Below are 113683 nucleotides of genomic sequence, written 5' to 3' on the forward strand. Positions count from 1 at the left end.
ACAGCTCGGCCAGCGACGTCGGCGCGTCGGTGGCGATCTGCCGCAGGGTGGCGTCGTGGAAGATCACGTACGCCGGCACGCCCTGTTCCTTGGCGGTGGCGGCCCGCCAGGCGCGCAGCCGCTCGAACACCGACGCGGCGGCCGGCGACAGCTCGGCGGTGACCGTGGCGGCCCCGCGCGGCTTGCTCGACCGGCCCGTCGCGACGCGTTCCGGCTCGCGGCGCATCATCACCGTCCGGCGGCGGCCGAGCACCTCGGCGCTGGCGTCGGTGAGCGCCAGCGTGCCGTAGTCGCCCTCGACCGCGAGCAGGCCCTCGGCCAGGAGTTGCCGGACCACGCCGCGCCACTCGGCCTCGCGCAGTTCGCCGCCGATGCCGAACACGGTCAGCGAGTCGTGGCCGTGCTGGGTGACCTTGTCGGTGGCCCGGCCGAGCAGGATGTCGATGCAGTGCCCGGCGCCGAAGCGCTGGTTGCGCTCCCGGTCGAGCCGGAACACCGTGGAGAGCAGCTTCTGCGCGGCCACCGTGCCGTCCCAGGACTCCGGCGGGTTCAGGCAGGTGTCGCAGTTGCCGCACCCGGTCGTCGACCGCTCGCCGAAGTAGTCCAGCAGTTGGGAGCGGCGGCAGCGGACCGTCTCGCAGAGCGCCAGCATCGCGTCGAGGTGGGCGGCCAGGTTCCGGCGGTGGGCGAGGTCGCCCTCCGAGGTCTCGATCATCTTGCGCTGCTGCACCACGTCCTGCAGGCCGTACGCGAGCCAGGCGGTCGACGGCAGGCCGTCCCGCCCGGCCCGGCCGGTCTCCTGGTAGTAGCCCTCGACCGACTTCGGCAGGTCCAGGTGCGCGACGAACCGGACGTCGGGCTTGTCGATGCCCATCCCGAAGGCGATCGTCGCCACCATGACCAGCCCGTCCTCGCGCAGGAACCGCTGCTGGTTGCGGGCGCGGGTGGCCGCGTCCAGACCGGCGTGGTAGGGCAGCGCCGGGATGCCGTTGGCGGTGAGGAACTCGGCGGTCTTCTCCACCGAGGCCCGGGACAGGCAGTAGACGATGCCGGCGTCGCCGGGGTGCTCGTCGCGCAGCAGGCTGAGCAGCTGCTTGCGCGGCTCCCGCTTGGGCACGATCCGGTACTGGATGTTCGGCCGGTCGAAGCTGGCCACGAAGTGCCGGGCGTCGGTCAGCCGCAACCGGGTGGCGATCTCGTCGCGGGTCGCGCTGGTGGCGGTGGCGGTCAGCGCGATCCGCGGCACCTGCGGCCAGCGTTCGTGCAGCATCGACAGGGCCAGGTAGTCGGGGCGGAAGTCGTGCCCCCACTGCGACACGCAGTGCGCCTCGTCGATGGCGAACAGGGCGATCTGACCCCGGTCGAGCAGCGCTTGGGCGGCCCGGGTGCCCAGCGCCTCGGGAGCGAGGTAGAGCAGGTCGATCTCGCCCGCGACGAAGGCCGCCTCGACCCGGCGGCGGGCCTCGGGATCCTGGGTCGAGTTGAGGAATCCGGCGCGTACGCCGACCGCGGTCAGCGCGTCGACCTGGTCCTGCATCAGCGCGATCAGCGGCGAGATCACCACCGCCACGCCCGGGCGGACCAGCGCCGGGATCTGGTAGCAGAGCGACTTGCCGCCGCCGGTGGGCATCAGCACCAGCGCGTCGCCCCCGGCCACCACGTGCTCGATGACCTCCTGCTGGAAGCCGCGGAAGGCGTCGTAGCCGAACACCCGGCGCAGCACCTCGACCGGGTCGTCGGTGCGCAGGTCGGTGGGGGAAGCCATCCGCGGATTCTACGAGCGGCCGCCGACACCCGGCCGGCCCGCGCCGCCGGGCGCGCCGGGGCGGATCCGGACAGCGCCGGACACCCCGGGACGGGCGTCCGCAGGGCCGGTCGACCGGGCGGGATAGAGTCGCTGTTTGACCACATCGCGGCCGGAATCAGCCGGCCGCGGCGCCACGGCTTGGGGGTAGGGGTGAGCGAGGCGCGCACGGCCGAGGAGCGGGACGGCATCCCGGCGGGGATCGCCGGGCAGCCCGCTCCGGCGGAGTCGGACACCACGCTGGTGGTGGTCACCGGGCTCTCCGGGGGCGGCCGCAGCACGGTGGCCCGGGCGCTGGAGAACGTCGGCTACTACGTGGTGGACAACCTGCCCCAGGCGCTGATGCTCGACATGGCCGAGCTGGCGTTCAAGGCCGGCGGGGCGGCCCGGCGGACGGCGATGGTGCTGGACGTCCGCTCGCGCGCCTTCTCCACCGACCTCGCAGGGGCGATCCGGGAGCTGAAGGAGCGCGGCTTCTCGCCCCGGGTGGTCTTCGTCGACGCCGACGACGAGGTGCTGATCCGCCGGTTCGAGAGCGTCCGCCGGTCGCACCCGTTGCAGGGCGACGGCCGGTTGGCCGACGGCATCGCCGTCGAGCGTGGCCTGCTGGAGGAGGCCCGGGACCAGGCCGACGTGATCATCGACACCAGCCACCTGAACGTCAACCAGCTGCGCCGGCGGATCGAGGAGCTGTTCGGTGGCGAGGACGCCCGCCGGCTGCGTGTCACCGTGCTCTCCTTCGGCTTCAAGTACGGCCTACCGCCGGACGCCGACTTCGTGCTGGACGCCCGGTTCCTGCCCAACCCGTACTGGGTGCCGGAACTGCGCGAGCACACCGGGCGGGAGGAGGCGGTCAGCTCGTACGTGCTCGGCCAGGAGGGCGCGGACGCCTTCGTGGCCTCGTACGCCGACCTGGTCAACGCCACCACCACCGGCTTCGAGCGGGAGGGCAAGCGCTACCTGACCGTGGCGGTGGGCTGCACCGGCGGCAAGCACCGCAGCGTGGCGATCGCCGAGGAGTTGGCCGCCCGGCTGCGCCAGTCCGGCCTGGCCGCCAACGCCCAGCACCGGGACCTGGGGCGGGAATGACGACGGCGAAGGTGGTGGCCTTCGGCGGCGGGCACGGCCTGTCCGCATCCCTGCGCGCGCTGCGTCGCTGCGCCCCGGAACTCGACCTGGACATCACCGCGGTGGTCACCGTCGGCGACGACGGCGGCTCCAGTGGCCGGCTGCGCGCCGAGCGGGGTGGCCTGCCCCCGGGTGACCTGCGTCAGGCGCTGGTCGCGCTGGCCGGCGACCACCCGTCGACGCGGCGCAGCGCCGGGCTGTTCCAGCACCGCTTCGCCGAGGTGCCGGCGAGCCCGGTCGCCGACGGGCTGGCCGGGCACGCGGTGGGCAACCTGGTCCTGCACGGCCTGATGGAGCTGCTCGGCGACCCGGTGGCCGCGCTGGAGCACGCCGGCGCGATGCTCGGCGCGGTGGGCCGGGTGCTGCCGATGTCCTGCGAGCCGGTCGGGATCGAGGCGCGGGTCCGTGGCGTCGACCCGGACCGCCCGGACGAGGTGCGGACCGTCACCGGGCAGCACCAGGTGGCGGTCACCACCGGCCGGGTGGAGTCGCTGCGGCTGACCCCGGCCGAGCCGCGGGCCTGCCCGGAGGCGGTCACCGCGATCGGCTTGGCGGACTGGCTGATCTTCGGGCCGGGCAGCTGGTACACCAGCGTGCTGCCGCACCTGCTGGTGCCGGAACTGGCCGAGGCGATCATCAGCAGCCCGGCCCGCCGGCTGGTCACCTTGAACCTGGCGGCCGAGAAGGAGACGCTCGGGCTGTCGGTGGCCGACCATCTCGCCGCGCTGCGCTGGTACCTGCCGGAACTCAAGGTCGACTTCGTGTTGGCGGATTCCAAGGCGGTGGGTGACCCCGAACCGGTCGAGCGTGCGGCAGAATCGCTGGGTGCCCGACTGGTCCTCGCCCCCGTCGCGGTCACCGACGGCACTCCCCGTCATGATCCGGCCGCCCTGGGCGCCGCACTGGTGCCCGTCCTGGGCGCCGATCGTTAGACACGTACGTAATCTCCGGCGACACGCCGGAACCGGTCCGTGAGGGGACGCACAATGGCGATGACGGCGGCGGTCAAGGACGAGCTGAGTCGGGTCGACGTGCCCAAGCCCTGCTGCCGGCGGGCGGAGATGGCGGCGCTGCTCCGGTTCGCCGGTGGGCTGCACATCGTCTCCGGCCGCGTGGTCGTGGAGGCGGAACTCGACACCGGTGCGGTGGCCCGGCGACTGCGGCGGGAGATCGCGGAGGTCTACGGCTACCCCAGCGAGATCCACGTGCTCGCCTCGGGCGGGCTGCGCAAGGGCAGCCACTTCATCGTCCGGGTGGTCAAGGACGGCGAGGCGCTGGCCCGGCAGACCGGCCTGCTCGACGTGCGCGGCCGGCCGGTGCGCGGGCTGCCGCCGCACGTGGTCGCGGCGAACGTGTGCTGCGCGGTGTCGGCCTGGCGCGGGGCGTTCATGGCGCACGGCTCGCTGACCGAGCCGGGCCGCTCCAGCGCGCTGGAGATTACCTGCCCCGGCCCGGAGTCGGCGCTGGCCCTGGTCGGCGCGGCCCGGCGAATCGGCATCACCGCCAAGAACCGCGAGGTGCGCGGCGTGGACCGGGTGGTGGTCAAGGACGGCGACGCGATCGCCGCGCTGCTCACCCGGATCGGGGCGCACTCCAGCGTGCTGGCCTGGGAGGAGCGGCGGGTGCGCCGCGAGGTGCGGGCCACGGCGAACCGGCTGGCCAACTTCGACGACGCCAACCTGCGCCGCTCGGCGCGGGCCGCCGTCGCCGCCGCCGCCCGGGTGACCCGGGCCCTGGAGATCCTCGCCGACGACGCGCCGCACCACCTCACCTCGGCCGGCCGGCTGCGGCTGGAGCACCGGCAGGCCTCGCTGGAGGAACTGGGCGCGCTGGCCGACCCGCCGCTGACCAAGGACGCCATCGCCGGCCGGATCCGCCGGCTGCTGGCGCTGGCCGACAAGCGGGCCCGGGACCTGGGCATCCCGGATACCGAAGCGGCCGTCACGCCCGACATGCTCGTGGTCTGATAGGACGGTGAGGCGTCGCGGTCGCGTGCGGGATCACCACCCGACGCAGCGCGCCGCCGTGTGCTCGGATAAGGTCGCTGCGTACGGCAAGGGGGCCGGCACCGGTTCTCCTCGCCGTGCTCACCGCCTCGGGCGGTCAGGTCTCCAACGACCGCGGCGGGGTGGCCGAGATGAACCGTCAACGGCCGGCTCCAACGGTCGGCGCACACCACTTCGCCGGCGGTGATCCCACGCCGGCGGACAGAACGCGAGGAGATGGGACCTGTGACCATCCGGGTTGGCATCAACGGCTTCGGCCGGATCGGCCGCAACTTCTTCCGGGCAGTGCTGGCGTCCGGCGCTGACGTCGAGGTCGTGGCGGTCAACGACCTGACCGACAACGGGACGCTCGCCCACCTTGTCAAGTACGACAGCATCCTTGGTCGCCTCCCGCAGGAGGTCAAGGCCACCGCCGACGAGATCACCGTGGGTGGCAAGACCATCAAGGCGTACGCCGAGAAGGACCCGGCGAAGCTGCCGTGGGGCGAGGTCGGCGCGGACGTCGTCATCGAGTCCACCGGCTTCTTCACCGACGCCACCAAGGCGAAGGCGCACATCGACGGCGGGGCCAAGAAGGTCATCATCTCCGCGCCGGCGAAGAACGAGGACGTCACCGTGGTGATGGGCGTCAACCAGGACCAGTACGACCCGGCCAAGCACACCATCATCTCCAACGCGTCCTGCACCACCAACTGCCTCGCCCCGATGGCGAAGGTCCTGCAGGACACGTTCGGCATCCAGCACGGCCTGATGACCACCATCCACGCGTACACCCAGGACCAGAACCTGCAGGACGCCCCGCACAAGGACCTGCGCCGGGCCCGGGCCGCCGCGCTGAACATCGTGCCGACCTCGACCGGTGCGGCGAAGGCGATCGGGCTGGTGCTGCCGGAGCTGAAGGGCAAGCTGGACGGCTACGCGCTGCGGGTGCCGATCCCCACCGGGTCGACCACCGACCTGACCGTGAACCTCAACCGGGAGACCACTGTCGACGAGGTCAACGCCGCGATGAAGGCGGCCGCCGACGGGCCGCTCAAGGGCATCCTGGTCTACAACGAGGACCCGATCGTCTCCACCGACATCGTGACCGACCCGGCGTCGTGCATCTTCGACGCGCCGCTGACCAAGGTGGTCGGCAACCAGGTCAAGGTCGTCGGCTGGTACGACAACGAGTGGGGCTACTCCAACCGCCTGGTGGACCTGGTCAAGCTGGTGGGTCAGTCGCTGTGAGCATCCGGACCCTCGACGACCTGCTCGCCGAGGGGGTGTCGGGTCGGCGCGTGCTGGTGCGCGCCGACCTGAACGTCCCGCTCGACAAGCAGTCCGGCGACATCACGGACGACGGCCGGATCCGCGCGGTGCTGCCGACCCTGAGCGCGCTCACCGGGGCCGGCGCGAAGGTGGTCGTCTGCTCGCACCTGGGCCGCCCGAAGGGCTCGCCGGACCCGGCGTTCAGCCTCCGCCCGGTCGCCGGGCGGCTCGGCGAGCTGCTCGGCGCCCCGGTGCACTTCGCCACCGACACGGTCGGCGACTCCGCCCGGTCCACCGTGGACGCGCTCGCCGACGGCGAGGTCGCGCTGCTGGAGAACCTGCGCTTCAACGCGGGCGAGACCAGCAAGGACGAGGCCGAGCGGGGCGGCTTCGCCGACCAGCTCGCCGCGTTCGGCGACGCCTACGTCGACGACGCCTTCGGCGCGGTGCACCGCAAGCACGCCAGCGTCTACGACGTGCCGGCCCGGCTGCCGCACTTCGCCGGCCGGCTGGTGCTGCGCGAGGTGGAGGTGCTCTCCACCCTCACCGGCGACCCGGCCCGCCCGTACGTGGTGGTGCTCGGCGGTTCCAAGGTCTCCGACAAGCTCGCCGTGATCGAGGCGCTGCTGCCCACGGTCGACCGGCTGCTCATCGGCGGCGGCATGTGCTTCACCTTCCTCAAGGCCCAGGGCCACGAGGTGGGCAGCTCGCTGCTCGAGGAGGACATGGTCGAGACCTGCGGCAACCTGATCGAGCGGTCCGGCGGGAAGATCCTGCTCCCGGTCGACGTGGTGGCCGCGGACGCGTTCGCCCCGGACGCCGCGCACGACACCGTGCCGGCCGACGGGATCCCGAGCAAGCGGGTCGGGCTGGACATCGGCCCGGAGACGGTGGCCGGGTTCGCCGCCGCGCTCAAGGGCGCGAAGACGATCTTCTGGAACGGCCCGATGGGCGTGTTCGAGATGCCGGCCTTCGCCAACGGCACCCGCGGGGTCGCCGAGGCGATCGCCAAGTCCGGCGCGTTCACCGTGGTCGGTGGCGGTGACTCCGCGGCGGCGGTGCGGGCGCTGGGCCTGGACGAGTCGTCGTTCGGGCACATCTCCACCGGCGGCGGCGCCTCCCTGGAATACCTGGAGGGCAAGACCCTCCCCGGCATCGCGGCCCTGGAGAAGTGATGGCGAGCGCCACCCGCCGGCCTTTGATGGCCGGCAACTGGAAGATGAACCTGAACCACCTCGAGGCGAACCTGCTGGTGCAGAAGCTGGCGGCCAGCCTCACCGAGAAGCAGCTCAGCGAGGTGGAGACGGTGGTGCTGCCGCCGTACACCGACCTGCGCACGGTGCAGACCGCCGTGGACGGCGACAAGCTGCTGATCGGCTACGGCGCGCAGGACCTCTCGCCGTACCCGTCCGGGGCCTACACCGGCGACATCGCCGGCCCGATGCTGGCGAAGCTGGGCTGCACCTACGTGGTGGTCGGGCACTCCGAGCGGCGGGCCTTCCACAACGAGGACGACGCGATCGTCAACGCCAAGGTGCAGGCCGCGTTGACCCACGGGCTGACCCCGATCCTCTGCGTGGGGGAGGGGCTGGAGGTCCGCGAGCGGGGCGAGCACGTGCCGCACTGCTGCGACCAGCTCGACGGCGCGCTGAACGGGTTGACCCCGGAGCAGGTCACCCGGGTGGTGGTCGCGTACGAGCCGGTCTGGGCGATCGGCACCGGCAAGACGGCCACCCCGGAGGACGCCCAGGAGGTGTGCGGCGCGGTCCGCACCCGGCTGGTCGAGACCTTCGGTCAGGAGACCGCTGACCAGGTCCGGATCCTCTACGGCGGCTCGGTCAAGGCGTCCAACGTCGCCGCGATCATGGCGCAGCCGGACGTGGACGGGGCCCTGGTCGGCGGGGCGAGCCTCGACGCCGAGGAATTCGCGCAGATCTGCCGGTTCCCGGAGCACATCGCCCGCTGATCGCTCGCTATCCTTGACTCCGCCCGTCCGCCGGTCGGTGCCGCGTGCCCGACCTGCCGGGCGAGGATCGCTACGAGAGGACTGACCCCAGCCATGCCGATCTGGTTCGCATACACGTTGATCGTGTTGCTGATCATCACGAGCGTCCTGCTCACCCTGCTGATCCTGCTCCACCGAGGTAAGGGTGGCGGGCTGTCGAGCATGTTCGGCGGCGGCGTCAGCTCCAGCCTGGCGGGGTCGTCGGTGGCCGAGAAGAACCTGGACCGCTACACCGTTCTGGTGGGTATTGTCTGGTTCGCCTGCATCGTCGGGCTCGGCCTCTGGCTCCGGCTGCAACTCGACGGCGCCGCCTGAGTCGCCCGTCAAGTCGTACAATCTGCGCGCGGTCCGTCCCCCGACGGGCCGCGCGCAGTCCGTTTCACCCCGCTGCACCGCGTCGCCCGCCGCCCTCCTGAGCGGCGGTCCCCTCCGACGACAGGAGCGAGCAGCCGTGCCGAACGGCCACGTCATCCGCGGCTCGCGGGTCGGGTCCGTGCCCGAACGCCCCGCCGAGCGCTACGAGCCGGCCCCCTGCCGGCCGGTCACCTACTGGTGCCGCAACGGGCACCACACCCAGATCCGGATCGCCGCCGAGGCGGAGGCGCCCCCGGTCTGGGACTGCCCGCGCTGCGGCTACCCGGCCGGCCAGGACGCGCAGAACCCGCCCGGCCGGGTGCGCTCCGAGCCCTACAAGAGCCACCTGGCGTACGTGAAGGAGCGGCGCACCGACGCCGAGGGCGAGGCCATCCTGGCCGAGGCGCTCGCCGAGCTGCGCCGCCGCCGCGGCACCGGCTGACCGGAACCCGGCCGACCGGTCCGCGGGCGTCCTCGCCGGCGGGAAAACCGAACCCGCTCGAATCCGGGCCGCCGCTCCACCCGAAGTGGGCCTTCGCCGCCGGGCCCAGCCCGGTCAGCGGAGGCTGCGCAGCCGGGCCGGCACGTCGGCAGCCGCGGACCGGTCCAGCAGCCAGAGGGTACGGCTGGTGCCCTGGACCCCGGCCGCCGGCAACTGCACCGGCCCCGCGCCGGCCAGCGCCATCCCCACCGCGTGGGCCTTGTCCGCCCCGCTGGCCACCAGCCAGACCTCCTCGGCGGTGTTGATCGCCGGCAGGGTGAGGGTGGTCCGCACCGGCGGCGGCTTCGGACTGCCCCGTACCGCGCTGACCGGCCGGCTCTCGTAGTGCACCGGGTGCTCCGGGAAGACCGAGGCCACGTGCCCGTCCTCGCCGACGCCGAGCAGCAGCACGTCGAAGTGGGGGAGCAGGGCCGTGCCCGGCCGGGCCGCGGCGGCCAGCTCGGCGGCGTACCGGGCGGCCGCCTCCTCCGGGTCGGCGCCGGCGTCGGACGGCGGCATCGGGTGCACCCGGGCCGGGTCCAGCGGCACGGCGTCAAGCAGCGCCGCCCGCGCCTGGGTCTCGTTGCGCTCCGGGTCGCCAACCGGCAGGAACCGCTCGTCGCCCCACCAGACGTCCACCCGGGACCAGTCCACCGCGTCCCGGGCCGGCAGCGCCGCCACCGCCCGGTAGACCGCCGCGGCGATCCGCCCGCCGGTCAGCACCATCGCCGCCTGCCCCCGCGCGGCCTGCGCGTCGAGCAGCCGCACCACCAGCCGAGCCGCCACGGTCTGCGCCAGCAGATCGGCGTCGGCGTGGACGGCGACACTCACCTCACTCATCCGTGTGCCTTCGTTTCCCGACCGCCCGGCGGTCGCTGTCCGTCATCCCCGATCCCGGCCGTACGGCGGCCGTCGGGGTGCTCAGTGCTCGGCGCTCATGTCAGCGTGCGCGGTGACCCCGGCCTCGGCGCGCTGCGCGGTGGCCGGGTCCTTCCAGACGTGCACCCGCTGGCCCGGGCGCTGTTCCAGCCCGGTCAGCCCGGCGGCGGCGCCGAGCGCCTCCGCGTACACCTGATCGGCGTCGAGCCGGCGCAGCTCCTCGGCCAGCTCGTCGCCGAGCGGCCGGCGCACCAGCGGCAGCTGGCGATCGTCCTGGCCGGTCCGGCGGAACGTCGCGACGCTGTCGTCCCGGGTCAGCGTCAGCTCGTCGCCGTTGGCGCAGCGCAGCTGCACCTCACGCATCCGGGGGAACTGGTCGGTGGTCTGCCAGCGCGGGGTGATGCCGAGCCGGCTGCCCAGCCAGCCGATCATCAACGCCGCCGTCGGGTCGCTGCCCGGCGCGACCACGGTCGCCTCGGTGACCCGCGCCTGCGTGGTGTCGAACGCACCGGCCACCAGCGTGCGCCACGGGGTGATCCGGGTCCAGGCCAGGTCGGTGTCGCCGGGCGCGTAGTCCCGGGCGCGTTGCCGCAGCGCCTCGATCGGATCCACGGCCTGCGCGGTGTCGGTGATCCGCCGGTCGGCCACCACCCCGAGGAAGTCGGTGGCGATCTCCTCCGGCGGCTCGCCGTGCCACCAGGTCACCACCGGCACGTCCGGCACGAGCAGCGGCATCACCACCGACTCGGCGTGCAGCGCGAGCCGGCCGTACATCCGGGTGACCACCGCCTCGCCGGGGCCGAGCCGGCCACCGACGACGATCTCCGCGTCCAGCCGGTTGCGGTCCCGTTCGACGTCGGCGCGGACCACCACCACCAGGCGGCACGGGTGGGCGGCGGACGCTATGGTCGCGGCCGCCTCCGCCTCGCGGACCCGCTTCTCGTCCACCACCACGATCAGCGTCAGGGCCATCCCGCTGGCCACCCCGCCGGCGCTGCGACGCTCGGCGGCCAGCGCCTTGACCACCTCGTTGCCGGTGGTGTCCCACAGGCCGATCACTGGAGCCTCCCGGTCCGTCCGAGCCTGATGATTCGCTCGCTCTGCTCGCTCATGCCGGCACTCCGCTGCGCTGCGTGCCGCCATGAGGCACCGTCGCGCTGAGCCTGATGATTCGCTCGCTGCGCTCGCTCATGCGCGCCGCCAGGCGCGGCCCTCGCGGGCCAGCATCTCGTCGGCGGCCCGCGGACCCCACTCGCCGGCCCGGTACGGCTCCGGCTTGGTGCCCGCCCAGGCGTGCTCCAGCGGGTCCACGACCTGCCAGCTCTGCTCGACCTCGGCGGCGTCCGGGAAGAGGGTGCGGTCGCCGATCAGCACGTCCAGCACCAGCCGCTCGTACGCCTCCGGGCTGGACTCGGTGAACGCCTCGCCGTACTGGAAGTCCATCGCAATGTCGCGGACCTCCATCGTGGTGCCCGGCACCTTGGCGCCGAACTTCAGCACCACGCCCTCGTCCGGCTGCACCCGGATGACCAGCTGGTTGTTGCCCAGCGACTCCATGTCCGCCGGGTTGAACGGCAGGTGCGGCGCCCGCTTGAACATGATGGCCACCTCGGTGACCCGCCGCGGCAGCCGCTTGCCGGCCCGGATGTAGAACGGCACCTCGGCCCAGCGCCGGTTCTGGATGCCCAGCCGCACCGCCACGTACGTCTCCGTGGTGGAGTCCGGCGGGACCCCCTCCTCGTCCAGGTAGCCCACCGCCCGCTGGCCGCCCACCCAGCCCGGCAGGTACTGGCCCCGCACGGTGCCCTGGGAGACGTCCCTGGGCAGCGTGATCGCCTTGAGCACCTTGAGCTTCTCGGTGCGGATCTCGTCGGCGTCGAAGCTGGTCGGTTCCTCCATCGCCACCAGCGCCAGCAGCTGGAGCAGGTGGTTCTGGAGCACGTCGCGGGCGGTGCCGACCGAGTCGTAGAACGCGGCCCGGGTGCCGATGCCGACGTCCTCGGCCATGGTGATCTGCACCGAGTCGACGTACTTGGAGTTCCACAGCGGCTCGAACAGGTTGTTGGCGAACCGCAGGGCGAGGATGTTCTGGACCGTCTCCTTGCCCAGGTAGTGGTCGATCCGGAAGACGTCCCGGCGGGTGAAGACGTCGTCGACCAGGTCGTTGAGCGCCTTCGCCGAGGGCAGGTCGTGGCCGAACGGCTTCTCCACCACCACCCGGCGCCAGCCGCCCGACTTCTCGTTGTCGGCCAGCCCGGTCCGGGCCAGCTGCTTGAGCACCACCGGAAACGCGGCCGGTGGGATGGAGAAGTAGAAGGCCGCGTTGCCGGGGATGCCGTGCGACTGGCGCAGCTCGTCCAGGCAGCGGGCCAGGTGGTCGAAGGCGGCGTCGTCGTCGAACGAGCCGCCGACGAACTTGATGTTGCCGGCCAGCCGCGCCCAGACCTCCTCCCGCCACGGGGTGCGGGCGTGCTTCTTCGCCGCCTCGCAGGCCAGGGTCTCGAAGTCGCCGTCGCCCCAGTCCCGCCGGGCGAACCCGAGCACCACGAAACCCGGTGGCAGCAGACCGCGGTTGGCCAGGTCGTACACCGCCGGGAGCAACTTCTTCCGGGCCAGGTCGCCGGTGACGCCGAAGATCACCAGAGCGCACGGCTCCGGGATCCTCGGCAGCCGCCGGTCCTGCGGGTCGCGCAGCGGGTTCACGCCGCCTCCTCGCTCCGCCCGGTCCACGTCGTCCATCGTCACGCCCGCAGCGCCCCCGTCGCATCGAGCAGCTGGGCCAGCCCCGCCGACCGGTCGGTCAGGTGCAACCGCAGCACCGGGCGCTGCCGGCCGGCCAGTGCCTGCCGGTCGCCGGCGGCCTGCGCCGCCTGCAACTCGCCGAAGGTGTACGGCTTGCCCGGCACCGGCAGGTCGTCGGTGACCGCGCCGGTCAGCTGCAGGTAGCTGCCGACCTGCGGGCCGCCCTTGTGGTACTGCCCCGTGGAGTGCAGGAACCGCGGACCCCAGCCGAAGGTGACCGGGCGCCCGGCGGCGCCGGCGAGCAACGGCCGCAGCCGGGCCGCGTCGGCGTCGGCGAACCGGTCGAGGTACGCCATCACCGCCAGGTAGCCGTCGTCACCCAGCCCGTCCACCAGCCAGCGCAGCACGCCGGCCAGGTCGCCCGGAGCGCCCGCCGGGGCGTACACCTCGATCGCGCCCTCGGTGAACGACGGCGTCTCCGCCGGCGCACCGGAGGCCAGGATCTTGTTGGTGTTCTCCTTGCTCTCGGTGACGTTGGGTTGGTTGAACGGGTCGATGCCGAGCACCACGCCGGCGACCGCGGTGGCGTACTCCCAGGTCAGGAACTGGGCGCCGAGCGGCCCGTTGACCGCCACGTCCGGCGTAGCGCCGCCGCCGGGCATCTGGCCGGCGCCCAGCGCGCCGCCGTAGGTCACGGCGAGCACGTCCGGCCCGGTGGCGCCCGGGCTCTGCGGCGACTCGACGACCACCGGGAGGATGCCGACCCCGGCCTTGCCGGTGGACTCGGCGATCAGCTGCTCGGCCCAGTCGCCCAGTCCGTCGATGCCGGTGCCGTCGGCGATCAGCGCGACCTTGTCCCGGCCCATGGTGGCCGCCGCGCCGAGCGCGGCGCCGAGCGCCAGGCCCGGGTTGTCGCCGTCCCGGCCGAACGAGGAGAACAGCGCCTCGGCCTCGTCCAGCAGCTCGACCACCTCGACCCCGGCCAGTGCGGACGGGACCAGCCCGAACGCGGTCAGCGCCGAGTACCGGCCGCCCACGTTCGGGTCGGCCAGCACGGCGATCGCGCCCATCTCGGCGGCGGTCTGCTCCAGCGGCGATCCCGGGTCGGTGACGATGACGAAGTGCCGGCCGGCCTCCGCCTCGGTCATCCCGGCGTCGAGGAACGCCTGCCAGTACGCGCGGCGGTGGCTGTCGGTCTCCACCGTCGAGCCGGACTTGCTGGCCACCACCACCACGGTGCGCTCCAGCCGGTCGGCCAGCGCCGCCCGGACCTGCCCCGGGTCGGTGGTGTCCAGCACGGTCAGCTGCTTGCCGAGGGTGCGCGCGATGACCTCGGGGGCCAGCGAGGAGCCGCCCATCCCGGCGAGCACCACGTGGTCCAGGTCGGCCAGCTCCGCCTTCAGCTCGGCGAGCTGGGGGAGCAGTTCGCGGCTACGGCGGTGGGTGTCCACCCAGCCGAGCCGGATCTTCGCCTCGGCCTCGGCGTCGGGACCCCACAGGGTGGCGTCCTTCGCGGCCAGCCGGCCCGGTACGCCGTTGGCGACCAGCGCCTGCCGGGTGGAGGCGGGGGCCGACCGGTCGACCGCGTCCGCCCCGTGCACCGCGATCCCGGCGGCCGCCTCGACCGGCCCCGCCAACAGGTCGCTCATGACAGCACTCCGCTTCGCTGCGTGCCGCCATGAGGCACCTTCGCGTTGAACCTGATGATTCGCTCGCTCATGACACCACCCGCGTTCCGCCCCGCGCCGGGCCGGTCCGTCTGTTCGCTCACGCGTTGCCTCCCGCCTGCTGCGCGGCCTGGGCGTTGTCCTTGGCGGCCCGGCCGGGGTGCCCGGTGCCCTGCCCGGCGGCGGCCAGCGACTTGCGGACGCCGTCGATCAGCTCCAGCCAGCTGGCCTCGAACTTCTCCACGCCCTCGCGCTCCAGCACCGCGATCACGTCGGCCATGTCGACGCCCACCGACTCCAGGTCGGTGAAGACCTTGCGGGCGTCGTCGTACGCGCCGGTGACGGTGTCGGCGCTGGTCTCGCCGTGGTCGGCGTACGCGTGGATCACCGGCTCCGGCATGGTGTTGACGGTGCCCGGTGCGATCAGCTCCTCGACGTAGATGACGTCCCGGTAGTCCGGGTTCTTGGTCGAGGTGGAGGCCCACAGCGGCCGCTGCGGGTGCGCCCCGGCGTCGGCCAGGGCCTGCCAGCGGTCGGAGGAGAAGACCTTGCCGTAACGCTCGTACGCCAGCCGGGCGTTGGCCACGGCGGCCTTGCCCCGCAGCGCCTTGGCCTGCTCGGAGCCGATCTTCTCCAGCCGCTTGTCGACCTCGGTGTCGACCCGGGAGACGAAGAAGGACGCCACCGAGCCGATCTTGGACAGGTCGTGCCCGTTCGCCTTCGCCTGCTCCAGGCCGGCCAGGAACGCCTCCATCACCTGGGAGTAGCGGTCCAGCCCGAAGATCAGGGTCACGTTGACGCTGATCCCCTGGGCCAGAGTGGCGGTGATCGCCGGCAGGCCCGCCTCGGTGGCGGGGATCTTGATGAAGAGGTTGGGCCGGTCGATCAGCCACCACAGCGCGCCGGCCTCGGCGACGGTCTTGTCCGTCTCGTGCGCCAGCCGCGGGTCCACCTCGATGGAGACCCGGCCGTCCACCCCGCCGGTGGCGTCGTACGCCGGCCGCATCACGTCGCAGGCCCACCGCACGTCGTACGTGGTGAGCATGCGGACGGCCTCCTCGACGTCCACCCCACGGATGGCGAGGTCCTTGAGCTGCCAGTTGTACTCGTCCGCGTCGCTCAGCGCCTTGGCGAAGATGGTCGGGTTGGAGGTCACCCCGACCAGGTGCATCTCCCGGCGGAGCTGGTCCAGCCCGCCCGAGCTCAGTCGCGTCCTGGAAAGATCGTCGAGCCAGATCGCCACGCCTGCGGCGCTGAGCTCACCCAGCCTGTCCGTCATGCCGTCCACGCTCCCTCAGTTGCCGGTGGTGAAACCGGTGATGTCGCCCACCCGGGTCAGTGCCGCGTGCGCGGCGGCCACGATCCGGTCGGGAGTGAACCCGAACTGCTCGAAGAGCACGGAGTGCGGGGCACTCGCCCCGTAGTGCTCCAGGCTGACGCTCTCGCCGCAGTCGCCGACGATCGCGCGCCAGGACATGGCGATGCCCGCCTCCACGCTCACCCGTGCCTTTACCCCGCGCGGCAGCACCGACTCCCGGTACGCCTCGTCCTGCTCGGCGAACCACTCCTGGCAGGGCATCGACACGACCCGGGTGGGCGTGCCGTCCGCCTCCAGCCGCTCCCGCGCGGTCAGGCAGAGCTGCACCTCGGAGCCGGTGCCGACGAGGATCACCTGCGGCTTGCCGGTGGACGCTTCGGCCAGCACGTAGCCGCCCTTCGCCACCCCCTCGGCGCCGGCCAGCGTCGACCGGTCGAAGGTCGGCAGCGCCTGGCGGCTGAGCGCCAGCGCGGTCGGCCGGTCGGTGTGCTCCAGCGCCTGCCGCCAGGCCCAGGCCGTCTCGTTCGCGTCGGCCGGGCGGACCACGTCCAGGCCCGGGATCGCCCGCAGCGCGGTCAGGTGCTCCACCGGCTGGTGGGTGGGGCCGTCCTCGCCGAGGCCGATCGAGTCGTGCGTCCAGACGTAGACCACCGGCAGCTTCATCAGTGCGGCCAACCGGACGGACGGCCGCATGTAGTCGCTGAACACCAGGAAGGTGCCGCCGTACGGGCGGGTGCCGCCGTGCAGCGCGATGCCGTTGAGGATCGCGCCCATGGCGTGCTCGCGGATGCCGAAGTGCAGCGTGCGGCCGTACTCGTGGCCGGGGAAGTCCTTGGTGGCGTGGGTGGCCGGGATGAAGGAGGGCTCGCCCTTCATCGTGGTGTTGTTGCTCTCGGCCAGGTCGGCCGAACCACCCCACAGCTCCGGCAGCACCGGCGCGAGCGCCTCCAGCACCTTGCCGGACGCGGCCCGGGTGGCGATGCCCTTGGCGTCGGCCGGGAACTCCGGCAGGGCGTCCGCCCAGCCCTGCGGCAGCGTCCGGCTGGCCAGCCGGTCCCAGAGCGCCCGGCGCTCCGGGTTGCCCTGCGCCCAGGTGTCGAACGCCCCGGTCCACTCGCGCTGGGCCGCCGCGCCGCGCTCCATCACCTGGCGGGCGTGCGCGAGGACCTCCTCGTCCACCTCGAAGGTGCGCTGCGGGTCGAAGCCGAGGATCTGCTTGGTGGCGGCCACCTCGTCGGCGCCGAGGGCCGAGCCGTGGATCTTGCCGGTGTTCTGCTTGTTGGGGGCGGGCCAGCCGATGATGGTGCGCAGCGCGATGAAGGAGGGGCGGCCGGTCTCCGCCTTCGCCGCCAGCAGCGCCTGGTAGAGCGCCTCCACGTCCTCGTGGTAGTCACCCTGGTCGGCGTCGCCGCGGCGCCAGTCGACCGTCTGCACGTGCCAGCCGTACGCCTCGTAGCGGGCCGCGACGTCCTCGCTCTTGGCGATCCGGGTGTCGTCCTCGATGGAGATCTCGTTGTCGTCGTAGATCACGCAGAGGTTGCCCAGCTGCTGGTGCCCGGCGAGCGCGCTGGCCTCGTGGCTGATGCCCTCCTCGATGTCGCCGTCGGAGGCGATGCACCAGATGTCGTGGTCGAAGACCGAGGCGCCCGGCTCGGCCTCCGGGTCGAACAGGCCGCGCTCGCGGCGGGCCGCCATGGCCATCCCGACCGCGTTGCCCATGCCCTGGCCGAGCGGCCCGGTGGTGGTCTCCACGCCGGGGGTGTGCCCGTGCTCCGGGTGGCCCGGGGTCAGCGAGCCCCACTGCCGCAGCGACTGCAGGTCCTCCAGGCTCAGCGGGTAGCCGGAGAGGAAGAGCTGGATGTAGAGGGTGAGGCTGGAGTGGCCGGCGGAGAGCACGAAACGGTCCCGGCCGGGCCAGTTCGGGTCGGCCGGGTTGTGCCGCATCACCCGGTTGAAGAGCAGGTACGCCGCGGGCGCCAGGCTCATCGCGGTGCCCGGGTGGCCGTTGCCGGATTTCTCCACGGCGTCCATGGCCAGCACGCGGACGGTGTCGACGGCCCGGCGGTCGAGGTCGGACCAGTTCAGTGCGGGGTGCTCGGGACGGTTGGCAGCCACGATCGTTGTGCTCCTCGGCAGATGGGCGGAACCCTCACTGATGACCCTATCGAGCGGTCCTAAACGTCCGCCCGGGGATCTCTGCATGCTGGTCTGTACGTGTCCGGGCGGATCGACGTTCGATCCCGCGACGGTGTGACGGCTCGCACCGTTGCCGGGTCGGCCGGGCAGCCAAAACGACAGCGCGTAGTGTGTGGGGCGGTGTGTGGACCCGAACCGGGCCCGGCCGACCCGACCTCCCCTGCCGACGCCGGAAGGTGGCAATCCGTGAGCATGATCACCGACCGCCCCGTCAGCACCCCTGCCGGGCAGCAGCCGGTGCGCACGGGGGGCAAGGAGGCGGTGGCCGCGCCGCGGGACGTCCGGGCGGTGCTGTCGGCGTACGTCACGCTGACCAAGCCGCGGATCGTCGAGCTGCTGCTGGTCACCACCGTGCCGGCGATGATGCTCGCGGACGGCGGCCTGCCGTCGCTCTGGCTGGTCGCCGTGGTGCTGGTCGGCGGCTCGCTCGCGGCCGGCGCGGCCAGCGTCATCAACTGCTACATCGACCGGGACATCGACCAGCTGATGCGGCGCACCAAGCGCCGCCCGCTGCCGGCGCACACGGTGACCCCGCGCAACGCGTTGATCTTCGGGCTGGTGCTGGCCGCGGTGTCGGTGGCGCTGATGGCGGCGTTCACCAACCTGCTGGCCGCCGGGCTCACCCTCGCCGCGATCGTCTACTACGACGTCGTCTACACCCTCTGGCTCAAGCGCACCACGACGGCGAACACGTTCTGGGGCGGCGCCTGCGGGGCGGCGCCGGTGCTGATCGGCTGGGCGGCGGTGACCGGGTCGCTGGCGCCGGCGGCGTGGGCCCTGTTCGCGGTGGTCTTCTTCTGGCAGATGCCGCACTTCTACCCGCTGGCGATGAAGTACAAGGACGACTACGCCCGAGCCGGCATCCCGATGCTGCCGGTGGTGGCCTCCGCCCGCCGGGTGAACGCCGAGATCGTCATCTTCGCCTGGCTGACCGTGGCGTCCTCGCTGGCGGTCTGGCCGCTGGGGATGAGCCTGGTCTACGGGGTGCCCGCCGTGGTCGTCGGCGCCATCTTCCTCGTCGAGGCGCACAAGCTGGCCCGCCGGAGCGCCCGGGGGCTGGCGGTCAAGCCGATGCGGCTGTTCCACTGGTCGACGACGTACCTGACCCTCCTCTTCGCGGCCGTCGCGCTGGACGCCCTGATCTGACCCACGGCGGCCGGCCGGAGGCCGCTGCTCGGTGGCTCCCGCCGACGGAGCGAGACGGCTTCCCGGGGCGCTAGCTGGCTCGACAAATCATCATCATAGATGAGTTGTCCGGGTTTCATGTCACATCAGGGTGACTGTCGTCATGAGTCCGACCGGCTCAACCTGTGCCGACCCGGGGTGGTTTGCCGGGCCACTTTGCCAGCGGAAGTCCGGATATAACCGGGCGAATCACCTGTGGTTCTCCTTAAACCTAGAGGTAATTGGCATCACAAAAGGTTCATGGTTCTCGCCCGCCTGGGTGGAAGTCTGCTTAGGCTTCGCGTCATGGCAGATGGTTCCGATACGACGCTGACGGCCGAGCAGACCGCTCCCGAGCAGGCCCCCAACGGCCTGGTCGCGGGGATCAAGTCGTTCGCCGCCGGGCACGGCGGCGCGAAGGCGGTCATCGAGTACGTCGGCAAGCGGGGCGCGCGCATCGTCCTGGTGGGCGCGGACGGCGCGTGGGGCGACCAGTTCGCCGACGACACCGTCGTCGCGCGGCAGGCCTGCGCCAAGGCTGGGGTCGCGGTCGAGAACGCCTGGGAGCGTGAGCTGATGGACCAGATGCGTCCGAGCAACGACCTCTGGCGGTCGATGGCCCGACGCACGATGGCCCGCTGACCTTGACCGACCACCACCAGTCGACCCGGGGGGAACCCCGGGTCGCTCTCGTCACCTGCACCGAACTGCGCGACCTCGACCCGGACGACCGGCTGGTGCTCGCCCCGCTGGCCCGGCACGGCGTCACCGCCGAGCCGGCGGTCTGGGACGACCCGGCCGTCGACTGGGCCGGCTACGACCTGGCCGTGCTCCGCTCCCCGTGGGACTACGCGCTGCGCCGCGACGAGTTCGTCGCCTGGGCCGCCACCGTCCCGACGCTGGCCAACCCGGCCGACGTGGTGCGCTGGAACACCGACAAGCGCTACCTGGCCGAGCTCTCCGCCGCCGGGGTGCCCACCGTGCCCACGTCCTGGGTCGCGCCGGGGGAGAGCTGGCAGCCGCTCGCCGACTCCGGCGAGTACGTGATCAAGCCGGCGGTGAGCGCGGGCAGCCAGGACACCGGCCGGTACGACCTGGCCGACCCCGAGCACCGGGAACTGGCCGTGGCGCACGTGCGGCGGCTCTCCGCCGCCGGTCGGGTGACCATGGTCCAGCCGTACCTGCGGGCGGTGGACAGCGCCGGCGAGACCGCGCTGCTCTTCCTGGCCGGCCCGGACGGCCTGGCGTTCAGCCACGCGATCCGCAAGGGTCCGATGCTCACCGGCCCGGACCTGGGCGTGGAGGGGCTCTACAAGCCCGAGGAGATCTGCGCACGCACCGCCACCGAGGAACAGTTGGCGGTGGCGGAGAAGACCCTGGCGGCGGTGCCGGGCGGCGCGGAGCGGCTGCTCTACGCCCGGGTCGACCTGATCCCGGGCGCGGACGGCGCGCCGGTCCTGGTCGAGCTGGAGCTGACCGAGCCGTCGCTCTTCCTGGGCCACGCCGAGGGCGCTCCCGAGCGCCTGGCCGCCGCCATCCGCACCCACCTGGACCGCCGCCCCTGACCGGCGCCAGACACCCTCACCCGGCCCCGCCGGTCCGCCCACGCGGACCGGCGGGGCCGGCTCACATCCGCCGGGCGGGGGAGGCCGCAACATCCCGGATGTGGTGGTTTCGGCGGGCGGGGGAGGCCGCAACATCCCGGATGTGGGGCTCTCGACGGCGCGGGAGGCCGCCACATCGCGGATCTGGTGGCGCCTGGGTCAGGCGGTGGCGGGGACCGGTTCGGCGGCCGGGGTGGCGGCGGTCGGCTCGGCGGGGAGCGGGCGGCGTTCCCGGGTCGACCAGAGCACCGAGAGCATGGCCAGCAGCACCAGGCAGGAGCCGAGCATGTGCGCGCCGACCAGCACCGCGGGCAGGTGGGTGAAGTACTGCACGAAGCCGATCAGGCCCTGCCCGAGTTCCACTGCGACGAGCACCACGGCGGCCCGCTCGGCGCGTCGGGCGCCCACCGCCCGGAACGCGAAGATCAGCGCCACCGAGAGCCCGATCAGCAGGAACACCCCGTCGGCGTGCACCTGCGAGATGGTCTCCGGGTCCAGCCCGTTGCGCTTGGCCCCCTGGTCGCCCGCGTGCGGGCCGCTGCCGGTCACCCAGGTGCCGACCACGAGCACCGCCGCGCTGGCCAGCGTGGTGAGCAGCGTCAGGGCGCGCAGCGGGGCGGGCACTACCGGCACCGCCGGCGCGTCCGGATCCTTGATCCGCCGCCAGAGGGCGTACGCGGCCGCGATCACCACCATCGAGGCGAGGAAGTGCAGCCCGACCACCCAGGGGTTCAGGTTGCTCAGCACGGTGAACCCGCCGATCACGGCCTGGGCCGGGATGCCGAACAGGACGGCGACCGCGAGCGGCAGCAGTCCGGGGCGCCGGGGCCGGTGCAGCAGCACCGCCAGCACCACCGCCGCCGCGATGATGCCCACCGCGAAGGTGAGCAGCCGGTTGCCGAACTCGATCGCCCCGTGCACGCCCATCTCCGACGTGGCGACGTAGGAGGCGTCGGTGCACCGCGGCCAGGTGGGGCAGCCGAGGCCGGAGGCGGTCAGTCGGACGGCCCCGCCGGTGACCACGATCCCGACGTTCGCGATGATGGACGCGAGGGCGAGTCGACGCAGCAGGGCGGCGGAGACCGGAAACCGGGCGAGCAGGCGTTGCGGCGCGGCGGGGGCCGGGGACCGGACAGGACGCTTCACGGCGCAAATCCTACGCACCGTAGTGATCGAGGAGCGTGCGACTCCGCCCGGACGGTGGTTCGGATCACCGGCACCCGGGTTTGCGGGCCTCCAGCGAATTACGTAACGTTGGCGTTGTGAAAAACGCGGCGGGCCTCTCCGGGCACCAGCCGGCGACCGCTTCGGTCGCCGGCGACGGCTCCAGGTCGCTGCGCGGCGTCAGACGCGCCGAGCTGGAGTTGTCGAAGTCCGCGTCCGCCTCGGATGTCTCCACCCGTGACCGGGTCACCCAGCTGCTGCTGGAGCGGGGCGCCACCACCGCCGCGCAGCTCGGTTCGGCGCTCGGGCTCAGCCCGGCGGCGATCCGCCGGCACCTCGACGCGATGCTCGCCGAGGGTGACGTGGTCGCCCGCGAGCAGACCGTGCGCGGCCACCGCGGCCGTGGTCGCCCGGCCAAGGTGTTCCTGCTGACCGACGCGGCCCGGGTCCGCTGCGGCACCCACCACTACGACAACATGGCCACCGCCGCGCTGCGCTGGATCGCCCGCAACGGCGGTTCGACGGCCGTCGAGGCGTTCGCCGCCGAGCAGGTCGCCGCCCTCGAGGCGCGCTGCCGCACGGCGATGGAGGACGCCGGCGACGACCCGCTGGCCCGGGCGGAGGCGCTCGCCGCCGCGCTGACCGCCGAGGGCTACGCTGCCAACGCGTCCACGATCGCCTCGGGTGGCCAGCTCTGCCAGCACCACTGCCCGGTGGCGCACGTGGCCGCCGAGTTTCCCCAGCTGTGCGAGGCCGAGACCGCGGTGATCTCCCGTCTGGTCGGCACCCACGTACAGCGCCTGGCCACCATCGCGCACGGCGACGGGGTGTGCACCACGCACATCCCGACCCAGCCGGGGCGTGCCCAGTCCGGTAAGACCGTCACCACTGTGAGGACAGATAGATGACCGAGCAGATCGTCCAGCCCCTGACCCAGGAGGAGCAGCTCGCCGCCCTGGGCCGCTACGAGTACGGCTGGGCCGACCCGGACGTCGCCGGGTCCTCCGCCCAGCGCGGCCTCAACGAGGCGGTGGTGCGGGACATCTCGGCCAAGAAGAACGAGCCGGCCTGGATGCTCGACCTGCGGCTGAAGGGCCTGCGGCTGTTCGACCGCAAGCCCATGCCGGCCTGGGGCGCCGACCTCACCGGGATCGACTTCGACAACATCAAGTACTTCGTCCGGTCCACCGAGAAGCAGGCCACCAGCTGGGAGGACCTGCCCGAGGACATCAAGAACACCTACGACAAGCTGGGCATCCCGGAGGCCGAGAAGCAGCGGCTGATCGCCGGTGTGGCGGCCCAGTACGAGTCCGAGGTGGTCTACCACAAGATCCGCGAGGACCTGGAGGAGCAGGGTGTCGTCTTCCTTGACACCGACACCGCCCTCAAGGAGCACGAGGACCTGTTCAAGGAGTACTTCGGCACGGTGATTCCGGTCGGTGACAACAAGTTCGCCGCGCTGAACACCTCCGTCTGGTCCGGTGGCTCGTTCATCTACGTGCCGAAGGGCGTGCACGTGGAGATCCCGCTGCAGGCCTACTTCCGGATCAACACGGAGAACATGGGCCAGTTCGAGCGGACGCTGATCATCGTCGACGAGGGTGCGTACGTGCACTACGTCGAGGGCTGCACCGCGCCCATCTACTCCTCCGACTCGTTGCACAGCGCGGTCGTGGAGATCATCGTCAAGAAGAACGCCCGGTGCCGCTACACGACCATCCAGAACTGGTCGAACAACGTCTACAACCTGGTCACCAAGCGCGCCGTTTGCCACGAGGGCGCGACCATGGAGTGGATCGACGGCAACATCGGCTCCAAGGTCACCATGAAGTACCCGGCGGTCTACATGACCGGCGAGCACGCCAAGGGCGAGGTGCTCTCGGTGGCGATGGCCGGTGAGGGCCAGCACCAGGACGCCGGCGCCAAGATGGTGCACGCCGCGCCGCACACCAGCAGCACCATCGTCTCCAAGTCGATCGCCCGGGGCGGCGGCCGCACCTCGTACCGGGGCCTGGTGCAGGTGCTGGAGGGCTCGCACCACAGCGCCAGCACGGTGAAGTGCGACGCGCTGCTGGTCGACACCATCTCCCGCTCCGACACCTACCCGTACGTCGACATCCGTGAGGACGACGTGTCGATGGGGCACGAGGCGACCGTCTCCAAGGTCAGCGAGGACCAGCTCTTCTACCTGATGAGCCGGGGCCTGAGCGAGGACGAGGCGATGGCGATGATCGTGCGCGGCTTCATCGAGCCGATCGCCAAGGAGCTCCCGATGGAGTACGCCCTGGAGCTCAACCGCCTGATCGAGCTCCAGATGGAGGGCGCGGTCGGCTGACCCCGACCCGGCCGGCGACCAGCCCGACCCGCTTTGCGGAGCCGCGCGAACGCCGACCTGTCTGGCCGGGGCGCACGAACACCGACCGACCCTCCAGTTAATGACACCGTCGTCGCAGAACAGACCAAGGAAGAGATGACTACCCAGGCTTCCGCGCCGCCCAGCACCAAATCGCAGGCGCTCCGCTCGTACGACGTCGCCGACTTCCCGGCCCTGACCGGCCTGGAGGAGGAATGGCGGTTCACCCCGCTCAAGCGCCTGCGCGGCCTGCTCGACGGCGCCGGGGCGTCGGCCGGGCAGGTCGTCACCCAGGTGTGGTCGCCCGACGGCGTCACCGCCGAGTGGGTGGAGCGCGACGACGCCCGGCTCGGCCGGGTGCTGGTGCCCTTCGACCGGCTCAGCGCCCAGGCGTGGAGCGGTTTCGACAAGGCCCTGGTGGTGACCGTGGCGCGGGAGGCCGTGCTGGCGGACATGGTCTCCATCGAGGCCCGGGGGCAGGGCGACGCGCTCGCCTACCAGCACATCCTGCTGGACGTGCAGCCGCTGGCCGAGGCGACCGTGGTGCTCGATCAGCAGGGCAGCGCCACGCTGGCCGACAACGTCGAGGTGGCCGTCGGGGACGGGGCGAAGCTGACCCTGGTCACCATCGCCGACTGGGCCGACGACGCGGTGCAGGCTCAGCACCTCAAGGTCAAGCTGGGCCGGGACGCCAGGGTGATCCACGTCCAGGTCAGCCTCGGCGGCGACCTGGTGCGGCAGTACACCAGCGTGGAGTACACCGACCGGGGTGGCGAGGCCGAGCTGTACGGGCTCTACTTCGCCGACTCGGGCCAGCACCTGGAGCACCGGCAGCTGGTCGACCACGCGGTGCCGGACTGCCGCAGCTACGTCGGCTACCGGGGCGCCCTGCAGGGCGAGAGCGCGCGCACCGTCTGGGTGGGCGACGTGCTGATCCGGGCCGAGGCGACCGGCACCGACACGTACGAGATCAACCGGAACCTGCTGCTCACCGACGGCGCGCGGGCGGACTCCGTACCGAACCTGGAGATCGAGACCGGCGAGATCGCCGGCGCCGGCCACGCGAGCGCAACCGGTCGGTTCGACGACGAGCAGCTGTTCTACCTGATGGCCCGGGGCATCCCGGAGGCCGAGGCGCGCCGGCTGGTGGTGCGCGGGTTCTTCGCCGAGCTGATCAACAAGATCCCGGTCGAGGAGCTGCGCGAGCGGCTCGGCGACGCCATCGAGGACCGGTTGGCCAAGGCGGGCGCCTGATGATCCGGATCTGTTCCACCGAGGACGTGCCGAAGGGGACCGCGATCAGCGCGGACGTCGACGGCACCCAGATCGCGCTGGTGCACGGCGAGGACGGCGAGTTCTACGCCGCCTACGACGAGTGCTCGCACGCCGCGGTCGCCCTCTCCGAGGGCGAGGTCGACGGCTGCACGCTGGAATGCTGGCTGCACGGTTCCCGTTTCGACCTGCGCACCGGCGAGCCGACCGGGCTGCCCGCCACCGAACCCGTACCCGTCTACCCCGTCGAGGTCCGTGACGGGGACATCTACGTCAGCCTCACGCCGAGCAATGGAGTGACCCGATAATGAGCACCCTGGAGATCCGCGACCTGAAGGTGTCGGTCAAGCTGCCCGAGGGTGAGCTCAAGCCGATCCTGGCCGGGGTCGACCTGACCGTCCGTTCGGGCGAGACCCACGCGATCATGGGCCCGAACGGCTCCGGCAAGTCCACCCTGGCCTACTCGATCGCCGGCCACCCGAAGTACGAGATCACCGGCGGCTCGGTGACCCTCGACGGCGAGGACGTGCTGGCCATGTCCGTCGACGAGCGGGCCCGCGCCGGCCTCTTCCTGGCCATGCAGTACCCGGTCGAGGTGCCCGGCGTCTCGGTGGCCAACTTCCTGCGCACCGCCAAGACCGCCATCGACGGCGAGGCGCCGAAGCTGCGCACCTGGGGCGGCGAGCTGCGCGGTGCGATGGAGCGCCTCCAGATGGACCCGGCGTTCGCCCAGCGCAACGTCAACGAGGGCTTCTCCGGCGGTGAGAAGAAGCGGCACGAGATCGTGCAGCTGGAGCTGCTCAAGCCGAAGATGGCCGTCCTCGACGAGACCGACTCCGGGCTCGACGTCGACGCCCTGCGCGTGGTCAGCGAGGGGGTCAACCGGGTCCGCGACACCGGCGACACCGGCCTGCTGCTGATCACCCACTACACCCGGATCCTGCGCTACATCAAGCCGGACCACGTGCACGTCTTCGTCGCCGGCCGGATCGTCGAGCAGGGCGGCCCGGAGCTGGCCGACAAGCTCGAGGAAGAGGGCTACGAGCGGTACGTCGCCGGGGCCGGTTCGGCGCGGGCCTGAGGCGCGGAAGGGTCGCTGAGATGACCACCATCGCGATCCCGCCCGGGATGCCGCAGTACGACGACGTGCCGCGTTACGACGTGGCCAAGGTGCGCGCCGACTTCCCGATCCTCGACCGGGAGGTCAACGGGCACCGGCTGGTCTATCTCGACAGCGCCAACACCTCGCACAAGCCGCGGCAGGTGCTGGACGTGCTCGCCGAGCACTACGCGCTGCACAACGCCAACGTGTCCCGCTCGGTGCACACGCTGGGCACCGAGGCAACCGAGGCGTACGAGGGCGCCCGGGCCAAGGTGGCCGCGTTCATCAACGCGCCGAGCGTGGACGAGGTGGTGTTCACCAAGAACTCCACCGAGGCGATCAACATCGTGGCGTACGCCTTCTCGAACGCCTCGCTGCGCCCGGACGGCGACCCGCGGTTCCGGCTCGGCCCCGGCGACGAGGTGGTGATCTCCGAGATGGAGCACCACTCGAACATCGTCCCGTGGCAGCTGCTCTGCGAGCGCACCGGCGCGACCCTGCGCTGGTTCCCGGTGACCGACCAGGGACGGCTGGACGAGTCGGGGCTGGACGACCTGGTCACCGAGCGGACGAAGATCGTCTCGCTGGTGCACATGTCGAACATCCTCGGCACGGTCAACGCCACCGCGCGGATCACCGCGCGGGTCCGCGAGGTGGGGGCGCTGCTGCTGCTGGACTGCTCGCAGTCGGTGCCGCACATGCCGATGGACGTCGTCGACTACGACGCCGACTTCATCGTCTTCACCGGGCACAAGATGTGCGGGCCGACCGGCATCGGCGTGCTCTGGGGGCGGGCCGAGCTGCTGGCGGCGATGCCGCCGGTGTTCGGTGGCGGCTCGATGATCGAGACGGTGGCGATGGCGGGCTCGACCTTCGCCGCGCCGCCGGCCCGGTTCGAGGCGGGCACCCCGCCGATCGCCGAGGCGGTCGCGCTCGGCGCCGCCGTGGACTACCTCGGCGGCATCGGCATGCGGGCCATCCAGTGGCACGAGAAGGAGCTGACGGCGTACGCGCTGGACGCCCTCGCCACGGTGCCCGGGCTGCGGATCTTCGGGCCGACCGTGCCGGTGGGCCGGGGCGGGACGATCTCGTTCGCCCTCGGCGACGTGCACCCGCACGACGTGGGGCAGGTGCTCGACTCGCTCGGCGTGCAGGTACGGGTCGGCCACCACTGCGCCCGCCCGGTCTGCACCCGGTTCGGCGTGCCGGCCACCACGCGGGCCTCGTTCTACCTCTACACCACCACCGAGGAGATCGACGCCCTGGTGGCGGGCCTGGAGCAGGTGCGGAAGGTGTTCGACTGATGCAGCTCGACCAGCTCTACCAGGAGATCATCCTGGACCACTACAAGCACCCGCACGGGCGTGGCCTGCGCGACGCCGACGACCCGGCGGACCGGGTGGCTGAGGCGCACCACGTCAACCCCACCTGCGGCGACGAGGTCACCGTGCGGGTCGCCACCGACGGCGACGTGCTGCACGACGTCTCGTACGACGGCATGGGCTGCTCGATCAGCCAGGCGTCGGCGAGCGTGCTGCACGAGCTGCTGAACGGTCGGCGGGCCGGGGAAGCTTTCCAGGTGCACGAGGCGTTCGTGCAGTTGATGTCCGGTCGTGGTCAGGTCACGCCGGACGAGGACGTGCTCGGCGACGGGGTGGCGTTCGCGGGTGTCGCCCGCTACCCGGCCCGGGTGAAGTGCGCGCTGCTGCCGTGGATGGCGTTCAAGGACGCCGCGGCACGCGCCGGCGTGGGCGCGAGCCCTTCGGAGGTAAAGGCATGAGTAGCGAGGACACCGCCACCGCGGCGACGCCGCCGGCCGAGGGTGCCGCGGGCACGCCGGTCGCCGGCGCGGCGGGCGGCAAGGCCGCCGTCGCCGACATCGAGGAGGCGATGAAGGACGTCGTCGACCCCGAGCTGGGCATCAACGTGGTCGACCTCGGCCTGGTGTACGGCGTGCACGTCGACGACGACAACGTCGCCACCCTGGACATGACGCTCACCTCGGCGGCCTGCCCGCTCACCGACGTGATCGAGGACCAGGCCCGGCAGGCGCTGACCACTGGCCCGGGCGGCGGCCTGGTCAACGACATCCGGATCAACTGGGTCTGGCTGCCCCCATGGGGCCCCGACAAGATCACCGACGAGGGACGCGACCAGCTCCGCTCGCTCGGCTTCAACGTCTGACCGTTCCCGGTCACCCGTCGAGCGCGGCGCCCCGACCGGGGCGCCGCGCTCGACCCGTCTCACCCTGCTCCCGCCCCGCCCCGCCCCGCGTTGGCCGCGCCGGCCCGCCCCGCGTCGCGCCGGCCCGCCCCGCGTCGCGCCGGCCCGCGCCGCGTCGCGTCGCGTCGCGTCGCGTCGCGGAGATCGTCTGATGCTCCCCAGGCGTGCGTGAGCCTTTTTCGCCTGCTCAGCAACAGACGATCACGGGACTCGGGGGAGCGGGCGGAAATTGGTGGCGGGGGTGGGGGCGGGGGCGCAGGATGGGCGGGTGATCGAGACGTACCGGATGAAGCCTGTCCCTGTCGCCGCGACCGTCGTCGCGCGCCGACAGCGCACGGCACCCGGTCGCGCCTCGACCCGCCGCCGACGGTCGTGACCGGCGCGTTCCTGGCCGGCCTGGTCGCCGGCTACGGCGTCGCGATCCCGGTCGGCGCGATCGCCGTGCTCATCCTCGGGCTCAGCGCCCGCACCTCGTTCCGGGTCGGCGCCGCCGCCGCGCTCGGGGTGGCCACCGCCGACGGGCTCTACGCCGCGGTGGCGGCCCTCGGTGGCGCGGTGGTCGCCGGGCTGATCGCCCCGGTCGCCGGGCCGCTGCGGCTGGCCGCCGCGGTCGTGCTGCTCGCCATCGCCGCGCACGGCGCCTGGCGCGCCCTACGACCGCGAACCGCGCCAGGTGGCCCCGCCGACGGTCGCCGGGGCCTGGACACCCCGATCCGGGCCTTCGCCGGGGTGCTCGCGCTGACCCTGCTGAACCCGGCGACGGTGGTCTACTTCGCCGCCCTCGTCATCGGTCGGCAGGGCGGCACGGATCCGGGCGCGGCCGGCGCGTTGCTCTTCGTGGTGGGCGCCTTCGTCGCCTCGGCCAGCTGGCAGTTGCTGATCGCCGGCGGGGGCACGCTCGTCGGGCGGATGCTGACCGGGCCGCGCGGCCGGCTCGTCACGGCGCTGGTCTCCAGCGCCTTGATCGCGGCCCTGGCGATAGCCATGCTGCTGCCACGCTGAGGCCGGCACCGGCACCGGCGCCCCGGGGTGCCCCTCCGACGGCGCGGTGTTGGCGGCCCGACCTGGGTGCCCGCCGAGCGGGCGTCGGCTGTCAGCCGGTGTAGCCGGGGGACATCGCCGCGGCCAAATGCAAGTGGACGGCGGCCCGTCCGGCCTCGCCCTGCCGTTGGAGGGTCCGCCCCAGCAGCAACTGCACGTACGAGTCGTCAGGTGCCTGCGCCGCGAGCGGCTCCAGGATCCGTAGCGCCCGGTTGAGCTGGGCGGAGTGGAAGTAGGCCCGGGCGGCGAGCAGTCGGGTGCCGCGATCGTCGCCGTGGATGTCGAGCAGGGGCCGGAGCAGGGTGAGGGCGCCCAGCGGGTCGCCGAGGTCCAGCAGCGCCTCGGCGTGCCGGAGGCGTTCCACCTCCTCGGGGACGTGGCGCGGGTTGCGGCCGGCGGCCTCGGCCAGGAAGGCGTGGATCACCTCCGGGGGCTGCGCGCCGCGCAGTGCCGCGCCGTTCACGACGAACGTCGGGGACGTCGCCACGCCTGCGGCCCGGCCCCGCAACACGAGTTCCCGGACGATCGTGTCACCTCCGCCGTCGGCGAGCAGTCCACTGCCCGTCGGGAAGCCGGCCCGGCGGGACACCTCGTCCAGCACGGCCGGGAGGCTGATGTCCAGGGCGTCGACGAAGTGCGCCCGCATCACCTCCTCGGCCACCGCGTCCTGCAGGTGCGGGACGCCGGCCTCGTGAGCGAGGGCGATGAGGCGGTGGGCGTCGTGGCTGCTGGCCCGCCAGCCGGCTCCCCAGCGGGGACCGAGGCCCTCGGCGAGCGCGATGCGGGAGACGCGCTCCCGGTTCTCGCCGGGCGTGAGGTGCGGCGCACACCCGCGGAGGGCGGCGTCCACCATCGGGTCGCGCAGGACCTCCGCCAGGGGCTCGCCGGGGGTGGGGGCGGAGGGGTCGATCCGGTACGGCCGCCAGACGACCTCGACCGGGTCGTCCTCCCAGGACGCCAGCGCCCGCTCCAGCCGCCGCTTGCCGATGTACGCCCACGGGCAGACGACGTCGGCCCAGATCTCGATCCGCATGATCGGGAGGTTACACAACACCTGTCGCATAAACCACGGGTGTCGTATAGTGTCGGGGTGAACTCCTCCGACCCCCGCGTCCGGCGGACCCGGGCCCGGTTGCGGGCGGCCGTCCTCGAGCTCGCGGCCGAGCGGGAGCTGGGCGACATCACGATCGCCGAGGTGGCCAAGCGGGCCGGGGTCAACCGCGCGACGACCTACCTGCACTTTCCCGACCTGGACGCGCTCGTCACCGACGCGATGGAGGAGGCCGTCGCCCAGGTGGCGAGCGCCGCAGCGCTCTGCCCGCTGGACGCCCCGCGCGACGAGCCGCCGCAGCCGCTGCGTGACCTCTTCGACACCGTCGCCGCCAACGCGGTTCTCTACCGCAGGATGCTCTCCCCACACGGCAGCGCGCGCTTCGCGGCGAGCCTGCGCGACCGGCTCGCCGCCGAACTGCGGCGCAGCCTCCAAGAGCGGGCGCGTCCCCGGGGGGTGGACGATGTGCCGGTGGACGTCCATGCCGCCTATCTCGCCGGCGCCCTCACCGGCGTCATCGCCACCTGGACGGCGGCGGGGGCTCCGGCCGGTGCCGCCGACACGGCACTCGCGACGTGGCGGTTGCTCCGTGGGTGACCCGGTCCGCGTACCCAGGCGCACGTCATTCGGGAGGTTGCCGTGGTCGGCAGGCCGGCGGTAGGTGGAGGTCGGTGGGTCGAGGTGGACCCGGGCCGGGTGAGCCGCTGGGTCGACGGCTTCGCCGACCGGCACGGTTCGCCCGTCACCACCGTCGAGGCGTACGGCCTGCGGCTCGCCGCTCCGGACGGCGCGACCGCCGAGCTGCACACCCCACCCGGCGCCCCGGCCACCGCCGACCTGCCCGGGTTCGTGGCCGCGGCGACCGCGTCCCGCCGGATCGGCCTGCTGCTCGCCCGCAAGGGCGCGGTGGCGGTGGGGGTCGCCGCGGGGAAGGAGCTGCTGGTCTCCAAGGTGGACACCCGCTACGTGCAGGGCCGCACCGCCGCCGGGGGCTGGTCCCAGCAGCGCTTCGCCCGGCGGCGCGACAACCAGGCGAAGGCGGCGCTGGCGGATGCGGCGGAGCTGGCCGTACGGCTGCTGCTGCCGGCGGCGTCGACGCTGGACGCGCTGGTCTGCGGCGGCGACCGGCGGGCGGTGGACACCGTGCTCGCCGACCGGCGGCTCGCCCCGCTGGCCGCGCTGCGCGCCGAGCGGCTGCTCGACGTGCCCGAACCCCGGCACGCGGTACTGGTGGGCGCGATCGACGCCGCCCGGGCGGTGCGGATCCTGGTCCGCGACCCCGAGCCGGCCTGACCGGTCCCGAGCCGGCCTGACCGGTCCTGAGCCGGACCTGACCGGTCCTGAGCCGGGCCTGACCGGTCGTGAGCCCGCCGGCGTCGCCGGGCCGGGCCGGACAGGCCGACGGCCGGCGAGCTCGCGCCCACCGGCCGCGGAAGGGTTCCGCAGCGGCTCAGAGCGCGCCGCCGAAGGTGTCGCAGGACTTCGGGTCGCCGGTGGAGTAGCCCCGGGTGAACCATTCCTTGCGCTGCGCCGAGGAGCCGTGGGTGAACTCCTCCGGGTTCACCGGCCGGTTCGCCCGCTCCGAGATGGCGTCGTCGCCGATCTTCTCCGCGGTGTCGATCGCCTGCGCGATGTCCTGCTCGGTGATGCTGGTGAAGATCTTCTGGCCGCTCTCGTCGGCGGTGCCGGTGGCGTTCTTGGCCCACGCGCCGGCGTAGCAGTCGGCCTGCAGCTCCAGCTTCACCGACAGGGCGTTCGCGTTGTCCGGGTCGCGCTGCTGCTGCCGACGCATCTGCGCCTCGGTGCCGAGCAGGTCCTGCACGTGGTGGCCGTACTCGTGGGCCAGCACGTACGGCTGGGCGAACTCGCCCTCGGCACCGAGTTGCTGCGCGAGCACCTGGTAGAAGGTCAGATCGATGTAGACCAGGTCGTCGGCCGGGCAGTAGAACGGGCCGACGCCGGAGTCGGCCTGGCCGCAGGCGGTGTTCACGCCCTGGCTGAAGAAGACGGTGCGGGACGCGCGGTACTGCTCGCCGAACGCCTCCGGCAGCGCGGTGCGCCAGTACGCCTGGATCGAGTTCACGTAGAGGGTGTTGCGGCAGTCCAACTGCTGGAGCGCGTCGTCGGCGGAACACTTCTGCTCCAGCGAGGTGTTGTCGCCCTGCTCGCCGCCGCCGTTGGTCGCGGCGTTCAGCCCGAAGCCGCCGCCGACCAGGGCGATCAGCACGGCGACGATGATGCCGACGAGGCCGCCGCGGCCGCCACCGATCGGGATGGGGATGCCGCCCAGCCCGCCGCCTCCGCCGGACCCTCGCCGGTCGTCCACCTGGCTGGTGTCGATCCGCGCGTTCTCGTTCAGCTCCATGTCTACCCCGATCACCGATTTGATCCGTCTTGGTGGTTGCGGTACCGGACCGGGTCCGGACGCCGATTCCGGTACCCGATGATCTTGGTCGGTAATCCGGCGGAGCCTCCGGGCACGCCCCGGTACACTTGCCGCGTGCTGCTCTGCGAAGGCTGAACCGCCCCGCGCCGACGGTCCCTCCGGCCCGCCGGCGCTCTCGCGTGCCCTGAGTCAGCCCTTCCAGACCCCGAGAGCGAGTACCTCGAGATGATCACTGCCACCGGCCTGGAGTTGCGTGCCGGCGCCCGGATCCTGCTGTCCGACACCACGCTGCGGGTGCAGCCGGGCGACCGGATCGGCCTGGTCGGCCGCAACGGCGCCGGCAAGACCACCACGCTGAAGGTGCTGGCCGGCGAGGGGCAGCCGTACGCCGGGCAGATCGACCGGCGCAGCGCCATCGGCTACCTCCCGCAGGATCCGCGCACCGGCGACCTGGACGTCACCGGCCGGGACCGGGTGCTCTCCGCCCGCGGCCTGGACGTGCTGATGGCCCAGATGAAGGAGATCGAGGCCAAGCTGGCCGACGGCGCGGACGAGAAGCTGGTCCGCCGCTACGGCACGCTGGAGGACCAGTTCGCCTCCCTCGGCGGGTACGCGGCCGAGGCGGAGGCCGCCCGGATCTGCGCCAACCTGGGCCTGCCCGACCGGGCGCTCGCCCAGACCATCGGCACCCTCTCCGGCGGCCAGCGCCGCCGCATCGAGCTGGCCCGGATCCTGTTCCGCGACGCCGGCGAGAACGGCGGTGGCATCCTGCTGCTGGACGAGCCCACCAACCACCTCGACGCCGACTCGATCACCTGGCTGCGCGGCTTCCTCGCCAACCACAAGGGCGGCCTGATCGTGATCAGCCACGACGCCTCGCTGCTCGAGTCGGTGGTGAACAAGGTCTGGTTCCTGGACGCCACCCGCTCGGTGGTGGACGTCTACAACCTGGGCTGGAAGGCGTACCTGGCGCAGCGGGAGACCGACGAGCGGCGCCGCCGCCGGGAGCGGGCCAACGCCGAGAAGAAGGCCGGCGCGCTGATGGCGCAGGCCGACAAGATGCGGGCCAAGGCCACCAAGACCGTCGCCGCGCAGAACATGGCCCGGCGCGCCGAGCGGCTGATCGCCGGCCTGGACGAGGTACGCGTCGCCGACAAGGTGGCGAAGGTGCGCTTCCCGAGCCCCGCGCCGTGCGGCAAGACCCCGCTCACCGCTACCGGCCTGTCCAAGTCGTACGGCTCGCTGGAGATCTTCACCGACGTGAACGTGGCGGTGGACCGGGGTTCCCGGGTGGCCATCCTCGGGCTCAACGGCGCCGGCAAGACCACCCTGCTGCGTATCCTCGGCGGCCTGCTGGAGCCGGACACCGGCCAGGTCAACCCGGGGCACGGGCTGCGGCTGGGCTACTACGCCCAGGAGCACGAGACGCTGGACGTGGACCGTACGGTGCTGGAGCACATGCGCAGCGCCGCGGCCGACCAGACCGACACCGACCTGCGCAAGATCCTCGGCGCGTTCCTCTTCTCCGGCGAGGACGTGGACAAGCCGGCCGGGGTGCTCTCCGGCGGCGAGAAGACCCGGCTGGCCCTGGCCACGCTGGTCTGCTCGGGGGCGAACGTGCTGCTGCTGGACGAGCCGACCAACAACCTCGACCCGGTCAGCCGGGAGCAGGTGCTCGACGCCATCGCCCGGTACCCCGGGGCGATCGTGCTGGTCACCCACGACCCCGGCGCGGTCATGGCGCTCAAGCCCGACCGGGCCATCCTGCTCCCCGACGGCGACGAGGACGCCTGGTCCGACGACCTCCTAGAACTCGTCGAACTCGCCTAACCCCCACCCCCACCGGTCGGTCCGCCGGCGACCCCGCCTGGTTGATCATGAAGTTGTTGTCGGACGTGCCGGCGTGTCGCGACAACAACTTCATGATCGACGCGATACGTCAGGGGGTCAGGGTGAGCAGGTGGGGGAGGATGCCGGAGGTGGTCAGGATGACCACGCCGATGGCGATGAAGATGGTCGGGACCAGCCAGTGGCCGGCGCGTTCCACGAGGCGGGTCACCCGGGGGTGGCTGCCGAGCCAGGCGCCGGCCGCGCACCAGAGCGCGATCAGCACCACGAAGACCAGCAGGAAGACCGCGCTGTCGGCGGGGCCCAGGGCGCGGAACACCGGCACGTAGACCGCCACGTTGTCGGCGCCGTTGGCGATCGTCACCCCGGCCACCCCGAGCGCCGAGCCGACCACCGCGGGCGCCTCGTCGTCGTCGGTGTCGAGCAGGGCCCGCACGCCGAGCGCGATCGGCAGCAGCCCGAGCAGCCCGGTCCACGGGTCGGGCACCACCAGCAGCCCGGCCGCGACCACCGCGCTGGCCACCGCGAGCGCGCCGATCCCCAGGTACTGCCCGGCGACGATCTGCCAGGGGCGGGGCCGGCCGGTGGTGCGGGCGGCCACGAAGAACAGGGTCAGGATGACGATGTCGTCCACGTCGGTGGCCGCGAACACCACGGCCGCACCGACCGCGCTGCCGAGAAGGTCGATCACCCGGGCAGGGTACGGCCCGGCCCGTCCCGCCCGACGCGGTGCCACCGCCGCCTCCCGGCCGTCCCGCCTGGCGCGGTGCCGCCGCCGCCCGATCCGCCCGGTGCGGTGCCACCGCCGCGTTCCGCCCGGCGCGGTGCCACCGCCATTCCGCTCAGCGCGGTGCCACCGCCGCGTCCCGCCCCGCTGCGGTGCGGAGCCGCTGCCGCGTCCTGCCCGTTCCGCCGATGCCGGGTGGCCGGATGGCCGTCGGCGGCGTCACCCTATCGGGAAGCTGACATTGCTTAGCGTGTCGATTGGCGAAGAGTTGATATCTGGCGCATGATCGTTCGAGGCGGTCTAATAGGTGGGACCGTATCCGAACCGCACAGTCTGGGACGTGAGGACACAGCATGGCAGCCACGGGCACAGCCACCAGCACTGAGAAGGGTCGCCGGATCGTCGGAGCCGAGCGTCAGACGCTCGCCAAGGACCTGGTAAAGCGGTACACCTCGGGGGAGAGCATCCGGGCGCTCGCGGCCTCGACCGGCCGTTCCTACGGGTTCATCCACCGGGTGCTCACGGAGTCCGGCGTGCAGCTGCGGCAGCGTGGCGGCGCCCGGCGCCGCAAGAAGGCGTGATCCGCCCAGCAGCGTCGTCCAGCGCCGCGCCCCGGGCCGCCCGGTGACCGCCGAGGCGACCGGGGTACGGCTGGACTGCGACGGGCCCGTCGCGACTGTCACGTTGTGCCGGCCCGACGTGCTCAACGCCCAGACCCCGGCGATGTGGCGGGCGCTGAGCGACTTCGCCCGGGACCTGCCCGGTGACGTCCGCGTGGTGGTCGTCCGCGGCGAGGGGCGGGCGTTCTCCGCCGGCCTCGACCTGTCGGTGGCCGGTGCCTCCGGGCCGGGCTCGTTCGCGGAGCTGGCCACCCTGCCCGAGCAGGAGTGCGCCGACCGCATCGCCGAGTTCCAGGATGCCTTCACCTGGCTGCACCGCCCGGACGTGGTCTCCGTGGCGGCCGTGCAGGGCCACGCCATCGGGGCCGGCTTCCAGCTCGCCCTCGCCTGTGACCTGCGGGTTCTCGCCGAGGACGCGAAGTTCTCGATGGCCGAGGTGACCCTCGGGCTGGTGCCCGACCTCGCCGGCACGAAGCGGCTCGTCGACCTGGTCGGCTACTCCCGCGCGCTGGAGATCTGCGCCACCGGCCGGCGGCTCGACGCCGCCGAGGCGGACCGGATCGGCCTGGCCACCCTGGTGGTGCCGAACGCGGAACTCGACGGCGCGGTGCGCGACCTCACCGCCGGGCTGCTTTCCGGCAACCGGGACGCGGTGGTCGAGATCAAGGCGCTGCTGGCCGGCGCCGGCGGTCGCTCCGCCGCGGAGCAGCAGCGGGCCGAGCGCGAGGCGCAGACCCGCCGCCTGCGTGATCTCGCCGGTCGGGGAGAATAGTAAGGACCGTTCGGGAAGATCCGGGTTACGGCCGAGGTTGTCAGAGTCGTCGGGAGAATTGACCTGACGGTGTTGGTCAGCCCGACGACCCGGAGGTGAGCGTGTCCAACCCGATGTCCGGCGGCGGCATGGGCGGCTGGAGCATGCTCCGGTCGATGCGCAGCCGCGACGAGATCTCCACCCACCGGCTCCAGCACGGCGTGGCCCGCCGGATCGTGGCCTTCGCCCGTCCCTACCGCCGGGACATCGTCGTCTTCCTGGTCACCGTGGTGCTCGCCGCGGTCATCGGGGTCGCCACCCCGGTGCTCGCCGGTGACGTGATCGACGCGATCAGCCGGGGCGGCGCGGAGGCGGGCTCGCTGGTCGTCCGGCTGGCCCTGGTCATCGCCGGGCTCGCGGTCGCCGACGCGCTGCTCTCCCTGGCCCAGCGCTGGTATTCGGCCCGGATCGGCGAGGGGATCATCCTCGACCTGCGCACCCGGGTCTACGACCACGTGCAGCGGATGCCGCTGCAGTTCTTCACCCGTACCCAGACCGGCGCGCTGGTGAGCCGGCTCAACAACGACGTGCTCGGCGCCCAGCGGGCGTTCACCTCGACGCTGTCCGGCGTGGTCAGCAACGTCATCCAGCTGGTGCTCACCGCGGCGGTGATGTTCACCCTCTCCTGGCAGATCACCGCGCTGTCGCTGGTGCTGCTGCCGGTCTTCATCATCCCGGCGCGGCGGGTCGGCAAGCGGCTGGCCGAGATCACCCGCGAGTCGTACAACCTCGACGCCAAGATGAACGCGACGATGACCGAGCGGTTCAACGTCGCGGGCGCGCTGCTGGTCAAGCTCTTCGGCCGGCCCGACGTCGAGGCCCGCCGGTTCGCCGGGCGGGCCGAGCGGGTGCGCGACATCGGCATCCAGTCCGCGATGTACTCGCGGACGTTCTTCGTGGCGATGCTGCTGGTGGCGTCGCTCGCCCAGGCGCTCACCTACGGCCTCGGCGGCTGGCTGGCCGTCACCGGGTCGGTCAGCGCCGGCACCGTGGTGACCCTCGCCCTGCTGCTCACCCGCCTCTACGGCCCGCTGACCGCGCTGTCCAACGTCCGGGTGGACGTGATGAGCGCGCTGGTCTCCTTCGACCGGGTCTTCGAGGTGCTCGACCTCGATCCGGCCATCAGGGAGAAGCCCGACGCCGTCCCGGTGCCGCGCGGCAACGGCCGGGTGGAGTTCCGCGGGGTGCGGTTCCGCTACCCGAGCGCCGCCGAGATCTCACTCGCCTCCCTGGAGGAGGTCGCCGCGCTGGACCGTACGGTCAACGAGCCGGTGCTCAAGGGGGTCTCGTTCGCCGTCGAGCCGGGGCAGATGGTGGCGCTGGTCGGCCCCTCCGGGGCGGGCAAGTCGACGCTGTCCATGCTGATCTCCCGGATCTACGACGTCACCGACGGGCAGGTGCTGGTCGGCGGGGTCGACGTGCGGGACGCCACCCTCGACTCGCTGCGCGACGAGATCGGCGTGGTCACCCAGGATTCGCACCTGTTCCACGAGACGATCGCCGAGAACCTCCGCTACGCCAAGCCGGACGCCACCGACGACGAACTCTGGGCGGCGCTGGCCGGCGCCCAGGTCGCCGACCTGGTCCGGTCGTTGCCCGACGGCCTGCAGACCACCGTCGGCGAGCGGGGTTACCGCTTCTCCGGCGGCGAGAAGCAGCGGATCGCCATCGCCCGGCTGCTGCTCAAGGCCCCCTCGATCGTGATCCTCGACGAGGCGACCGCCCACCTGGACTCGGAGAGCGAGGCGGCGGTGCAGCGGGCGCTGTCGGTGGCATTGACCGGGCGTACCGCGCTGGTCATCGCGCACCGGCTCTCCACCGTCCGCGAGGCCGACCAGATCCTGGTCCTCGACGACGGGCGGATCGTCGAGCGCGGCCGGCACGACGAGTTGGTCGCCGTCGGCGGCCTGTACGCCGAGCTCTACCGCACCCAGTTCGCGGTGGCCGACTCGCCCACCCCGTACGCCGACGCGACCGGCCCGGAGCCGGTGACCCTGCCGATGCGCTCGTACGTGCCGGACGACGCGCTGCCGCCCGCCGCCGCGAACTAGCCCGTCGCCGCGGCCCGCAGTTCGGCGAACGCGGCGCCCAGCGTCTCCGGGGTGAAGTGCGCGTTCAGCCCGCTCGGATTGGGCAGCACCCAGAGCCGCGCGCCGGCCAGCGGCTCCGGCTGCGGGCCGAAGCCGGCCTTCGGTCGGGCGAACCCGATCCGGTACGCGGTCACCCCGACCACGGCCACCCAGCGCGGCCGGTACCGCGCCACCTTGCCGGCCAGGATCTCCGCCCCCTCGACGAGTTCGGCGGCGGTCAGCTCGTCGGCCCGCGCGCTGGCCCGGGCCACCATGTTGGTGATGCCCAGCCCGTAGCCGGGCAGCTCGTCCTGCTCGCTCGGGTGCAGCTGCCGCGGCGTGAACCCGCCGCGGTGCAGCGCCGGCCAGAACCGGTTGCCGGGCCGGGCGAAGTGCCAGCCGGTGGCCGCCGACCACAGCCCCGGGTTGATCCCGACGAAGAGCACGTCGAGCCCGGGCGCGATGACATCGGGCAGGGTCCGGCCCGCCGCGGCCGCCAACTCCTCCCGGGTCGGCCGCCGCTGGCCGGCCGCCAGTTCCTCCCCGGTTCGCCGCCGCTGTCCGGACCCACCGGCCCGGATCTCGCCCATCGGCGGCGTACCGGTCGCGGGTCGCGTCGCGGGGCCGGGGCTCGGCGGCGCGGCCGGCTCGGGTCGTGCCCGGTCGCCGCGCCCCCGGCCCGGCCCGGTCGTCACAGGCCGCGCAGCGCGCCACCGTCGACCGGGACGGTGACCCCGGTCAGGTAGCTCGCCGCGGGGGAGAGCACGAACGCGGCCACCCGGCCGAACTCCGCCGGCTCGCCGATGCGGCGCAGCGGGATCCCCGCCTCCGCCTCGGCGCGGGCCCGGTCGGGGTCGCCGGTCGCGGCGAACAGCTCCCGGTTCCGGTCGGTCATGATCCGCCCCGGCAGCAGGCCGACTACCCGGACGCCCCGGGGGCCGTACTCGTCGGCGATGTCCTTGGCGGCACCGACCAGGCCGGGGCGCAGCCCGTTGGAGATGCCCAGTCCGGGCAGCGGGCCGCGGGCCGAGGTGGAGAGCACCAGGCCGATCGCGCCGCCGTCGGACAGCTCGGCGGCCACCGTACGCACCATCCGGACCGTGCCGAGGAAGACCGTCTCGAAGGACCGTCGCCACTGCTCGTCGCTGACCGAGGCGACGCTGCCCGGCGGCGGGCCGCCCACCGAGACCAGCGCCCCGTCCAGCCGGCCGAAGTGGTCCCGGGCGGCGGCGACCAGGCGCTCCGGGGCGGTCGGGTCGGTCAGGTCGACGGCCAGCCCGACGGCCCGCCCGGGCCCGCCGAGGCGCTCGGCGGCGGCGACGACTCCGTCGGGGTCCCGGGCGGAGAGCACCACCCGGGCGCCGTCGGCGACGAGGCACTCCGCGGTGGCGTAGCCCAGTCCGCGAGACGCGCCGGTGAGCACGTACACCCGATCGGTCAGTCCGAGATCCATGGCTCGATCCTGCCCCATCCGGCGGCCCGCGCCACTTATGGGGCGACCGGCCGTGGGCCGCCGCCGCGAGCCGCACCGGCGACGCCGGGCGCGGCCGGTCAGCGGCGGGCCGGACGCAGCAGGCGTACCCGACCGGCGAGCTGCACCGCGACGGCGCCGCCGGCGCGCCCCAGCGCGGGCAACCGGCGTGGCCGCGGCGGTCGGTGCCCGTCGTAGCGGTCGGTCGCCTCGCGCACCGCCAGTTCCTCCGCGCCGAGCGGCGGCAGCGCGCCCCGCTCCCGCAGCGCGCGGGCCAGGTCCCAACCGTCGCGCAGCGACCCGGCGGTGGGTCGGCCGGCCGCCCAGCCGGCGAAGGTGGCCGGCCAGGCGGCGCCGAAGCCGGCGGCGAGCAGCGGCCAGTGCCGGGCCACGTCGCCGGCGCGCTTGCGCAGCAGCGCCGCCCGGGCCGCGGCCAGCGGCGCTGGGTCGAAGCCCGGCGGCACCGGTGCGCCGGCCACCAGCGCCGCCACCAGTTCCGCCTGCCGAGCCGCCAGGTCAGTCGCCGGCCGGGCGGCCGGGCCGTCCGCCGCCCGAGCCGCCACCTCCGTCGCCGGCCCGGCGGCCGGGTCGTCGTTCCCCGGCCGGGCGGTGACCAGGTCGTCCGCCCGCGGGGCGGCGAGGTCGTCCGCCGGCCGCGCGGCCGGGCCGCTGTCCGCCGGCCGGGTGGTCACGTCGACTGTCGACGGTACGGTCCGGTCGACCGTCGGTCGGTTGGTCCGGCCGTCCGCCGGGCGGGCGGCCGGGCCGGTGGGGAGCGGGACGGCGGTCACGTGACCACCGGGAACCCGGCGGCCGCGGCGAGGGCGTCCAGTTCGGCGCGGAGCGTCGCGGCGGGCGGGTAGTGCCCGTCGCGTTCCAGCAGCAGCGCCGGCGGGCGGTGCCGCGCGCACAGTTCACCGAGCAGGTCGAGCACCTCGGCCGGCACCGGGTCGGTGTGCGTGTCGTGGTAGAAGCCGCCGTGCTCGGCGCCGCCGGCCACGTGCGCGTAGGCGACCCGCTCCAGCGGCAGCCGGTCCAGCAGCGCGATCGGGTCGGTGCCGCGGTTGCGCGCGTTGGCGTACACGTTGGCGACGTCGAGCAGCAGCAGGGCACCCGTGCGGTCCAGGATCTCGGTCAGGAACGCGGCCTCGTCCAGTTCGTCGTCCGGCCAGTCGAACAGCGCCGCGACCGGTTCCAACGCGATCGGTACCGGCAACTGGGCCTGCGCCCGGTCGACGTTGGCGCAGACCGCGTCGACCGCCTCCCGGGTGCGCGGCAGCGGCAGCAGGTGACCGGCCTCCAGCCCGCCGGCCCGGACGAACGCGATGTGCTCGCTGACCAGCGGGGCGTCCACTAGCCGCGCCACCGCGGCCAGCTGGGCGACCCGGGCCGGGTCGACCGGTTCCGCGCCGCCCAGGGAGAGCCGCACCCCGTGCGGTACGACCGTGACGCCCCGCTCGCGCAGCGCGGCCAGGCCGACCGGCAGCGGTCCGGTCGCCGGCACGGACTCCGCCACCACCTCGACGAAGCGCAGGCCGGGCAGCTCGGCGACGAAGCCGGCGATCTCCGGACGCCAGCCGATGCCCACCCCGGTCGGGCCGGTCATCCGCCGCACCCGCCGCCCCCACAGCCGCCGCCCCCGCAGGAGCTGCCGCCGCCGCAACCGGAGCTGCCGCCGCCGCAGCCGCCGGTGCCGCCGCTGCTGCCCAGCGCCTGCCGCTGGATCTCGGCCTGCTCGGCGAAGCCCGGATCCATCGCCCAGAGCGCGGCGGTGCCGAACAGCGCGACGCCCATCGCGGCGCCGGCCGCGCCGTAGGTGGCGTAGGCGGGGGAGGAGGTCGGGGCGAGGTGGACGTGCCGCTGGCGCAGGGTGCGCAGCGCGGCCCGGCCGGCCCGGGTCCGGTACGGCGCCCGGACCAGGATCAGGAAGGCCACGACGATGCCCACCAGGGTGAGCAGCAGATAGCCGACCGGTTTGGCGCCGGACAGCCCGTCGAAGAGCCGGAAGATCCCGACGGCCAGCAGGAGCAGCAGGGCCATCGCCCCGCGCCGGGCGGACTCGCGGCGGCCCGACGACAGGGCGAGCCCGCGCTGTTCGAGGTCGGCACCGAGCTGGGTGAGGGCCGAGGCGACCCACTGGTCCCGGCGCAGGTCCGCGACCCGGGTCCGGCGGGCCGCCGCGTTGTAGACGGCCTGGGCCAGCGGGGTGGCGCCGGCGGGCATCGGCCCGGTGGTGGCCAGGCGGCGGCCCGGGCCGACGCCGACGGAGCCGGCGCCGCGCAGCGCGCCGAGCGTGGCGGGCACGGCCAGCGCGGCGCCGCCGTTGAGGTAGGCGGCCTGCTCCGGGCTGAGCTGGTCGTAACCGGGTTCCCGGGAGCCGGCGAGCACCCGGGCCCGGTGGATCGCGCCGAGGACCACCACCAGGACGGCCGCGGCGAGGTAGAAGCGCAGGAAGGTCGGACCGGGGATGCCCCAGGTGTCGCCCGGTGCGGCAAGGACGGACATCGGCTGCTCCTGTCGCCGGAGGGATCGGCGGCCCCATTGTGGGGCAGGACCGCCACGCCGCACCGCCTGGTGCCACCCGGCCGGCGTGGCGAGGTGCCGGCCGGCCGCGTTCGCCTGGGGGAGAGGTACGAGGGGCGCGACGCCCCGCCGGGAACCGGGTACCGCCGCAGGGTCACGTGGTCGGAGCCGCCGGGGTCAGCGCCGGCGGACCGCCTCCTCGACCAGGTCCAGCACCCGGCCGAGGTCACCGGCCGGGCGGCCCATGGCCAGGTGCAGCACCAGCCCGTCGTAGGCGAGTTCCAGGAACTGGGCCAGCACGTCGATCGGGACGTCGTCGCGCAGGACGCCCGCCTCCCGCTGCCGGGCCAGCCGCTCGCGGGTCGCCTCGGCGATGGCGGCCGACCGCTCGGCCCACCGCTTGGCGAACGCCGGGTCGGTACGCAGCCGCCGGGACACCTCCAGTTGGCTGCCGAGCCAGCCGGTGGTGTCCGGGGAGACCGCCCCGGCGAGCAGGTCCCGCATCACCTGGACCAGACCGTTGCGGGCCACCGTCTCGACCATCACCGCGGCGTCGTCCTCGGCGACGGCGAGGAAGAGCGAGTCCTTGTCCCGGAAGTGGTGGAAGATCGCGCCCCGGGACAGCCGGGTGGCCTCCTCCAGCCGGCGCACGGTGGCGCCCTCGTAGCCGTGCCGGGCGAAACACGCCCGCGCGGCGGCAAGGATCTCCTGCCGGCGCGCGTCGAGCTGGTCCTGACTTACTCTGGGCACGGGTCGATCGTGTCAGGTCACCCCGCGTACTGCAAACCGTACGTACGGCTTGGGTTCGTCGGTTGGTCGATCAGCGCGCCGCCACGTTCCGGTTACGATCGCGCCGTGACGCCACCCCCCACCCCCATCGCACTGCCCACCGCGCCGCTGACCGTGGCGGCCGTCCAGGCCGGACCCGACCCCGGCGACGTGGCCGGCAACGCGGCGACCGCCGGCCGGCTGGTCCGTCGGGCGGCCGACCGGGGTGCCCGGGTGGCGGTGCTGCCGGAGCTCTTCCTGCCCGCGTACCACCCGCCGGTGCTGGCGGCCGATCCGGCCGGCACCGACGTCGCCGCCGATCCGGCGGCGGACGTCGACGACCCGCGGCTGGACCCGCTGCGGGCCGCCGCCCGCGACGGCGGCACCGTGGTGGTGGTCGGCGCGGCGGTCCGCCACCCGGACGGCCGCCGGACCATCTCCTCGCTCGTCGTCGACCGCACCGGCGCGGTCCGGGTCGGGTACGACAAGCAGCAGCTCTGGGGCGACGAGCGGGAGCTGTTCGTGCCCGGCGGGCGCGGCGCCACCCTGCTGGTCGACGGCTGGCGGTTCGGTCTCGGCATCTGCTACGACGGCTGCTTCCCGGAGCACGGCCGGGCCGCCGCGGCCGACGGGGCGCACGGCTACCTCTGCCCGAGCGGCTACCTGACCGGCTCGGAGCACCGCCGCGACCTCTACTACGCGGCGCGCGCCCTGGACAACACCATGTACGTGGTCTTCGCCAACTCGGTTGGCGGTGAACCGCCGTGGCGGTTCAACGGCGGCGCGGCCGTCTACGACCCGGAGGGTCGCCCGCTGGCGCGCGGCGCGGACACCGGCGAGGACGTGCTGGTCGCGACGCTCGACCCGGCCGCCCTGGCGGCCACCCGGGCGGCCCACTCCATGCTGGTCGACCGCCTTCCGCACCAGGGAGCGGCCCGTGCGGTGCTCACCGCCTGACCCGGGCCGGCGCCTCGCCGGGCCCTGTCGGTGCGGCGCCGGCGTCCCGTAGGGTGCCCGAGTGCCGCTGCTCCTGCTGGACCTGGACAACACCCTGCTCGACCGGGCCGGCCCGTTCCGCGCCTGGGGTGAACGGTTCCTGGACGGCATCGGCGCGCCGCCGGCCGACATCGACTGGCTGATCTCCATGGACGCCGACGGACTGACCGACAAGTGGGACGTCGCCGACGCCATCCGGGACCGGTACGGGCTCCGCATCCCCTCCATCGACCTGGTCGAGGAGCTGTACGAGGGGGTGGTGGCCAACGTCCGGCTGGACCCGCTGGTCGCCTGCGCGCTGCGGATCGCCGACGACGCCGGGTGGGTGCCGGTGGTGGTCAGCAACGGCACCGTCCGCCAGCAGGAGGCGATGATCCGGCGGACCGGGCTGGACCGGTTCGTGGCCGACTGGGTGATCTCCGAAGAGGCCGGGGTCAGCAAGCCCAACCCGAGGATCTTCGCGCTGGCCGCCCAGCGGGTCCGGATGCCGCTGCGCGGCGCCTGGGTGATCGGTGACAGCCCGGAGGCGGACATCGGCGGCGCCACCGCCGTCGGCCTGCCCAGCGTCTGGCTGCACCGCGGGCGCACCTGGACGGACCCGCGGTTCGCGCCCACCCGCACGGCGGACGGCCTGATCGCCGCCGTCGCCGCCGTGCTCGCCCGCTGAGCCCCGAGGCCGGGCCCGGCGGCGATCCGCGCTCGCCGGGTACGGCGCGCGGGTAATTCGGTTGACCGGCCGCGACCCGAGTCGCGAGCATGGTCGGCGCATCGTGCACCCGGGCGCGCGCCCGGTCGAGGAGAGGGGGTCGGTCATGGCCGTCTTCGCAGGTCACTTCCACCTGCCTCCATCAGCCTCGAGCAAGGGATCACCACCGCAGTGCGCGATCACGACCTTCCGGCGCGCGAGCGCCGTACCCGCGGCAAGCGCCGCTTCGACGACGACGAACCGACCTTCCTGAAGCGCGGCCGGGCAGCCGAGCCCGTCCTCACCGACCCGGACGCCGAGCCGGACCCGGACACCGGGGAGCGGTGGTCCTCCTGGGACGACGCCGTGCACGGCCCGCAACCCCACCCGGACTGGCTGGTCACCGAACTGGCCGCCAAGGACACCGAACTCGGTGTGCTGAAGACCGGCAAGGAAGCGGACGTCCACCTGGTCCGCCGGGCGGTGCCCGGCACCGACCGGTCCTGCCTGCTGGCGGTCAAGCGCTACCGGGACGCCGAGCACCGGATGTTCCACCGCGACGCCGGCTACCTGGAGGGGCGCCGGGTCCGCCGGTCCCGGGAGATGCGGGCGATGGCCGGCCGCACCGCCTTCGGCCGGCAGATGATCGCCGGGCAGTGGGCGGCGGCTGAGTTCGCCGCGCTGGCCCGGCTCTGGGAGATCGGCGCCGCGCACGGCCGGATCGCCGTGCCGTACCCCGTCCAGCTGCGGGGCACCGAGCTGATGCTGGAGTTCCTGGGCGAGCCCGAGGAGGGGCGGGCCGCGCCCCGGCTGGCCCAGCTGCGGCCCGATCCGGCGCAGCTGCGCGACCTGTGGGAGCAGCTGGTCGACGCGCTGGTCGTGCTGGCCCGCGCCGGCTTCGCGCACGGCGACCTGTCGCCGTACAACCTGCTGGTGCACCGGGGGCGGCTGGTGCTGATCGACCTGCCCCAGGTGGTCGACCTGGTGGCCAACCCGCAGGGCCCGGACTTCCTGGCCCGGGACGTCCGGGTGGTCAGCGCCTGGTTCGCCGCGCGCGGCCTGCCCGCCGCGCAGGACCCGGTCGAGCTGGCCGGGGAGCTGCTACGCGAGGCCGGCATCCGCTGAGGCGTACGCGTGCCGGGCGGCCGTCGGGCCGCCCGGCACGCCCGGTGCGGTGCTCACTGGAGGTAGCGCTCGACCTCCGGCTTGGGCCGTACGCCCTGGGCGTCCGGGTCGCCGTGGGTCTGCCGGGCGGCCCGCCGGCGGCGCAGCAGGTCCCAGCACTGGTCGAGGGACTCCTCCAGCTCGCGCAGCCGCTCGCGGGCCGCGTCGTCGGTGCCCGTCTCGTTGGCCTGCGCGTCCGCGCGCAGCCGGTGCTCCTCGTCGACCAGCTCGGAGATCCGGTTCAGGATGGTCTTGTCGTCCATGCCCATGAGCCTGGCACAGGGTGCCGGAGCACGCGCGGATTCATGCCCGGCCGATCGAGCGCGGTCCCGGCCCGTCCGGGCGCTGCGGTAGGTTGCCGGGCCATGACCGTCACCGTCCGCCCCGGCGGCCCCGACGACGCGGAGCGGGTCGCCGCGCTGCTGCGGGCGGCCGGCCCGCTGATCGCCACCCCGGAACTGGTCCGCTGGCAGTTGACCGGGGCGCCGGCGGCGGAACGCTTCGGGCTGCTGGTCGCCGAGGCCGACGACGGGCTGGCCGGGGTGGCCCGCACCGGGCTGCTGCCCGAGAGCGGGAAGCCCGGCTGGGGCTTCGTCAACCTGGTCGTGCATCCCCGGGAGCGGGGCCGCGGCGTGGGCGGGGCGCTGCTCGCCGCCGCCGAGGCGCGGCTCGCCGGGCTGGGCGTGCGGCGGGCGTACGCCCGGGTGGTGGACGAGGCGGCGGCGGTGACCTTCGCCGAGCGGCACGGCTACCGGCGCGGGCGGCGCTCGCTGCTGCTCGGCCTGGACCTGGCGGCCGCGGTGCTGCCCGAGCCCTCGCCGCTGGCGGCGCCGGTGCGGCTCAGCACGGCCGCCGACCTCGGCGACCCGCGCCCGCTCTACGAGGCGGACCTGGACGCCGCCCGGGACGAGCCCGGCGACGTCGGCATGGTGGAGATCAGCTACGCCGACTGGCGGGCGGCGTACTGGGAACGGCCGGACCTGGACCGGGAGCTGACCACGGTGGCGGTCGTGGACGGCGCGGTGGTCGCGTTCAGCGTGGCGCTGACCGACGGCCGGGACCGGTACCAGTCGGGGATGACCGGGACCCGCCGCGACTGGCGCGGCCGGGGGCTGGCCCGGGCGGTCAAGGACGCCTCGTTGCGGGCGGCCCGGGCCGCCGGCCACCGGACCGCCCTGACCGTCAACGACGCCGGCAACGAGGCCATGCTGGCGCTCAACCGGTGGCACGGCTACCGGCCGATCGCGGCCGAGTACCGCTACCTGCGGGATCTGCGCCCCTGAGGGTTCCCACGTCAATCCCTTGTGGAGCACGGCAAAGCCGGCCGCGAAAATTTCTCTTGGTGCGACTAGAGAAAGTTGACGCGGCAATGGCATGCTCGGCGAAACGCTTACTGCACACAGTCGTGCCGCGACGCACGGTTGCCGAAGGGGGCACAGAGCACCGTGGGAGTGCCACACACCGCGCCGGTCCACACCAGACGAGCGGACGCGGTCCCACTGCGCCAGGTGGTGCCGAGCCTGCTCCGTGATCCGGCGCAGGCCCTGGTCGAGTTCGGGGAACGGTCCCGGGGCGAGGTGGTCAAACTCAACCTCGGCTCGTTCCGCCCCTACCTGGTCACCCGGCCGGAACACCTGCAGCAGGTGCTGCGGGAGAAGGCCGCCAACTACGTCCGGGCCGGCGACGGCCTCCAGTGGCGGCCGCTGAAACGGTTGTTCGGCGAGGGCATCCTCAGCGACGGCGAGTACTGGTCGAACAGCCGGCACATCCTCCAGCCGCTGTTCACCGCGCGGCGGATCGACAACCTGGTCGACCGGCTGGCCGAGGCGATCGAGGACGCGGTCGACGAGCTGGACGCACCGGCCCGCGCCGGCCAACCGGTCGACATGGGCACCGAACAGGCCCGGATCGTCTGCTCGGCGATCATGCGGGTCTTCTTCGCCGACAAGATCTCGGTGCCGGACGCCATGAAGATCATGCAGGCGCAGGACGCGATCGCCTGGTCGGTGATGCCGCGCATCATGGTGCCGTGGGCCCCGCTGGCCGTGCCGATGCCCGGTGACCGCGCGTTCCGCCGGGCCGTCCGGCTCATCGACGACACGCTGATGCCGATCGTCCGGGCCTCCCGGGAGACCGCCGAGTCCGACGGCGACGACATCATCTCCACCCTCTGGCGTGGCCGCACCGAGGACGGCAGCCGCCTCGACGAGCGCCAGGTGCGCAACGACACGGTGGCCATGGTGGCCACCACCACCGAGACCACGATCAGCGTGCTCACCTGGCTCTGGCCGCACATCGAGCAGGACCCGCTGATCGCCGAGCGGCTCTACGAGGAGATCGACCGGGTGGTCGGCGATGCCCCGGTGCGCCGGGAACACCTGCGCGAGCTGCGCTACACCCGGCAGGTGCTCGACGAGCTGCTCCGGCTCTACCCGATCGGCTGGCTCTTCCCGCGCCGGGCCGTCGAGGCCGACGTCCTCGGCGGGGTACGGATCGAGGCCGGTTCCACCCTCGTGGTGAGCCCGCTGATCACCCACCGGATGTCGATGTTCTGGGACCGGCCGGAGGTGTTCGACCCCGACCGGTTCGCCCCCGAGCGGGCCCGCAGCCGGCACCGGTACGCCCACTTCCCGTTCGGCGGCGGCCCGCACCAGTGCCTGGGCATGCACCTGTTCTACCTCGAGGCGACGCTCATCGTGGCGACCCTGCTGAGCCGCTACCGGTTCCGCCTGCAACGGCCAGCGGTGCCCGGCATCAAGGTGGCCGCCGCGCTGCGGCCGCTGGAGCGGGTCGAGCTGACCCTGCGCCCGGTGCGGAGCGCCGCGGCATGAGCCCACAGCCCACGTCGCCGCCGTACGACGGTGGCGACCAGATCGCGCTGGCCGCCGAACAGGGCCGGATCTGCGCCCTCGCCGCCAAGGGGCAACGCGACCTGGCCGAGCGCGCCGCCGCGTACCCGGAACTCTTCCCGCCCCGGCCGTTCGACCCGGCGCTGTTCGGCAACGTCGCGATGGCGATCGCGTTCGGCGCCCCGTGGTGCGACCTCGACCAGCTGCGGATCACCAACCGGGCGGTGCTCTGGGGCTTCGCCGTCGACTGGCAGGTCGACTACGTCGCCAAGAGCCGGGACGAGATCGACCGGCTGGCCGCGAACTGCCTCGCGGTGGCCGACGGCGCCGCACCGGCCGCCGACGACCCGCTCGGCCGGTTCCTCGCCGAACTGCGCGACGAGCTGGCCGCCGTGCCGGCGTACCGGACCCACGCGCCGGTCTGGCGGGCCGAGCTGCGAAAGGTGCTCGACGCCATGGCGCGGGAGTGGGACTGGAAGCAGGCCGCCGGCTCCGGTGGCCTGCCCACCCTCGACGAGTACCTGGACAACGCCGACAACCTGGCCTGCACGGTGGTCAACGTCGTGCACTGGATCCACTCCGACGACCCGGTGACGCTCGCCCACCTGGACGCGCTGGTGGTGGCCAGCGCCGAGGTGCAGCGGATCCTGCGCCTGGTCAACGACCTCGGCACCTACGAGCGTGACCTGCGCTGGGGCGACCTCAACGCGCTGCTGCTGGTGGACGATCCAACCGTGGTGCGGCGGCGGATCGACGAGCTGGTCGGGCACGCCCGCGAGCTGCTGGCCCCGCTGCGGGACAGCTGCCCGGTGCAGGCCGACTACCTGGCCCGGCAGATCGGCTTCAGCAGCGGCTTCTACCGCTCCACGGACTTCTGGGGTGCGCTGTGACCACCTCGGAGCTCGGCACCACGGCGAGCTCCGAGGTCGCCGCGGCGGCCCGGGAACTGCTCGCCGCGCTGGCCCTCGAACCGGCCGGCCGGGTCACCGCATCGGTCTACGAGACCGGGCGGCTGGTCACCCACGCGCCGTGGCTCACCGGCCACGACCGGCGGCTGGCGTACCTGCTGGGCAGCCAGCGCCGCGACGGCGGGTGGGGCGCGCCGGGCGGCTACGCCCTGGTGCCGACCGCCAGCGCGGTGGAAGCGCTGCTCACCACGCTGCGCGCCGGCGGCGGGGACGCGGCGCCGTCCCCGACCGAGCTGGCCGCGGCGGCCGGCCGTGGGCTGGACGCGCTCGACGGCTGGCTCGCCGACGGGCTGCCGCTGCCGGACACCCCGGCCGCCGACCTGATCGTGCCGGCGCTGGTCGAGCGGATCGACGCCCACCTCGAGTGGTTCGACGAGCGCCCCGGCACCGGCCCGGACGGCTGGGCCGGCCGGCGCCTGCCGCCGGTGGACCGGCGGCGGCTGGACGGCCTCGGCGCGCTGCTGGCCAGCGGCCGGCCGGTGCCACAGAAGCTCCAGCACGCATTCGAGGTGCTCGGCCCGGCCGCCCGGGGCCGGCCCGACGTCGCGCCGGTCGCCGGTGCCGTGGGCGCCTCGCCGGCCGCCACCGCCGCCTGGGTCGGCGACGCCCCGGACGCGGCGAACCCGGCCGTGCGGGCGTACCTGGCCGAGGCGGTCCGCCCGCACGGCGGTCCGGTGCCCTGCTGCACCCCGATCACGGTCTTCGAGCGGGCCTGGACGCTGAGCAGCCTGGCCCGGGCCGGCGTGCCGGTGCGGCCGGCGCCGAAGCTGGTCGCGGAGCTGGCCGGCGCGCTCGGCCCGCAGGGCACCCCGACCGGTCCGGGGCTGCCGGCCGACGCCGACACCACCTCGGTCACCCTCTACGCGCTGGCCCGGCTCGGCCACCCGGTGGACCCGGCCAGTCTGCTGCGCTACGACGTGGGCAGCCACTTCTGCACCTGGCGCGGCGAGGACGGGCGGTCGGTGACCACCAACGCGCACGTGCTGGAGGCGCTGGGCTGGCACGCCCGGCACACCGCCACCGGCGCCGCCCGGTACGGCGACCGGGTCGCCGCGCTGGCCGGCTGGCTGCGCGAGCAGCAGCGGTCCGACGGACGGTGGGCCGACCGCTGGCACGCCTCGCCGTACTACGCCACGTCCTGCGCGGTGCTGGCGCTGACCGGGTACGCCCCGGCCGAGCTGGCCGGGCCGGCGGTGGACCGGGCGGTGGACTGGGTGGTGGCCACCCAGCGGCCGGACGGGTCGTGGGGGCGCTGGAGCGGCACCGTGGAGGAGACCGCGTACGCGCTGCACGTGCTGCTCGGCACCGACCGCCCGGCGCGGCCGGGGGTGCCGGAGGCGGCCCGCCGGGGCCTGCACCAGCTGGCCACGATGGACGGCCGCCGGGACGATCCGCCACTGTGGCACGACAAGGACCTCTACGCTCCGGTGCTGATCGTCCGGGCGGCCGTGCTCGCGGCCCGGCAGCTCGCGCTCACCAGATCGGACCTGCTCGGGCGGGGTGGGGCGGCGCTGGACGCGCCCGCGCCGGACGATTCCATGATCAGGAGCGCTTGAGTGACGAAGCGGACGCTGCTAGCGTGCGCCGGGGTCGATGCGTGCGCGTACGTGCGCGACTGACTGACGGATCACACAGGCCACGCCAGGGACGGTGTAATGGGTTCCCGCAGTTCGAATCTGCGTACCAAGGTTGTCGCCCTGCTCGCCTCGCTGGTCGCGCTCTGGAGCTTCACCGCCTGGGTGACCATCCGGGACGGCGTGAACCTGCTCGGCGTGCAGGCGCTGGACAGCAAGGTCTTCAACCCCACCGAGCCGCTGCTGCTGCAGTTGCAGCTGGAACGCCGGACGTCGGTGACCTTCCTCGGGCGTCCCGACGACGGCCAGCGGGCGGCCCTGGCCGAGGTGCGGCAGCGCACCGACCAACTCGCCGCCGAGTTCACCGAGTCGATCGACAGCTGGCAGGTCGCCGCGCTCGGCAGCGACACGCTCGACCAGCGGCTCGACGAACTGGTCGGCGGCCTCGACGAGCTGGCGGCCACCCGTACCGCGGTCGACGACAAGAGCATCGACCGGGCCGAGGCCGGTGGCGCGTTCACCGAGCTGATCGAGTCGATCTACCGGGTCTACGACGCGCTCGGCAACCTCGACGACGAGCAGGCCGCCGAGGACACCGCCGCGCTGATCGGCCTCAACCGGGCCCGGGAACTGCTGTCCCAGGAGGACGCCCTGCTCGCCGGCGTGCTGGCGGCCGGTCGGATCACCCCCGCGGAGCGGGCGCAGTTCACCCGGATCGTCGGCGCCCGGCAGTTCACCGCCAACCAGTCGATCGTCCGGCTGCCCGCGGCCGACCAGCGTCGCTACGACCAGATGTCCACCGGCGAAACCTTCCGCCGGCTGGCCGACCTGGAGAACCAGGTCATGCAGAGCGACGCCGGCACCCGGCCCCCGGTCGAGGCGGCGCAGTGGAACGACACCACCGCTCCGGCGCTGACCGAGATCGGCGACGTGGTGCTCGCCGGTGGCGACGACATCGTCGACCGGGCCACCCCGATCGCCATCGGCGTCATCGTCCGGCTGGTGCTCGCCGCCGGTCTCGGCCTGCTCGCCGTCGTCGCCTCGATCATCGTGTCGATCACCACTGCCCGGGCCCTGGTGCGCCAGCTGGAGCGGCTGCGCGAAGCCGCCTTCCGGCTGGCCAACGAGCGGCTGCCCAGCGTGGTCGAGCGGCTCGGCCACGGCGAGGAGGTCGACGTGGCCAAGGAGGCGCCGCCGCTGCAGTTCGGTGACGACGAGATCGGCCAGGTCGGCAAGGCCTTCAACGCGGTGCAGGAGACGGCGATCCGCACCGCGGTCGAGCAGGCCGAACTGCGCCGCAACGTCCGCGAGGTGTTCCTCAGCCTGGCCCGGCGCACCCAGGCGCTGGTGCACCGCCAGCTCACCCTGCTCGACGCGATGGAGCGGCGAGAGCAGGACGCCGAGGAGCTGGAGGACCTGTTCCGGGTCGACCACCTGGCCACCCGGATGCGGCGCAACGCGGAGAACCTGATCGTGCTCTCCGGCTCCACCCCCGGCCGCGCCTGGCGGCGCAACGTGCCGATGGTGGACGTGGTCCGCGGCGCGGTCGCGGAGGTCGAGGACTACACCCGGGTCAACGTGCTGCCGCTCGGGCCGGTGTCGCTGACCGGCCGCGCGGTCGGTGACGTCATCCACCTGCTCGCCGAGCTGATCGAGAATGGCCTGTCCTTCTCGCCGCCGCACACCACCGTCGAGGTGCGCGGGCAGATGGTGGCCAACGGCTTCGCGATCGAGATCGAGGACCGCGGCCTGGGCATGAGCGAGGAGGACCTGGCCGCCGCGAACCACCGGATCGTCGACCAGTCCGACCTCAACCTGGCCAACGCCGCTCGGCTGGGCCTGTACGTGGTGAGCCGGCTGACCGAGCGGCACGGCATCCGGGTGCAGCTGAAGGAGTCCGCCTACGGTGGCACCACCGCGGTCGTGCTGATCCCGGCCGACCTGGTCACCGCCGACGACTCCGACCCGAGTACCTCGGGCGGCTTCCCCGCCGGCGCTCCCGCCCCGACCGCGGCGCCGGCTGCCGCGGCCCCGGCCGCGCCGGCCGCCGAGCAGCCGTCCGCCCCGCTGGCGGTGCCGGTGGCGCTGGCCGAGCCGCCGGTCGTCGCCGAGCCGGTCGAGCCGGTCGAGCCGGCCCCGGTGGCCACGGCGGGCGCCGACGGCGCTGACGGCGAGTCCGGCAGCGACGGCGGTGCGGACGGGGCGCTGCCCACCCGGACCCGGGGCCGGAGCCTGCCGGCCGGCGAGGACCCGCTGCCGACCCGGGCCCGGCGCTGGTCGGAGCAGGCGGCCCTGGACGGGCCGACCTTCCCGACCGGCCTGCCGATGGCCGCCGCCCGGTCCGACGTGGACGTCACGCCGACCGGTGCCCCGGCCGGTCCGGCGCCCGCCGGCGACGCCGCCCCGGCGACCGACGGTCGCCCGGACGCCGCCGCCGGACAACCGCAACCGGCCCGGACCGACTCCGGGCTGCCCGTCCGGGTCCGGCAGGCCAACATCGTGCCCGAGCTGCGCGACGAGTCGGCCGCCCCGGACGACGACGAGGACGTGGTCCGCCCGCCCGAGCAGGTACGCCGGATGATGAGCTCCTACCAGACCGGCACCCGGCGCGGGCGTACGGACGCGGCGCGACTGCTCGGCGGGCCCGGCGCCAGGCCGGACTCCGGGCCCGACCCCGACGAGCAACAAGCGACCTGACCGGCGCGGGCGGTGCGGGTACCCCGCTCGCGACGTGACGGTCAGCCCCACACGAGCACGGCGACAACGCCGGGGGAGAAGAGGACGACGAGTGGCGCAGAAGACGGCTTCGAGTGCCGACCTGACGTGGTTGCTGGATGATCTGGTCGGCCGGGTGAAGCAGGCCGAGCATGCTGTCGCGCTCTCGACGGACGGCCTGCTGATGGCCTCCTCGCAGGGACTCAGCCGCGACGACGGAGAGCACCTCGCGGCGATGGCGGCGGGCATCCAGAGCCTGGCCCGGGGCGCCGGCAAGCGCTTCGGCGGCGGGCAGGTGCAGCAGACCATCATCGAGATGCAGTCCTCGTTCCTGTTCGTCACGGCCGCCGGGCGCAACGCCTGTCTCGCGGTGCTGGCCAGCGAGGACGCCGACGTGGGCCTGATCGCGTACGAGATGGCGATGCTGGTCACCCGGGTCGGCAAGTTCGTCGCCTCGCCGACACGCAACGCCGAGCAGTCGGCCGGCGAGAAGTAGCCGCGATGACGGTGCAGGGAGAGTCCGCGGAACATCAGTGGGTGGACGACCATGCGGGTCCGGTGGTGCGTCCGTACGCGGTGACGCGTGGCCGGGCCCGCCCGGTCACCGGCACGTTCGACCTGATCTCCCTGGTGACGGCGACCCGGGCCGACGTGACCCCGGAGGTCGGCCTGGGGCCGGAGCACCTGGCGATCGTCGGGCTCTGCCAGCGGATGCAGTCCGTCGCCGAGATCGCCGCCCACCTGGACCTGCCGGTGGGCACCATCCGCGTCCTGCTCGGCGATCTGGTGGCTCGCAACCTGGTGCAGGTCCGCGAGCCGCGGAACACGGCCGGCCTTCCCGACAACAGCGTTTTCGAGGCGGTAATCAATGGACTACGGGCACTCTGAGCGGCCGGCGGGAGCGACCCCACTGCCCACCGCGATCAAGATCCTGGTCGCGGGTGGATTCGGCGTGGGCAAGACCACCATGGTCGGTGCGGTCAGCGAGACGCGCCCGTTGCGTACCGAGGAGGTGCTGACCGAGAGCGGCGTCGGCATCGACGACCTCTCCGGGGTGGAGAGCAAGACCACCACCACGGTGGCGATGGACTTCGGCCGGATCACCATCAGCGACGACCTGGTGCTGTATCTTTTCGGCACCCCCGGTCAGGACCGGTTCTGGTTCGTCTGGGACGAGTTGGCGCTCGGCGCGATCGGCGCGGTGGTGCTGGCGGACACCCGTCGGCTGGCCGACTGCTTCCCCTCCATCGACTACTTCGAGGGCCGGGGCACCCCGTTCGTGGTGGCGGTGAACTGCTTCGAGGGCGCCCGGCAGTACCGGCTGGACGAGGTGCAGGCGGCACTCAACCTGGACCCGGGGGTACCGGTGCTGCTCTGCGACGCCCGGCAGCGTGAGTCCAGCAAGGAGGTGCTCATCACGCTGATGGAGCACGCCATGAAGACCCGGGACGCCCGCCGCCGGGCCGCCGCCGACTGACCATGCCCTTCGCGGTCTGTCGCTCGCCCTGGTCGACGAGCTCGAACAGGCGCTCGACGGGTACGGCGGGGCGCGCCGGTCCTGGTGACGCACGATCGGGCGCTGCGGCAGCGCTTCACCGGCAGGCGAATTCTGCTCTCGGGAGGTTGCACATGCAGATCGACGGTTCGCCGTACGGGGTCGTCACCGGGCGGGACGGCGCCCTGTGGTTCACCCTCGTCCAGCAAGGGCGGATCGGGCGCGTCGTGCCGGGCGGCGAGCCGACCTTCTTCCAGCTCGATCCGCCGGACGGTCAGCCCACGGTGATCACCACGGGGCACGACGGCGCGCTGTGGTTCACCGAGCACGCCGGCGGCCGGATCGGCCGGATCGGCGTCGACGGGACGGTCCGCGCGTTCGACGTCGCCTCGCCGTACGGCATCGTCGCCGGCCCCGACGGCGCGATGTGGTTCACGCAGCTCCAGGAGGACCGGATCGGCCGGATCGATCCGGCGGGCCGGATGAGCTTCGTCGCCCTGCCCACCGAGAAGGCCATGCCGTCGGCGATCGCCGCCGGGCCCGACGGGCTGCTCTGGTTCACCCTCAACCAGGGCAACGCGATCGGCAGCGTCACGGTGGCGGGGGAGGTCACGCTCCATCCGCTGCCCACCGGGGCCGCGGCGCCGGTGGGGATCTGCGCCGGCCCGGATCGGGCGATGTGGTTCGTCGAGATCGGCGCGGGCCAGATCGGCCGCATCGACGGCGCCGGCACGATCACCGAGCATCCGTTGCCGGATCGGGCGGCGCGGCCGCACGCCATCGTGGCCGGCCCCGACGACGCCCTCTGGTTCACCGAGTGGGGCGCCGGCAGGCTGGGACGCATCACCACCGACGGCACGGTCACGGAGTACCCACTTCCGGGTGCCGAACCGCACGGCCTGACGGTGGGACCGGACGGCAGGATCTGGGTCGCGATGGAGTCGGGCGCCCTCGTCGCGGCGGAGGCGTGACCAGCACCGCCGGGTAGGCGTTCCACCGGCCGCACGACGAAAGGGCCCCTCCCCGCATCCGCGGGAAGGGGCCCTCTCCGGTGTACGACGTCAGCCGGCGATCATGCGGCGCAGGACGTACTGCAGGATGCCGCCGTGGCGGTAGTAGTCCGCCTCACCCGGGGTGTCGATCCGCACCACCGCGTCGAACTCGATGCCGGTGTCGGTGCTGACCTTGACCGTACGCGGCGTGTCGCCGTCGTTCAGCGCGGTCACCCCGGCGATGGAGAACGTCTCGGTGCCGGTCAGGCCCAGCGACTCGGCGGTCTCGCCGGCCGGGAACTGCAGCGGCAGCACGCCCATGCCGATCAGGTTCGAGCGGTGGATCCGCTCGTACGACTCGGCGATGACCGCCTTGACGCCGAGCAGCATGGTGCCCTTGGCCGCCCAGTCCCGCGACGAGCCGGAGCCGTACTCCTTGCCGGCCAGGACGACCAGCGGCACGCCGGCCTCCTGGTAGGCCACCGAGGCGTCGTAGATCGAGGTCTGCTCACCGGTCAGGTGGTTGACCGTGAAGCCGCCCTCGACGCCCGGCACCAGCTGGTTGCGCAGCCGGATGTTGGCGAAGGTGCCCCGGATCATGACCTCGTGGTTGCCCCGGCGGGAGCCGTACGAGTTGAACTCGTGCCGCGGCACGCCGTGCTCGGCCAGGTACCTGCCGGCGGGGGAGTCGGCCTTGATGGAGCCGGCCGGGGAGATGTGGTCGGTGGTCACCGAGTCGCCCAGCTTGGCCAGCACCCGGGCGCCGGCGATGTCGGTGACCGCCTTCGGCTCCCGCTCCATGCCCTCGAAGTACGGGGGCTTGCGGACGTAGGTCGACTCGCCCTCCCAGGCGAAGGTGTCACCGGTCGGGGTGGGCAGCGACTGCCACCGCTCGTCGCCGGCGAAGACGTCCGCGTACGCCGAGCTGAACCCGGAGGCGCCGATCGCCGAGGCGATGACGTCCTGGATCTCGGCGCTGTTCGGCCAGATGTCGCGCAGGAAGACCGGGTTGCCCTGGCTGTCCTCGCCGATCGGCTCGTTGGCCAGGTCGATGTCCATCGTGCCGGCCAGCGCGTACGCGACCACCAGCGGCGGGGACGCCAGGTAGTTCATCTTGACGTCCGGGTTGATCCGGCCCTCGAAGTTCCGGTTGCCGGAGAGCACCGAGACGACGGCCAGGTCGGCGTCGTTGACGGCGGCCGAGATCTCCTCGGGCAGCGGGCCGGAGTTGCCGATGCAGGTGGTACAGCCGTAGCCGACCAGGTGGAAGCCGAGCTTCTCCAGGTAGGGGGTGAGGCCGGCCCGCTCGTAGTAGTCCATGACGACCTTCGAGCCGGGCGCCAGGGTGGTCTTCACCCACGGCTTGCGGGCGAGCCCCTTCTCCACCGCGTTCCGGGCCAGCAGCGCGGCACCGATCATGACCTGCGGGTTGGAGGTGTTGGTGCAGGAGGTGATCGCGGCGATCACCACGGCGCCGTGGTCCAGCTCGAACTCGGTGCCGTCCGCGCCGGTGACCCGGATCGGGTTGGTGGCCCGCCCACCGGCGCCGACCGCTGCCGTCTCCAGGTCGCGCGGGGCGTCGGCCGGGTCGTTGACCCCGTTGGCCGGGGAGTCGCTGGCCGGGAAGGACTCGGCGCTGGCCTCGTCGGCGTGGCCGATGACCCCGAACGGCTTCTCCTGCTGCGGCACGCCGGCGGCGCGGCCCCGGTCGCCACCGGTCTCGTCGGCGGCCACGTAGTCCTTCAGCGCCGAGCGGAACAGCGTCTTGGCGCTGCCCAGCGGCACCCGGTCCTGCGGGCGCTTCGGGCCGGCCAGGGACGGCTCGATGGTGCTCAGGTCGAGCTCCAGGCGCTCCGAGTACTCCGGCTCGGCGTTCGGGTCGTGCCAGAGGCCCTGCTCCTTGGCGTACGCCTCGACCAGCGCGACCTGCTTCGGGTCGCGGCCGGTCAGCTCCAGGTAGCGGACGGTCTCGGCGTCGATCGGGAAGATCGCCACGGTGGAGCCGTACTCCGGCGACATGTTGCCGATGGTGGCCCGGTTGGCCAGCGGCACCGCGCTCACGCCGGGACCGTAGAACTCGACGAACTTGCCGACCACACCGTGCTTGCGCAGCATCTCGGTGATGGTGAGCACCAGGTCGGTGGCGGTGGTGCCGGCCGGCATCTCACCGGAGAGCTTGAAGCCGACGACCCGCGGGATCAGCATGCTGACCGGCTGGCCGAGCATCGCGGCCTCGGCCTCGATGCCGCCGACGCCCCAGCCCAGCACGCCCAGGCCGTTGACCATCGTGGTGTGCGAGTCGGTGCCGACGACCGTGTCCGGGTACGCCTGCCCGTTGCGCTCCATGATGGTGCGGGCCAGGTACTCGATGTTCACCTGGTGCACGATGCCGGTGCCCGGCGGGACGACCTTGAACTCGTTGAACGCGGTCTGGCCCCAGCGCAGGAACTGGTAGCGCTCCTTGTTGCGCTCGTACTCCAGCTCGACGTTGCGCTGGAAGGCGTCCTCGCGGCCGAACAGGTCGGCGATGACCGAGTGGTCGATCACCAGCTCGGCCGGGGCGAGCGGGTTGACCTTGGTCGGGTCGCCGCCGAGGTCGCGTACCGCCTCGCGCATGGTGGCCAGGTCGACCACGCAGGGCACGCCGGTGAAGTCCTGCATGAGCACCCGCGCCGGGGTGAACTGGATCTCCACGCTCGGGTCGGCGGTGGGGTCCCACGCGCCGAGCTGCCGGATGTGGTCGGCGGTGATGTTCGCGCCGTCCTCGGTCCGCAGCAGGTTCTCCAGCAGGATCTTCAGGCTGTAGGGCAGCCGGTCGTGGCCGTCCACCTTGCTGATCTTGAAAATCTCGTAGCTCGCGTCTCCGACGCGTAGCTGGGTCTTCGCACCGAAGGTGTCGAGGCTCGCCACGTCGTACTCCTTCACACCAGCGACCGTGAGTAGTCCTGAGCAGTCTGTCGCACCGGCCGGAGTGCCGCCGTGGTTAGGTGACACTTACCGCCGATTCTCGCTTTCAACAAAACCGTACGTCCGTCTTGCTAAACACGCAACCTCGTGCCATGGTTCGGGACGAGGAGGTACCACCATGATCCATCACGTCCAACTCGCCTGCCCGCGCGGCTCCGAGGACGCGTCCCGGTCCTTCTACGTGGGCGTGCTCGGCCTCACCGAGAAGCCCAAGCCGCCGGTGCTCGCGGCCCGCGGTGGCTGCTGGTTCACCGGACACGGCACCGAACTGCACCTCGGCGTCGAGGACGACTTCCGGCCCGCCCGCAAGGCGCACCCCGCCCTGGTCTGGCCGGACCTGGACGCGCTCGCCGACCGACTCACCGCCGCCGGTCACCCCGTCACCTGGGGCGATGACGAGCTACCCGGGATGCGCCGCTTCCACACCGAGGACGTGCACGGCAACCGGCTGGAGTTCCTGACCCCGCTCGATTGACCCGCGGCCCGCTGGGCGGCGTCCGGCCCGTCGTGCGGGCCGATGCCGGCCCTGTCGTGCGGGGGCGATGCCTGGCCCGTCGTTGCGGGGACGATGCCTGGCTTGTCCGTGCCGGGCGGCGGCCGGCCTGTCGTGCGGGGGACGTCGGGGTTCAGGCCGTGCCGGTGGCGCCGCCGGCACGGCGTACGGCCTCGTCCAGGGCTTCGGGGGTACGACCGACCAGCGCGCTGCCGTCGTCGAGCAGCAGGATCGGGCGCTGGATCAGCTCCGGCGAGGCGACCATCGCCTCGATCCAACGCGGCTCGGTCGCCGTGTCGCGCGGCCAGTCCGCCATCCCCCGAGAGACCGCCGCCGGCTCCTGGAGCCGGCAGATGTCCCAGGGACGCGCGTCCAGCCGGCGCAACACCTCGACCAGTTCCTCGACGGTCGGCGGCTGGTCGAGGTACGGCCGGACCTGGTAGCCGACGCCGGCCTCGTCCAGGACGGACCGGGCGCAAGCGCTCTTGGAGCAGGCGGGGTTGTTCCAGATCTCCATGCCCGACATGGTGCCAGCCGCCCATCCTGGCACGCCCGCCCCGGTAGCGCCCCACCGGCGCCCGGCGCTCCGGGATGTAGGGGCCTCGGAGCCCCCGGCAGGCCACTACATCCCGCATGTTGCGCGGACTCAGCGGCGAGGACGCCCGCCCGGGGCCGGCCCGTCGGTCAAGCGCCGTGATGTTCCGGCGGGCGTCGACCTGGTCGGCCCGTCGGCCCGTCGGCCCGTCGGTCTGTCCGGGCGGCCGGGAGCGGCCCGAGGCCCGGGAACCGGCCTTCGACCGGGCCACCGCCGCCCGGTGCTCGCCGCGGCCGCGCGTGTCGTGGCCGGAGTGGGCAGTTCCGCACCGGCGTGATACCTCAGAGTCATAAATATGCCGCTGTGTCATCACGCCCGTCGGGCGATCGGTCGGCGCTGGCGTCCCCGACGCCCCTGGCACCCCTGCGCATTGACCACGGTGCTCTTGCAGTCGTGATCCACTCCGTGTCGGCGATGTGGCGGCATCCCGAGCCGGCGGACACCCCCATGTCCCCGACACGGTGTGGATCACCGGGGTGCGTGGTGAGTCGTTGGTGACATGAGCTCCACAGCGCGCCCGCTGGCGGCCATTCCCTCCCCATCGCCCCACACCAGCCCGCCGCGCATCTCGCGGCCGCCCGGACAGCCCGGTGATCAAGGGGTTTTGTGTCATCGCCGGGCCCGGATTCTGACGCAAACCCCTGGATCGCCCCGGCGGACGGGCGGGCGGTGCGGTCGGGTTGCCCGGTGTCGTCTGGGGTGCGGTCGGGGGTGTCTCCATGGCGTCGGGGCCGGCGAGGGCCGGTAGTCCGGGGACGGGCCGTTGTCCGGGAACGGGCCGGTAGGTCCGGAGACGAGCCGTCGTCCGATGACGAGCCGTCGTCCGGGCGACGGGCGGTTGTCCGGGGATGAGCCGCCGTCCGGGGGCGCCCCGTTGGCCGGCGACGGGCCGTTGTCCGGTGGTGGCCGGGTGTCCGGTGGCGTCTTGGTTGTCCGGTGACACCGGGGATGTCTGGATCGGGTTGTCCGGTGGTGTGGGTGGGTGCGGGGTTTCGGGGTTGGTGTGGGGTGGTCGGGGCCACGCTGGGGGTGGAATCGGTGGCGGGTCGGGGTCGTTGAACATGGCATACCCGCGCCACACCCCCCGGGTGCTGGCACGCGGGTGCAGCCCAGCCGGATCGCAGGGCGGAATGCCTACCGGCCGCGGGTCGTTGACCAATCCCCGGACGGGCCGAGCAGGCCCCCGGCCGACGCCCCCGGAATGGCGGGCCGGCCCGGGTCGTTGAACAACCCCGGACGGCCGAAGCAGGCCGCCGATACACCCGGCCTCGGAGCCCCCGGAAATGGCGGGCCTGCCCGGATGGGTTACACCCCCGGTCGCCCGGCGTCGCCCGGAGCGATCCACTGTTTCGCACGACCCTTTCCTCACCGCGCGGCCCACCCATCCCCCTTGGGTGTGCCGTGTTTCCCCCGGATCGAAAGGCTTGTGATCACCATGCGTACCGACATCCTGCGTAAGACCGCCCTGACCGCCGCCGGCCTCGCGTTCACCGGCGGCGCCATCGCCGCCCCCAGCACCGCCGTCTTCGCGGCCGAGAAGCCGACCACCTCGGTGACCACCGACCGCAAGAACGGTGAGCGGGAACTGGGCGTGCGCTACGAGGCCCAGCCGAACTTCTACTACTGCGGCCCCGCCGCCGCCCGCAACGCCCTGTCCGTGCAGGGCAAGAACATCAACATGGACGCCATGGCCGAGGAAATGGGCACCACCGAGGCCGGCACCAACTCCATCAACGACATCACCCCCGTCCTGAACAAGGAAACCGGTAAGGACGTCTACCGCAGCGTCGAGATCCGCGACCGCGCCGCCGACGACAAGCAGACCGACAAGCTGCGCGCCGACGTGGTCAAGGCCGTCGACGAAGGCCGCGCCGTGGTCGCCAACATCGCCGGCACCGCCACCGACACCGACGGCAACACCCACTCCTTCGAAGGCGGGCACTACATCAGCGTCGTCGGCTACCGCGACGGCGGTAACACGGTCACCATCGCCGACTCCGCCAACCCGAACACCGCCAGCTACCGGATGAGCATCGACAACCTCGCCGACTGGATCGCCACCCGCGGCTACGCCGCCTGACACGCGAACAAGCAACACCACGAAGGGCCGACCCCCAACCCGGGGGCCGGCCCTTCGCCGTGTCCGCGTTTCCCGGTATCGGGAGCGGGAACCCGCCGCCCGGGGGAGGAGCCGACCGACCGTACGCCGAGGGGAGTGGTCCGGTGGGGTACCGCAGCGTGGGTACGGTGGCCGCGGTGCGCCGTACGCCCGTGGCCGGCGCGCCGTTGTACTGCGACGCCCGCGAGTACGGCCTGCGGGGCGACGGCGTGACCAACGACCAGCCGGCGCTGGCCGCGCTGGTGGACCGCCTCGGCGCGGGCTATGCGGCCGACGGGCGGGCCCGGGTCATCTACTGCCCACCGGGCACCTACTCGATCCGCGACGCCGGCACGGTCTGGCGCAGCGGGGTGTCGCTGATCGGCGCCGGGCCCGGGGCGACCCGCTTCCTGCTGAGCAACGAGGGGAACCGGGCCGACCCGATGCCGCTGGCGTTCTGGACCACCGTGCAGCACGGCGCAAACCGGGACCGGCACATCGCCGACTGCACCTTCGCCGACTTCGAGATCGACGGCTCGGGGGTGGCCCTGGCGCAGTACGACTACCTCGCCAAGGGGCTCGGCCTGCAGTACGTGGTGCGGGGCATCTTCCGCAACCTCTACATCCACCACACCGGAGCCACCGGGCTCGGCTGCGACTTCCTCCAGGACAGCCTGATCGACGGGGTGGTGGTGGTCGGCTGCGGCCGGCTGGACAACGGTGAGGAGATGGGTGGCGCCGGCATCGGGGTGGGCATCGGCGGCTGGGGCGCGGTGGAGCGGCTCACCATCGCCAACTCCACCGCCCTCGGCAACGGCACCAACGGCATCTTCCTGGAACTCCAGAAGGACTACTGGACGCCCCCGCGCGGCTACCGCATCATCGGCTGCCACAGCGAGGCCAACCGGTTCGGCATCTCCGACTGGGGCGCGGACGGCCTGATCGTGACGGCCTGCACCATGACCGGCAACCTGGAGGCCGGCTTCGACGTGTCGGCCAACGGCACGGCCGGGATCGCCGGTCGCGGCGGCCTGCTCACCGACTGCGTCATCGACGGCAACATCGGCGACGGGGTAAGCATGGGCAACACCCCCGGCCCGTACACGGTCCGGGGCAACCGGATCAGCCGCAACGGCGGCCACGGCTACCGCGAACACGTGCTCGGTGACGGCTACCGCGGCCCGGCCTCGGACGTCGTGATCGACAGCAACGAGATCTGGGAGAACGGCTGCGACGGGATCCGGATCGACCGGCCGATGACCGACCCGACGATCGTCGGCAACCGGATCCGCAACAACGGCCGGCGGTGTGCCCCGGCGGCCTCCGGCGGTGGCGAGTCGGTGTGGTACGGCACCCGGTCCATGATCGACCGCAGCGCCGACTGGACCCAGGACGGGCACCGGGGCAAGGTGCTGCGGGTCGGATCGCGGGCGGCGGTGGTGGCCGGCAACACCGACACCGAACTGGCCCTCGCCGAGATCCGTCCGGACACCGTGACCGCCTGGAACGAGGACACCCCGGGGCCCGGCACCGGGTACGTTCTGCCCGACGCCCCACCGGTGCGGGCCGGAATCACCGTCAACGCCGCTGTGGACTCGGCGATCGTCCGCGGCAACCGGATCTGGGACCGGCGGGACCAGCAGACGCAGACCTACGGGGTGTGGGTCACCGAGCGCGGCCGGTGCGTGGCCTGTCGGGTCGACGACAACGACTTCGCGGGCAACGCCTCGGGTCCGGTGCGGCTGGACACGCCCCTGGACGGCGGCAGCTGGTACCGCAACCACGACGACGGTCACTGACCGCGCCGCGGCGGGCGCCGCTCAGGCCGCGTCGTCGGCCGGCTTCGCCGCGCTGGCCTGCGCGTGCCGGTCCCGCAACCGGGCCCGGATCTCCTCCGGGGTGTACGCGCGCCGCCGCCGCTCCGCCCGGGCGATCACCACGCCGGAGGCCGCGACACCGGCGAGACCCGCGAGCCCGAGCACCTTCCACCACCGCAACCGTCGCCGCATCGGCCTAGGGTAGACGGCCATGAGGGTGCGAATCAGCGGTCCGGCCCACGGTGGCGTGTCGGGCGACGGTGGGGCGCCGGCATGAGTATCAGCCTGGACGAGGCGGTCGAGCTGACCCGTACCGGCGACCTGTGGGTGTTCCGCGGCCGCAGCGTGCCGGACCGGGCCATCCAGTTCACCACCAACAGCCCGGTCAACCACGTCGGCATGGCGGTGGTGCTGGACGACATGCCGCCGCTGATGTGGCACGCCGAGCTCGGCCGGTCGCTGCCGGACCTGTGGTCTGGCACCCACCAGCGCGGCGTGCAGCTGCACGACCTGCGGGACGCGGTCTGCGTCTGGGCGACCCGGTATGGCCAGCGGGCCTGGCTGCGCCAGCTCGACCCGCCCGCGGACGCCGGGATGGAGGACGCGGTGCTGCGTACCGTGGCCCGCCTGGACGGCACGCCCTTCCCGTCCACCGCCCAGCTCGCCTGGCGCTGGTTGCGCGGCCGGGTACCGGCGGTCCGGCTGCCGGCACCCGGGCGCCGAGGCAGCGCCGGCACGCCGGTGCGCGACGGCGCGCTGGAGTCGGCGTACTGCGCGGAGGTCGTCGCGGTGACCTACGAGGCGATGGGGCTGCTCCCCGCCGGGCGGCGACCGAACTGGTACGACCCGGGCCGGTTCTGGAGCGGCGACGACCTCGGCCTGACCGGCGGCGCCCAGCTCGGGGCCGAGATCGAGGTGCGGGTACCGGCGCGTTGAGGTTTGGCCGGCCGGCTGATCGGCAATTGTCAGCGGGGTGAGAGCCTCCACCGACCTGGACACGCTGACCGACTTCTTCGACCGGTACGGCGTGGCGCTGACCGCCGGCGACGTGCCCGCCATCGCCGGCTGCTACGCCCTGCCGGGGCTGGTGGTCGCCGACACGTACAGCTTCTCGTTCACCTCGCCGGCGGCGGTCGCACTGTCCTTCGTGGGCGCCGCGCCGGACTACCGGGAGCGGGAGCTGGTCGCCGCGCACGCCGCCATCGAGGACGTGCAGCCGGTCTCCGCCCTGCTGACCATGGTGGCTGTCGAGTGGGAGTTCCTGGACAGCCAGGGGCGGAAGGTGCCCGGCGAACGGTACCGCTACCTGCTGCGGACCACCGACCGGGGCCCGGTCATCTGCACGGTGGTGCGGACCGCCTGACCGCCGCCGGGTCGCCCGAGCCGGACGCGCCCGGCCGGCCGGCCCTGCCCGGACCGGACGACGGGCCGGGTGGGGGACCGGTTCACGGTCGGCCGGTGGGCACCCAGAACCGCAGCTTGCCGGCGCGCTCGTCGGCGAGCACCCCGCCGTTGCGCTCGATCACCCGCCGGGAGGCGAGATTGTCCACGTCGCAGGTGACCAGCGCCGGGTCGATGGCGAGCCGGTGGGCCACCGGCAGCGCCGCACGCAGCATGGCGGTGGCGTGCCCGCGGCGACGGGCGGTGGGCCGTACGTCGTAGCCGATGTGGCCGCCGACCTCCCGCAGCTGCGGGGTGAGCCGGTGCCGGACGGAGATCCGGCCGAGGTACTCGTCGCCGTCGACCCACCACAGAGTGGTGTCCGGCGCCCAGCCCGCCGGCCGCGGCGTGTCCGGCAGCGCCTGGGCGCGCAGGTCGGCCACGTACCTGGCGAACGCCTCCGGGCGGTGCCAGGTCGCCGCGTACCGGCGGATCTCGGTGCCGACCATGGTGTGGTCCTGCCGGTCGCCCCGGCCCTCGGCCTGGAACTCGGCCATCGCGGCCAGGAAGCTGGCCTGTACCCGTTCGGTGGGCGGCGTCAGCGCGGGCATGTGCCGATCAGACCCGAACCGCCGCCGGTCGGCCAACCGTTTTCGGCGGCGTACCGGCCGGTCGGTCGGATCGCGGACGGCTCCGTTCCACCCGAGCGGGACCGCTGGCTACGCTGGCGAGTCGGCTCCGACGAGGGGGGAACGGATGTCTGTGCGGCCCGCCGGCGGTCCCGGGCGGCACGCCGCATCCCGGGTGCTCGCGTCGGTGCCCTGGGTCATCGTCCTGCTCGGTGTCGGCCTGCTGACCGCGATGCTGGTGGTCGCGCTGGTGGCGTTCCGCGCTCCCGAACGCCGCCCGGTGGCCGAGCCGCCGCCGCCCCAGCCGCTGTCCCTGCCGTCCCTGCCCGCCCTACCGGGACTGGCGCCGGCGTCCCCGCTGCCGGCGACTCCGACCCCGACGTCGGCCACCCCGTCGGCCCAGGCCACCTCGCGACCACCGGTGCCCGCCGGTGCCCGCTCGCCGCGCCCCGCCGACCGGGCCGACGGCGCGCTGACCGCCAGCTACCGGGTGACCGGGAGCGACCGCGACTCCTTCACCGCCCGGCTGGTGGTCGGCAACGGCACCGACGATGCCCGCGAGTGGCGGGTGGAGCTGCTCTTCGGCGGCAACGTGAAGAGCGTCCAGGTCTCCTCCGGAGGCGCCGGGATCGCGGTGACGAGCACCGGCGCCGGCCGGTACACGCTGCGCGGCACCGGCCCGCTGGACCCCGGGCAGAGCCGGACGCTCGGGCTGCGGTTCACCCGCCACGGCACCGGTGACCGCCCGGGAAGCTGCACGGTGAACGGCGCCGACTGCGTCATCGGCTGAGCGGTGGACCCGGCCGGCACGGGGCCGGGCCCCCGCCGCCGCCGCGCCGCCGACCGTTACGCTTCCGACGACCGCTGGAGGGATGAGATGTCCGGCACCGGCCGAGCACCGAACAAGTCGTACGGCACGACCGCCGTCGCGTCCTCGCCCTGGATCGTGGTGTCGATCGGCGTGGCCGTGATGGTGGTGCTGCTGGTCGTCGCGCTCGGGGCGTACCGGGGGCGCAGTCCCGACTTCGACGCGCAGCCCGGCCCGCCGCCGCCCACGGTCGCCCTGCCCGAGCTGCCCCTGCCGCCGACCGCCTCCGCCTCGCCGACGTCGTCCGCGCGGGCGACGCGTACGCCGGCGGAGCGCACCGTGAGCCCGTCCACCCGGCCCGCACCGAGTCGGAGCAGCCGCGCTCCCTCGCCCACCGGCGGTGGGGGCGACGCCCCGCTGGCCGTGCCGCCGTCGTCGCCGCTGAGCGGCCGCTACCGGGTGGTGAACTCGTTCCACGGCGGGTTCATCGGCGAGGTGCTGATCCGCAACTCCTCGTCGACCGGACGGGACTGGACGGCCCGGCTGGTCTTCCCAGGCGGGCGGTTGGACAGCGCCTGGCTGGAGGGCGGGCCACAGGGGACGGTGAGCCGCACCGACGACGGCTTCAGCTACCGCAGTGGCCAGGACCTGGCCGGCGGAGCCTCGGTGGCACTGCGGTTCTACGTCGAGGACGCGGACAGTCGGCCGGCGAGCTGCACCGTCGACGGCGTCGCCTGCACCGGCCTCTGACACCACCGCGGCATCTGTACGGCCCGGCGCGGGACAGCGTCGGGCCGTCCTTTTTGCAAGCGCCCTGCTTTGTTGCGACTTGGTTTGCAAGGTATTGCAGAATGTTTCGGCAAGGGCTAGCGTGCGGGCCAATCAGCGACCAGAGGAAGGCCGTCGATGAAACCCCCGCCGATACCGCGCAAGGCCCTGCTCTCCCTCGTCTGCATGCTCGTCGTCGCCCTCGTCGCGGTACCGGTCGCCGTGCGCCAGTTCGACGGCGCCGCCACCGGCCAGGCGGGCACCGACCCGCTCGCCGCCGCCGGCGCGGTGCAGTGGAGCGCCGAACCCTCCGCCGAGGCGCTGCTGCGCGCGGGCACCGACGACGCCCGGGCCGAGCAGTTCTACTTCGTCCTGCCGGACCGGTTCGCCAACGGCGACCGGCGCAACGACCGGGGTGGGCTGGCCGGCGACCGGCTCAGCACCGGCCTCGACCCCGCCGACAAGGGCTTCTACCACGGCGGTGACCTCGAGGGCGTGATGGACCGGCTCGACTACATCCAGGGGCTGGGGACGACGGCGATCTGGCTCGCCCCGGTCTTCAAGAACCGGCCGGTGCAGGCCCGGGGCGACGACGTCTCCGCCGGGTACCACGGCTACTGGATCACCGACTTCACCCAGGTCGACCCGCACTTCGGCACGAACGAGGACCTGAAGCGGCTGGTCAAGCTCGCCCACCAGCGCGGCATCAAGGTCTACCTGGACGTCATCGTCAACCACACCGCCGACGTCATCCGCTACGGCGAGTCCGCCACCTACGTGGACAAGGCGACCGCGCCGTACCGGGACGCGCAGGGGCGTGCCTTCGAGGATCGCAACTACGCCGACGGCAGCCGCGACTTCCCGCCGGTGAACGCGCAGTCCTTCCCGTACCCGCCGACGTTCGCCAACCCGGCGGACGCGAAGGTCAAGGTGCCGGCGTGGCTGAACGACCCGACGATGTACCACAACCGGGGCGACTCCACCTTCGCCGGTGAGAACAGCGAGTACGGCGACTTCTTCGGCCTGGACGACCTGTGGACCGAGCGTCCCGAGGTGGTGCGCGGGCTCACCGAGGTCTACTCCGACTGGGTGGTGCAGACCGGCGTCGACGGCTTCCGGCTGGACACCGTCAAGCACGCCAACCTGGAGTTCTGGCCGCAGTTCAGCCAGGGCGTCGAGCGGGCCGCCGCCCGCGCCGGCAAGCCGGACTTCTTCATGTTCGGCGAGGTCTACAGCGCCGACCCGGAGATCACCTCGACGTACGTGCGGCGCGGCGGCCTGCCGGCCACCCTCGACTTCGCCTTCCAGGAGGCGGCCCGCGGCTACACCGCCGGCGACGGCTCGGCCAAGGCCCTCGCCGACGTGTACGCCCGCGACGACCTCTACAACTCCCGGGACACCGACGCGGGCCGGCTGACCACCTTCCTCGGCAACCACGACATGGGCCGGATCGGCGGGTTCATCGCCAACGGCGGCACCGACCCGGCCAGCCACCTGCACCGCGACCGGCTCGCCCACGAGCTGATGTTCCTCACCCGCGGCCAGCCGGTGGTCTACTCCGGCGACGAGCAGGGCTTCACCGGCCCGGGCGGCGACAAGGACGCCCGGCAGGACATGTTCGCCTCGCGTACCCCCGACTACCTCGACGACGACCTGCTCGGCACCGACCGCACCCACGCGGTCGACCAGTACGACCCGGCGCACCCGCTCTACCGGGCCATCGCCGAGCTGGGTCGGCTGCGCCAGGCCCACCCGGCGCTGCGCGACGGGGTGCAGGTCACCCGGTACGCCGCCGACGGGCCCGGCGTCTTCGCCTTCTCCCGGATCGACCCGAAGCAGCGCACCGAGTACGTGGTCGCGGTGAACAACGCCGCCACCGAGCAGACTGTCACCGTGGACACCTGGTCGGCCGGTGCCACCTTCACCGGCGTCTACGGCGGATCGGCCGCCCCGGTCGCCGCCGCCGACGGCAAGCTCACCCTGACCGTGCCGCCGCTGTCGGCCGTGGTGCACCGCGCCGGCACGCCGATCGCGCTGACCGACGGCGCGCCCTCGGTCACCATCACCACCCCCGCCCCGGACCAGCCGGTCGCCACCAAGGCCGTGGTCACCGCGCAGGTCACCGGGGACCCGCTGGCCACCGTCACGGTCGCCGCCCGGGTCGCCGGCGGCCGGTGGACCCTGCTCGGCAGCGCCGACCGGGCCCCGTACACGGTGCACCACGACCTGGCCGGGCTGGCCGCGGGCACGACGATCGAGTACAAGGCGGTGGTACGCGACGGCAAGGGGCGGACCGCCACCGCCCGCTCCACCGCCACCGTGGGCACCCCGGGGCAGGCATCCTCGCGGGACTGGGTGGTGGTGCACTACCAGCGCCCGGCGGGCGACTACCCGGACTGGAGCCTGTACGCCTGGGGCGACATCGACCCCGGCTACGTCACCGAGTGGCCCACCGGGCAGCCGTTCGCGGGCACCGACTCGTACGGCCGGTTCGCCTGGGTGAAGCTCAAGCCCGGGGCGAAGTCGGTCGGCTTCCTGGTGGTCGACAAATTCGGCAACAAGGACGTCGAGCAGGACCGCACCATCGACGTGACACAGACCGGTGAGGTGTGGGTCAAGCAGGGTGACCCGACCATCCACCCGAGCCGGGAGGCGGCCACCGGCGAGCCGGACCCGCCGGTCGCCGACGGCACCGCGGTCATCCACTACCGCCGGGCCGACGGCAACTACGACGGCTGGGGCCTGCACCTCTGGGACGGCGCGGCCAACCCGACCGACTGGGCCACCCCGATGCCGCCGACCAGCGTCGACTCGTTCGGCGCGGTGTTCCGGGTGCCGCTGGCGGCCGGCGCCACCGGGCTGAGCTACATCATCCACTCCGGAGACGAGAAGGACCTGCCGGAGGACCAGCGGCTCGACTTCGCCGACGCCGGGCGGGAGGTCTGGCTGCTCGCCGGCGTCCGGGGCCGGCTGCTGCCGTCGACCGCCACCGGCACCGGCCGGGACACCGACATCACCAGGCAGCGGGCGCACTGGATCGACCGGTCCACCGTCGCCTGGCCGACCGGGTCCACCGACGGCAAGGCGTACGCCCTGGTGGCCGCGCCGTCCGGCGGGGTGAGCGTGGTCGACGGCGAGCTGGCCGGCACGTACACCTCGCTGCCGCTGCGGGCGCAGCGCAACGGGCTCACCGAGGCCCAGCGCGCGGCCTTCCCGCACCTGTGGGCCTACCAGAGCTTCACCCTGGACCGGCGGGACCTGGCCAGGGTGCCGGCCGCCCTGCGCGGCCAGCTGCTGGTGACCGAGCGGGACGCCGAGGGCGAGCTGCTCGCCGCCACCGGCGTGCAGCTCCCCGGGGTGCTCGACGACCTCTACGCCCGGGCCACCGACGCCCGCCTCGGCCCCACCTTCTCCGGCGGGGTGCCGACGCTGTCGGTCTGGGCGCCCACCGCCCGCACGGTCTCGCTCCAGCTCTTCGACTCGCCCACCGGGCAGCCGAAGACGGTGGCGATGAGCCGGGACGACCGCACCGGCGTGTGGTCGGTGCGCGGCGCGCGCAACTGGGTCGGGAAGTACTACCGCTACCAGGTCGAGGTGTGGCAGCCGGCGGCCCAGCGGGTGGTCACCGCCGCGGTGACCGACCCGTACTCGCTGGCGCTCGCGCCGAACTCGACGCACAGCCAGCTCGTCGACCTCACCGACCCGAAACTCGCCCCGCCCGGCTGGGCGAAGCTGCGCAAGCCGGCGGCGGTGCCGTCGACCCGGGCGCAGATCTCCGAGCTGTCGGTGCGGGACTTCTCCATCGCCGACACCACCGTGCCGGCGCAGCGGCGCGGCACCTACCTGGCGTTCACCGACCCCGGCACGGCCGGCATGAAGCACCTCAGGTCGCTCGGCGAGGCCGGGGTGACCCACCTGCACCTGCTGCCCGCGTTCGACTTCGCCACCATCCCCGAGCGCCGGGCCGACCAGCGGCAGCCGGCCTGTGACCTGGCCGCGCTGCCGCCGGACTCGGACGAGCAGCAGAAGTGCGTGGCGGCCGTCGCCGACACCGACGGCTACAACTGGGGGTACGACCCGCTGCACTACACGGTCCCCGAGGGCGGCTACGCGGTCGACCCGGCCGGGGCGCAGCGGACCACCGAGTTCCGGCAGATGGTCGCCGGCCTCAACGGCGCCGGCCTGCGGGTGGTGATGGACGTCGTCTACAACCACACCTCGGCCGCCGGCACGGACCCGAAGTCGGTGCTCGACCAGGTGGTGCCCGGCTACTACCACCGGCTGCTGGAGGACGGCACGGTCGCGAACTCGACCTGCTGCGCCAACACCGCCCCGGAGCACGCGATGATGGGCAAGCTGGTGGTGGACTCCCTGGTCACCTGGGCCCGGGCGTACAAGGTGGACGGGTTCCGGTTCGACCTGATGGGGCACCACCCGAAGGCGAACATCGTGGCCGTGCGGCAGGCGCTGGACAAGCTGACCGTGGCCCGCGACGGCGTGGACGGGAAGTCGATCCTGCTCTACGGCGAGGGCTGGAACTTCGGCGAGGTGGCGAACGGCGCCCGCTTCGTGCAGGCCACCCAGGCGAACATGGCCGGCACCGGGATCGGCACCTTCAACGACCGGCTCCGCGACGCGGTGCGCGGCGGCGGGCCGTTCGACGCCAACCCGCGCCAGCAGGGCTTCGCCTCCGGCCTGTTCACCGACCCCAACGGCGACCCGGTGAACGGGTCGGCGGCCGACCAGCGGGTCCGGCTGCTGCACCAGCACGACCTGATCAAGGTGGGGCTGACCGGCAACCTGGCCGGCTACCGGTTCACCAACGCCGCCGGCGAGCGGGTCACCGGCGCCCAGGTCGACTACAACGGCTCGCCCGCCGGCTACACCGCGGCGCCGGGGGAGGCAGTCACCTACGTCGACGCCCACGACAACGAGATCCTGTACGACGCGCTGGCGTACAAGCTGCCGCAGGACACCTCGGCGGCGGACCGGTCCCGGATGCAGGTGCTCGCCTTGAGCACCGTGGTGATGGGACAGGGCACCGGCTTCGTCACCACCGGCACCGAGCGGCTGCGCTCGAAGTCGCTGGACCGCAACTCGTACAACTCGGGGGACTGGTTCAACCAGATCCGGTGGGACTGCGCCCAGGGCAACGGGTTCGGCGCCGGCCTGCCGCCCGCGCAGGACAACCAGGACAAGTGGTCGTACGCCCGGCCGCTGCTGGCCGACCCGGCGCTGGTGCCGGACTGCGCGGCGATCGACACCACCGCCGCCCGGTACGCCGAACTGCTGCGGATCCGGGCGTCCTCGCCGGTGTTCGGGCTGACCACCGCCGAGCAGGTGCAGCGGCGGGTGGCGTTCCCGGTGTCCGGCGCGGCGGAGACCCCGGGCGTGCTGACCATGACGCTGGACGGTCGGGGCCTGGATCCACGGTGGACGTCGGTTACGGTGGTCTTCAACGCCACCGCGGAGACGGCGACGCAGCGGCTGACCGGGCTGCGCGGGGCGGACGTGACGCTGCACCCGGTGCTGCGCACCTCGGCCGACCCGGTGCTGCGGACCGCCTCGTTCGACGCGTCGACCGGCACGTTCACCGTGCCGGCGCGGAGCGTCGCGGTGTTCGTGCAGCGCTAGTGCGCACGGGGTCGGCCCCCTGCCACCTCGGGTGGCAGGGGGCCGACCTTTCCGTCGCTGTTACGGCTGTCGCGTTGCTCAGTCGAAGCAGTCCTCGACGGTGTTGGCGCAGTTGGTGGGGTCGTTGTCGGTGATGGTGGAGTCGTCGTCGAGCTTGACCTTGCCATCGTTGTTGAAGATGCCGCCGGCGATCCCCTTGTGGTTCTTGTCCTTGCCGTTGTCCCAACCGTTGTCCCGGTCGTTGTCCTTCTCGTTGCCGTTGTCGGCCTTGTTCTTGGTGACCTTGGTGTTGGTCAGGGTCACCTTGCCTTCGTTGTTGTAGATGCCGCCGCCGTTCTTGCCGGCGAAGTTCTCCTTGATCTTGGTGTCGCGCAGGACCAGGGTGGCCCCGTCGTCCTCGCGGTCGTCGCGGTCCTTGTGGTTGGACCAGTTGCCGCCGTTGTGCTTGTCCTCGAAGGGCTTGCCGTTGAAGACGCCGCCACCGAAGCGGTTCGCGCTGTTCTCGAGGATCTCGCTGTCGGTGACGGTGGCCGTGGCGCGCTTCTCCTCGTCCTTGTCCTGGCCGTTGGACCAGTGGTTCTTCTTGTCCTTGTCGTCGCTGCTGACGTTGTAGATGCCGCCGCCGTCCTGGTGGGCCTTGTTCTTCTCGATCTTGCTGTTGTCGACCTTCAGGACCGTGTCGACGGCGGCGATGCCGCCGCCGTTCTCGCCGGCGGTGTTGTTCTTGATGAAGGTCCAGCTGACCTCGACGAAGCCGTCGTTGCTGAACAGGCCGCCGCCGTTCTTCTTGGCGGTGTTGCCCTCGATCAGGGTCTTCTCGATCGTGACCGTGCCGGCCTTGTCGTCGTCGCGCTTGTCGCGGTCGTCGTGGCGGCCGCCGCTGTTGTGGTTGTCCTTGCCGTGGTTGTCCTTGTCCTTGTCCTTGTCCTTGTCGCCGTGGCCGTTGGCGACGCCGCCGCCGTTCTTGCCCGCGGTGTTGTTGGTGATGCGCGACTCGGGGCCCTTGCCGTCGTGGGAGCCCTTGACGTCGAGGATGCCGGCGTTGAAGATGGCGCCGCCGTCCTTTCCGGCGTGGTTGTTGTCGAAGGTGCTGCCCTCGGCCTTGACCCGGCCGAAGTTGGCGACGGCACCGCCGTTGTTCTCGGCGCTGTTGAGGAAGAACTTGGTGTTCACCAGGTGGGCCTCGCCGCCGCGTTCGACCAGCAGGCCACCGCCGTCGCCCTCGTGCTCCTTGTCGTCCTTGCGGTCCCGGTCCTTGCCGTCCTTGCCGTTCCAGTCCTTGCCGTCCTTGCCGTCCTTGCCGTCCTTGCCGGACGGCGCCTGGGCGGCCGCCCGCTGCGCGGCCGCCTTCTGGACGGCAGCCTTCAGGGCCTCCGCCAGCTTGGCCTGCGCCGCCTGCTGCGCAGCCGTCTGCTGCCCGGCCGCCGGCTGGGCCGGGGCGGGCGCCGGGGCAGGAGCACCGCCGCCGGTCCCGGACTGGTTGCCGTTGGGCTTGTCCTTGCCGTTGGGCTTGTCCTTGCCGTCGTGCTTGTCCTTGCCGTCGTGCTTGTCCTTGTCGTCGTGCTTGCGGTCCTCGCCGGCGGCGCCGTTACGGACCTCGACGTCCTTGAGGGTCAGGTCGCCGCCGTTGGCGACGCGGAAGATCCGGAAGCCCTCCTCGGCCTCCCGCTTGATCGTCGCGCCGTTGCCCTCGATGGTGATTTCCTGCTTGATCGTCGGCAGGCCCGCCTCGGACTTCTTGTCGTGCTGGTCGAGCTCGTAGGTGCAGTCCTTGGCCAGCTTCAGGGTGCCGCCGTCATCACGGTTGGCCAGGTCGAGGGCCTCGACGAGGGCGTCGTCGTCGCACTCCACCTCCCGCACGTCATCGCGGTCGTCCTTGTCCCTGCCCTTGTCGTCCTTGTCCTTGTCCTTGTGGTCCCGGCCCTTGTCGTCCTTGGCCTCGTCCTTGGCCTCGTCCTTGGCCTTGTCCTTGCCGTCGTCGCTGACCAGCTGGGAGGTCGACCACTTGACGTCGGTCAGCCGGTGCGAGCCGGTCACCCCGGTGGTGGCGTAGGCGACGCCCGCGAGGCTGACCGCTCCCGTGAGGCCAGCAACGCCGGTGACGAGCCAGAGCCGGCGCCGGCGGAACGGTGACGTCTTCTCGCCGGTCGCGTCATTGTTATTGCGAAGGTAGTTGGACATCAGAGCTCTCTGCCCTCTCCTTGTACCCAGACAAGGTCGCTTCGCCGTGGCGAGGCGGCCTTCGCTACAAATCGGTTGTAGCTGCTGAACCACACCGTATGAGAGTGTTCTTCACTATGAGGGCGAATCTGAAGAAACCCCACATTGGGTATAACCGACGCGGACGGCAGGAGCGGGGACACCATGACCGGCTCGGCATGACCGGTACGGAGAACGCGGCCGGTGGCGGAAAGCTCACGGACGCCACCGGCCCGCGACCGGTGGCGGAAAGCTCGCGGCGAAACCGGGGAGGGGCAACGGTGATGATCGGGCACGCCCGACGTAGCGCTGGGCAGGCAGGGCGTGGGAGGGCGAGAGACGCCGACGGGCCCCACCATCGGCGTCCTGACGACGAGATACGTCGCAGACGCCGGCGGTGGGGCCCGCCGTGGTCGTACCTGCGGGATCAGACGGGCAGGCGCGGACCCGCCTCACGCTGCTCGGCCAACCAGGTCTCCACCTCGTCCGCCGCGCGCGGCAGCCCGGCGGAGAGGTTGACCGCGCCGGTGGCGGTGACCAGGACGTCGTCCTCGATCCGCACGCCGATGCCACGCAGCTCCTCGGGAACCAGCTCGTCCTCGGGCTGGAAATAGAGCCCCGGCTCGACGGTGAGCACGTAGCCCTCACCCAGCGTGCCGTCCCGGTACATCTCCTTGCGGGCGTTGGCGCAGTCGTGCACGTCGATCCCGAGCATGTGCCCGAAGCCGTGCAGCGTCCAGCGGCGGTAGACCGTCGACTTCTCGTCCATCGCCTCGTCCACGCTCACCGGCAGCAGGCCCAGGTCGGCCAGGCCCTCGGCGAGCACCCGCATGCAGGTCAGGTGCACGTCGCGGAACTTCACCCCCGGCTTGATGAAGTCGATGCCGGCCTGCTGCGAGGCGTGCACGATGTCGTAGACCTGCCGCTGCAACGCGGTGAACCGGCCGTTGACCGGCAGCACGCGGGTCACGTCGGCGGTGTAGAGGTTGCGGTTCTCCACGCCCATGTCCATCAGCAGCAGCTCACCCGGACGGGTGGCGCCGTTGTTGTGCACCCAGTGCAGGATCGTGGCGTGCTCGCCGCCGCCGACGATCGAGTTGTAGCCGACCTCGTTCCCGTCGTGCCGGGCCCGCAGCGCGAAGACGCCCTCCAGCAGCCGCTCGGAGACGCTCCGGTCGGCCGGCAGCACCCGGGCCACGTCCTCGAAGCCCCGGACGGTGGCGTCGATGGCGTCCTGGAGCTGGGCGATCTCCCACTCGTCCTTGACCAACTTGAGCTCCGAGATGGCGATCGCCAGCTCCCGGTCGCGGGCCGGCTGGCCCTCGGCGCGCGGCCCGTCGTACGGGCGCACGGCCGCATCCACCCGGGCGTCGAAACCGCGCAGCACCCGGGTACGCCCCGGCGCCATGTCGGCCAGCGCGGCCTCCAGCTCGGTCAGGTCGGCGGTCGGCAGGCCCAGCTCGGTCGACTTCTCGGCCAGGGTGTGCCGCCGGCCGACCCACAGCTCGCCGTGCCGGCTGCGGAAGAACTCGTCGGTCTGCCGGGACGACCGGGGCCGCATGTACAGCGTCGCCTCGTGCCCCGAGCCGTTCGGCCGCAGCATCAGCACGCTGTCCGGGTCGTGGTCGCCGGTCAGGTAGGCGAAGTCGCTGCCCGGCCGGAACGGGTGGTCGGTGTCGTTGGCGCGTACCTTCTCACCGCCGGTGGGGATGATCAGCGTTTCGCCCGGGAAGGCCGCGGAGAGCGCGGCCCGGCGCTTGGCGTAGTTCGGCACCTCCGGCCGGGGGCCGACCGGCAGCGTGGTGTCCCGCCAGCCCTGCCGCATGAACGACAGGAACGCCTCCGGAAAGTCCGGGTCGTGCGATTCGGTGCCGTCCGTCGGCTTGCCACCGGTGCGTTCCTCGGTCATGCTCGCTCCCTCCTCGTTGCTGGTCCCGACGGTACCGCGCGACCGGCGGCGCAGGGAGCCGGCGGTGGCCCACCGGAGCCCGTCCTGCCGGGCCGGCCGCGGGCGGGTCCGGTACGGGGCGCGGTCCCGGGCGGCCCGTTACCCGAGGATGCCGCACGTCCCGCCGGGACGCTGGTGTCGGACGCCGCCGCCGGCCGGGCCCCGACGAGAGCCAACGGTGCCGCGACGTCCGCTCCGGTGCCGTGAAAAGATGACCCCCATGTGCGGACTCCTGGCCTTCTTCAGCGCGCGCGGTGACGCCGCGGCCCACCGCGACAACATCGCCGGAGCGTTGGAATGCCTGCACCACCGCGGGCCGGACGAGACCGGTGTCGAGGTGGTCGGCGACGCTTCCGGTCGCTACGCGGACGGCGTGTTCGCCCACAAGCGGCTGGCGATCATCGACGTGGCGCTCAGCCACGAGCCGCTGCCCTACGCCGGCGGGCGCTACCTGCTCACCTTCAACGGCGAGATCTACAACTACATCGAGCTGCGCGAGGAGCTGATCCGCGACTACGGCGCCCAGTTCGCCACCAACGGCGACGGCGAGGTGATCGTCGCCGGCTACCACTACTGGGGTGAGCAGGTGCTCACCCGCCTGCGCGGCATGTTCGCCTTCGTCATCTGGGACCGGCAGGAGCGGCGGGCGTTCGGTGCCCGCGACTACTTCGGCATCAAGCCGCTGCACTACCTGGAGACCGCGGACGGGCTCTACCTCGCCTCGGAGAAGAAGGCGCTGCTGCCGTTCGCGCACTCCAACTACTCGGGTGACGCCGGTATCGACACCGCCAACCTCAGCCACTACCTGACCCTGCAGTACGTCCCGGAGCCGGGCACCCTGCACAAGGGGATCAACCGGATCGGCTCCGGGGAGTACCTGACCTGGACCCCGGGCGGGCGGATCGACGTACGCCGGTGGTACCGGCCGGTGTTCCGGCCCGCGCCGGTCGACGACGAGCAGAAGCTCTACCACGAGATCCGGGAGACGCTGCGGGAGAGCGTCCGGATGCACATGCGCTCGGACGTGCCGGTCGGCTCGTTCCTGTCCAGCGGCATCGACTCCACCGCCGTGGTGGCGCTGGCCCGCGAGTTCAACCCGAACATCCTCACCTTCACCGTCGGCTACGACGTGCCCGGCTACTCCGAGATCGACGTGGCCCAGGACTCGGCCCGCCACCTCGATGTGACCACCATCCCGACCAAGATCGGGCCGCAGGACATGATCGAGGCGCTGCCGAAGATCGTCTGGCACCTGGACGACCCGGTCGCCGATCCGGCGCTGGTGCCGCTCTACTTCGTGGCGAAGAAGGCCGCCGAGCACGTCACGGTGGTGCTCTCCGGTGAGGGCGCCGACGAGTTCTTCGGCGGCTACACGATCTACCGCGAACCGCTCTCGCTGAGCAGCGTCAACGGCCTGCCGGGCGGCGTGCAGAAGGGGCTGCGGGCGGTCTCCAAGGCGATCCCGCAGGGGGTCAAGGGCAAGAGCTTCCTGGAGCGCGGCACCACCCCGATCGAGCAGCGCTACTACGGCAACGCCCGGATGTTCACCGAGGAGGAGAAGCAGCACCTGCTGCGCCGCTACGACCCCTCGGTGCGCTACACCGACGTCACCGCGCCGATCTACGCCGAGTGCACCGAGCTGGACGACGTCACCAAGATGCAGTACGTCGACCTCTACACCTGGCTGCGCGGCGACATCCTGGTCAAGGCCGACCGGATCTCGATGGCCCACTCGCTGGAGGTCCGGGTGCCCTTCCTGGACCGGGAGGTCTTCGACGTGGCGGCCAAGATCCCGGTCGACCTCAAGCTGCCGCCGCGCTCCGACGCCACCAAGTACGCCATGCGCCAGGCGCTGCAGGGCGTCGTGCCGCCGGCCATCGTCAACCGCAAGAAGCTCGGCTTCCCGACCCCGACCCGGGTCTGGCTGCGCGGCGAGATGTACGAGTGGGCCCGGCACGTGCTGGCCACCTCCGGCGCCGGCGACCTGCTCGACCTGTCGTACGCGCTGCGGCTGCTCGAGGAGCACAAGCGCGAGGAGGCGGACCACTCCCGCAAGGTGTGGACGGTGCTGATCTTCTGCGTCTGGCACGCCATCTTCGTCGCCAAGACCCTCGACCCGGGCATCCAGCGCAACCAGTCCGCCCTGCTCACCAAGCCCGTCGTCGGCTCCATGGTCCGCTGACCCACCCACTCACCCGGCCGGGGCGGGCCGGAGCCCCAACGTGGATCAAGAGGTTTGCGTCGCCGGAACGGATCCGGACGACGCAAACCTCTTGATCATTTCGGGGTGGGGAAGGGGGTCAGCGGCCGGTGCAGGTGACGGTGGGCAGGGTGTTGGTACCGGTGGTGTTGGCCAGGAAGCCGAAGGTCGTGGTGCCCTCGGGGGCGATCGTGCCGTTCCAGGAGACGTTGCTCGCCGTCACCGACGTCCCGGACGTGGCGTGCGACGCGTTCCAGATCTGACTGATCGACTGGCCGCTGGGCCAGGTCCAGGTGGCCGTCCATCCGGACCAGGTCGCGTTGGTGTGGTTCATGATCATGACCTCGCCCTGGAATCCGCCCTGCCAGGAGTTGACCACCTTGTAGACCGCCATGCAGTCGCCGGTGGGCGGCGGCGTGGTCGGGTCCGGCGGGGGAGTGGTCGGGTCCGGCGGCGGGGTGGTCGGGTCCGGCGGCAGCGTGCCGCCCGGGCCGACCCCGGTGACCTCACCGTTGCCGCCGTCGAAGGTAACGTCCGAGCAGCCGAAGAAGTTCTCCTGGCTGTCCGAGCGGACCCAGCGCGAGTAGATGATGTGCCGCCCGCTCTTGCCGGTCGGCAGGTTGCCGCTGAAGTAGTAGTGCCCGTCGTTGGTGCCGACCGCGCCGCGCTGCGGCGGGTTGGTCACCGTGAGGAACGGCTGCTCCTCCAGGTCGCTCCAGGCCAACGGCCGGGTCGGGCTCCAGCTGTCCTTGGTCACGTAGAAGTAGAACGTGCCCGGGTGGTGGGCCCAGTTGCTGTACCGGAACTCCATCCGCGCCCCGGCGGTCAGGTGGGTCAGCGGCCAGTCCGTACGGGCCAGGTCGTAGCCGCGGAAACCGGTGTTGCCACCGCTGCACAGCTGCCCGTCCGGGATGAAGCCGACGGTGCGGCCGCCCGCGTCGGAGCGGAGCACGCTGAACCAGTTGTAGAGCGAGTTGGCGCCGCTCTGCGCGACCGCGGCGGAGCAGGCGGGGTTGTTCGGCCGGATCTCACCGGTGGCGGTGAGCCCGTCCTTCCAGCACAGGAACGTCCGGCTGCCCGGGGTCATCGCGGCGCCGTGCGCGGCCGCCGGATCGGGGCCGCTGACCAGCGCGACGGCCCCCACGAGGAGGGTCGCGGCCGCGGTGAGCAACGCGGCCGTACGGGAACGGTGGGACACGGGTTCTCCTGACTCGCGGGGCGTGCCGCCCGAGCCGCCCCGCCGGAAGCGCGTGGGGTTGGCGGCCCCACGGCGACGAGCGGATACGACGATCGCGGCGACGACCCCGGCGGGACGCGCGCCGCGACGGCCCGCACTGCGGGCCGGTGCCCTCGCGGAAAGAACCCGGCAGCCGTCGGCGCGCAGCCCACGCGCCGCCCGGCAAGCGTCATCCCACCACGTGCCGGAGCCGGACGCAATAGCCGTCTCTCGATGTGTCAGACGGCCCGGCGCGACCGTCAGCCCGGCGTGGCGGGGGCGTACCGCTCGACCAGGTGCTCCCGGCCGGCCGGCGGCTCGTAGGGCTCCGGCCAGAACTCGGTGATGCCGGCGATCCGGCCGGCGTCGTCCAGGTCGAAGAAGCTCACCGCGGGCTGGTCGGCGCCGTCGACCGTGCAGGTGATCCAGGTGGCCGCCCGCGGGCCGGCGCCGGCCACCCGGGTCACCGTGACGTGCCAGTCGCCCGGGTATTCCTGGTTGAACCGGAGGAAGGCGGACCGGCCGCGGATCCGTTCCCGGGTCTGCGGCAGGTGGTAGACCACCTCGTCGGCGACCAGCGCAGCGACCCGCGGCCAGTCCCGCGCCTCGCACGCGTCCCAGTACGCCAATACCGTGTCTTCTGCGGTCGTCATGCCGCGCACTGTGCCAGCCTGGTGCGACAAGATCTCCCCAGGAGCGTCGACGGGTGCGGACGGTTCCCGGCGGACGGCGCGACCGGTAACGACGGAAGGACCGTGATGGGATACGCGGTGGTGCTCGGCGAGGCACTGGTCGACCTGCTCGACGCCGAGCGCGACGGGGAGCCGGTCTACCGGCAGGCGATCGGCGGCGGGCCGCTGAACGTCGCGGTCGGCGTGGCCCGGCTCGGCGGCGAGGTGCAGTTCGTCGGGTCGCTCGGCGACGACGTGCTGGCCGGCCGGATCCGCGCCTTCCTCGCCGACGTCGGGGTCGGCCTGGCCGGCGCGGTCACCGTGCCCGCCCCGACCGCGCTGGCGGTGGCCACCTTCGCCGGGCCCGAACCCGACTTCCGCTTCTACGGCGAGCCGCCCTCGTACGGGCTGCTCACCGCCGACGACCTGGACGCGGACCTGGTCGCCGGGGCCGACGTGCTCTACTGCGGCTCGATCGTGTTGCTCCAGCCGGCGGTGCTGGCCGCCGCCCGCCGGGCCTGGTCGCTCGCCACCGGGCTGCGGGTCTTCGACCCGAACGTGCGGCCCCGGCTGCTGGACGGCCCGGCCGCGCTGGCCGGGCTGCGCGAGGTGGTGGCCGAGTTCGCCGCCGGGGCCCACCTGGTCAAGCTCAGCACCGCCGACGCCGCGCTGCTCTATCCCGGCGAGCCGGTCGAGGGGGTGGCGGCCTACCTGCGGGAACTGGGCGCGGCCACCGCCGTGGTCACGCTCGGCGCGGCCGGCGCGGTGGTCGCCGCCGCCGGTGCCGACCCGGTACGCGTGCCCGCGCCCAAGGTTCGCGCGGTGGACGCCACCGGCGCCGGCGACTCGGTGATGGCGGCGCTCGTCGCCGACCTGCTGGTCGACGGGGAGCCGGTCGAGCCGGCCGGCTGGCACGAGCGGGTGGCGTTCGCGCTGCGCGTCGCCGGGCTGGTCTGCGAGTCGGCCGGCGGGGCCACCGCGATGCCGACCCGCGCGGAGGTGATCCGCCGCTTCACCGGCTGACCCGGCCAGCCACCGGTCGGCGGGGCGATTCCGGTGACGGGTCAGCTGGTGCCGTCAAGTTCGGCGTAGCCGCGGCGGGCGGCGGCCAGCGCCGGGCGGGCGCCGAACGGTGCCTCGGCGGCCACCCGCTCGGGCGGCGCGCCGCCGGTGTGCCCGGCCCGGATCAGCCACGCCAGTTCGACCAGCTGGGCATGCTGGGCGCGGACGAACTCGGTGTCGACCGGATCGCCGTGCCCGGGAACCACCACGGTCGACGGGGTGGTCAGCCGGAGCAGCTCGGCGACCGCGTCCGGCCACTGCAACGGGTACGAGTCCTCGAACGCCGGCGGGCCGCTCTGCTCGACCAGGTCGCCGGCGACCAGCACGTCGGCGTCGGGCAGGTGCACCAGCAGGTCGGCGTCGGTGTGGCCGCGACCTGGATGGCGCAGCACCACCTCTCGCCCGCCCACGTCGAGGGTGGCCTCGGTGTGCACGGTGTGCGTGGGCGCGAGCAGTGCCGCGTCGACCAGCTCCTCGGCGAGCGCCGGGTGCTCGTCGCGGATCTCCTCGTACGCCTCCCGGCGCAGCCGGTCCGGACGCTCGCGCAGCGCCTCGGCGGCCAGCGCGTGCGCGTACACCGGGCGGGGCGGGTCGGCGGCGAGCGTGGCGTTGCCGAAGCAGTGGTCGAAGTGGTGGTGGGTGTTCACCACCGTCCACGGGTGCGGGGTGACAGCCCGGGCCGCGGCGGCCAGCTCGGCCGCCTGCCCGGCGGTGGAGAGCGTGTCCACCAGCAGGGCGGCGCCGTCGCCGACGACCAGCGTGACGTTCACCCGCAGCAGTGGCTCGCGGTAGACGTGCACCCCGTCGGCGATCTCGACGAACCGGCCGGTCATGACGCCCGGGACGCGCGTTCCACGAAGCGCTGCCGGTCGACCAGCACCCGCTCCACCCGACCCTCGGCCACCGGCTCGCCGCCGTCGGTGACGCTGACCTCGAACAGCAGCCGGCGACCGTCGACCTTGGCCAGTCGGGCCTGGGCCACCACCGTACGGCCGACCGGCGTCGCGGCCAGGTGCTCCAGCTCGACCCGCACCCCGACGGTGGTCGACCCGGGCTGGATCCGGGTCGCCGTGGCGGCCACCGTGGCCGCCTCGGCCAGCGCGAGCACCCGGGGCGTGCCGAGCACCGGCACGTCCCCGGAGCCGACCGCGTGGGCGGTGTCGGCGTCGGTGACGGTCAACTCCACCCGGGCGGTCAGCCCCGGCGTGACGGCGTGCTCCGGCTGTTCCTGCATGGACAAAGCCTAGACGAGCGGGCGCTGGTGCGTCCGTCTCCCGGGCCGGGCCGGCCGGCTACGCGGCGACCACGCAGAACTGGTTGCCGTCCGGGTCGGCCAGCACGGTCCAGCCGTCGAACGCGCGCACCTCGGTGGCGCCGAGCCCGCGGATCCGGGCCACCTCGGCGGCCCGGTCGGCGGCGAAGAGGTCCAGGTGGAGCCGGTTTTTGCCGGTCGCCGGCTCGGGGACCAGCTGCACCCACAGGCCGACCCCGGCCTTGGCCGGATCCTCCAGGTAGTTGCCGCTCGCGTCCGAGGAGGCGAGCTGGTAGCCGGTCACCGCCTGCCAGAACGCGGTGGCGCGGGGCAGGTCGTTCGTGTCGATGCCGACGTTGCCGATGCGGATGCTCACGGTTGGGTCCCTTCTTCTAACCAACGTAGGCCGTACGTTAGTTAGGTAACCGGCTACGGTCAATGGCCGGTTAGGATTGCTCCATGGCACCCGACGCCGTCCCCGACGCCCCGCCGGACGGCGACGCGGCGCCCGCCCCGCTCGACCGGATCGAGGCGTTCGTCAACACCCGGAACGAGGACCGGGACGATCTCGACACGCCGGCGCGGCTCGTCGAGTGGCTGCACGCCCGCGGCCTGGTGCCGGCCGGCAGCACGGCCACCGCGGCGCAGCTCGACCGGGCCCGGGCGGTCCGCGAGGGGATCCGGGCGTTGATCGCCGGCAACAACGCCGAGCCGGTGCCCAGCCCTCGACCGGACGGCCTCGACCCGGCCGCCCGGACCGGGCTGGCCGCCCTGGCCCGCGACCTGCCGTTGGTGCTCGACGTCACCCTCGACCCGCCCCGGCTGGTGCCCGCGGCCCGGGCGCCCGTCGACGCCGCGCTGGCCGGGCTGCTCGCCGTGGTCGCCGAGGCGGTGGCGCTCGGCACCTGGAGCCGACTCAAGGCGTGCCGGGAACCGAGCTGCCGGTGGGCCTACTACGACCACTCCCGCAACCGGCGGCGCACCTGGTGCTCGATGGAGATCTGCGGCAACCGGGCCAAGGCGCGCGCCGCCCACCAGCGCCGCACCGCCCCGCGCCGCTGAACCCGCCCCGGGCGGTCCGCGTCGGTCGATGCCGGACCCGCCGTTAACCTTGACCGCGATGGCCGTCGTGACTGACCCCCAGCCCCCCGCCCCGACCGACCCGCCCGCGTCGCCCGACGGCGGGCGTCGCCGCGTGGTCGCGATGACCGGCTGGGGGGTGGCCTTCGTCGCCGGCTGGCTCGCCATCGGGCTGCCCACCGACCCGGCGTACGCGTTCCTGTGGATCTGGGCGGCCACCATCGCCTGGAACTCCACCCGACCGTGGCGCAGCCACCTGCGCTTCGCCCGGGACTGGGTGCCGGTGGTGCTGCTGCTTGCGGTCTACAACCTCTCCCGCGGCTTCGCCGACAACGGCGCCACCCCGCACGCGTACGAGCTGATCGTCGCCGACCGGTTCATGTTCGGTTGGGCCACCGGGGGCGAGGTGCCCACGGTCTGGCTCCAGGAGCACCTCTACCGGCCCGCGGTGCAGTGGTGGGACGTGGCGGCCAGCTGGGTCTACTTCTCGCACTTCGTGGTGGCGCTGGCCGCCGCCGCGGTGCTCTGGCTGCGCGACCGGGGGCGCTGGGCGGCCTTCATGCGGCGCTGGGGCTTCCTCTGCGCCACCGGCCTGGTCACCTACTTCCTCTACCCGGCCGCCCCGCCCTGGTGGGCGGCGCAGAACGGGCTGCTGGAGGAGGTCGCCCGGATCTCCACCCGGGGCTGGAAGGCGTTCGGCATGCACGGCGCCGGCAACCTGCTCAACGCCGGCCAGATCGCCTCGAACCCGGTCGCCGCGATGCCGTCGCTGCACACCGCGTTCGCGCTCTTCGTGGTGCTGTTCTTCCTGCGGCAGACCCGGCGACGCTGGTGGCCGCTGCTGCTGGCCTACCCGCTGGCGATGACCTTCACCCTGGTCTACTGCGGCGAGCACTACGTCATCGACGTGCTGGTCGGCTGGGCGTACGTGGGGATGACCTTCCTGGTGGTCGGCCTGGCCGAGCGCTGGTGGGCGGCCCGGAAGGCCGGCCGCGCCGTGCCGGAGCGCGACCCCGGGCCGAGCGACCCGCCGGCCGCCGCCGAGCCACCGGCGGTGCCCGCGACCCGCTGACCGCCGGCGCCGGCCGGCGCGGCCAGGCCGGGGTCGGTGACGACTCCCCGGCGCGCCGGATCGCTCAGCCGGCGCGGCGGGCGGTGTGCGCGCGGGCCGTCAGCTCCGCCGCCAGCGCCCACGCCTCGGCCAGGTCGCGGTCCCGGGCCGCGGCTCCCGCGCCGCCGGCGGTGTCGGCGTGCACGGAGGCCAGCCGCAACCACCGCTGGAGCGGCCCCTGCACCACCCGCACGCTCTGGATCCGGGCGTACGGCACGATCGCCACCTGCCGGGTGAGCAGGCCGGAGCGGACCGCGAAGACCCGCTCGTGCAGGCCGGCGCCGAGCACGCCGCGGCTGAGCGGGTTGAGCCAGCGGGCCCGGGCCGGCGGCGGGCTCAGCGGCAGGGCGCCGATCCGCACCCCGGGCAGCACCTCGGCGACGATCGCCTCGCCGGTCGCCAGGTCACCGACCGGGAGCAGCCGGTCCGGCCGGTTGCGCTCGTCGGCCTCACCGGCGGAGTAGCCGGCCACCTCCAATCGCAGCCGCAGCCAACCCTTGACCCGCCACAGCAGCGGCCAGGTCACCCCGACCGTCTGCACCCGGTGCAGCGGCACCGTCTGGGCGCGGGTCTCCAACAGGCCGTTGCGTACCCGCAGCGTGCCCTCGTCCAGGGCCAGCCGGAAGTTCCAGTCGTCGAGCACTCGGCGGATCGGTTGCAGGAGCACGCCGGCCATCGCGGTGAGCGTGCTCGCCACCGCGATGAACGACCAGGACCCCGCGGAGAGGAACTGCACCACCACGAAGGCCAGGCCGAACGGCAGGAAGAACGCCTGCGGGGTGAGCAACTGGCTGACCAGCAGGTCCTCGTTGCGCACCGCGTGCAGCGGCCGGCCGGGCGGGACGGCCGCGTCCGGGACGGGGGCCGCCGCCGGGGTCGTCAGGCCCGGGGCCGGCCCGGCCGCCCCGGGGGTGACCCGGCCGGCGAGGGCCAGCAGCCGGCCGCGCAGCGCGGCGGCGTCGGCCACGCTCAGGTACGCCAGCGGAGCCTCGGTCTTGCCCCCGCCGACCACCTCCAGCCGCAGCTCGGCCAGGCCGGTGAGCTGGGCGAGCAGTGGGCGGACCACCTCGACGGCCTGGAGCCGCTCCAGCGGGATGGCCCGGGTGCGCCGCCAGAGCAGCCCCTCGTACACCCGCAGCTCGCGGCCGACCACGTGGTAGCCGGTGTTGTACCAGCTCACCACGGACAGCACGGTGGCGCCGAGGGCGATCACCACCACCATCGCGGCGAACCAGCCGAAGCCGACCCGGGACAGCGTCGACCAGGACAGGCCGGCGATCACCACCACCAGCGACTTGGCGCCGTGCAGCGCCGGGCTCAGCGGGTGCAGCCGTTGCCGCGGCTCCACCGCGCCCGGCGGCGGCATCCCGCCCGGCGGGGGAGCGGCGCCGGCCGGTGGCACCGCGCCAGGGGGAGACGCGCCGGGTGGCGGGAGGTCCGCCGGCGGGGTGGCGGGACGGGTGCCGGGCAGCGGCGGCCCGGGTGGGACCGGCTCGGCGCCGTACCGCGGCAGGGCCGGGCCGGGTTGGTCCGGGCCGCCGCCGACCGGGTCGCTCACAGGCCCTCCGCCCGGTCCTCGCCGAGCGCGGTGAGCCGGTCACGCAGCCGCGACGCCTCGGCCGGACGCAGCCCCGGCACCCGGGCGTCGCTTGCCGCCGCGGCGGTGTGCAGCTGCACGGTGGCCAGGTCGAACGCCCGCTCCAACGGACCGGCGCTGACGTCGACGAACTGCATCCGCGAGTACGGCACGATCGACAGCCGCCGGACCAGCAGCCCGTGCCGGACCAGCAGGTCGTCCTCCCGCTCCGCGTAACCCCAGGCCCGTACCGCCCGGACGATGGCCACCACGCGCAACGCGGTGAGCAGCAGCACCGCCCCGAGCGCCGCGCCGAACAGCCAGTGGCCGCTGAGCGCCCAGCCGATGCCGAGCCCGAGCAGGACCACCCCGACGACCGTGGCCAGCCGGAGCAGCTCCACCCAGATCAGGTCCGTCGAGATGGGCTGCCAGCGGACGGTGGCCGGCCAGGGTTCGAGGGGACCGGCCGCCGGGCCGGGCGGTGCGGTCGGACCGGCCGGCGCTGCGGTGGGCTCGGCCGGCGCCGGGCCGTTCTGCTCGTCACCGCTCACCGTGGACATCCGTCGTGCGCGCTCACACGTCGAGCGTAGGCGATCCGGACACCGGTACGACCTCCCGCAGGAAGCCCCGGGCGTCGAGAAAATCGCCGAGGGTGGCCCGGTGCTCGGCGCAGGCCAGCCAGGTCTTGCGCCGCTCGGCGTCGTGCAGTCGGGGATTGCGCCACCGCAGGGCCCACCGCGCCGGTGCCCGGCACCCGCGCGCCGAGCAGATCAGCTCCGGGTCGGCGGCATCGCCGGACGGGGAGGGGATGCTCATCCCGGCCAGTCTAGGCGGGGACGGAAGATTGAGCGCCGGGCGGCCACGGGGGGAGCCGCCCGGCGACGGGGTGAATCGTACACGCGCCGGGGCGGTCCCGGTAAGCCCGTGATCGGCGATTCGACGTCCGGGGACGGCGCGGCGAAAATCGCCTTCTCCCCACCTCGGCTCTCAGCCGGGCATGCGAGTCTTGATACGCACCACCCCGCGACGACCGACCATGCTGTGGAGGACCGGTGGCCCAGCCGACCACGCCCGACGTCCCGACCCCGAACGGGGCGGGCCCGGAGACCACCGCGCCGGCGACCACGCCGGCCGAGGACGCGACGCTGCTCGAGCGGGCGTTGTTCGAGATCAAACGGGTGATCGTCGGGCAGGACCGGATGGTGGAGCGGATGTTCGTGGCGCTGCTCGCCCGCGGCCACTGCCTGCTGGAGGGGGTGCCCGGCGTGGCCAAGACGCTCGCCGTGGAGACGCTCGCCAAGGTGGTCGGCGGCTCCTTCGCCCGGGTGCAGTTCACCCCTGACCTGGTGCCGGCCGACATCATGGGCACCCGTATCTACCGGCAGTCGAGCGAGAAGTTCGACGTCGAGCTGGGGCCGGTCTTCGTGAACTTCCTGCTCGCCGACGAGATCAACCGGGCGCCGGCCAAGGTGCAGTCGGCGCTGCTGGAGGTGATGAGCGAGCGGCAGGTCTCCATCGGCGGCGAGTCCCACCGGGTGCCGGACCCGTTCCTGGTGATGGCCACCCAGAACCCGATCGAGCAGGAGGGCGTCTACCCACTGCCCGAGGCGCAGCGGGACCGCTTCCTCATGAAGATCGTGGTCGGCTACCCGACCGACGCGGAGGAGCGGGAGATCGTCTACCGGATGGGCGTCGCCGCGCCGGAGCCCACCCCGGTGTTCAGCACCCCGGATCTGATCGCCCTGCAACGCAAGGCCGACCAGGTCTTCGTGCACAACGCCCTGGTCGACTACGCGGTCCGGCTGGTGCTGGCCACCCGGAGCCCGGCCGAGCACGGCATGCCGGACGTGGCCCACCTCATCCAGTACGGCGCCAGCCCGCGCGCCTCGCTCGGCCTGGTCCGGGCCACTCGGGCGCTGGCCCTGCTGCGCGGCCGGGACTACGCGCTGCCGCAGGACGTGCAGGACATCGCGCCGGACATCCTGCGCCACCGGCTGGTGCTCAGCTACGACGCGCTCGCCGACGACGTGCCCGCCGACCACGTGGTGCACCGGGTGTTGTCCACCATCCCGCTGCCCTCGGTCGCGCCCCGGCAGCAGGCCACGCCGACGCCGGCCGTCGCCCCGCCGGGTGCCGGCTGGCCCGGGCAGCGGCCGTGACCTCACCCACCCGTCGACCCCTCGGCGCCCCCGCCGACCGCAGCGAGGCCGTGCTGTCCCGGCTCCAACTGCTGGTCACCCGCAAGCTCGACGGCCTGCTCCAGGGCGACTACGCCGGACTGCTGCCCGGGCCCGGCAGCGAGGCGGGGGAGTCCCGCGAGTACCGCCCCGGCGACGACGTACGCCGGATGGACTGGCCGGTCACCGCGCGGACGACGACGCCGCACGTGCGGCGTACGGTGGCCGACCGGGAGCTGGAGACCTGGCTGGCGGTGGACCTGTCGGCGAGCCTGGACTTCGGCACCGGGCAGTGGCTAAAGCGCGACGTGGTGGTGGCCGCCGCGGCGGCGATCGCCCACCTCACCGTGCGCGGCGGCAACCGGATCGGCGCGGTGATCGGCAGCGGCGGCGGCGCCGCGGCGCCGACCGGCCGGTGGCGGGCAGCTTCGCCGGTCGCCGGTCCCGGGGTCTACACCCGGCTGCCCGCCCGGTCGGGGCGCAAGGAGGCGCAGGGCCTGCTGCGGGCGATCGCCGGCACCGAGATCCGCCCGGGTCGCGGTGACCTGGGCCGGTTGGTCGACATGCTGAACCGGCCGCCCCGGCGGAGGGGCGTCGCGGTGGTGGTCTCCGACTTCCTCGCCCCGCCGGCCCAGTGGGTCCGCCCGCTGCGCAAGCTGCGGGTCCGGCACGACGTGCTGGCCGTCGAGGTGGTCGACCCGCGGGAACTGGAGCTGCCCGACGTCGGGGTGCTGCCGGTGGTCGACCCGGAGACCGGCGAGCTGCACGAGGTGCAGACCGCCGACCCGGCGCTGCGGCACCGTTACGCGGCGGCGGCGGCCGCCCAGCGCGCGGAGATCTCCGCCGCGCTGCGCTCCGCCGGCGCCGCCCACCTGCGACTGCGTACGGACCGAGACTGGCTGCTGGACATGGTGCGCTTCGTGGCCGCGCAGCGGCACGCCCGCACCCGGGGGACGACACGATGATCCGTTTTCTGCAACCGTGGTGGCTGCTGGCCGTGCTGCCGGTGCTCGCCCTGGCCGCGTTCTACGTCTGGCGGCAGCTGCACCGCCGGGCGTACGCCGTCCGGTTCACCAACGTCGACCTGCTGCGTACCCTCGCCCCGAAGGGGCTGGGCTGGCGGCGGCACGTGCCGGCCACCGCGTTCCTGCTCTGCCTGCTGGTGCTGGCCACCGCGCTGGCCCGGCCGGCGGTGGACACCAAGCAGCCGTTGGAACGGGCGACGGTCATGCTCGCCATCGACGTGTCGCTGTCCATGCAGGCCGACGACGTGGCGCCGAACCGGCTGGAGGCGGCCCAGGAGGCGGCCAAGCAGTTCGTCGGTGAGCTGCCCGAGACCTACAACCTGGGGCTGGTCTCCTTCGCCAAGGCGGCCAACGTGCTGGTCCCGCCGACCAAGGACCGGGAGGCGGTGACCAGCGCGATCGACGGGCTGGTGCTGGCCGAGGCGACCGCGACCGGGGAGGCGGTCTTCACCTGCCTGGAGGCGATCCGCTCGGTGCCCGCCGACGGTGCCGCCGGGATCCCGCCGGCGCGCATCGTGCTGCTCTCGGACGGGTTCCGCACCTCGGGCCGGTCGGTGGAGGAGGCGGCGGCCGCTGCGCAGGCGGCCAACGTGCCGGTCTCCACCATCGCCTTCGGCACCGACGCCGGTCAGGTGGACATCGGCGGTCAGCTCCAGCGGGTGCCGGTGGACCGGCTGGCCCTGGCCGAGCTGGCGGAGACCACCGAGGGCTACTTCTACGAGGCGGCCTCGGTGAGCGAACTGAAGCAGGTCTACCAGGACATGGGCAGCTCGATCGGGTTCCGTACCCAGCCCCGGGAGATCACCCAGTGGTACGCCGGGGTGGCCCTGCTGCTCGCCCTCTGCGCGGGGGCGCTGAGCCTGCTCTGGTCCTCCCGGATGCTGTGACCGGCGGCGCGCCCGCCCGTCGTGATCGGGGGCGCGCCGACCGGCCGGCCGGTGCGGGTCAGTGACCCGCGCCGGCCAGGACGAAGACGACGGCGACCCAGACGGCGGCGAGGGTGAAGCCCAGCGGGGCGAGGTAGCGGCTCATGGTCAGCTCCGGGTGGCGGCTGGACGGCCCGGCGGGCGGGGGCGCGGACCGTGCGGGTGGATCAGGACGCACACACGAAGTCGTGACCGGGCGGCTCCCGGAGCGCCGGCCCGGCGGGCGGCGCTGCACGGCCGCCCCGGCGGGTGGCCGGAGAGCGGGCGGTGCGGGGAGCGGGATCGGGTCAGCTCACCTGCTGAGTCGTGGCTCAGCGGAGCGGACGTTCGGCCCGGCCACGACTGGGAGGATCGCTATCTCGCACAGCGATCACCTCCTGCGGTCGGCGGGGCCCGGAACGCGGGCCGCACGACGGCCCGCAAACGCGGATCATCGTACACCCGCCGATGCGGGCCCCCGCACTCAGCCGACCGGGCGCGCGACGCCGTCCATCGGTGGGTGTCCGGCCGGCCGGGCGGACGCCGTGCCGCCGGCCCTGCGGCCGCGGACCAGCACCAGCAGCACGGCGGCCAGCACCGGCAACCAGCAGAGCCGGGCCACCAGCCAGCCGGGACCGTCCGGCGCGGTGTGCAGCCCCGGCAGGTCGGCGCCGGCGCGGGCGGCCAGCACCGTGACCCCGACCAGCACCGGCTGGTGCCAGAGGTAGACCCGCACCGCGTGCCGGTTGACCAGGCCCACCGCCCACCCGGCCCACGGCCGCCGGGTCAGCCGGGCCAGCGCCGGCCGGACCGCCAGCCCCACCCCCACCTGGGTCACCGCCAGCGCCACCGCGAACAGCGACGGCGGGTGCAGGTTGGACACCGCCGCGCCGGGCACCCCCACCGCGCTGACCGGGTAGCCGAGCGCGATCAGGCCGGCCAGCCCGGCGGCCCCGGCGCCGGCCAGCCCCAGTGCGGCCCGCCGGCCGGTGAGCCGGCCGTCGGCGTGCGCCAGCCCCAGCAGGTAGGGCACCGCCCACGCGGCCAGCACGGCGACCGGCAGCCGCCCGGGAACGGCGGGGTACAGCCGGCCGGTCAGGTCGGCCACGGCCACCACGGCCACCGCCGGGGCGGCGCAGCGCAGCGCACCCCACCGGCGTACGGCGGCGCGCAGCGGCGCGGTCAGCGCCACCAGGACGAGCAGCGGCAGCAGGAACCACAGTGGACTGACCGCCAGCGTCAGCGCCACCGACAGCGTGCCGTCCGGGGTGCCCAGCACGGTGGCGGCCAGCAGCACCGCCGCCCCGATGCCGAGCAGCGCCACGGCCGGCAGCACCAACCGGCGCAGCCGGCGAGCGAGCCAGGCGCGCCCGCTGGGCTGCCGGGCGGCCGAGCGGGCCGAGGCGTACCCGGCGGCGAAGAAGAACAGGCCCAGCGTCTGCAACAGCCAACTGGCCGGCGCCAGGGACGGCATCGCGGTCAGCGGGCTGGCCTGGGTCAGCGTGCCGTCCGGGGCGAGCACCAGCCCGGTGACCAGCCAGTGCCCGAGCACCACCCCACCCACGGCGTACGCCCGCAGCGCGTCGACCGCGCGGTCCCGGCTCACCGGGCCGCCCCGTCCGCCGTCGTGGCGTCGGCGGTGCCGGTGAGCACCACCGACGCCACCGCGTCGAGGGTGGCCGCGTCCGGGCTCAGGTACCGGTCGTGCCCGCTCACCCTGGTGACCGGCAGCGGCCGGGCGCCGAAGGCCGGGTCGGCCGGCCGGATCCCGTGCCCCAGCCCAGGCAGGCGCAGCTGGGGCACCCGGCGGATCCAGTCCGTCTCCGCCTCGGCCGCCCAGACCCGTACCCGGCCGAGCCGATCCGCCCGGTCGGTGCCGGCGCCGATCCCGCCGAGCGTCACCACGTCGGTCACCTGCGCCGGCGCCCGCCTCGCGGCCAGCCCGACCACCAGCGCGCCGTAGCTGTGCCCGACCAGGGTGACCCGGGCCGCCGGCCGGCGCGCGGCCAGCTCGGCGAGCAGGTCGGACAGGGCGTCCGCGCCCCGCCGGGCGGCGGTCGTCCCGGCCGCCGTGAGCACCCCGTCGGGCGGGTCGTAGCCGAGCCAGGCGAGCACGGCGACCCGGGCGCCGGGGTTGGCCGACCGCAGCGCCGCGTGCAGCTCGGCGGCCTGCACCGCCGGCGCGCGCCGGGCCACCCCGCCCAGCCCCCGGTCGAAGTCGCGCAGCGTGCTCCCCACCCCGGGCACCAGCACCGCTATCCGGTCCGCGCCGGCCAGGTCGCCGACCACCTCGACGGCCAGCCCGTCGCCGCGCGGGTCGAAGGCCAGGAACCGTCGGCCGCGCTCCGCCCAGTCGGCGTACGGCGGGCCGGCGCCCCGCATCGCCGCCACCGTGTCCGGGTACCGCTCGACGAACCCGGCCGCGGCCACCGGCGCCGGCCGGGCCGGCAGCACCACCCCGGCGCCGAGCAACGCGGCCAGCGCCACCCGCAGCACACCTACGCACCGCATCACCGTGCTCCCTCCGTGTCGGTCACGGTGGGCAGCGTGCGGTGTCGGGCACCGCCGGCGCGTCACCCCGGGGAGCCGTCCTCGACCCGGTACCGGAGAGCTACTCCCCGGCGGCCACCAGCCCCGTCTCGTACGCCAGCACCACGGCCTGCGCGCGGTCGCGCAGGCCCAGCTTGGCCAGGATCCGGCCGACGTGCGTCTTCACGGTCTGCTCGGCCACCACCAGGTCGGCGGCGATCTCGGTGTTCGACCGGCCGCGGGCGATCAGCCGCAGCACCTCGGTCTCCCGTGGGGTCAGCGCGGCCAGTTCGGTGGGGCGCGGGCGGCGCCGCTCCGGCCGGGCCGCGAACTCGGCGATCAGCCGGCGGGTGACCGCCGGGGCGAGCAGCGCGTCGCCGCCGGCCACCACCCGGACCGCGTGCACCAGATCGGCGGCCGGGGCGTCCTTGAGCAGGAAGCCGCTGGCCCCGGCGCGGAGCGCCTCGTAGACGTAGTCGTCCAGGTCGAAGGTGGTCAGGATGAGCACCCGGGGGCGGTCGGCGGGACGGTCGCCGAGCAGCTTGCGGGTGGCGGCCAGGCCGTCCAGCACCGGCATCCGCACGTCCATCAGCACCACGTCGGGGTCGAGCCGGCGGGCCGCCTCGATCGCCTGCGCCCCATCGGCGGCGTCGCCCACCACCAACAGGTCCGGCTGGGCCGCCAGCAGCGCGCCGAAGCCCTGCCGGACCATCGCCTGGTCGTCGGCGATCAGCACCCGGATCATGCTGTCCCGTCCTCCCCGTCGCAGGGCAGCACCGCGACCACCGCGTACCCGCCGTCGTCGGTCGGCCCGGCGGTGAACGTACCGCCCAGCGACACGGCGCGTTCCCGCATACCGGTCAGCCCGTGCCCGTGTCCGGCCCGGCCGCCGCCTGCGGTGGTCGGGCCGTCGCCGCGGTCGTTGGCCACCCGGACCTCCAGCGCGCCGGCCGCGCCCCGGATCGTCGCCCGCACCTCGGCGCCGGCCGCGTGCCGGGCCGCGTTGGCCAGCGCCTCCTGCACGATCCGGTACGCGGCCAGCCCGACCGACGCCGGCGGTTCGGCGGGCACGTCGACCTCCAGGGTCACCGTCATGCCGGCCCGCCGGGCGGCCTCGACCAGCGCCGGCACGTCCGGCAGCCCGGGCTGCGGCGCGGTCTCCGGATCCGCCGACTCGCTGCGCAGCACGCCGAGCAGCCGGCGCATGTCGGTCAGCGCTTCCCGGGCGGCGCCGGCAATGGCGGTGAACTCGGCCCGCGCGGGCTCCGGCACGGCGTCGAGCCGGTACGGGGCGGTCTCCGCCCGCACCGCGATCATCGACATGTGGTGGGCGACCACGTCGTGCAGCTCCCGGGCGATCCGGGTGCGTTCCTCCAGCACCGCCCGGCGGGCCTGCTCCAGCTCGCTCCGCTCGGCCTGCTCGGCGAGGGCGCGCTGGCTGAGCCGCCGCCGCCGGATCTGATCGGCCAGCAGCAGCGCGCCGATCACGAGCACCGTGACGCCGTGCGCGTTGGCGCGCTCGGCGACGAAGAGGTAGACCGGCAGCAGGGTAGCCGCCCCGGCCCAGAGGGCCAGGCCGGTCTCCACCCGCGTGCCGAGCACCACCAGGACCACCAGGTAGCCGAGGATCTGCACCGGGTTCCACGGCCACGGCTCGTCGGGGCCGGCGCGCACCACGCCGAGGAAGAGCAGCGGGTAGGCCAGCCGCCACGCCCACAGCGGCCAGCGCACCGCCAGCGCCACCGGGACGGTCGCGCCCAGGCCGAGCGCGACGGTGTAGCCGTCGGCCAGCCCGCGGTTCTCCTCCAGGTACTGCGCGGCCGCCGCGGTGAGCCCGACCAGGGCCAGCACGGCGAACGGGACCAGATAGGAGCGCCAACCGTGCCAGCGGCGCCGGGTGGTCGCGGGGCGCGGCGGCACGTCCGGGCCGACGAGCAGCCGCCGCAGGTCGTACAGGGCGACGCGGACCGGATTGTCGGGCTGAGCCATCCCGGCAGGCTACGACGACGGTGCGCCGCCGGTCGTGCCACCACGGGGTGACCCGGGCGTCGTACCCCGGTGTGACGTGCCCACCGTTAGCGCTTACCTGCCGGTAACGCCTAGGCTCCGACGCGTCCGCGCAGACGACGACGCTCTAGGGGGATCCGTGGCCCGTACCGTGCTGGTGACCGGAGGCAACCGGGGGATCGGCCTGGCCATCGCGCAGGCCTTCGCCAAGCAGGGCGACCGGGTGGCGGTGACCCACCGCAGCGGCGAGCCGCCGGCGGGGCTGTTCGGGGTCCGCTGCGACGTCACCGACGCCGACTCGGTCGACGCCGCCTTCACCGCCATCGAGGCCGAGCTGGGGCCGGTCGAGGTGCTGGTGGCCAACGCCGGCATCACCGACGACACGCTGCTGCTGCGGATGTCCGAGGAGCAGTTCACCAGCGTGCTGGACACCAACCTGACCGGCGCGTACCGGTGCGCCAAGCGCGCCGCGGGCAAGATGCTGCGGGCCAAGTGGGGCCGCATGATCTTCATCTCCTCGGTGGTCGGCCTCTCCGGCGGCGCCGGGCAGGTCAACTACGCCGCCAGCAAGGCCGGCCTGGTCGGCGTGGCCCGCTCGATCACCCGCGAGCTGGGCAGCCGCAACATCACCGCGAACGTGGTGGCCCCCGGCTTCATCGACACGGACATGACCGCCGTGCTGACCGAGGAGCGCCGGGCGGAGATCCGCAAGTCGATCCCGGCGGGTCGGATGGCCAGCCCGGACGAGGTCGCCGCGGTGGTCACCTGGCTGGCCGGGGACAGCGCCGGGTACGTCTCCGGCGCGGTGATCCCGGTCGACGGCGGCCTGGGCATGGGTCACTGAGCACCGGTCACTCGAGAAAGTACGGAGGAACCCCTGTATGTCCGGACTGCTGGCCGGTAAGCGGCTGCTCGTCACCGGCGTGATCACCGACGCCTCGATCGCCTTCTCGGTGGCGAAGCTCGCCCAGGAGAACGGCGCGCAGGTCGTGCTCACCGGCTTCGGCCGGCTCTCCCTGGTAGAGCGGATCGCCAAGCGGCTGCCCGAGCCGGCCCCGGTGATCGAGCTGGACGTCACCAACGCCGAGCACCTCGCCGGGCTCGCCGACAAGGTGCGCGAGCACGTCGACGGCCTGGACGGGGTGGTGCACTCGATCGGTTTCGCCCCGCAGAGCTGCCTCGGCGGCGGCTTCCTCGACGCCCCGTGGGAGGACGTGGCCACCGCGCTGCAGGTCTCCACGTACTCGTACAAGTCCCTCGCGATGGCGGCGCTGCCGCTGATGTCCCCCGGCGGCGCGGTGGTCGGCCTGACCTTCGACGCCACCAAGGCGTGGCCGGTCTACGACTGGATGGGCGTGGCCAAGGCCGGGCTGGAGTCCGCCTCCCGCTACCTGGCCCTGCACCTGGGCAAGCAGGGCATCCGGAGCAACCTGGTCGCCGCCGGGCCGCTGCGCACCATGGCCGCGAAGTCGATCCCCGGCTTCGAGCAGTTCGAGGACGCCTGGGCCGAGCGCGCCCCGCTGGGCTGGAACCTCACCGACCAGGAGCCGGCCGCCCGGGCCTGCCTGGCGCTGCTCTCCGACTGGTTCCCGGCCACCACCGGCGAGATCGTGCACGTCGACGGCGGCTACCACGCCATCGGCGCCTGAGCCGCGCCGACCGGCGCCCCGGGCACCCCGGGGCGCCGGCCGCCGCCGGGGTCGCCCGGCTCACGCAATCCGGGGGCGTCACCGACCCGGCGCCGGCCGCGGGGAAGAATGGGCCCCATGGCGTACGACGCGGTGGTGTTGGTGTCCTTCGGCGGCCCGGAGCGGCCGGAGGACGTGATGCCGTTCCTGCAGAACGTGACCCGGGGCCGGGGCGTGCCGCCGGAGCGGCTGGCCGAGGTCGCCGAGCACTACCAGCACTTCGGCGGGGTGTCGCCGATCAACCAGCAGAGCCGGGACCTGCTCGCCGCGATCCGGGCCGACTTCGCCGCCCACGGCCTCGACCTGCCGGTCTACTGGGGCAACCGCAACTGGCACCCGATGCTCGCGGACACCGTCACCCAGATGCGCGACGACGGGGTGACCCGGGCGCTCGCCTTCGTCACCAGCGCGTTCGGCGGCTACTCGTCCTGCCGGCAGTACCAGGACGACATCGCCGCGGCCCGCGCCGCGGTCGGCCCGGACGCCCCGCTGATCGACAAGCTGCGCCAGTTCTGGGACCACCCCGGCTTCGTCGAGCCGCACGCCGACGCCGTCCGGTCAGCCCTGGCCCAGCTCGCCCCGGCGACGCGGGCCGGCACCCGGCTGGTCTTCACCGCCCACTCCGTGCCGACCTCGATGGCCGCCAACGCCGGCCCGCACGGCGGCCGGTACGAGGCGCAGCTGCACGAGGTGGCCCGGCTGGTCCACGCGGCGGCCGCCCCGGACCTGCCCTGGGACCTGGTCTGGCAGAGCCGCTCCGGGCCGCCGCAGGTGCCGTGGCTGGAGCCGGACGTCAACGACCACCTCGCCGCGCTGGCCGCCGCCGGCGACACCACCGCCGTGGTGGTCAGCCCGATCGGCTTCGTCTCCGACCACCTCGAGGTGGTGTGGGACCTGGACACCGAGGCCCGCCAGACGGCCAAGCAGCACGGCCTGGACTTCGTCCGGGCCGGCACCCCCGGCATCGATCCCCGGTTCGTGGCGATGGTGCGCGAGCTGGTCCTGGAGCGGATCGAGCCGGACGGGATCACCCGGCGCCGCCGCCTCGGCGAGCTGCCGATGTGGGACACCTGCCCGACGGTGTGCTGCGTGCCCACCCGCCGCCCCTCCTGACCTTCGGCGGACCATCCGCCCCGACGACCCCTGGGACGAGACACCATGCATGAGCGCAGGACCGTGGAGAGCTGGCTGACCGACATGGACGGCGTGCTCGTGCACGAGGGGCAGCCGGTGCCCGGCGCGCCGGAGTTCGTCAAGAAGCTCCGCGCGTCCGGCAAGCCGTTCCTGGTGCTCACCAACAACTCCATCTACACCCCGCGGGACCTGCGGGCCCGGCTCGGCCGGATGGGGCTCGACGTGCCGGAGGAGGCGATCTGGTCGTCCGCGCTGGCCACCGCGCAGTTCCTGGCCGACCAGCGGCCGGGCGGCACCGCGTACGTGATCGGGGAGGCCGGGCTGACCACGGCGCTGCACGCGGTCGGCTACGTGCTGTCCGACTTCGCGCCGGACTACGTGGTGCTGGGCGAGACCCGCACCTACAGCTTCGAGGCGATCACCAAGGCGATCCGGCTGATCAACGACGGGGCGCGGTTCATCTGCACCAACCCGGACGCCACCGGCCCGTCGATGGAGGGGGCGCTGCCGGCCGCCGGCTCGGTCGCCGCGATGATCTCCAAGGCGACCGGGGTGGAGCCGTACTTCGTCGGCAAGCCGAACCCGATGATGATGCGCTCGGCACTGAACACCATCGATGCGCACTCCGAGTCGACCGCGATGATCGGCGACCGGATGGACACCGACATCCTCTGCGGCCTGGAGGCCGGGCTGGAGACCATCCTGGTGCTGACCGGGATCAGCACCCGCGCGGAGGCGGAGCGCTACCCGTACCGGCCGTCGCGGATCGTCGACTCCGTCGCCGACCTGCTCGACGAGGTCTGACCGGCGGCCGTCAGCGCCCGCGTCGCCCGTACCGGCGGAGCAGCACGGTGACCGCCCAGCACATGAAGAACGCCTCGATCGCGGCCAGGACCCCGGTGAGCGCGGCCTCGGCCATCAGCGTGCCTCCCGTCAGGGGCGCAGCGGGGCGTTGCACGCGGCCACCAGCGCCTGCCGGCAGGCCGCGGTGAGCGGGCGCAGCGCGGCGTCGCGCTGCTGGGCCTCGTAGTTGTTGATCGCCCCGCCCGGCGCGGCGTGCCCGGCCAGGGCGAGCACCCGGTCCAGCACGGCGGCCCGGGCGAAGAGCCGACGGGCCCGCGGGTCGAACCCGGGCGGCAAATCGGTGGTGCCGTCCGGCCGGCGCAGCGCCTCCAGCGCCCCGGCCAGCTCCGGCCGCCACTGCGCCACGTCGAGCCGGGTCAGCGCCGCGGTGGTCTCAGCCAGCGCGGCGGCCAGTTCCGCCTCGGCCTCGGCCGCCCCGGGCAGCGTCAGCGAGGCCGCCGGCGCGTCCGCCGGCAGCGGGTAGACCCGCCACAGCACCGTTTCGAAGGTGTCGCCGGAGCCGGAGGTGTGCGTGCGTACCTCGGGGATCAGCCCGAGACCCCCGGCCACCACCGCCTCACCGGCGAGCAGCGCCGCGCCGGCGAAGTCGCCCGGCCCGGGCAGCCCGCGCGGGTCGCCCGGCGCGGGCAGCACCAGCCGGATCTCGTCCGGCGAGAGCTTGGCCAGGGTGGGCAGCGCGTCGCGCAGCGACACGTCCCGCCAGGTGCCGGGCGCGTCCGCGACGAGGTGCTCCTCGGTGCCGGCGATCGCGTCGGCGACCTCGTCGAAGGGAACCAGCCCGGCGCGCCACGCGCGCACCCAGGCGACGAACCGGCTCGACCGGCGCGGCGCGAGTGTGGCCGCACCCGCTGCGGGGGTGGACATGCCGAAAAGGGTACGTGGTCTCCGCCGCCCCTGTCTCGACTGCCGCTCCGACCGCTCCTTCTGCCGTCGATCATGGCATTGTGGTGGGCGGATCGTCGATTTCCGCCGGGTTTGCCGGCCGCCCCGGACCGCATGTTCGACCTGCCGCCGACCGTCGGCGTGTCGGGTGCGGGGGTGCGGACCGACCGTTAGCTTGATCGGCATGGCTGGGCGGTATGCGGACGACGTGCTGGCGGGGGACTGGCGGCGACGGAAGGTCACCCCCGAGGTGGACGCGGAACCGGACCTCGTGGTCGAGGACGCCGAATCCGGGTTCTGCGGCGCGGTGGTCGGCTTCGAGTCCGGTGCGGTGGTGCTGGAGGACCGGCACGGGCGCCGGCGCAACTTCCCGCTGCTGCCGGCCGCGTTCCTGCTCGACGGCCAGCCGGTGACGCTGCGCCGCCCCGCCCGCGCCCCGGTCCCGGCCGCCCGGCGCCGCACCGCCTCCGGCTCGATCGCGGTCGACGGGGTACGCGCCCAGGTCGCCAAGGCCAGCCGGATCTGGGTCGAGGGCATCCACGACGCCGCCCTGGTGGAGCGGATCTGGGGCGACGACCTGCGGATCGAGGGCGTGGTGGTGGAGCCGCTGGACGGCATCGACGCGCTCGACACCGAGGTGCGCGCGTTCGCGCCCGGCCCCGGCCGGCGGCTCGGCGTGCTGGTCGACCACCTGGTGCCCGGCTCCAAGGAGAGCCGGATCGTCGCCCAGGTGACCTCCCCGCACGTGCTGGTCACCGGGCACCCGTACGTCGACGTGTGGCAGGCGGTCAAGCCGAAGGCGCTGGGCATCCCGGCGTGGCCGGTGGTGCCCCCGGGGCGGCCGTGGAAGGAAGGCGTCTGCGCGGCGCTCGGGGTGGCCGAGCCGGCCCACATGTGGCGGCACATCCTGTCCCGGGTCGACAGCTTCGCCGACGTGGAGACGCCGTTGATCAACGCGATGGAACGCCTGATCGACTTCGTCACGGAGCCTGGCTGATCGGGGTGGTTGCGCTCAGGGCCGGGGGCCGCCGTGCCCGGCTCCGGGCGGTCAGGCTTGATCCCTCCGCCGGGCACGGCGGCCCCCGGCCCGTCGGGTGCCGTCCCCGCCCGTTTGTTGCGGTGCGGCCGTTGTCTACTCGGTGATCTTCGCTTGCTGGGCATGGCGGCCTTCGACCGTGGGTGGTGTTCCCGCCCGCTTGTTGCGGTGCGGCCCTGGTCTGCGCGCTGGCCTTCGCCCCGTTCGTCGGGTCTCTCGCTTGCGCCTGCTGTTCGAGACCGTGCTCGACCTGGTTGTAGTGGCATCGGGGTTGCTGCGAGGGCACTACATCCAGGATGTTGCGTGATCTTGGTGGCCCTGCTGCCCGTCGGCCGTGGTGGCCCTGCTGGCCATGGTGGTCCTGGGCTCGGCGGCGCGGGTCAGGGTTCCTGGTTGGGGGTGCGGGTGAAGAGGAAGGTGGCGATGTCGAGGGCGGCGACCTGGCCCGTGTCGTCGCGGAGCACGGCGAGGATCTCGCCGTTCTCCGGGCCGGAGCGGCCGCGCCACCGGTCCGTCCCCTCCGGGGCGAACCGGCTCACCCGCTCGCCGCGTACGTGGGCCACCAGCTCGCCGGCGGCGGCGTCCCAGGTCAGGTCGAGGGTGACCCCCATCCACCACCACCGGCCGGTCACCTCGGCGATCCCGGCCGGCGGGGCCGCGGCGGTCGGTTGCCAGGGCCGCGGGAACGCCGGCTCGGCGTCCAGCACGGTGGTGAGCGCCCGCTGCCCGAGCGAGCCGATCCCGCCACTGCGGAAGCCGTACGAGTTGGCGAAGCCGACCACGGCGGTGCGGGACGGGCGGTGCACCGCCAGGGCGGCCACGTAGCCGGGCATCGACCCGCCGTGCCCCACGTACACCCGCTCGCCCTCCCGGTAGAGCTCCAGGCCCAGGCCGTGCCCGCCGCTCCACGAGTCGAGGTCGCTGATCACCACCGGCGCGCACATTTCGGTGAGCGTCTCCGCCGCCAGCACCCGCGGGTCGGGGTCGGCCAGGAAGGCGGCCCACCGGGCCAGGTCCTCGACGGTGGACCAGAGCTGTCCGGCCGGGGCCATCGCCCGGGTGTCGGTACGCGGCTCCTCTCGCAGCGTGTCGTGCCACGGGTGCACCACGTAGCCACGGGCGAACGGCTCGGTCGCCGCGTACGTGGTGCGGCGCATCCCCAGCGGCTCCAAGATCCGCTGCCGCAGCAGGTCGGCCCACGGGGTGCCGGTGATCCGCTCCAGCACCCCGCCGAGCAGCCCGTACGCCAGGTTGGAGTAGTGGTACCAGCGGTGCGGCGGGTAGGCGATCTTGTCGGCGGTGACGCCGCGCAGCAGGGTGGCCAGGTCGACGCCCTCGGCGCGCTCCCACCACGGCCCGTCGGGCTCGCGCTGCAGGCCACTGGCGTGCCCGAGCAGCTGGCGCAGGGTGAGCGAGCCGACCGCGGTGCCGGGCAGGTGCTCCGCCAGCGGGTCGTCCAGCCGCAGCCGCCCGGCGTCGCGCTCCTGCATCACCAGGGTGGCGGTCATCGTCTTGCTGATCGAGCCGATCCGGTACTGCAGGTCCGCGTCCGGGCGGGGGTGCTCGCCCGCGGTGGCGAGGTGGGCCAGCGTGCCGTCGCGCACCACCCCGATCACCAGCGACGGCGTACGGCCGGCGGACTGCGCCGCGGCGACCAGTTCGTCGATCTTCCGGGCGGTCTCCGGCAGCAGGGCCACGGCGTCTCCTCGGTCGGCCGGCGGTGCGGGTGCCGTCGAGCTTACTGATCATGGCGAAGAGGTCGCGCGTGCATTTCCGTGTCACGATCTAAGGGTGGACGCCGTGCTGTGGATCGTGTTGGGTGTGGTGCTGGCCGTCGCCGAGATCTTCACGACGACGCTCTTCCTGATCATGTTCGCGGCCGGCGCCTTCGCCGCGGCGGGTGCCGCGGCGCTGGGGGCGCCGGTCGGGGTGCAGGCGATCGTCTTCGCCGGGGTGTCGGCGCTGACCGTGCTGGCCGTCCGGCCGACCCTGCGCCGGCACCAGCGCTCCGCGCTGGCCAGTGGCGAGCAGCCGTTCGGAGTCGAGGCGATCGAGGGCAGCAGCGCGCTGGTGCTGGAGCGGGTCGACGCCGACAGCGGCCTCGTCAAGATCGACGGTGAGCTGTGGAGCGCTCGCTCGTACGACGCGGGTCAGGTCTTCGACCCGGGTGAACGGGTGCAGGTGATCCAGGTCCGGGGTGTGACCGCCCTGGTCTGGCGGGACGACATTTCTTCTTCCGGCGAGCTACCCGAAGCGAAAAGGTGAGTACATGGAACTCGTGTTCCCGGTCCTGCTGATAGCCGTGGCGCTGATCGCGGTGATCACCCTGGCCAAGGCGGTGCGGATCGTGCCGCAGCAGCGCCAGGACGTGGTGGAGCGACTGGGCAAGTACAAGCGCACGCTGAACCCGGGGCTCAACCTCCTGGTGCCGTTCATCGACGCGGTGCGTACCAAGGTCGACATGCGCGAGCAGGTGGTCAGCTTCCCGCCCCAGCCGGTGATCACCTCCGACAACCTGGTGGTCTCGATCGACACGGTCCTCTACTTCAAGGTGGTCGACTCGGTCCGGGCCACGTACGAGATCTCGAACTTCCTCCAGGCGATCGAGCAGCTCACCGTGACCACGCTGCGTAACGTGATCGGTTCGCTCGACCTGGAGCGGGCGCTGACCAGCCGGGAGGAGATCAACCGGCACCTGTCGGGTGTGCTCGACGAGACCACCGGCCGGTGGGGCATCAAGGTGACCCGGGTGGAGATCAAGGCGATCGAGCCGCCGCCGAGCATCCGCGACTCGATGGAGAAGCAGATGCGGGCCGAGCGGGACCGCCGCGCCGCCATCCTCAACGCCGAGGGCCACAAGCAGTCGCAGATCCTCACCGCCGAGGGTGAGAAGCAGGCCGCGGTGCTGCGCGCCGACGGTGACCGGCAGGCCCGGATCCTCCAGGCCGAGGGCCAGGCCAAGGCGATCCGGACCGTCTTCGACGCCATCCACCAGGCCAACCCGAGCCAGAAGGTGCTCGCCTACCAGTACCTCCAGGCCCTGCCGCAGATCGCCAACGGCAGCGCGAACAAGGTCTGGATCGTGCCGGCGGAGCTGACCAAGGCCCTGGAGGGGATGGGCGGCGCGCTCGGCGGGCTGAGCCGGATGGTCGGCGACGAGCCGGCGCCGGAGGCCGCCGACGGGGCGAGCGAGGTCGAGCGCGAGGCGGCCGAGGCCGCGCAGGCGGCGGCCGCCGCGGCCCAGCAGATCCACGACGAGGTACGGGTCGCCGAGGCGCAGGCCGCCGGCGGCAAGCCGCAGGGGCTGCCGGCGCCCGAGCCGGTCTCCCCGGCGAGCCTGCTCAACGACCCGGCCGACCAGCGCGAGCGCGGCTGACCGGTACGGCGACACGGGTCGCCAGGGGTGTTCCTCCGCGGAGCACGCCTGGCGGCCCGTTCCCGTTTCGGGACATCCGGCACGCCGGGTCCGATCGCGGCGCGTTTCGCCTGGTGGTGGCCGCCGGGCGGCCCGGGGAATAACGCGAAAGCCCCTCATGCCCGCCCCGACCGCTGCCACCATCGGTGCGAGGACGGGCGGTGACCAGGCAGCGGACACCGGGGGGCGTCCCGCGCCGCTCGTCGGATGAGCGAGGTGACGCATGAAGGATCCGGCGAAGCGGATGTGGTCCACGGACCCGATCCCCGGGGCGCACGACCCCGCCGGGCCGCTCGGCAGCCGGCGTACCGGCGGGGGATTCGGGGTGCTGCCCTTCGTGGGCGACCCGGGACCGGCCGGCCCCGCCACCAACGCCAGCTGGGCCTGGTCGGTGCGCCGCTTCGCCCGGGCGGCGGTGTGGCTGCTGCCCGCGTACGCCGTGCTCTACGGCGTGGTGGCGATGGCCAGCGACGGCGGGGTGGGCAACGACCCGTACCCGGCCGACGGCCGCCCGCTGTACCTGCTCGGCTGGGTGGGCGCGGTCTGGCTGGGGCTACTCGCCCTGCTCGCGCTGACCGGGCTGCTGGCGGCGACCCGCAGCCGCCGGGTGGCCGCCGCCGGGTTGCTGGTCAGCATCGCCGGCACGGTGCTCATGCTGCCCTTCGCCGGCCTGGCGGAGCAGACCCCGGTCTTCGGCACCACCGCCCGGACCCTGGTGCTGGTCGGCGCGACCTGCTACAGCGTGGGCTGGGCCTGCACCGGCTGGTCGGTGGCCCGCTCGGGGATGTTCAGCATGGGCGACGGGGTGATGTTGATGATCGCGGCGCCGCTGCTCGGTCTCGGTGGCGCCCTGCTGGGCTCGTTGCAGACCTTTGGGGCGATCTTCGTGCTGATCGCCGGCATCGGCATCGGTTACCGCTCCGGCCGGCTGATCCCCAGTGAGATCATGCGCGACGCGGCCAACGCCAGCCTCGCCACCCCGGCCGCCCCGACCACCCCCACCACCGGCCCCACCGGCCCCCTCCCCACCTGACCGCCCACCCGCCCCGCGCCGCCGCCGTGTCGATCGTGACGTTGGCGGCGGCTGTGGAGATCGACATCGTCGCCCAACCTCATGACCAACCGGGGCGGCGGTTGGGCGGCGGGTGCATGGGAGGGGGCTGGGAGGGTGCGGTGAGGTTGCTGACAAAGGGGGAGCGGGGGTGGTCGGTTGGTGGCATTCGCGGTAATTCTGGGGACCATGGCCGTGCCCCGCTCGCCGCTGTCGCGGCTGTTCACCGTGCTGCTCGCCGGCGTGCTCGCCGGTCTCGTCCTGGCGGTCGCCGCGCTGCCGGGCAACCTGCTGTTCGGGTTCGCCGCCAAGGCGGCGCTCGGGTCGTACGCCGCACTGCCGGAGGCGCTGCGCACCCCGGCCACGCCGCAGCGCTCCTACCTCTACGCCAACGACGGCAAGACGCTGATCACCACGTTCGACGATGTGAACCGTAGCGACGTCCCGCTGTCCGAGATCGCCCCGGTGATGCGGCAGGCGATCGTGGCGGCCGAGGACCGGCGGTTCTACTCGCACGGCGGGGCCGACCTGCGCGGGCTGTTCCGGGCGCTGGTGGCCAACGTCTCCGGCGGCGGCACCGAGCAGGGCGGCTCGACGCTGACCATGCAGTACGTCCGGAACGTGCTCAAGACCGACCCCAGCCGCACCGCCGAGGAGCGCGCCGCGGCCACCGAGCAGACCGTCGGCCGCAAGCTCCAGGAGATCCGGTACGCGGGCGCGCTGGAGGAGCGGCTCGGCAAGGACGAGATCCTCAACCGCTACCTGAACATCGCGTACTTCGGATCCGGGGCGTACGGCGTCGCGGCGGCCAGCCAGCGCTACTTCGCCAAGTCCCCGGCCGACCTCACCCTCGCCGAGGCGGCCCTGCTCGCCGGCCTGGTGCAGTCGCCGGAGGCGTACAGCCCGATCGACGGGGACGCCGACGCCGCGCTGGAGCGCCGCGGTTACGTGCTGGACTCGATGGTCGAGACCGGGGCGATCACCGCCGAGCAGGCGGCGCAGGCCAAGGCGGAGAAGCTGACCCTGCGTCCGACCGCGCAGCCGAACGGCTGCACCGCCGTCGCCCAGGGGCACGACGACTGGGGCTTCTTCTGCGACTACCTGCGGCAGTGGTGGCTGGCCCAGCCGGAGTTCGGCGCCACCGTCGAGGAGCGCGAGCAGGCCCTGCGCCGTGGCGGCTACACCGTGGTGACCTCGCTCGACCCGCAGGTCCAGGCCACCGCACAGCGCGAGGCCACCAAGATCTACGGGTACGGCAACAAGCGGGCCGTGCCGATCGCCGCGGTCGAGCCGGGCACCGGCCGGGTGCTGGCGATGGCGGTCAACCGGCACTACAGCCTCGACGCCAACCCGGACGGGCAGGCCAACCACCCGAACACCGTCAACCCGCTGATCTCCGGCGGCGACAGCGTCGACGGCTACCAGGCCGGCTCGACCTTCAAGCTGTTCACCATGCTCGCCGCGCTGGAGGCCGGCAAGCCGCTGGCCACCGGCTTCGACGCGCCCAGCCGGCTGCCCACCCGGTACGCCGCCGAGGGCGAGGGCAGCTGCGACGGCCGGTGGTGCCCGGCCAACGCCAACCCGGAGTGGATGGACGGCTACCGGATGATGTGGGACGGCTTCGGCCGTTCGGTGAACACCTACTTCGTGTGGCTGGCCGAGCAGGTCGGGCCGGAGAAGGTGGTGCAGATGGCGCAGCGGCTCGGCATCACCTTCCGGGCCGACTCCGACGCCGAGTTCGCCCGCGAGCACGCCGAGGACTGGGGCTCGTTCACCCTGGGTGTGGCCGCCACCACCCCGCTCGACCTGGCCAACGCGTACGCCACGGTTGCGGCGGAGGGGACCTGGTGCGCGCCGCTGCCGGTGGTCTCGGTGACCGCGCCGGACGGCGAGCGGGTGCCGGTCGGCGACCCCTCCTGCAAGCGGGTGCTCGACGCCGACGTGGCCCGGGCCGCCACCGACGCCGCCCGCTGCCCGGTCGGCCAGCAGTCCCCGTACGGGCAGTGCAACGGCGGTACGGCCACCGCGGTGAACCGGATCCTCGACGGCCGCCCGGTGGCCGGCAAGACCGGTAGCTCCGAGCGGAACGCCACCGAGACCTTCGTCGGGTTCACCCCGCAGGTCGCGGTCGCCGGCATCGCCGCCAACCCCGACGACCCGGCCGACTCGGTCGGCTCGGCGGTGCAGGCCCGGGTGATCGAGGCGGTCGCCCGGGTGATCGCCACCGCCGTCGACAGCAAGCCGGCGCAGGGGTTCGCCGCGCCCAGCCGGGAACTGGTCGGCGACCCGCGCCGCCCGGTCGAGCGGCCCCCGGTCGTCCGGACGCCGTCCGACGAGCGGCGCCCCGCCGCCGACGACGATGACCCGCTGGCCGACCTGCGCCGCTGGCTCGGCCGCCGAGGCTGACCCGCCCCCCCACCCGCCGCCGCCCGATGACCGAGGCCACACTTTCGCCGAATGTGTGGCCTCGGCGCGCCGCAAGGCCACACATTCGGCGAACGTGCGTCGCCGGGCTCGGTCCCGGCGGTCAGCCGCGGCGCGGGCGGAAGGCGGCGACCGTGGCGGGCAGCCCGCGCCGGACGATCCCGGCCCAGTCGGTGTCGCCGCGCAGCATCGCCGCCGCCGTCCTGCGCGCCTGGTCGGCGGTGAAGTGCGGCGGCAGCATCAGCTCGGCCGGGTCCACCAGGGCGTTGATCACCACCGGCCGGTCGGCGGAGAGGACCCGCTCCCAGACTCCCGGCACCTGGTCGGGGGAGTCGACCAGCTCACCGCCGAGCCCCAGCACCTCCGCCCAGCGGTGGTAGCCGATGTCGGGCAGTTGCTGGCTGTCCGGGAACATCGGCGTCCCCTCGCTGGAGCGCTGCTCCCAGCTGACGAAGGCCAGGTCCCGGTTGTTCAGCACCAGCACCACGAACCGCGGGTCGGCCCAGCTGCGCCAGTACTTCGCCACGGTGATCAGCTCGTTGACCCCGTTCATCTGCATCGCGCCGTCGCCGATCAGGGCCACCAGCGGGCGGTCCGGGTGGGCGAACTTGGCCGACAGCGCGTACGGCATGGCGCCGCCCATGGAGAGCAGGGTGCCGGAGAGGCTGGCCAGCATCCCGGGGCGGACCTGGATGTGCCGGGCGTACCAGGCGGTGGTGGTGCCGCAGTCGACCGCGAGCATCACGTCGTCGGGCAGCCGGTCGCTGAGGGCGCTGAACAGCAGTTGCGGGTTGACCGGGTCGGCGGACTGCCCGGCCAGGTCCCGCTGCGCCTGCCGCCAGGACGAGGTCGCCGCAGCGATCGTCTCCCGCCAGCGGGTCGGGGCCGGCCCGGGGCCGAGTTCCCGCAGCAGCGCCCGCAGGGTGGGGGCGGCGTTGCCGGTCAGGTTCACCTCGGTCGGGTAGCGCAGCCCCAGCTGGGTGCCGTCCCGGTCGATCTGCACCGCCCGGGCCTTGCCCGGCGGCGGATAGAACTCCGAGTACGGCATGTTGCTGCCCACGATCAGCAGCCGGTCGCAGTCGCGCATCATGTCCCAGCTCGGGCGGGTGCCGAGCAGACCGATCGCGCCGGTCACCCAGGGCTCCCGATGGTCGACCGCGGTGAACCCCAGCAGCGCGGTGGCCACTCCCGCGCCCAGCCGGTGGGCCACCTCCCGTACCTCGGTCTCGGCGCCGAGCGCGCCCTGCCCGACCAGCATGGCCACCCGCTCGCCGGCGCCGAGCACCTCGGCGGCGCGGCGTACCTCGGCCGCCGGCGGCACGGTCGGCCCGCTGCTCGGCACGCTGCTGGTGTGGTAGTAGCCGTGCGCGTAGGGCGGCTCCGGGACGGCCGGCTTGTCCTGCACGTCCAGCGGGAGGACCAGGGCGGTCACGGTACGGCGGGCCAGGGCCGTCCGGCAGGCCCGGTCGACCAGGTGGCGGACCTGCGCGGGATGGTCGAGCTGGGCCAGGAACGCCGCCGCGACGTCCTTGTAGAGGGCGAGCAGGTCGACCTCCTGGTAGTAGCCGCCGCCCTCGGCGGTGAGGGCGGTGTGGCCGACCAGGGCGACCACCGGCTGATGGTCCAGCTTGGCGTCGTAGAGGCCGTTGAGCGCGTGGATCGCCCCGGGCCCGCTGGTCACCAGGACGCAGCCCAGCGGCCCGCCGCCGTACTTGACGTGCGCGGACGCGGCGAACCCGGCGGTCTCCTCGTGCCGGACCTGGATGAACTGCGCCCGCTCGGCGGTGCGTTGCAGCGCCGAGGTCATGCCGTTGATGCCGTCGCCCGGATAACCGAAGTAGCGGCGTACGCCCCAGCAGGCCAGCCGTTGCACGAGGTGGTCGGCGACGGTGGCGTCCCGGGGCAGCGGCCACGGATCGGCCGCCACCCGCCCGTCGCCCCGCCACCCGTCACTGCGGTCTGCGCTCACCTGACTGGTCCCTCCGGTCGATCCGCTGCCGCGCCCGGCATTTCCCATCTTTACCGGACAGAACGACCCGCGTCGGATGTTCACCGGACGGGGCAGCGGCCCCGCCGGACCGGTCCGGCAGAATCGGCGGGTGCCCGTCCACCAGATCACCGACCCCGACGACGACCGGATCGCCGACTACCGCGCGCTGACCGACGTCGAGCTGCGCACCCGTTGGGAACCGCCGCACGGGCTGTTCATCGCCGAGGGCGAGCTGGTGCTGCGCCGGGCGCTGCGGGCCGGCTACCCGGCCCGGTCGTACCTGGTGGACGCGAAGCGGGTGGACCAGCTCGCCGACCTCGACACCGGGGACGCCCCGGTCTACGCCGCCACCCCCGACGTGCTCCAGCGGGCCACCGGCTTCCACGTGCACCGCGGCGTGCTGGCGTCGTTCCGCCGCAAGCCGCTGCCGACGGCGACCGAGGTGCTGGCCACCGCGCGACGGGCGGTGATCCTCGAGGACGTCAACAACCACACCAACCTGGGCGCCGTCTTCCGGGGCGCTGCCGCCCTCGGCATCGATGCCGTGCTGCTCTCCCCGACCTGCGCCGACCCGCTGTACCGGCGCAGCGTCCGGGTCAGCATGGGCGAGGTGTTCGCGGTGCCGTACGCCAAGTTCGAGCGCTGGCCCGCGGGCCTGGACCAGGCACGGGAAGCAGGTTTCACGGTGCTCGCCATGACGCCGGCTCCGGACGCCGTGCCGATCCAGCGGCTCACCGCGGCGCACCGCGAGCGGGCGGCGCTGCTCCTCGGAGCCGAGGGCCCGGGCCTCACCGCCGCGGCTCAGGCAGCCAGCGATGTGCGGGTGGTCATCCCGATGCGGCGCGGAGTGGACTCGTTGAACGTGGCGGCCGCGGCCGCCGTGGCGTTCTGGGAACTCGGGCGCGACGATCCCCTGTGAGGCGGATCCGTGGTGGGGGCGGCGCTCGCCGCCCCCACCACCGCCGTCAGGCGTAGTACTTCGACCAGAAGTTGTGCGTGGGCCAGCTGGTCACGGCACGCGCGGCCTGCCACAACAGCGGGTCGATCTCGCCGTAGCCGAGCCCGGACTCGTCGTCGCGCTGGTTGAACAGGGCCGCCCAGCTCATCCCGTCGTACGTGCGGACCAGCAGGCTGTAGTTGCCGGGCAGGCTGCCGGTGTGCCACGTGTTGCGTCCGGTGCCACCGGAGACCGGGCGCACCGCCCAGCCCAGGCCGTAGTACCAGCCGTTGCTGTTCACGCCGGTCGGCTGCGGCACCGCCCAGATCCGGCTGAGCGAGGTGCCGTTCAGCAGGGTGCTGCCGGCGTCGAAGGCGGAGGCCCAGCGCACCATGTCCACCGCCGAGGCGATCCAGCCGCCGTTCGCGTCGTGCAGCCGCATGCTGAACGTGCCGTACGGCGCGGCCACCGTCGCGCCCGAGTCGTCCAGCACGGTCGTCCCGGTGTACTGCGACTGGTAGCCGACCTCGCCACTGTGCCGGGCGATCGTCCACCCGTTCGCCATCCGGGTGATGCCCAGCGGGGCGAGCAGCGTCTGCTTGACGTACGTCTCGTACGGCATGCCGGTGATCGCCTCCACCACCCGGCC

Annotated in this window: 104 protein-coding genes (2 of these 104 only partly in view); 63 read left to right on the forward strand and 41 right to left on the reverse strand. The window is 73.5% G+C overall.

The window, feature by feature from the left end:
* Positions 1–1765 carry the 5' portion of a DNA helicase RecQ gene (gene recQ, locus GA0070609_RS06060; RefSeq protein WP_088992888.1) on the reverse strand. The gene continues 83 nt to the left of window position 1, outside the view, so 1765 of the gene's 1848 nt are visible here — the first part of the coding sequence; the start codon lies at positions 1763–1765; its stop codon lies beyond the left edge, outside the window.
* A gap of 240 nt (positions 1766–2005) precedes the next feature.
* On the opposite strand from recQ, the gene rapZ reads away from it, so the two are divergent.
* The 8 genes from rapZ (at position 2006) to GA0070609_RS06100 (ending at position 8990) form a co-directional block, all read left to right on the forward strand.
* Positions 2006–2893, forward strand: a complete 888-nt coding sequence (gene rapZ / locus GA0070609_RS06065; protein ID WP_088997526.1) for an RNase adapter RapZ — start codon at positions 2006–2008, stop codon at positions 2891–2893.
* Entirely contained in the window at positions 2890–3864 is a 975-nt protein-coding gene (locus GA0070609_RS06070; RefSeq protein ID WP_088992889.1) for a gluconeogenesis factor YvcK family protein, read from the forward strand. Before rapZ ends, GA0070609_RS06070 begins: the two co-directional genes overlap by 4 nt.
* Before the next feature lie 54 nt (positions 3865–3918).
* Positions 3919–4899: a DNA-binding protein WhiA gene (gene whiA / locus GA0070609_RS06075; RefSeq protein WP_088992890.1), complete on the forward strand. Its 981-nt coding sequence runs from the start codon at positions 3919–3921 to the stop codon at positions 4897–4899.
* Positions 4900–5163: 264 nt separating this feature from the next.
* Positions 5164–6168, forward strand: coding sequence for a type I glyceraldehyde-3-phosphate dehydrogenase (gene gap / locus GA0070609_RS06080; RefSeq protein ID WP_088992891.1), 1005 nt, complete (start codon positions 5164–5166; stop codon positions 6166–6168).
* Entirely contained in the window at positions 6165–7364 is a 1200-nt protein-coding gene (locus tag GA0070609_RS06085) for a phosphoglycerate kinase (RefSeq protein WP_088992892.1), read from the forward strand. The genes gap and GA0070609_RS06085 overlap by 4 nt, the downstream gene beginning before the upstream one ends.
* Complete coding sequence (tpiA, locus tag GA0070609_RS06090; protein WP_088992893.1) at positions 7364–8155, forward strand: triose-phosphate isomerase; 792 nt, start codon at positions 7364–7366, stop codon at positions 8153–8155. The genes GA0070609_RS06085 and tpiA overlap by 1 nt, the downstream gene beginning before the upstream one ends.
* Positions 8156–8248: 93 nt before the next feature.
* Positions 8249–8509 carry a preprotein translocase subunit SecG gene (gene secG / locus GA0070609_RS06095; RefSeq protein WP_088992894.1) on the forward strand — a complete coding sequence of 87 codons (261 nt, stop codon included), beginning with the start codon at positions 8249–8251 and terminating at the stop codon, positions 8507–8509.
* A 136-nt stretch (positions 8510–8645) separates the two neighbouring features.
* The gene (locus tag GA0070609_RS06100; protein WP_088992895.1) at positions 8646–8990 is read left to right on the forward strand and encodes an RNA polymerase-binding protein RbpA; all 345 of its coding nucleotides are present in this window, start codon (positions 8646–8648) and stop codon (positions 8988–8990) included.
* 114 nt (positions 8991–9104) lie between these two features.
* Here the strand turns inward: GA0070609_RS06100 and pgl are convergent, their stop codons facing one another.
* From pgl to tkt, 6 genes are all read right to left on the reverse strand, one after another.
* Entirely contained in the window at positions 9105–9869 is a 765-nt protein-coding gene (gene pgl, locus GA0070609_RS06105) for a 6-phosphogluconolactonase (RefSeq protein ID WP_088992896.1), read from the reverse strand.
* A gap of 81 nt (positions 9870–9950) precedes the next feature.
* A complete protein-coding gene (locus GA0070609_RS06110; RefSeq protein ID WP_088992897.1) occupies positions 9951–10967 on the reverse strand; it encodes a glucose-6-phosphate dehydrogenase assembly protein OpcA in 1017 nt (338 codons plus the stop codon).
* A 129-nt stretch (positions 10968–11096) separates the two neighbouring features.
* Positions 11097–12647 (reverse strand): glucose-6-phosphate dehydrogenase, encoded by a 1551-nt coding sequence (zwf, locus tag GA0070609_RS06115; RefSeq protein WP_088992898.1) that lies wholly within the window; start codon positions 12645–12647, stop codon positions 11097–11099.
* Positions 12648–12649: 2 nt separating this feature from the next.
* Positions 12650–14299 carry a glucose-6-phosphate isomerase gene (locus GA0070609_RS06120; protein WP_088992899.1) on the reverse strand — a complete coding sequence of 550 codons (1650 nt, stop codon included), beginning with the start codon at positions 14297–14299 and terminating at the stop codon, positions 12650–12652.
* Between the two features lie 118 nt (positions 14300–14417).
* On the reverse strand, positions 14418–15596 hold the full coding sequence (gene tal, locus GA0070609_RS06125) for a transaldolase (RefSeq protein ID WP_088997527.1): 1179 nt from the start codon (positions 15594–15596) through the stop codon (positions 14418–14420).
* A 15-nt stretch (positions 15597–15611) separates the two neighbouring features.
* Positions 15612–17750, reverse strand: a complete 2139-nt coding sequence (gene tkt / locus GA0070609_RS06130) for a transketolase (RefSeq protein ID WP_088992900.1) — start codon at positions 17748–17750, stop codon at positions 15612–15614.
* A 267-nt stretch (positions 17751–18017) separates the two neighbouring features.
* Here tkt and GA0070609_RS06135 point away from each other — a divergent pair, with 267 nt between their 5' ends.
* The 3 genes from GA0070609_RS06135 to GA0070609_RS06145 all read left to right on the forward strand — a co-directional run bounded on the left by GA0070609_RS06135 (position 18018) and on the right by GA0070609_RS06145 (position 20560).
* Complete coding sequence (locus tag GA0070609_RS06135; protein WP_088992901.1) at positions 18018–18977, forward strand: heme o synthase; 960 nt, start codon at positions 18018–18020, stop codon at positions 18975–18977.
* A gap of 324 nt (positions 18978–19301) precedes the next feature.
* Positions 19302–19637, forward strand: a complete 336-nt coding sequence (locus GA0070609_RS06140) for a hypothetical protein (RefSeq protein ID WP_088992902.1) — start codon at positions 19302–19304, stop codon at positions 19635–19637.
* A gap of 2 nt (positions 19638–19639) precedes the next feature.
* Positions 19640–20560 (forward strand): ATP-grasp domain-containing protein, encoded by a 921-nt coding sequence (locus GA0070609_RS06145; RefSeq protein WP_088992903.1) that lies wholly within the window; start codon positions 19640–19642, stop codon positions 20558–20560.
* 198 nt (positions 20561–20758) lie between these two features.
* Here GA0070609_RS06145 and GA0070609_RS06150 read toward each other — a convergent pair whose 3' ends face one another.
* Entirely contained in the window at positions 20759–21763 is a 1005-nt protein-coding gene (locus tag GA0070609_RS06150; protein ID WP_408630632.1) for a COX15/CtaA family protein, read from the reverse strand.
* A 170-nt stretch (positions 21764–21933) separates the two neighbouring features.
* On the opposite strand from GA0070609_RS06150, the gene GA0070609_RS06155 reads away from it, so the two are divergent.
* The 9 genes from GA0070609_RS06155 to GA0070609_RS06195 all read left to right on the forward strand — a co-directional run bounded on the left by GA0070609_RS06155 (position 21934) and on the right by GA0070609_RS06195 (position 29715).
* Positions 21934–22671: a helix-turn-helix transcriptional regulator gene (locus tag GA0070609_RS06155; protein ID WP_408630658.1), complete on the forward strand. Its 738-nt coding sequence runs from the start codon at positions 21934–21936 to the stop codon at positions 22669–22671.
* Positions 22668–24098 (forward strand): Fe-S cluster assembly protein SufB, encoded by a 1431-nt coding sequence (sufB, locus tag GA0070609_RS06160; RefSeq protein WP_088992905.1) that lies wholly within the window; start codon positions 22668–22670, stop codon positions 24096–24098. Before GA0070609_RS06155 ends, sufB begins: the two co-directional genes overlap by 4 nt.
* Before the next feature lie 135 nt (positions 24099–24233).
* A complete protein-coding gene (sufD, locus tag GA0070609_RS06165) occupies positions 24234–25370 on the forward strand; it encodes a Fe-S cluster assembly protein SufD (RefSeq protein ID WP_088992906.1) in 1137 nt (378 codons plus the stop codon).
* Positions 25370–25696, forward strand: a complete 327-nt coding sequence (locus tag GA0070609_RS06170; RefSeq protein WP_088992907.1) for a non-heme iron oxygenase ferredoxin subunit — start codon at positions 25370–25372, stop codon at positions 25694–25696. Before sufD ends, GA0070609_RS06170 begins: the two co-directional genes overlap by 1 nt.
* Entirely contained in the window at positions 25696–26469 is a 774-nt protein-coding gene (gene sufC, locus GA0070609_RS06175; RefSeq protein ID WP_088992908.1) for a Fe-S cluster assembly ATPase SufC, read from the forward strand. The genes GA0070609_RS06170 and sufC overlap by 1 nt, the downstream gene beginning before the upstream one ends.
* A gap of 20 nt (positions 26470–26489) precedes the next feature.
* A complete protein-coding gene (locus GA0070609_RS06180) occupies positions 26490–27794 on the forward strand; it encodes a cysteine desulfurase (RefSeq protein WP_088992909.1) in 1305 nt (434 codons plus the stop codon).
* Positions 27794–28270: a Fe-S cluster assembly sulfur transfer protein SufU gene (gene sufU / locus GA0070609_RS06185; protein ID WP_088992910.1), complete on the forward strand. Its 477-nt coding sequence runs from the start codon at positions 27794–27796 to the stop codon at positions 28268–28270. Before GA0070609_RS06180 ends, sufU begins: the two co-directional genes overlap by 1 nt.
* Entirely contained in the window at positions 28267–28674 is a 408-nt protein-coding gene (locus GA0070609_RS06190) for a metal-sulfur cluster assembly factor (RefSeq protein WP_088992911.1), read from the forward strand. Before sufU ends, GA0070609_RS06190 begins: the two co-directional genes overlap by 4 nt.
* A gap of 411 nt (positions 28675–29085) precedes the next feature.
* Positions 29086–29715: a LysE family transporter gene (locus GA0070609_RS06195; protein ID WP_088992912.1), complete on the forward strand. Its 630-nt coding sequence runs from the start codon at positions 29086–29088 to the stop codon at positions 29713–29715.
* Between the two features lie 91 nt (positions 29716–29806).
* On the opposite strand, the gene GA0070609_RS06200 is transcribed toward GA0070609_RS06195, so the two are convergent.
* Entirely contained in the window at positions 29807–30787 is a 981-nt protein-coding gene (locus GA0070609_RS06200) for a DsbA family oxidoreductase (protein ID WP_088992913.1), read from the reverse strand.
* A gap of 57 nt (positions 30788–30844) precedes the next feature.
* On the opposite strand from GA0070609_RS06200, the gene GA0070609_RS06205 reads away from it, so the two are divergent.
* Both GA0070609_RS06205 and GA0070609_RS06210 read left to right on the forward strand, forming a co-directional pair.
* Positions 30845–31402 carry a TetR/AcrR family transcriptional regulator gene (locus GA0070609_RS06205; RefSeq protein WP_088992914.1) on the forward strand — a complete coding sequence of 186 codons (558 nt, stop codon included), beginning with the start codon at positions 30845–30847 and terminating at the stop codon, positions 31400–31402.
* A gap of 42 nt (positions 31403–31444) precedes the next feature.
* Complete coding sequence (locus GA0070609_RS06210; protein ID WP_088992915.1) at positions 31445–32098, forward strand: acVLRF1 family peptidyl-tRNA hydrolase; 654 nt, start codon at positions 31445–31447, stop codon at positions 32096–32098.
* A 157-nt stretch (positions 32099–32255) separates the two neighbouring features.
* On the opposite strand, the gene ypfJ is transcribed toward GA0070609_RS06210, so the two are convergent.
* Positions 32256–33170: a KPN_02809 family neutral zinc metallopeptidase gene (gene ypfJ / locus GA0070609_RS06215; RefSeq protein ID WP_088992916.1), complete on the reverse strand. Its 915-nt coding sequence runs from the start codon at positions 33168–33170 to the stop codon at positions 32256–32258.
* Positions 33171–33416: 246 nt separating this feature from the next.
* Here ypfJ and GA0070609_RS06220 point away from each other — a divergent pair, with 246 nt between their 5' ends.
* Entirely contained in the window at positions 33417–35021 is a 1605-nt protein-coding gene (locus tag GA0070609_RS06220) for an ABC-F family ATP-binding cassette domain-containing protein (protein ID WP_088992917.1), read from the forward strand.
* A 109-nt stretch (positions 35022–35130) separates the two neighbouring features.
* Here the strand turns inward: GA0070609_RS06220 and GA0070609_RS06225 are convergent, their stop codons facing one another.
* A complete protein-coding gene (locus tag GA0070609_RS06225; RefSeq protein ID WP_088992918.1) occupies positions 35131–35730 on the reverse strand; it encodes a cadmium resistance transporter in 600 nt (199 codons plus the stop codon).
* Between the two features lie 389 nt (positions 35731–36119).
* On the opposite strand from GA0070609_RS06225, the gene GA0070609_RS06230 reads away from it, so the two are divergent.
* From GA0070609_RS06230 to GA0070609_RS06240, 3 genes are all read left to right on the forward strand, one after another.
* Complete coding sequence (locus GA0070609_RS06230) at positions 36120–36347, forward strand: helix-turn-helix domain-containing protein (RefSeq protein ID WP_007462679.1); 228 nt, start codon at positions 36120–36122, stop codon at positions 36345–36347.
* Positions 36348–36390: 43 nt separating this feature from the next.
* Positions 36391–37158, forward strand: a complete 768-nt coding sequence (locus GA0070609_RS06235; protein ID WP_088992919.1) for an enoyl-CoA hydratase/isomerase family protein — start codon at positions 36391–36393, stop codon at positions 37156–37158.
* Between the two features lie 113 nt (positions 37159–37271).
* Positions 37272–39248, forward strand: a complete 1977-nt coding sequence (locus tag GA0070609_RS06240) for an ABC transporter ATP-binding protein (protein ID WP_088997529.1) — start codon at positions 37272–37274, stop codon at positions 39246–39248.
* On the opposite strand, the gene mug is transcribed toward GA0070609_RS06240, so the two are convergent.
* The 6 genes from mug to GA0070609_RS06270 all read right to left on the reverse strand — a co-directional run bounded on the left by mug (position 39245) and on the right by GA0070609_RS06270 (position 44010).
* Positions 39245–39856 carry a G/U mismatch-specific DNA glycosylase gene (gene mug / locus GA0070609_RS06245; RefSeq protein ID WP_231928548.1) on the reverse strand — a complete coding sequence of 204 codons (612 nt, stop codon included), beginning with the start codon at positions 39854–39856 and terminating at the stop codon, positions 39245–39247. The two genes, GA0070609_RS06240 and mug, sit on opposite strands and share 4 nt — an antisense overlap.
* A gap of 101 nt (positions 39857–39957) precedes the next feature.
* The gene (locus GA0070609_RS06250) at positions 39958–40719 is read right to left on the reverse strand and encodes an SDR family oxidoreductase (RefSeq protein WP_088992920.1); all 762 of its coding nucleotides are present in this window, start codon (positions 40717–40719) and stop codon (positions 39958–39960) included.
* Positions 40720–40817: 98 nt separating this feature from the next.
* Positions 40818–41300: a hypothetical protein gene (locus GA0070609_RS06255; protein WP_088992921.1), complete on the reverse strand. Its 483-nt coding sequence runs from the start codon at positions 41298–41300 to the stop codon at positions 40818–40820.
* 224 nt (positions 41301–41524) lie between these two features.
* On the reverse strand, positions 41525–42343 hold the full coding sequence (locus GA0070609_RS06260; RefSeq protein WP_088997531.1) for a DUF692 domain-containing protein: 819 nt from the start codon (positions 42341–42343) through the stop codon (positions 41525–41527).
* Complete coding sequence (locus GA0070609_RS06265) at positions 42340–43242, reverse strand: TIGR04222 domain-containing membrane protein (RefSeq protein ID WP_088992922.1); 903 nt, start codon at positions 43240–43242, stop codon at positions 42340–42342. The genes GA0070609_RS06260 and GA0070609_RS06265 overlap by 4 nt, the downstream gene beginning before the upstream one ends.
* A 195-nt stretch (positions 43243–43437) precedes the next feature.
* Positions 43438–44010 (reverse strand): TetR/AcrR family transcriptional regulator, encoded by a 573-nt coding sequence (locus GA0070609_RS06270; RefSeq protein WP_088992923.1) that lies wholly within the window; start codon positions 44008–44010, stop codon positions 43438–43440.
* 105 nt (positions 44011–44115) lie between these two features.
* On the opposite strand from GA0070609_RS06270, the gene GA0070609_RS06275 reads away from it, so the two are divergent.
* From GA0070609_RS06275 to GA0070609_RS06285, 3 genes are all read left to right on the forward strand, one after another.
* Positions 44116–44985, forward strand: a complete 870-nt coding sequence (locus GA0070609_RS06275; RefSeq protein WP_231928549.1) for a carbon-nitrogen hydrolase family protein — start codon at positions 44116–44118, stop codon at positions 44983–44985.
* A gap of 61 nt (positions 44986–45046) precedes the next feature.
* Positions 45047–45691 carry an HAD family hydrolase gene (locus GA0070609_RS06280; protein ID WP_088992924.1) on the forward strand — a complete coding sequence of 215 codons (645 nt, stop codon included), beginning with the start codon at positions 45047–45049 and terminating at the stop codon, positions 45689–45691.
* 210 nt (positions 45692–45901) lie between these two features.
* Entirely contained in the window at positions 45902–46834 is a 933-nt protein-coding gene (locus GA0070609_RS06285) for a serine protein kinase RIO (RefSeq protein ID WP_088992925.1), read from the forward strand.
* 53 nt (positions 46835–46887) lie between these two features.
* On the opposite strand, the gene GA0070609_RS06290 is transcribed toward GA0070609_RS06285, so the two are convergent.
* Positions 46888–47142: a DUF2630 family protein gene (locus GA0070609_RS06290; RefSeq protein WP_172899298.1), complete on the reverse strand. Its 255-nt coding sequence runs from the start codon at positions 47140–47142 to the stop codon at positions 46888–46890.
* A gap of 96 nt (positions 47143–47238) precedes the next feature.
* Between GA0070609_RS06290 and GA0070609_RS06295 the strand changes: the two genes are divergently transcribed.
* The 9 genes from GA0070609_RS06295 (at position 47239) to GA0070609_RS06330 (ending at position 57445) form a co-directional block, all read left to right on the forward strand.
* Positions 47239–48156 (forward strand): GNAT family N-acetyltransferase, encoded by a 918-nt coding sequence (locus tag GA0070609_RS06295; RefSeq protein WP_088992926.1) that lies wholly within the window; start codon positions 47239–47241, stop codon positions 48154–48156.
* 162 nt (positions 48157–48318) lie between these two features.
* Positions 48319–49704: a cytochrome P450 gene (locus tag GA0070609_RS06300; protein WP_088992927.1), complete on the forward strand. Its 1386-nt coding sequence runs from the start codon at positions 48319–48321 to the stop codon at positions 49702–49704.
* The gene (locus GA0070609_RS34095) at positions 49701–50612 is read left to right on the forward strand and encodes a terpene synthase family protein (RefSeq protein ID WP_231928550.1); all 912 of its coding nucleotides are present in this window, start codon (positions 49701–49703) and stop codon (positions 50610–50612) included. The genes GA0070609_RS06300 and GA0070609_RS34095 overlap by 4 nt, the downstream gene beginning before the upstream one ends.
* Positions 50609–52246: a prenyltransferase/squalene oxidase repeat-containing protein gene (locus GA0070609_RS06305; protein WP_231928551.1), complete on the forward strand. Its 1638-nt coding sequence runs from the start codon at positions 50609–50611 to the stop codon at positions 52244–52246. Before GA0070609_RS34095 ends, GA0070609_RS06305 begins: the two co-directional genes overlap by 4 nt.
* Positions 52247–52345: 99 nt before the next feature.
* Complete coding sequence (locus GA0070609_RS06310; protein WP_088992929.1) at positions 52346–54961, forward strand: sensor histidine kinase; 2616 nt, start codon at positions 52346–52348, stop codon at positions 54959–54961.
* A gap of 91 nt (positions 54962–55052) precedes the next feature.
* Positions 55053–55475, forward strand: a complete 423-nt coding sequence (locus GA0070609_RS06315; RefSeq protein ID WP_088992930.1) for a roadblock/LC7 domain-containing protein — start codon at positions 55053–55055, stop codon at positions 55473–55475.
* A gap of 5 nt (positions 55476–55480) precedes the next feature.
* The gene (locus GA0070609_RS06320; protein ID WP_088992931.1) at positions 55481–55867 is read left to right on the forward strand and encodes a DUF742 domain-containing protein; all 387 of its coding nucleotides are present in this window, start codon (positions 55481–55483) and stop codon (positions 55865–55867) included.
* On the forward strand, positions 55848–56456 hold the full coding sequence (locus GA0070609_RS06325) for a GTP-binding protein (RefSeq protein ID WP_088992932.1): 609 nt from the start codon (positions 55848–55850) through the stop codon (positions 56454–56456). Before GA0070609_RS06320 ends, GA0070609_RS06325 begins: the two co-directional genes overlap by 20 nt.
* A gap of 152 nt (positions 56457–56608) precedes the next feature.
* Positions 56609–57445: a Vgb family protein gene (locus GA0070609_RS06330; protein ID WP_088992933.1), complete on the forward strand. Its 837-nt coding sequence runs from the start codon at positions 56609–56611 to the stop codon at positions 57443–57445.
* Between the two features lie 90 nt (positions 57446–57535).
* On the opposite strand, the gene GA0070609_RS06335 is transcribed toward GA0070609_RS06330, so the two are convergent.
* A complete protein-coding gene (locus tag GA0070609_RS06335) occupies positions 57536–60391 on the reverse strand; it encodes an aconitate hydratase (RefSeq protein WP_088992934.1) in 2856 nt (951 codons plus the stop codon).
* 160 nt (positions 60392–60551) lie between these two features.
* Between GA0070609_RS06335 and GA0070609_RS06340 the strand changes: the two genes are divergently transcribed.
* Positions 60552–60908, forward strand: a complete 357-nt coding sequence (locus GA0070609_RS06340) for a VOC family protein (protein WP_088992935.1) — start codon at positions 60552–60554, stop codon at positions 60906–60908.
* Positions 60909–61059: 151 nt separating this feature from the next.
* On the opposite strand, the gene GA0070609_RS06345 is transcribed toward GA0070609_RS06340, so the two are convergent.
* On the reverse strand, positions 61060–61443 hold the full coding sequence (locus tag GA0070609_RS06345; protein WP_088992936.1) for an ArsC/Spx/MgsR family protein: 384 nt from the start codon (positions 61441–61443) through the stop codon (positions 61060–61062).
* 1513 nt (positions 61444–62956) lie between these two features.
* Here GA0070609_RS06345 and GA0070609_RS06350 point away from each other — a divergent pair.
* Both GA0070609_RS06350 and GA0070609_RS06355 read left to right on the forward strand, forming a co-directional pair.
* Positions 62957–63601, forward strand: coding sequence for a C39 family peptidase (locus GA0070609_RS06350; protein WP_088997534.1), 645 nt, complete (start codon positions 62957–62959; stop codon positions 63599–63601).
* Between the two features lie 143 nt (positions 63602–63744).
* Positions 63745–65418 carry a right-handed parallel beta-helix repeat-containing protein gene (locus GA0070609_RS06355; protein WP_088992937.1) on the forward strand — a complete coding sequence of 558 codons (1674 nt, stop codon included), beginning with the start codon at positions 63745–63747 and terminating at the stop codon, positions 65416–65418.
* 21 nt (positions 65419–65439) lie between these two features.
* Here GA0070609_RS06355 and GA0070609_RS06360 read toward each other — a convergent pair whose 3' ends face one another.
* Positions 65440–65628, reverse strand: a complete 189-nt coding sequence (locus GA0070609_RS06360) for a hypothetical protein (protein WP_088992938.1) — start codon at positions 65626–65628, stop codon at positions 65440–65442.
* An 81-nt stretch (positions 65629–65709) separates the two neighbouring features.
* Between GA0070609_RS06360 and GA0070609_RS06365 the strand changes: the two genes are divergently transcribed.
* Both GA0070609_RS06365 and GA0070609_RS06370 read left to right on the forward strand, forming a co-directional pair.
* On the forward strand, positions 65710–66372 hold the full coding sequence (locus GA0070609_RS06365; RefSeq protein WP_088992939.1) for a hypothetical protein: 663 nt from the start codon (positions 65710–65712) through the stop codon (positions 66370–66372).
* Positions 66373–66409: 37 nt separating this feature from the next.
* Positions 66410–66799, forward strand: a complete 390-nt coding sequence (locus GA0070609_RS06370; RefSeq protein WP_088992940.1) for a hypothetical protein — start codon at positions 66410–66412, stop codon at positions 66797–66799.
* 82 nt (positions 66800–66881) lie between these two features.
* On the opposite strand, the gene GA0070609_RS06375 is transcribed toward GA0070609_RS06370, so the two are convergent.
* Positions 66882–67427 carry a GNAT family N-acetyltransferase gene (locus tag GA0070609_RS06375; RefSeq protein WP_088992941.1) on the reverse strand — a complete coding sequence of 182 codons (546 nt, stop codon included), beginning with the start codon at positions 67425–67427 and terminating at the stop codon, positions 66882–66884.
* 145 nt (positions 67428–67572) lie between these two features.
* Between GA0070609_RS06375 and GA0070609_RS06380 the strand changes: the two genes are divergently transcribed.
* The 3 genes from GA0070609_RS06380 (at position 67573) to pulA (ending at position 74655) form a co-directional block, all read left to right on the forward strand.
* The gene (locus GA0070609_RS06380) at positions 67573–68235 is read left to right on the forward strand and encodes a cellulose binding domain-containing protein (RefSeq protein ID WP_157748067.1); all 663 of its coding nucleotides are present in this window, start codon (positions 67573–67575) and stop codon (positions 68233–68235) included.
* Between the two features lie 87 nt (positions 68236–68322).
* Complete coding sequence (locus GA0070609_RS06385; RefSeq protein WP_088992943.1) at positions 68323–69003, forward strand: cellulose binding domain-containing protein; 681 nt, start codon at positions 68323–68325, stop codon at positions 69001–69003.
* A gap of 156 nt (positions 69004–69159) precedes the next feature.
* The gene (pulA, locus tag GA0070609_RS06390) at positions 69160–74655 is read left to right on the forward strand and encodes a pullulanase-type alpha-1,6-glucosidase (RefSeq protein WP_088992944.1); all 5496 of its coding nucleotides are present in this window, start codon (positions 69160–69162) and stop codon (positions 74653–74655) included.
* Between the two features lie 78 nt (positions 74656–74733).
* Here the strand turns inward: pulA and GA0070609_RS06395 are convergent, their stop codons facing one another.
* Both GA0070609_RS06395 and GA0070609_RS06400 read right to left on the reverse strand, forming a co-directional pair.
* Positions 74734–76836 (reverse strand): hypothetical protein, encoded by a 2103-nt coding sequence (locus GA0070609_RS06395; protein WP_157748068.1) that lies wholly within the window; start codon positions 76834–76836, stop codon positions 74734–74736.
* Positions 76837–77281: 445 nt separating this feature from the next.
* A complete protein-coding gene (locus GA0070609_RS06400; RefSeq protein WP_088992946.1) occupies positions 77282–78763 on the reverse strand; it encodes an aminopeptidase P family protein in 1482 nt (493 codons plus the stop codon).
* 259 nt (positions 78764–79022) lie between these two features.
* Between GA0070609_RS06400 and asnB the strand changes: the two genes are divergently transcribed.
* Positions 79023–80984 carry an asparagine synthase (glutamine-hydrolyzing) gene (asnB, locus tag GA0070609_RS06405; RefSeq protein WP_088992947.1) on the forward strand — a complete coding sequence of 654 codons (1962 nt, stop codon included), beginning with the start codon at positions 79023–79025 and terminating at the stop codon, positions 80982–80984.
* A gap of 118 nt (positions 80985–81102) precedes the next feature.
* Here the strand turns inward: asnB and GA0070609_RS06410 are convergent, their stop codons facing one another.
* Both GA0070609_RS06410 and GA0070609_RS06415 read right to left on the reverse strand, forming a co-directional pair.
* Positions 81103–82200 (reverse strand): lytic polysaccharide monooxygenase, encoded by a 1098-nt coding sequence (locus GA0070609_RS06410; RefSeq protein WP_088992948.1) that lies wholly within the window; start codon positions 82198–82200, stop codon positions 81103–81105.
* Between the two features lie 278 nt (positions 82201–82478).
* The gene (locus tag GA0070609_RS06415) at positions 82479–82871 is read right to left on the reverse strand and encodes a nuclear transport factor 2 family protein (protein WP_088992949.1); all 393 of its coding nucleotides are present in this window, start codon (positions 82869–82871) and stop codon (positions 82479–82481) included.
* Between the two features lie 105 nt (positions 82872–82976).
* On the opposite strand from GA0070609_RS06415, the gene GA0070609_RS06420 reads away from it, so the two are divergent.
* Positions 82977–83912 (forward strand): PfkB family carbohydrate kinase, encoded by a 936-nt coding sequence (locus GA0070609_RS06420; RefSeq protein ID WP_088992950.1) that lies wholly within the window; start codon positions 82977–82979, stop codon positions 83910–83912.
* A 41-nt stretch (positions 83913–83953) separates the two neighbouring features.
* On the opposite strand, the gene GA0070609_RS06425 is transcribed toward GA0070609_RS06420, so the two are convergent.
* From GA0070609_RS06425 to GA0070609_RS06435, 3 genes are read right to left on the reverse strand one after another with little or no spacing between them, the layout of a single operon-like run.
* Positions 83954–84784 carry an MBL fold metallo-hydrolase gene (locus GA0070609_RS06425; RefSeq protein ID WP_088992951.1) on the reverse strand — a complete coding sequence of 277 codons (831 nt, stop codon included), beginning with the start codon at positions 84782–84784 and terminating at the stop codon, positions 83954–83956.
* Positions 84781–85185 carry a thioesterase family protein gene (locus GA0070609_RS06430; RefSeq protein WP_088992952.1) on the reverse strand — a complete coding sequence of 135 codons (405 nt, stop codon included), beginning with the start codon at positions 85183–85185 and terminating at the stop codon, positions 84781–84783. Before GA0070609_RS06430 ends, GA0070609_RS06425 begins: the two co-directional genes overlap by 4 nt.
* A 58-nt stretch (positions 85186–85243) precedes the next feature.
* Entirely contained in the window at positions 85244–85579 is a 336-nt protein-coding gene (locus GA0070609_RS06435) for a VOC family protein (RefSeq protein ID WP_088992953.1), read from the reverse strand.
* Positions 85580–85662: 83 nt separating this feature from the next.
* Here GA0070609_RS06435 and GA0070609_RS34100 point away from each other — a divergent pair, with 83 nt between their 5' ends.
* Positions 85663–86265: a CGNR zinc finger domain-containing protein gene (locus GA0070609_RS34100; RefSeq protein ID WP_088992954.1), complete on the forward strand. Its 603-nt coding sequence runs from the start codon at positions 85663–85665 to the stop codon at positions 86263–86265.
* Between the two features lie 58 nt (positions 86266–86323).
* A complete protein-coding gene (locus GA0070609_RS06445; RefSeq protein WP_088992955.1) occupies positions 86324–87355 on the forward strand; it encodes a phosphatase PAP2 family protein in 1032 nt (343 codons plus the stop codon).
* Positions 87356–87419: 64 nt separating this feature from the next.
* Here the strand turns inward: GA0070609_RS06445 and GA0070609_RS06450 are convergent, their stop codons facing one another.
* The 3 genes from GA0070609_RS06450 to GA0070609_RS06460 all read right to left on the reverse strand — a co-directional run bounded on the left by GA0070609_RS06450 (position 87420) and on the right by GA0070609_RS06460 (position 89786).
* Entirely contained in the window at positions 87420–88760 is a 1341-nt protein-coding gene (locus GA0070609_RS06450; protein WP_088997535.1) for a PH domain-containing protein, read from the reverse strand.
* A gap of 188 nt (positions 88761–88948) precedes the next feature.
* Positions 88949–89521: a PH domain-containing protein gene (locus GA0070609_RS06455; RefSeq protein ID WP_408630633.1), complete on the reverse strand. Its 573-nt coding sequence runs from the start codon at positions 89519–89521 to the stop codon at positions 88949–88951.
* A 22-nt stretch (positions 89522–89543) separates the two neighbouring features.
* On the reverse strand, positions 89544–89786 hold the full coding sequence (locus tag GA0070609_RS06460; RefSeq protein WP_088992957.1) for a hypothetical protein: 243 nt from the start codon (positions 89784–89786) through the stop codon (positions 89544–89546).
* A gap of 236 nt (positions 89787–90022) precedes the next feature.
* On the opposite strand from GA0070609_RS06460, the gene GA0070609_RS06465 reads away from it, so the two are divergent.
* Genes GA0070609_RS06465 through GA0070609_RS06475 form a run of 3 tightly spaced genes read left to right on the forward strand, consistent with a single transcriptional unit; the run spans position 90023 to position 93059 of the window.
* Positions 90023–91129, forward strand: coding sequence for an AAA family ATPase (locus GA0070609_RS06465; RefSeq protein WP_088992958.1), 1107 nt, complete (start codon positions 90023–90025; stop codon positions 91127–91129).
* Entirely contained in the window at positions 91108–92112 is a 1005-nt protein-coding gene (locus GA0070609_RS06470; RefSeq protein WP_088992959.1) for a DUF58 domain-containing protein, read from the forward strand. The genes GA0070609_RS06465 and GA0070609_RS06470 overlap by 22 nt, the downstream gene beginning before the upstream one ends.
* Positions 92109–93059: a VWA domain-containing protein gene (locus GA0070609_RS06475; RefSeq protein WP_088992960.1), complete on the forward strand. Its 951-nt coding sequence runs from the start codon at positions 92109–92111 to the stop codon at positions 93057–93059. Before GA0070609_RS06470 ends, GA0070609_RS06475 begins: the two co-directional genes overlap by 4 nt.
* A gap of 58 nt (positions 93060–93117) precedes the next feature.
* On the opposite strand, the gene GA0070609_RS33060 is transcribed toward GA0070609_RS06475, so the two are convergent.
* The 5 genes from GA0070609_RS33060 to GA0070609_RS06495 all read right to left on the reverse strand — a co-directional run bounded on the left by GA0070609_RS33060 (position 93118) and on the right by GA0070609_RS06495 (position 97595).
* Positions 93118–93276 carry a hypothetical protein gene (locus tag GA0070609_RS33060; RefSeq protein WP_157748069.1) on the reverse strand — a complete coding sequence of 53 codons (159 nt, stop codon included), beginning with the start codon at positions 93274–93276 and terminating at the stop codon, positions 93118–93120.
* 285 nt (positions 93277–93561) lie between these two features.
* Positions 93562–94683, reverse strand: coding sequence for an acyltransferase family protein (locus tag GA0070609_RS06480; protein WP_088992961.1), 1122 nt, complete (start codon positions 94681–94683; stop codon positions 93562–93564).
* On the reverse strand, positions 94680–95588 hold the full coding sequence (locus GA0070609_RS06485) for an alpha/beta hydrolase (protein WP_088992962.1): 909 nt from the start codon (positions 95586–95588) through the stop codon (positions 94680–94682). Before GA0070609_RS06485 ends, GA0070609_RS06480 begins: the two co-directional genes overlap by 4 nt.
* A gap of 100 nt (positions 95589–95688) precedes the next feature.
* A complete protein-coding gene (locus GA0070609_RS06490) occupies positions 95689–96351 on the reverse strand; it encodes a response regulator (protein ID WP_088992963.1) in 663 nt (220 codons plus the stop codon).
* A complete protein-coding gene (locus GA0070609_RS06495) occupies positions 96348–97595 on the reverse strand; it encodes a sensor histidine kinase (RefSeq protein ID WP_088992964.1) in 1248 nt (415 codons plus the stop codon). The genes GA0070609_RS06490 and GA0070609_RS06495 overlap by 4 nt, the downstream gene beginning before the upstream one ends.
* A gap of 157 nt (positions 97596–97752) precedes the next feature.
* Here GA0070609_RS06495 and fabG point away from each other — a divergent pair, with 157 nt between their 5' ends.
* The 4 genes from fabG to GA0070609_RS06515 all read left to right on the forward strand — a co-directional run bounded on the left by fabG (position 97753) and on the right by GA0070609_RS06515 (position 101239).
* Entirely contained in the window at positions 97753–98457 is a 705-nt protein-coding gene (fabG, locus tag GA0070609_RS06500; RefSeq protein WP_088992965.1) for a beta-ketoacyl-ACP reductase, read from the forward strand.
* A gap of 37 nt (positions 98458–98494) precedes the next feature.
* Positions 98495–99262, forward strand: a complete 768-nt coding sequence (fabI, locus tag GA0070609_RS06505) for an enoyl-ACP reductase FabI (RefSeq protein WP_088992966.1) — start codon at positions 98495–98497, stop codon at positions 99260–99262.
* Between the two features lie 117 nt (positions 99263–99379).
* On the forward strand, positions 99380–100414 hold the full coding sequence (locus GA0070609_RS06510; protein WP_088992967.1) for a ferrochelatase: 1035 nt from the start codon (positions 99380–99382) through the stop codon (positions 100412–100414).
* 45 nt (positions 100415–100459) lie between these two features.
* Positions 100460–101239, forward strand: a complete 780-nt coding sequence (locus tag GA0070609_RS06515) for an HAD-IIA family hydrolase (protein WP_088992968.1) — start codon at positions 100460–100462, stop codon at positions 101237–101239.
* Positions 101240–101368: 129 nt separating this feature from the next.
* Here the strand turns inward: GA0070609_RS06515 and GA0070609_RS06520 are convergent, their stop codons facing one another.
* A complete protein-coding gene (locus GA0070609_RS06520; RefSeq protein WP_088992969.1) occupies positions 101369–102163 on the reverse strand; it encodes a hypothetical protein in 795 nt (264 codons plus the stop codon).
* A 202-nt stretch (positions 102164–102365) separates the two neighbouring features.
* Here GA0070609_RS06520 and GA0070609_RS06525 point away from each other — a divergent pair, with 202 nt between their 5' ends.
* Complete coding sequence (locus GA0070609_RS06525) at positions 102366–103178, forward strand: DUF3097 domain-containing protein (RefSeq protein WP_088997536.1); 813 nt, start codon at positions 102366–102368, stop codon at positions 103176–103178.
* A 419-nt stretch (positions 103179–103597) separates the two neighbouring features.
* Here the strand turns inward: GA0070609_RS06525 and GA0070609_RS06530 are convergent, their stop codons facing one another.
* A complete protein-coding gene (locus tag GA0070609_RS06530) occupies positions 103598–104914 on the reverse strand; it encodes a serine hydrolase domain-containing protein (protein WP_088992970.1) in 1317 nt (438 codons plus the stop codon).
* A 94-nt stretch (positions 104915–105008) separates the two neighbouring features.
* Between GA0070609_RS06530 and GA0070609_RS06535 the strand changes: the two genes are divergently transcribed.
* The 4 genes from GA0070609_RS06535 (at position 105009) to GA0070609_RS06550 (ending at position 110089) form a co-directional block, all read left to right on the forward strand.
* Positions 105009–105482 (forward strand): NfeD family protein, encoded by a 474-nt coding sequence (locus tag GA0070609_RS06535; RefSeq protein WP_088992971.1) that lies wholly within the window; start codon positions 105009–105011, stop codon positions 105480–105482.
* A 4-nt stretch (positions 105483–105486) separates the two neighbouring features.
* Positions 105487–106593, forward strand: a complete 1107-nt coding sequence (locus tag GA0070609_RS06540) for an SPFH domain-containing protein (protein ID WP_088992972.1) — start codon at positions 105487–105489, stop codon at positions 106591–106593.
* A 262-nt stretch (positions 106594–106855) separates the two neighbouring features.
* Positions 106856–107665 carry a hypothetical protein gene (locus tag GA0070609_RS06545; protein WP_088992973.1) on the forward strand — a complete coding sequence of 270 codons (810 nt, stop codon included), beginning with the start codon at positions 106856–106858 and terminating at the stop codon, positions 107663–107665.
* Positions 107666–107872: 207 nt separating this feature from the next.
* Positions 107873–110089, forward strand: a complete 2217-nt coding sequence (locus GA0070609_RS06550; RefSeq protein ID WP_088992974.1) for a transglycosylase domain-containing protein — start codon at positions 107873–107875, stop codon at positions 110087–110089.
* A gap of 121 nt (positions 110090–110210) precedes the next feature.
* Here the strand turns inward: GA0070609_RS06550 and GA0070609_RS06555 are convergent, their stop codons facing one another.
* Positions 110211–112076 (reverse strand): thiamine pyrophosphate-requiring protein, encoded by a 1866-nt coding sequence (locus tag GA0070609_RS06555; protein ID WP_408630634.1) that lies wholly within the window; start codon positions 112074–112076, stop codon positions 110211–110213.
* Between the two features lie 76 nt (positions 112077–112152).
* On the opposite strand from GA0070609_RS06555, the gene GA0070609_RS06560 reads away from it, so the two are divergent.
* Positions 112153–113016 (forward strand): TrmH family RNA methyltransferase, encoded by an 864-nt coding sequence (locus GA0070609_RS06560; RefSeq protein ID WP_231928553.1) that lies wholly within the window; start codon positions 112153–112155, stop codon positions 113014–113016.
* Positions 113017–113062: 46 nt separating this feature from the next.
* On the opposite strand, the gene GA0070609_RS06565 is transcribed toward GA0070609_RS06560, so the two are convergent.
* Positions 113063–113683, reverse strand: the final stretch of a protein-coding gene (locus GA0070609_RS06565) for a serine hydrolase domain-containing protein (RefSeq protein ID WP_088992976.1). The gene runs 657 nt beyond the window's last position; the window shows 621 of its 1278 coding nt (coding positions 658–1278); its start codon lies beyond the right edge, outside the window; it ends in the stop codon at positions 113063–113065.

Source organism: Micromonospora echinaurantiaca (genome assembly GCF_900090235.1).
Taxonomy (GTDB): domain Bacteria; phylum Actinomycetota; class Actinomycetes; order Mycobacteriales; family Micromonosporaceae; genus Micromonospora; species Micromonospora echinaurantiaca.

Bases quoted from the DNA above. Each gene is read 5' to 3' on its own strand.
- GA0070609_RS06070 (WP_088992889.1), top strand. From the start codon at position 2,890: ATGACGACGGCGAAGGTGGTGGCCTTCGGCGGCGGGCACGGCCTGTCC.
- whiA (WP_088992890.1), top strand. From the start codon at position 3,919: ATGGCGATGACGGCGGCGGTCAAGGACGAGCTGAGTCGGGTCGACGTG.
- tpiA (WP_088992893.1), top strand. From the start codon at position 7,364: ATGGCGAGCGCCACCCGCCGGCCTTTGATGGCCGGCAACTGGAAGATG.
- secG (WP_088992894.1), top strand. From the start codon at position 8,249: ATGCCGATCTGGTTCGCATACACGTTGATCGTGTTGCTGATCATCACG.
- pgl (WP_088992896.1), bottom strand. From the start codon at position 9,869: ATGAGTGAGGTGAGTGTCGCCGTCCACGCCGACGCCGATCTGCTGGCG.
- zwf (WP_088992898.1), bottom strand. From the start codon at position 12,647: ATGGACGACGTGGACCGGGCGGAGCGAGGAGGCGGCGTGAACCCGCTG.
- GA0070609_RS06120 (WP_088992899.1), bottom strand. From the start codon at position 14,299: ATGAGCGACCTGTTGGCGGGGCCGGTCGAGGCGGCCGCCGGGATCGCG.
- tal (WP_088997527.1), bottom strand. From the start codon at position 15,596: ATGACGGACAGGCTGGGTGAGCTCAGCGCCGCAGGCGTGGCGATCTGG.
- GA0070609_RS06140 (WP_088992902.1), top strand. From the start codon at position 19,302: ATGGCAGATGGTTCCGATACGACGCTGACGGCCGAGCAGACCGCTCCC.
- sufB (WP_088992905.1), top strand. From the start codon at position 22,668: ATGACCGAGCAGATCGTCCAGCCCCTGACCCAGGAGGAGCAGCTCGCC.
- sufD (WP_088992906.1), top strand. From the start codon at position 24,234: ATGACTACCCAGGCTTCCGCGCCGCCCAGCACCAAATCGCAGGCGCTC.
- GA0070609_RS06170 (WP_088992907.1), top strand. From the start codon at position 25,370: ATGATCCGGATCTGTTCCACCGAGGACGTGCCGAAGGGGACCGCGATC.
- sufC (WP_088992908.1), top strand. From the start codon at position 25,696: ATGAGCACCCTGGAGATCCGCGACCTGAAGGTGTCGGTCAAGCTGCCC.
- GA0070609_RS06180 (WP_088992909.1), top strand. From the start codon at position 26,490: ATGACCACCATCGCGATCCCGCCCGGGATGCCGCAGTACGACGACGTG.
- sufU (WP_088992910.1), top strand. From the start codon at position 27,794: ATGCAGCTCGACCAGCTCTACCAGGAGATCATCCTGGACCACTACAAG.
- GA0070609_RS06190 (WP_088992911.1), top strand. From the start codon at position 28,267: ATGAGTAGCGAGGACACCGCCACCGCGGCGACGCCGCCGGCCGAGGGT.
- GA0070609_RS06200 (WP_088992913.1), bottom strand. From the start codon at position 30,787: ATGCGGATCGAGATCTGGGCCGACGTCGTCTGCCCGTGGGCGTACATC.
- ypfJ (WP_088992916.1), bottom strand. From the start codon at position 33,170: ATGGAGCTGAACGAGAACGCGCGGATCGACACCAGCCAGGTGGACGAC.
- GA0070609_RS06220 (WP_088992917.1), top strand. From the start codon at position 33,417: ATGATCACTGCCACCGGCCTGGAGTTGCGTGCCGGCGCCCGGATCCTG.
- GA0070609_RS06230 (WP_007462679.1), top strand. From the start codon at position 36,120: ATGGCAGCCACGGGCACAGCCACCAGCACTGAGAAGGGTCGCCGGATC.
- GA0070609_RS06240 (WP_088997529.1), top strand. From the start codon at position 37,272: ATGTCCGGCGGCGGCATGGGCGGCTGGAGCATGCTCCGGTCGATGCGC.
- mug (WP_231928548.1), bottom strand. From the start codon at position 39,856: ATGGGCGAGATCCGGGCCGGTGGGTCCGGACAGCGGCGGCGAACCGGG.
- GA0070609_RS06250 (WP_088992920.1), bottom strand. From the start codon at position 40,719: ATGGATCTCGGACTGACCGATCGGGTGTACGTGCTCACCGGCGCGTCT.
- GA0070609_RS06260 (WP_088997531.1), bottom strand. From the start codon at position 42,343: ATGACCGGCCCGACCGGGGTGGGCATCGGCTGGCGTCCGGAGATCGCC.
- GA0070609_RS06265 (WP_088992922.1), bottom strand. From the start codon at position 43,242: ATGTCCGTCCTTGCCGCACCGGGCGACACCTGGGGCATCCCCGGTCCG.
- GA0070609_RS06290 (WP_172899298.1), bottom strand. From the start codon at position 47,142: ATGGGCATGGACGACAAGACCATCCTGAACCGGATCTCCGAGCTGGTC.
- GA0070609_RS06295 (WP_088992926.1), top strand. From the start codon at position 47,239: ATGACCGTCACCGTCCGCCCCGGCGGCCCCGACGACGCGGAGCGGGTC.
- GA0070609_RS34095 (WP_231928550.1), top strand. From the start codon at position 49,701: ATGAGCCCACAGCCCACGTCGCCGCCGTACGACGGTGGCGACCAGATC.
- GA0070609_RS06310 (WP_088992929.1), top strand. From the start codon at position 52,346: ATGGGTTCCCGCAGTTCGAATCTGCGTACCAAGGTTGTCGCCCTGCTC.
- GA0070609_RS06320 (WP_088992931.1), top strand. From the start codon at position 55,481: ATGACGGTGCAGGGAGAGTCCGCGGAACATCAGTGGGTGGACGACCAT.
- GA0070609_RS06325 (WP_088992932.1), top strand. From the start codon at position 55,848: ATGGACTACGGGCACTCTGAGCGGCCGGCGGGAGCGACCCCACTGCCC.
- GA0070609_RS06330 (WP_088992933.1), top strand. From the start codon at position 56,609: ATGCAGATCGACGGTTCGCCGTACGGGGTCGTCACCGGGCGGGACGGC.
- GA0070609_RS06340 (WP_088992935.1), top strand. From the start codon at position 60,552: ATGATCCATCACGTCCAACTCGCCTGCCCGCGCGGCTCCGAGGACGCG.
- GA0070609_RS06345 (WP_088992936.1), bottom strand. From the start codon at position 61,443: ATGGAGATCTGGAACAACCCCGCCTGCTCCAAGAGCGCTTGCGCCCGG.
- GA0070609_RS06350 (WP_088997534.1), top strand. From the start codon at position 62,957: ATGCGTACCGACATCCTGCGTAAGACCGCCCTGACCGCCGCCGGCCTC.
- GA0070609_RS06360 (WP_088992938.1), bottom strand. From the start codon at position 65,628: ATGCGGCGACGGTTGCGGTGGTGGAAGGTGCTCGGGCTCGCGGGTCTC.
- GA0070609_RS06365 (WP_088992939.1), top strand. From the start codon at position 65,710: ATGAGTATCAGCCTGGACGAGGCGGTCGAGCTGACCCGTACCGGCGAC.
- GA0070609_RS06375 (WP_088992941.1), bottom strand. From the start codon at position 67,427: ATGCCCGCGCTGACGCCGCCCACCGAACGGGTACAGGCCAGCTTCCTG.
- GA0070609_RS06380 (WP_157748067.1), top strand. From the start codon at position 67,573: ATGTCTGTGCGGCCCGCCGGCGGTCCCGGGCGGCACGCCGCATCCCGG.
- GA0070609_RS06385 (WP_088992943.1), top strand. From the start codon at position 68,323: ATGTCCGGCACCGGCCGAGCACCGAACAAGTCGTACGGCACGACCGCC.
- pulA (WP_088992944.1), top strand. From the start codon at position 69,160: ATGAAACCCCCGCCGATACCGCGCAAGGCCCTGCTCTCCCTCGTCTGC.
- GA0070609_RS06395 (WP_157748068.1), bottom strand. From the start codon at position 76,836: ATGTCCAACTACCTTCGCAATAACAATGACGCGACCGGCGAGAAGACG.
- GA0070609_RS06400 (WP_088992946.1), bottom strand. From the start codon at position 78,763: ATGACCGAGGAACGCACCGGTGGCAAGCCGACGGACGGCACCGAATCG.
- asnB (WP_088992947.1), top strand. From the start codon at position 79,023: ATGTGCGGACTCCTGGCCTTCTTCAGCGCGCGCGGTGACGCCGCGGCC.
- GA0070609_RS06415 (WP_088992949.1), bottom strand. From the start codon at position 82,871: ATGACGACCGCAGAAGACACGGTATTGGCGTACTGGGACGCGTGCGAG.
- GA0070609_RS06420 (WP_088992950.1), top strand. From the start codon at position 82,977: ATGGGATACGCGGTGGTGCTCGGCGAGGCACTGGTCGACCTGCTCGAC.
- GA0070609_RS06425 (WP_088992951.1), bottom strand. From the start codon at position 84,784: ATGACCGGCCGGTTCGTCGAGATCGCCGACGGGGTGCACGTCTACCGC.
- GA0070609_RS06430 (WP_088992952.1), bottom strand. From the start codon at position 85,185: ATGCAGGAACAGCCGGAGCACGCCGTCACGCCGGGGCTGACCGCCCGG.
- GA0070609_RS34100 (WP_088992954.1), top strand. From the start codon at position 85,663: ATGGCACCCGACGCCGTCCCCGACGCCCCGCCGGACGGCGACGCGGCG.
- GA0070609_RS06445 (WP_088992955.1), top strand. From the start codon at position 86,324: ATGGCCGTCGTGACTGACCCCCAGCCCCCCGCCCCGACCGACCCGCCC.
- GA0070609_RS06450 (WP_088997535.1), bottom strand. From the start codon at position 88,760: ATGCCGCCGCCGGGCGCGGTGGAGCCGCGGCAACGGCTGCACCCGCTG.
- GA0070609_RS06460 (WP_088992957.1), bottom strand. From the start codon at position 89,786: ATGAGCATCCCCTCCCCGTCCGGCGATGCCGCCGACCCGGAGCTGATC.
- GA0070609_RS06475 (WP_088992960.1), top strand. From the start codon at position 92,109: ATGATCCGTTTTCTGCAACCGTGGTGGCTGCTGGCCGTGCTGCCGGTG.
- GA0070609_RS06485 (WP_088992962.1), bottom strand. From the start codon at position 95,588: ATGCGGTGCGTAGGTGTGCTGCGGGTGGCGCTGGCCGCGTTGCTCGGC.
- GA0070609_RS06490 (WP_088992963.1), bottom strand. From the start codon at position 96,351: ATGATCCGGGTGCTGATCGCCGACGACCAGGCGATGGTCCGGCAGGGC.
- GA0070609_RS06495 (WP_088992964.1), bottom strand. From the start codon at position 97,595: ATGGCTCAGCCCGACAATCCGGTCCGCGTCGCCCTGTACGACCTGCGG.
- fabI (WP_088992966.1), top strand. From the start codon at position 98,495: ATGTCCGGACTGCTGGCCGGTAAGCGGCTGCTCGTCACCGGCGTGATC.
- GA0070609_RS06510 (WP_088992967.1), top strand. From the start codon at position 99,380: ATGGCGTACGACGCGGTGGTGTTGGTGTCCTTCGGCGGCCCGGAGCGG.
- GA0070609_RS06515 (WP_088992968.1), top strand. From the start codon at position 100,460: ATGCATGAGCGCAGGACCGTGGAGAGCTGGCTGACCGACATGGACGGC.
- GA0070609_RS06520 (WP_088992969.1), bottom strand. From the start codon at position 102,163: ATGTCCACCCCCGCAGCGGGTGCGGCCACACTCGCGCCGCGCCGGTCG.
- GA0070609_RS06525 (WP_088997536.1), top strand. From the start codon at position 102,366: ATGGCTGGGCGGTATGCGGACGACGTGCTGGCGGGGGACTGGCGGCGA.
- GA0070609_RS06540 (WP_088992972.1), top strand. From the start codon at position 105,487: ATGGAACTCGTGTTCCCGGTCCTGCTGATAGCCGTGGCGCTGATCGCG.
- GA0070609_RS06545 (WP_088992973.1), top strand. From the start codon at position 106,856: ATGAAGGATCCGGCGAAGCGGATGTGGTCCACGGACCCGATCCCCGGG.
- GA0070609_RS06550 (WP_088992974.1), top strand. From the start codon at position 107,873: ATGGCCGTGCCCCGCTCGCCGCTGTCGCGGCTGTTCACCGTGCTGCTC.
- GA0070609_RS06560 (WP_231928553.1), top strand. From the start codon at position 112,153: ATGTTCACCGGACGGGGCAGCGGCCCCGCCGGACCGGTCCGGCAGAAT.